The following is a 115,343-nucleotide window of genomic DNA, read 5'->3' as shown; positions in this document are numbered from 1 at the left end:
CGCATACGTGGCGATTCAAACGCATAAAGCATGATCACTTTTGGCTGCTTAATCGAAAACTCTTGGCTCATTATCGCTGCTACTTCAAGACCATCTATATCGGGCATATTCCAATCTAAAATAAGTACATCGTAGGGTAATGACGAGGCTAATGCAGCGCGCATCTTTATGATTGCATCTTTTCCACCAAAAGCGATATCAGCTTGAATATTGGCCATTGAAAGGGCTTCTGAAATTGCGTCTCGCGATGCCTCAATATCGTCTGCTATAAGCACTCTCAATGCAGAAAGCTGCTTAGATGGCGAAATAATTTGCTGAGAAGCGTCCTGCTGTACCTTTATAGTAAAGTGGAAAATAGAGCCTTTTCCTAACCGGCTATCTACCCAAATTTCGCCGCCCATTAAGGCTGTGAGCTGTTTGCAAATGGCTAGGCCTAAACCTGTACCACCGTAGCGTCTTGAGATTGATTCATCGCCTTGATTAAACGGTTGGAATAATTGGGCTTGATGGGCGCTGCTTAGGCCAACGCCAGAATCTTTCACTTCAAATTCAAGTTGAATATCGTCTTTGGCTTGCGTACACCTAACACTCACTGAAATAAGCCCATCTTCAGTGAATTTAAGTGCGTTACTTAATAGATTGTTGAGCACCTGTTGTATGCGCAACGGATCGCCAATTAAGTTTAGCGGCACGTCTCGTGAAATATGTTGTATAAGTTCTATATGCTTTTCTTGTGCGCGAGTTAAGTGCAGCCTAATAGTTTGATTAACGAGTGAATCTAAATTGAATTGCGTCGACTCGATATCTAGCTTGCCAGCTTCAATTTTAGAGAAATCGAGTATGTCATTAATGATACTCAGCAGCGTTTGCGATGCGCCCTCAATTTGAATTAAGTTTGTCTGCTGATCTTTATCTTCTGCGGCGCGTTGAGAAAGCTTGGTAAGACCAATGATTGCGTTTAGCGGCGTACGAATTTCATGGCTCATGCGGGCCAGAAAATCTGACTTAGCTTTGGTCGCTTTACGTAAGTCCTGCGTCAGAGTATTAAGGGCTTTTCGCTGTAAACGGGTTCTAAGCCATAGCCCGACTACTAAACCTAATGAAAGGATCACAAAGCCAATAAAATAAAGTTGCTGGGTGTTCTTTTTTTGTTGGATCAGGTTTCGCTGTTCTTTTAACTGATTGTCTTTTTCCAGAAGTTTTATTGTTTCTTCTTTTTCTGATACGGCTAATCGCACGCGGTGCAGCGCCATCAGCCTCGACTGCTGCTCATTAAAGCTTTTCTTAAATGCTTGTTTGTGTTGCTTTGAATAGTTAAGTGCGGCTTCTAGGTTTCCATTTTTCTCGTGAAGCGAGATAAGCTGGTTTAAAAGGTCGGTGATCAATACTTTGTCATTTTTTATGACGTCTTTTTCGAGCCCAGCTTCAAGTTCACTAATAGCAAGCTCAATTTCACCCTGCTGCTTATAGATGTCTACAAGATGAAGAAGGTGAGAGCCTTCGTTATAGCGAAACCCAACCTGACGGTCGGCTTCTGCTGCTTGATTCAGTTTTTTCAGTGCTTCGCTTAAATTCCCTTCTGCGATATGAAGCTCTACCATGGCGCTGTGTACAATGCCTATAAAAGGGTAGTTAGCTTCGCGAAGTAAGTTTTCAGCTAACAATAGGCTTACTTTCGCGCCTTGATATTCGCCCAGCGCACGCTGTGCATACCCTTGGAAAAAGTACGCGGTACCTTCTCCCTCTTTATTATTAAAACGTTGCGCGGCAGCCAAATACTGATGCGCAAATGTCTGCATCAGTTCATAATTTTTTAATGACATGTAAACGTTGCCCATTGCGCTGTACACCAATAGAACACGGTCACTTCCAGCTTCATTGAAGAAATCTAGCGCTTGGTGCATTGCTTCTAATGCGTTTGCGTGCTCGCCCGATAAGTCTAGAATTAGGCCCTCTAGGCGATACGACTCCGCGAGAGCCAGTAAATTGCTTCCTGAATTGGCGTAATTTCGAGCTTCAAGCAAAACCTCGTAAGCTCGTACATAGTCTTGTTTTAAAATATGAAAATAGGACTTAATGTTTAAAAAACGTGCATGCTCGTAATCATTAGGATGAGCAGCAAAGAACGTGTTTAATTCCGCAAACGTGTTTCGGACAGATGGATCATTTTCTTGGATACGCGTTTTAAGCTCGTCTAGTTGAGCAATGGGGGATGAAGTGCTGTCTTGTGGCGCAGCGAAAGCGCGAGCAGTCAGTGTCATTAAAGCAATGGCACTGAAAACACACAAGACAAAGCGCTTCATAACTCGCTAGGTATTAGTTAGTAGCTAATAACGCGAATGGTTTTACTGGTATCATCAAAGCGCTTAGACAGCTCGTCCCAGTTTTGATCTTCGACAATCTTTACTTCGTTATCAGATAAGCCATATTTCTTCGCCGTTGCAACAGGGGCGCTTTTGTAGGCTTCCATTAGCTTGCTGTTGGTGTCTAATTCAACCAAGAAATCTTGAATAGATTTTGCCATGTTTATTTTCCTTTTTAACTTACGGTTGGGTTTCTATAGTCAATGACTTGCTGTTCAGTCAGGCCTAACTTTGCGAGACGATCTTGTCGATAGGCAGGCATACCTATCGATGGGACGACGAGTGTCGACACTAATGTGGGTTTTGCGAATTCAAGTTCACAAAGCCTCACTTTTTCTATTTTTGGTTCGCAAAGAGGCAGTGTTGCGGCTTCATAAATAATGAGTTCATGATCAACGGGATAGTGCTCAGCCAATATGTCTGCCAGCATGGCCAGCCCTGTTTGACTATGATTGGCATCCAACACGCTTAGTGTGGCTTCCCCGGCTAGCCCAATTTGCCAGATAATTTGCGTCATGTGTGGGTCGATACGGTAATCGCGAAACAAAAATTGTGTCGCTTCGTATGATTGGCAACCATAGCGTGAAGGGTCTATGCCTAAATCAGCTATTAAACAGTCTTCTGCCGAAACGCCGGGCAGCATTTTTGCCTCTAAGTTCATCTGCTGTACCCGACGAACAGCTTCATGTGATGGGGTAACAAATACACCGGGATGGCCATAAAAAGCAACGCATACTTTATTGCCTTCTACCACTGATTGCACGATGCGATCTGTCATTTGAGAATAGGTAAGAGCGCGGGACTTGCCTTCTTCGTAAAGGTCATCTAGCGAAACGCTGTTGGGATTAAGTTTGGTTACCACATGTTCGCCAATTTTGTTCATGATGCCCATAAACACGATGTCGGCATTCTCGATGTGGCTGCGAGCTGCAAGTGTCATTTGCCCTGCGACGCTAATCCCTGTGCCGACAACGATAAGAGATCCCTTTTTGTTGGTGTCCATTCTTCCTATACCATTCACGACACTGTTATGCGTTTTACTATAAAGTAGAATTGAGGTTATTGCTATATTCACTGTTTAAGTCTCGAAGCATAAACTATATTAAATAATCCTTTAAACTGGTTTACGCTATTATTGAAACATATCGAGAAAAAATAATTCAAACAGGACAATAGCGTGTTTTCAATTCATGTAGAGCGAACGATAAACAAACCTATTGAACAGGTTTTTTCTATATTGAGTGATCATGCTAACTATGCCAAGTTTAACGCTATTGAGCAGTCGAATTTACTGATACAGGGCAAGTATGAAACGAATGGACTTGGAGCTGTACGTGAAATTATTTCAGGGGGCTCAAACCTTCATGAAGAGATCGTTACTTATGAACCGCCTTATAAACTGGGCTATAAAGTTATTAAGTCTAAACCATTGCCCTATGACCACCAGTTAGGTGAAATAACGCTCAAAGATGAAAATGGAAAAACACATGTTACATGGCGTTCTAAAGGTCACATTACCATTTTTCTTGCGGGAAGCCTTTACTTTGACAAGCAAATTCAAAACGTAGGAAGCCGCGCTTTTGGCAGTATTCTTAAGCAAATTGATAATATGGCGTGACCAAGCTTCAGCTCTGCAAAGCACCAAGCTAAAGGTGCGATGAACATCGGTTAAATAAGTACCAAATAGCTAGGGCCTGTTGACCTTTGTTGTACATTTTTGCAGCGGGTCTTTGTGCCATCTAGACTCAAAAGGCCCCAGGGACATGGGCCGTTATTCCAGTAAAAAGTACATTCCACTCATTCAAGATTGACTTTTCATTAGTTCGTCATCGGCATAAAACAGTATTCACTTCTTTTAGAATATCTGCATATCGACAGTGTTCAAAGCTACCAAACCCTTTCACTTGTCTTATTTTAAATCGGCTAAACAATGGCATGGTCATGCCAGTTAGAAAGCGGCAATATATAGAAGGGGTGATGAGGCCGTCAAATTTGCCGTTTAAATGAGTTTGAAGTGCATTCATGGCCTCACGAGTTTGCTCTGTATTTGGCCTTGGGATAGGTGATGAATAGCGAAGTTTAGCGATGTGCCCCTGACACACACTGCAATGCCCACATGCCCTTGGCGCTTCAGTATCGTCAAAATACGCTGACAAGTTATGGCTTAAGCAGGCATCAAGTTCGAAAAAGCTTACAAGTGCCGCAATCCGTTCTATTTCTTTTTGTTCATTTTCTGAAAAATAGTAAGCCAACTTGCTCACCAAATCGCTACCGTTTAATAAACCACTATTAACACGGTAGACATCGGTCATTAAGCGCGACACAAGTTCAATATGATTGTGTTCATGTAAATACTCTAGTGCTGCCACCACTCTTGCACGCTCTGCGCCGTAATGCTGATAAATACTGTCGAAATCCACAATACCCCACACCTTTTTCATGTTTGAGTGAGTGAATACGGCGTCTAGAAAGCGAGCCCGTTCTTCTGAGAAAAGGCCGAGTATAGTGGCTTTCTCCGAAATAAAGCGAAATTTATATTCAGCAAAATAGGCATACAAAGGGCGAATAACGTCGGCGAGTTCAAGCTGCACCAGAAGGGTTTTAAGCGGAAGCTGTCGTATGTTGCTAGCGCTCGATAAACTATTTATTTGGGTTTCCCACTGGTAAAAATTGTTTTCTCCGTTAGTGGGTGAATCACTTTGCGCCGCTGAATTTATCTGAGCAGGGGCCTGTGCGTTGATATCATCAATTACGCGTTGAATGGCGCTTTTATCTGGTGTGTCGCCGTAAACGAAGTTCTCTATGGTGACCAATCCATCTAGGTTCGCGAGGACCGTGCAATTTGCTAGTTTACCGTCTCGCCCACCTCTACCAATCTCTTGGCTGTAGTTTTCAATAGATTTCGGCAAATCGTAATGGATAACAAAGCGAATATCCGACTTATCAATACCCATCCCAAAGGCGATGGTAGCCACGACAACTTGAAGCTTATTATGCATAAAATCTTGCTGAATACCTTGCCTTACATCACTGTCGAGACCAGCGTGATAAGCTTTTGCAGCAAACCCCTGTTGCTGTAAGAACCGGGCTACTTCTTCTGCGCTATTTTGAAGCGTGACATAAACGATACCTGCACCTTGCTGTTTTTGAATTTCTTCAAGTAAGGCTTGGTTTTTATTGGGTTCAAGAACAGGGCGAACCTCTAGATTAAGGTTTGGACGATAAAATCCCGTTTGGATAATGTTGGCTGGAGAAATATCAAAACGTGCTGCCATATCCATTTTTACTTTTTTAGTAGCGGTAGCGGTGAGTAATAATACTAGAGGAATATTGAGTTCTTTCTGATAAGCAGGAAGCTTCAGGTAATCAGGCCGAAAATTATGACCCCACTCCGAGATACAATGGGCCTCATCGATAACCAGCATACTCACCCTAACAGACTCAATGAACTTTCTAAAACGTTCGTTCTTAAAACGCTCCACAGACACCATCAAAACTTTGCATTGACCAGAGCGTACGTCGTTCATAACTTGCTTGTTTTGCTCGGGCGTTAAAGTGGAGTCGATACTCGCTGCCGCAATGCCTTTGCTATGAAGAAACTCCAGCTGATCTTTCATCAGCGCTAGTAGTGGCGACACGACCAAGGTCACATATGGCAATTGCGTAGCAACGAACTGATAGCACAGTGATTTACCCGAGCCAGTGGGAAAAATCGCTAACGTTGAATGTCCACCAAGCAGTGATTCCACAGCCTCTTTCTGTCCCGCGCGAAACGCCGAAAAACCAAACAGCTGCTGCAAAATATTGGGGTCAGAGTACATTAATAAGCTTCCAAATCGCGATATAAAAAATGGGGTCAGAGTACATTAACTTATTTCCGAGCAATCAGTGGTTAGCTGTTGACTGGTTTGCGGTGGCCTACCCAACGCTTCGAGCTTTAAACGGTGTCCAGTTAGGCTTTCAATTTGCTGTTTAAATGTATCGCTTCCCAGCACTAGTCCTCTTCGAGTGCCGCTTTGAATTTTATCAATGACAGTTTGAGGCATTTCATCATCGAATAATGCGCGATAAGCCGCAAGACGTTGATTTTCTGAAGCTCCTAAATTTAGGTACACAGGATGAGGGCTTTGCAGTGACGAAGGTATGCCTAACGCATTCATTCTGTAGCTTGACCATTTATATTCAACCGGCTTTTCGACCATGTTTGCTCTTACAGGGTTCAGCTCGATATATCTGTAAACCGTGAGAAGATATTCGTCATTAGAGACCAGGCTGGAATGAAACCTACCTTCCCACAATGTCCCAGAGCGTTCATATTTGTGGTTAAAGTACCTCACATACATGCGACCAAGCGCTTGCATCATCTTGCTTACGCCAAGGTTATCAAGCTTAGGTGTGCAAAGTAAATGAACATGATTGGTCATCAATACCCATGCATGTATGCCTACATCGAATTTTACAGAGAACTTTTTAAGCCAGCTAATATAAGCGATGTAGTCGTTTTCACACTTAAAGCATATTGAGCGATTGTTACCTCTTTGGATGACGTGTTGAGGATAGCCTGCGGGAGCCAAACGAGGTTTCCTTGCCATATTTTCACCAAATCCTTTTCGAAATTCTTTCTACTAAAATGAGTGAATTGAGTAAAGGCTACAACCCTGTACTTACCAAAACTGGTCTAACGGGCAAGCTGAAAGGATGAAATAAATGGCTTAGCTGGCTGTCTTAAATTAGAAAATGTACTCTGACCCCATTCTTCACATTATTCATATCCCCATGGGGCGCTTGGCGTTGCTATAGGGTTTTCGATATCAAAATCTACCTGTATTTCGCGCGCAGGGCGAACTAAGCGATAGCTAAAACGACTTGGGTAGATCATCATTTGCCAGACGTTGTCCGTTGATGCTGCAATTCCCGATTCTATAAATAACGCTTTTGAGTAGACATCTGCTGGAAATGACTGTACTTGGGCATATCCTTCATCGACAGTGTGGCCGCCATACATGGTTGAAGAATGAAAGCTGCCATCATCATTTCTATGATCGTGCTTCAGCATAAGACCTGCGCCGGTTTTCGTTAGAATCCAAGTGCGGGATGCATCGTCACCCACGTGAAAAGGAATTTGAATTTCCGAGTCTGTGCACTTTCTTACGTGCATAACGAGCTTCGCATCACCGAACGTATTACCCACATTGTCTTTGCTGACGTTGCCCTGAAATGCTTTACCGCAATGGGCTTTTATCGCGTTAAAAAATGCATCATGAGTAGGAATTGAGACCAAAGGCGCATCTTCACCAAGCGCCATGTTGCTTATTCCAATAAGTCCAAGAAAGAAGTATCTACAAAACTTTTTCATTTATTAATTCGTCACTGCAAGCTGATACGAGCTTAGCAGTGTAACCTATCTAGTTAATGGGGTCAGAGTACTTTATTGATGAACCTCATGTCGCACTGTGCGATGGAAAAGTGGCAGAATTACTTGATGCAGATGATGGCGCGATGCGCGGAGGCTCGCAAAAAGAAATGTACTCTGACCCCATTTTTTGAGGGAGTATAAATGGTCGAAACGCATATGTATTCGAAATATAAATATTACTGATAGTGGGGGCGTGGTAGCTTATTGGTACATTCAGCGTTTAATTCTCAGGGCGAAATAACACTATGGATAAATCAAAACAACTATTTACGCTAATCACCTCGGAAGGTGAGTTACAGGTATCGCTAAAAGAAGTGGATGTTCCAGAGCCTAAGTCACATGAAGTGATAGTTCAAATGGAAGCCTCTCCAATAAACCCATCAGATATGTGGCCCATGTTCGGCCCTGCAAGCCTTGATAAGGCAACGTTTGATACAGATAAAAAAGCACTAGTGGCACCAGTACACAAGCCGTTGCTAAGCCGCATCAAATCACGTCTGGATCAAACCTTGCCTATCGGTAACGAAGGCGCAGGTACGGTTGTTAAGGCGGGTGATAGTCCAGAAGCACAAGCACTAATTGGCAAAACCGTATCTATTCTTACTGGCGCAGCCTACACCGAGTATGCATGCGTGCCTATGCAGGCATGTTTGCCTCACATGGATAGCACAACGCCACAACAAGCAGCGTCATCATTCGTTAACCCACTGACCGCGCTAGGTATGGTTGAAACCATGCGTATGGAAGGCCACAAGGCGCTTGTACACACCGCAGCGGCTTCGAACCTAGGGCAAATGCTGAACAAGATTTGTTTAGAGCAGGGCGTAGAATTAGTAAATATTGTACGTAGCCAAGAGCAGGTTGATATTCTTAAAGGCATAGGCGCAAAAATTGTACTTGATTCAAGTAGCGAGAACTTCAAAGCCGAACTCTATCAAGCCATCGACAGCACGGGCGCAACGCTAGCCTTTGACGCCATTGGCGGCGGTGAGCTAGTGAGCGACATTCTTACTATGATGGAAGCATCGGGCAGTAAAGATGCAAAAGGGTTCAACACCTATGGTTCTGACAGCAACAAACAGGTGTATATCTACGGCGGCTTAGATTTCTCGCCAACTATTTTAAACCGCGCTTATGGCATGACGTGGAGCATTGGTGGTTGGTTGCTAATGCGTTTCTTAGGCAAGCTTGATAAGAAGCGTGTAGGCGAGCTTTACCAGAAAGTGGCTACGGAAATTAACACTACGTTTGCGTCGTCTTACAGCAAAGAGTTAAGTCTTGAGGAAGCGCTTCAGCCAGAGAATGTGGCTTTGTATAACGCGAAAAAGACCGGCACGAAATACCTTATTGTGCCGAGCAAGGGCTAATCTGCGGGACGTTTAACTACGGCAATTCTAGCTTAATTGTAATCAATAAAAGGGTCTGTTGATCTTTGATGTAGAAACTGCGGTTTAAAGTACATTGAAGGGCGACAGACCCTTTTTGTATTCATTATCATTCAGCTGACAGTAAGCTGGAAATACGCTCAAGAAGATGTGAAGTAAACAGTAACCCAGATAAAAGGTAGTTAAGATAGCATGCCTGAAGGCCCAGAGATTCGTCGCGCTGCAGATAAAGTCGAAGCGGTGATAAAAGATATCCCCCTAGAAAAAGTAGAGTTTGGCTTAGCTCAGCTAAAACCCTATGTTAAACAGCTAGAAGGCGAAAAAGTCTTGCGCATGGAAACCCGTGGCAAGGCGCTAATTACCCATTTTAGCAATGGGCTCTCTATGTATTCACACAATCAACTCTATGGCGTGTGGCATACCTGTAAACGCAACGAAATACCGGATACTACCCGTCAGCTAAGGGTAGGGCTTCATACCGAAACACAAAGTGCTATTTTATATAGTGCGTCTGACATTAGCATTTGGCCAACACAAACTATTCATGAGCACCCTTTTTTACAAAGAGTTGGACCCGATGTACTCAACAATTCGGTGACAGAAGAGTTGGTATTAGAACGACTACGTTCAAAAGCGTTTTATAACCGCGCACTAAGCGGTTTATATTTGGATCAGCGTTTTATAGCGGGGCTGGGCAACTACCTTCGCAGCGAAATATTGTTTGCAGCAGGTGTTCATCCTTCACTCAAACCGTCTCAGTTAGATGATGAGCAGCTACGCAGGTTGGCACATCACACCTTAGCAATATGCAAACGCAGCTATGAAACCGGTGGCTATACCGTGTACACAGAACTACGCGAAGTGCTTGAAGCAAAAGGCGTTAACTTTGAAGTTACGCGATTTATGGTGTTCGACAGGGAAGAGCAGCCTTGTAGAGTCTGCACCACTCCAATAAAACGCCAAACGTATAACGGGCGACGTCTTTATTGGTGTAGCCAGTGCCAGGCGAAGTGAACCACATCCCCGTTTTTTGATGATCAATAAATAATCTGTTTGACTTGTTTCCAATTACGATTAATTATATCTGTAACTGGTTACGGAGTTTTGTGAAGTGAAGTCATTTAATGAATTGGGGCATATTGCATTAGGTACTGCCTTACGTCAGTTAGCCGCGCAGGTGTCGAAGGATGCGGAAAATACTTATGCGAAATTTGGATTTGCGATAGAGCCAAAGTGGTTTCCAGTATTTTACATGCTCGCGTCAAAAGGTGCAGACTCCGTTGTGAATATCGCTAAAGAGATAAATCATTCTCATGTGTCGGTGAGTAAAATCGTAAAAGAAATGAAAGCAAAGGGCTTAATTGAAAGCTACAAATCGAGTGACGATTCACGGGTTACGATGGTGGCGCTAAACGACACAGCGAAAGCGATGGTGCCCCAAATGGAAAAGCAGTGCGACGCCATAGACTCTGCTATGCGTGAGCTAAAGGAAGAAACGGGTATCGATTTATGGGAAGCGGTCAGCGTAGTTGAAAGGCACCTTCGATATCGGCCTATTAGTGCAAGAGTGGACGGTGACTCGCCTGATATTAAGGTAGTCGATTATGCGCCAAAGTATCGCGAGGCATTTAAATCGCTCAATGTTGAATGGATAAGCAAATATTGGGAGTTAGAGGAACCCGACTTTAAAGCGCTCGACGATCCTGAAGGCTACATTTTGAATCAGTCGGGTGTGATATTAGTCGCGTTAGATAAGGGCGAACCCATAGGCTGCTGCGCACTTATAAAGCAAACCGCCGACACATTTGAGCTTGCCAAAATGGCGGTATCGCCCAGAGCACAAGGGAAAGGAGTAGGATTACTGTTAGGTAAAAGCATTGTAGAAAGAGCGAAACTGATGGGGTTAAAGCGGCTTTATTTAGAGAGCAATTCGGTACTTAAGCCCGCAATACGTTTGTACGAAAAGATAGGGTTTAAGCATATTAAGGGGGCGTCATCGCCTTACGCGAGATGTGATGTACAGATGGAGCTTTTATTCAAATAAATAATAGTTACCGTGAAGTGCAGCGATAAGTAAAGCCACGCAACACAGTGGTCACTGTTTTGGTTTAACTGAAGGTTCAATACCACCGTTGTCAAAACGGTTAACTCTCGGCTTTCATTATAAAATGATAAAAAGCTGAGACGTATTCAGTCCATTCTTGCCAAAAGACGAGTGTGCGCCTTGTTAACCGCACACTCACATTTTCACTTAAATATTCACTCAAAAACTCTAGGGCAGAAAGTATTATTACTTTCTTTGGGAGTAATAATGCTGCTCTCTGCCTTCGTTTACCATTTTCACATCGGCGCAATATTCAGAGACCGGCCTTATCAGTAACCTAGGAATGCCAATGGGTTCTCCGGTCTCCAAGCAGTATCCAAAAGACTTGTCTTTTATTCGTCGCAACGACTTATCGATTTTAGGAAGTAGCTTTCGCTCCCTGTCCAAAATTCGAAGAGAAAGCCTGGATTCTTCTTCATACTGCGCCCGATCAACCTCATCGTTTATCTCAGGTGGTTGGCTTAGCGATGCCTTCATCTCTTCAATATGGGTCATGGTTTGTTGTTTTAAATCGTTGAGCAATTCTTTAAAAAATTCAAGCTGCTCATCGTTCATGTAGTCGTCTTCACTGGCGGCAAGAAGCGCTTCTTTGGTCAACGTTTTACTCATTTCAGCTCCACTAAGGCTTGATGAAACCAGCCTAAAACCTGCTTATAATGTGCCTCGCCATACAAACGTTGGAATTGCTTTGTATGCTGATCCTTCATGTTCGAAAGCGCCGCTATCCGTGATTCTAAAAACGCTTTGTCTAACGCTATGCCACAATCGCGGACAATACAGTTTTGCCATTCAACGAAGTTAGACGGTATTACCGGTGAATTCATGAGGCCTCCTGTTAGTCGAGTTTGGTTTTAAGCCCTCTGCGAATAAGCAGAGCATCTGTTGTTGGCGCTTTTCCTCGGAATGCTTTATAAGACTCCATCGGGGGACGAGAATTACCGGTAGATAAGATTTCCTTTCTATATTTCATACCGTTTTCTAACTTTAATCCGCCGAGTTCTTGCATATAAGCAAAGGCATCAGCAGCTAAAATTTCACTCCACATATAGGCATAGTAGCCAGCGGAATAGCCACCACCCATTGAATGTGCAAAGAATGCTGACTTGTAACGAGGCGGTACATAAGACAAGCCAACATTATATTTATCAAGAGCTTGGGCTTCAAAGGCTTGGATATCTTCAGGCGCCTGCTCGGCAGAGATAGAATGCCACTCCATATCAAGCAGTGCTGCAGACATATATTCCAATGTGTCATAACCCATATTGAATGTACGTGAACGAATCACCTTTTCCAGCAGAGCCTCTGGAATAGGCTCGCCAGTTTCATAATGCTTGGCATAGTTTGCAATAACGTCAGGGTGGGCTGCCCAGTCTTCTTCGAAGGTAGAAGGGAACTCCACATAGTCTCGCGAGACAGATGTACCGGCCAACGTTGGGTAATTTACCTCTGATAGCATGCCGTGAAGTCCGTGGCCCATTTCATGGAACATGGTAGTCACATGATCGTAACTGACTAATGTAGGCTCGCCATCAGGCGCTTTGTTTATGTTCATTACATTAACCACGACAGGCTTTTGCGAGAGCAATTTCGACTGTCCTACGAACGAACTCATCCAAGCTCCACCGCGTTTACCTTTGCGAGAAAAGTAGTCGGCATAAAAAATCGCTAAACTGTCACCATTTACATCAAACAGCTCGTAAGCTGTTACATCAGGGTGGTAAACCGGCAAATCTGGACGGGGCTTGAAGTGCACTCCGTATAATTTATTCATAGTGAAAAATACGCCATCTTCAAGCACGCGATTAAACTCGAAGTATTGTTTCACCTCGCTTTCATCTAGCTCGTATTTAGCTTGTCTTACCTTTTCTGCGTAGAAAGCCCAATCCCAAGGTTTTAGTTCGAAGTTATTACCTTCCGCTTCAATCATTGCTTTAATGTCAGCTGCTTCTTTTTCAACGTTTTTAAGCACAGCGGGCACCATACTACCTAGCATGTCGTATACAGCGCTTGGCGAACCGGCCATTTGCTTGTCCAGGCTGTAGGCCGCCCAGCTTTCAAATCCAAGCAATGCTGCTTTTTGTGCGCGCAGTCCTGCTAATCGGCTAATAATTTTGGTGTTGTCGTATTCCCCAGACTGGTTTCGGTATGCTGACGCTTCCCACACTTGCTGGCGCAGTGCTCTATTTTCTAGTGAAGTAAAAACAGGTTGACGAGTAGTGTTCGTGATGCTTAGAAGATATTTGCCTTCTTTATCAGCAGCTTTAGCAGCATCTGATGCGGCCTTTATTTGGCGCTCTGACATCCCTGACAACTGCTCTACGTCATCTACTACCACCGCAATTTCAGATGACTCAGCCAGTAGGTTTTGAGAAAACTGCGTAGTTAAGGTTGAATGTTCTTCGTTTATTTCACGTATCTTCTGTTTATCTGATTCATTGAGTTTAGCGCCAGCGCGAACAAAATCAGAGTAATACTCTTCGAGTAGTCGGGTTGATTCAGTATCTAACTCCAACTCGTCGCGCTGGTTGTATAGCGTTTCAATACGCTTAAAAAGCGCACTATTTAAATTAATGGTATCGCTATGATCCGCCAGCTTTGGCGCTAAAATTTTTTGGATTTCTCTGCGTTCAGGCGAGCTATCTGTTCCTACTAAGTTGAAAAATACTCGGCTAGTTCTGGTGAGTAAACTTCCGCTTTTTTCAAGCGCTAGCAGCGTATTATCGAAGGTGGGGGCGTCAGGGTTAGACGCTATTTTTTCTACTTCTTGTAAGTGCTGTTCCATTCCTCTTTCAAATGCAGGAATGAAATGCTCGTCCTTTATCAAATCAAATTGCGGCGCGCCGTAAGTCAGTGAACTTGTCATAAATAAAGGGTTCGTCTGCTCTGCTTTTGCTGAGTCAGTCTGCGTTGTAGCAGTCTTATTCACTGTTGACGCCTGTTCGGTGCAGCCTGTTGCCAAAAGTATAGAAGATATCGTGGCTGAAATAAGGAGCTTTTTCATAGGGTTCCTAAATTTTTAGGGTAATTAACTGCCCTCGAGTGTGATGTTATATTGTAACAATTGTCAATTGTGAGAAAGCGCGAAGAAATTAAAGGGAACGATAGAAGTGTAGCTGGGGTACACGTTAACTAGCGGTCTGCTAGTCTTCTTTGAATAAAGCTTAGCGTGCTTCTCGTTTTACAAACATGAACATTAACATCAAGTTTAAGCCGAATATGGCAATGCACAGCGACCCAATAGTGGCATCTCTGAAGCTAGAGAATTGGGCCACGGTGCCTGCGCCAATGGTGCCTAGCATCATACCTACGCGGGTGGCGTTTGAATAAAAGGCTGAAGTGAACCCGGTTAAGTCGGGCGCTTGTTGTTGCAGTAACGTCAACCCAATGCCGGCATATAAGCCGTAGAAAAGGGCGTTCAGTATTTGAAGGGTAAGTAATTCCCAACTTGACTGAGAAAAGTACACGCCGACGTAGAAGCAACAGCCGAAAATAAATGCCACTGCCATAATACCCGCAGGAGGGAAGCGTCGGGCAAGTTTGGCTGCTAGCAGCATGATAGGTATTTCAAGTGCGGCCACAGCACCCATCATTAGCCCCGGCAAATTTTCCGGTAACCCTAGTTCGTTCATAACGTATAAGGGCATGGATGACAAATACATAACATTGCCAGCCATTCCGGCAAGTATGGCCAAACCAACTAGCCAAAAAGGCAGCGATAGCGAGCCTTTAAGCGTTGTATTGAGTGACTGTTGATTGGCTTTTTGAGGCGGCACAACGTTCACCACAAACAGCGTTGCAACAATCACGCACGCGATGGCCACCGAGAAGGACGCTGCGAAGCCAAAATTGGCAACCAGCGTAAATGCCAGCGGCGGACCTACTACCCAAGCGAGAGAAATGGCAGCGCGAACTTTTGAGTTAAATGCGGCTAAGTCGATGTCTTGGCTTTTTGCCCATAATCCCGAAACGGTCAACATTTGAGACACGGCTCCAGCGCCCACCGACATAAATAAGACGCCTGCAAGAAATACGTGCCAAAACTGTTTGCTAAAGATAAAGGTGATCATGGCAATGCCCACGCAAATCATGGTTATCCCGTAAAGACGATTTGCGTTAAAACCTTTGTCTGCCAAGTGCCCTAGGTACTGACTGATCACCAACCCTGATAGCGTAACGGAAACCATATAAATACTTATATAAATGGGCTCAACGTTGATCTCATCAATGAGGAAATAGCTCATCAGTGGCGTAACAAACGACGATGTTAGGCCAGTTAATAGACTTAACAGTAAAAAAGGAAGCTGTGGAGAAAATGCGTGACGCGATGACATGAGGATACGAGCTCCGAGGGACTGTTAAACGTGGTTGACCGAAATTCGTAAAGAAAAGGTCGCAGCCCTTAATAACGAGGGCGCATTATAAGTGCTGCATATCTCATGTCTATGACAAAAGGCTTATTAGCTATTCTACAAGATTATGCCGTTAAATACGTGGTTAACCTCATACGCTCAAGCCCAGCGCGCGTCTTAAATTTAAAGAAAGCTCGCAATTTCGCTAAGTGACTTTTTTTGCATGGCGTGTACAGGAATGGTGGCGTTATCTGCCGGATAGCCTGCAATAATAAGCATGTAAGCCCGCTCGTTATCAGGCCGCTGACAGACTTCTGTTAAAAAGTTCATTGGTTTTGGTGTGTGGGTCAAGGTTGCCAAACCTGCATTGTGAAGTGAGGTAATAAGCATACCCACCGCGATACCCACCGACTCATGAACATAATAGTTTTGGCTTTTTTCGCCCGTTTCTGTCTCTCCAAACTTTTGACTGAATACGGCAATAAGCCAAGGCGCGGTTTCCAGATATGGTTTACTTGCGTCAGTGCCTAACGGCTTTAAATCATCTAGCCACTGTTGCCCAGCACGCCCATTATAAAAACCGCGCTCATGCGCTTCAGCCTGTTCGCGTATTTGTTGTTTTACTTCGGGCGACTGAATGGCGGCGAAATGCCAAGGCTGATGATTCGCTCCACTAGGTGCAGTGCCAGCGGTCAAAATACAGTTTTCAATTACCGCTTTATCAACGCGTCTGTCGCTAAAGTGGCGAATACTGTGACGGCGCTGCATGGTTTTTAAAAAATCTTCGCTTCTAGAAAGCATTTGCTCTTCAGGGTACTCAATAAAATCACTGAGCGGAGAATGATCGTGAGGCTGCATTTATTATCTCTTTTTCTGCTTTTTTACTACTCTATCGTTAGTGATGGGTTATTAAAAATAAAAACGCGCTAACTAGGGCCTGTTATATACATCGAAAAAGAAAATGGCGTAAACAAGTATGCACAATAAAAAAGCGACTCACTCAGGCAAAAGTGAATCGCTTTGGTGCAATATGTTGGTAATAAGAAGAACTGTTAGTGGCGTTTAAACGGCGGGCGAGTGCCGCGTCTTTGCGTATCAGTTTGCTTTTCTAGCGTTTCAAGTTGGGCAACGTCATATACAGGCACCATTGTTGTCACTCTGCGATACGGTGGCTTACCGCGCATGATGACTTCTTTCACTTCTACGTATTCAATAGCTTCTTGCCCTAATGATTCCAATTGCGCTACATCGTTAACCGATAAGCTTACTGTCTTGCGTTTAAATGGTGGCTTTCCTGAATAATCAACAACTTGCACGTCAACTGTTTCATCAGTTGATGACGTCATAGCCTGCGCAGCGTTTGCAGAAAAGCCAAGCGAGACAGCCGTAATTAATGAACCCAATACATAGCGTAATTTCATGTTGTGTCCTCTCATTGAATTGCTACTTTAGTCTATTGTATGACCAAAAAAGTTCTAAACAATGGCGATTGGTGATAGGTGTTTTCTATCACTAATGTATGTATTGGGGCTTTAAACAATCAAGCCGAGGGCAGAAAGACTAAAATTAATCGGGGGGACTTACAAATCTCTGCGTTATGGTAGTGCGTGGCGCATGTATGTGTGCACTGAAATGGGGCTTTCTCGCGAAACCGTTTTGTGGAGCTCCAATAGAATCAATTGTTTACCCTTTGGTCTTTATCTTGCTGTCAACCAACACCTATGTGAAGCGTCGACAAAGGGTGTATGTGCGGTGAGTGTAAAATTTAAAATCCCCTTATTTGCTCTGCTAACTTTTTGGTTAGCGTGCACATCTGCCGTGTCAGCGATAGAGCAAAATATTCCTCTTTCACAAAGCAAAGGCGGAACACTGTATCTAGAAGCGACCCTGGAATCGAACATAAAGGCTTCGTTTCTATTAGATACGGGTTCAAGCTTGTTAACCCTTAACCAAGCTACATTCGACGCGCTAACAAGAAATCAAAAGCTCCTTGCCACCAGAACCTCTGCGGCCAGAATGGCAAACGGAAAGATCGTTAAAATATCTCAGTATCAGTTAAACTCGGTTCGTATAGGAAATACGTGCGAAGTGGGGCCAGTGGAAGTGGCCGTGCTCCCCAAAGGTAACAACATTTTAGGTATCAACACATTGTTGCGGGTCGCGCCTTTAACTATAACACCAGACGCTGTGATTTTGGCCGGGTGTAAGTAGCGTGAATGACTCACTTTTGTTTGATTAAATACCAATAAAAAAGCGAACCCGAAGGTTCGCTTTCAAATTTGCTTTTCGCTGGAAGATTAAATTAATCGTCGCACTCGCTAACGTCGCCGCCCATTTTCTCTTTCATTTTTACGCAAGCTTCATAAGCTTTCTTCGCTGCGGCGTCTTTAAATTCGCCCGCTTTTTCAGCCGTTGCGTCGTACGCGTCAGAGGCCATTTTCTTGCCATCATCATAAGCGTCTGAAGCCATCTCTTTGCCGTCATCAAAGGCATCAGAAGCCATTTCTTTACTGTCTTCATATGCTTCAGATGTCGCGTCTTTGGTTTCTTCCCAAGAGTCTGCTGCGCTTTCTTTCGCCTTTTCGTACGCCTCAGAAGTTGTCTCGCCCGCTTTTTCCATCTCTTTTTTTACTTCGTTTTTCGTCTCTTCGCTAGATTCAGTACAGCCCATTAACGACAGTAACAGTGCTAACGCCATTGCTTTAGTTTTCATTGTGAAGCTCCTTTTGCTGGGATAGTGGCTTGTTTCAAAGCCGGTCAACATGGTGTGTTCAAATATTCATTGTAAACGCTCATGATGCCCACCTTTTCATGGTCATATTCGGCAAGCTGCATATTCGACGAATCCAGTCTAGCCTACTTACCAGATAAAGTGTAAGTAGACTTTATACCGAAAAATGAAAGGATTATAACCAAACGCTTACCTGGCAAAACTGTATGCAGAATGCTGAGATATTGTACCGCGACGTTGAACTAGGCTACTCTTCTGGGCCTTGTGTGGTAAACACGAGGTGTCGGCGCATATCCTTCAACACGACGCCCTTTTTAAAAAGCACGGCGCTTAATTTCCGCTGCCACTTTTTTAATTCAGGCTCGGCGTTTAATCGCGCTTCCTCGCTTTCAAACTGAAAGCGTAACAATAAAGAGCCAGGAAATTGGTGATACTGAACGTCAAACCAACACTGTTGCATACCTTTTAACTCTTCAAGGGCTTGTGCCTCAAGGCTATCGGCTACACTAAAGACCAGTGCTTGCTGTTTGAGTTGAACGGCAGAAAGTTTTTTCATTACAACTGCTTCTCTATAGACACTTCTACGCTTTCGGTAATATCGGCACCTTCAATGGTCAACCACATTTGCCCGTCTTGAATAGTAACCTGGATTTGCATAGAGCGATGAACAGCATTGGCCAAAGTAGTGGCAAGCGACTCTGGGAGGGTAAAAACTGATAAGTTTTTTCTGGTTTGTAGCTTGTTATGTTCTTTCTTCCACCACGCGTCGAAGCTGTTGTCGGCGTAGGAATAAATCATCATTTGTTGGCTTTGATTGCAGCCCTTTTTGATGCGCTGTTCAGAGGGTTGGCCTAACTCAATCCACAGCTCTATTTCATCGCTAAAACTCTTTTGCCATAAATCTGGAACGTCGTCGTCAGACAGCCCTTTGGTAAACTGCAGGCGTTCATGAGCGTTAACAATAAACGCAACCACGCGCAGCATCATTCGCTCGTCATTTTCAGAAGGATGACGGGCAATAGTAAGATTGTGGTCGTTATAGTAATTGCGATCCATATCCGTTATGGATATGTCAGCTTTAAAAATGGTCGCTTTAAGAGCCATGGTGTTCCTGCTTTGTTCTTAGTGGGCTTGAAGTTAACCCCATGTGCTATGTAAAAAAGTGGCATAGCAAGTTTTGGCGCTATAGTAGCAGTAAAAAGCAAATTTCGCTGTAGGTGAGTAGCGTCCATTACAAGTGTTTGTCGGTTTATTTTCTGGAGCGCGAAATTTCTAGTGAAGCCTCTCGGTCATATTGGACATCGCGCAAAGCGCGGATAACCAAAAACTAAATAAAAAATGAAAACGGAGAGGATTAATGAAGAGACTAGTAGCTATGGCGATGTTAATGTTCGCCTGTATAGCAGGCGCATCAAATGCGTATGCTCTGGAGCGCGGCACTATTGCAGATGATGCAGATTCAGTAACGCCGTTGCTTAATGGTCAATTTGCGCCAAAAACAACACTTAAAATGGCAGATGGATCGCCGGTAAGCTTACAAGCGCTTACCATGCAAAAGCCCAGCATTGTACTTTTTTATCGCGGCGGGTGGTGCCCTTATTGTAATGAGCAGCTTGCCCAGCTTAAAGATATTGAAAAAGACTTGGTGGATTTGGGCTATCAGATATTGGCGATTTCACCTGAATCACCAGAGCGCTTGCAAGAGCAAAAGCTTGAAACAGAATTCTTGGTAACGCTTTTATCCGATGACAAACTAGATACTATTCGCGAGTTCGGCGTTGGTTTCTATCTAGATACTGTGACTGAGTTAAAGTACAAAACCTATGGCATTAACTTAACAAAGGATGAAAGCGGTAACAGCGTGTTACCCGCGCCCAGCATCTTCATGCTGAATAAAAAAGGGCAGGTTTTGTTTAGCTATGTTAACCCAGATTTCCAAGTTCGTCCGTCGGCGGAATTAGTGTTAGCGGTTGCAAAAAGCCTTAAAAAAGAATAGTGATTCGCCGTCGCAAAGTCTTATCAAGGTGTAGACTTTGATAAGACTGTTCTTGAGAAAAAGCGAGGCTTTGTAACGCTAAAAAAGTTATTTTCTGCAAGAAAGCGAGGTTTAATTCACTTAGTGTTATAGTGAGACAAGCGCTCAAAAAAATCGTATTTAAATGATAAAAAAAACACATCCGCTACTCGATTTACATCGCCATTTAGATGGCAATGTGCGACTTCAAACTATTCTTGAGCTTGGTCAGAAATTCAATATCTGTTTGCCTGATTATTCATTAGAAGGTTTGCGGCCGTATGTCCAAGTAATGGAAATTGCGCCTGATTTGGTGTCGTTTCTAAATAAGTTAACTTGGGGCGTAAAAGTGTTGGGCAATCTTGACGCCTGTAAACGGATTGCGATTGAGAATGTAGAAGACGCAGCCAAACAGGGTATTGATTATACCGAACTGCGTTTTAGTCCTCATTTTATGTCTGAAAGTCACGGGCTCCCCATACAAGGTGTGGTTGAGGCTGTAATTGACGGTGTAAAGAGCGCGACGAAAGCACTCGATGTTAAAGTTAATCTTATTGGCATTCTGTCGCGTACTTATGGCGCACAAGCCTGTCAGCGCGAATTAGATTCAATTTTGGCTTGTAAAGAGCACATCACTGCAATCGATTTAGCCGGCGATGAAAAAGGCTTTCCTGGCGACTTATTCATAGAGCATTTTAAGCAAGTGCGGCATGAAGGGCTTCCTATCACAATTCATGCGGGAGAGGCTCTTGGCCCTCAGAGTATTTGGCAAGCCATTAATGACTTAGGTGCTGTGCGGATAGGGCACGGCGTTAATGCTATTAATGATGCTAAGTTAATGGACTATTTACGCGACAATCGAATTGGTATTGAAAGCTGTTTAACCAGTAATGTATTGACGAATACCGTAACCACACTATCTGAACATCCGTTAAAAACTTTTCTGGAACACGGCATACTGGCCTGCCTAAACACAGATGATCCGGCTGTTCAGGGCATAGAGTTAGACCACGAGTTCTCCGTCGCGGCCAAGCAAGCAGGCTTAACTGCTTCTCATGTTAGTCAAGCGCAAGAAAACGCGTTAGCAATAGCTTTCTTGAGTGAAAGTGAAAAGGCCGCGCTTAAGCGAAAAGTAAAATAAACCGAAAGGAAAAAGTCGCCCGGTGGTTTAACGGGGAGTAACATTATTTCGAACAATAATGCTGCCGGTGGCATCTACCGACGATGACTGGAAAATTGCTGAACAGATTGTAAATCAGATCCAGCTACCTACTATTCCAAATGAAAAATTCGTAGTTGATGTCAGCAATACTTCACAAAGCGCAGCCCGAGCGCCAATTCAAAGCGTAATTAATAAGGCTTCGGCTAGCGGCGGCGGTACTGTTATCAAGTCTGGCAGAGACGCCGACGGTCGAATTAGAGGCATTAGAATGGCTTCGTTTAAGCACTTGTTCTGGTTCCAGCTGAACTATCCAAGTAATTTACATGGTAATTTTCCGGCTACCTATACCGACATTATTATTGAAAACTTAACGGTAGAAAATGTAGGAGCGGCACGTTTTCTGCGCAACACGTTGAATCTGTTGGCTCTCGCTAAAAGACAGGTTAAACACTCTTTGTGCGATCTGCCTTGTACGGCGCATTTTCGCCCAAACAAGCGGCTAATTAATTGTGGGCGAACCTATTTAGGTTCGCTGGCTTTCAGTTTCGACCAGCTCAACAACAAGGCGTAAATTACTTTGTGTTGATACCGCATTAAAGGGGTAGCAGGTAACCAAATAGAGCTGCTGCCCGTTTACATCTACTTTCATTGCGGAAGTCGCATCGACTATCGTCTTCGATACTACTCGGTAGGTTAACCACTGAGAATTTGGCAATTGTAATTGCATAGTATCTCTGGCTCTCACGTTTTTTAAGAAGGTGAAGTGGGTATCTCTATGCCCGCCAATCACACTACCACCCTGTCCGAGTGGGGGCGAGTCGGTGTGGTGTCCAGGGCCAAATGCAAGGGCGTTTCCCTGCGCGCCTTCTAGTACATACAGCTGCGTCTCGCTTTTTGCATGAACCAGCTTGCCCACTGGCCAAGTATCAGACCAACGCCAAGGCTTCTGGTTAGCGCCAGTGGCTAGCGTTTCTTCCCACGAAGATTGAATTAAATATTGCGCCAGTTCAGCTTTCAATAATATCCAGCCAGCTTTGCCAAAGCTGGCTGTGGCGATCAAGACTAAGATGATGGTAAAAGCGTATTTAATCATTGTTTGTCCAAGCCATATTCAGTCAAAAAATAAAGAAATCAGCCTAAGGTGCTAACCTCGTCCCCCCCTTGTTTCGCAAAAAGGCGATGCTGTGAAAAAGCGACAATAAAAGTATGGCAATCACGCCTAATACGACATGTTCAGAAACACCCGCTGCGGTTTTGGGGTAACTGATTTGTCTGAATTGCATTCCCTGTGGCATTAAGTTTCTTACGTTTTCGGTGGAAGACGGTATGCGCTGTGCATTTGCTATTTTTTCTTCAATAGCAACGAAGCTGGTGAACGCTGTTATAAGGTTATGGGGCAGGGCTACAGCAAGTATGTCCTGTCTTACATCATCTACATTTCGCCCTAATGCTTTTTCATCCATTAACGCCGCCACTTTCTTTCTTGCCCACGCAGTCGCTACGCCAAGGTGTTGAGTAGAGCCTGTCGACGTTGGCGATATTGCTACCGAACGGGTCCACTCGCGAGTGGTGCCCTGCTTGTCTACTAGTGTGCCTTGAAGGGTTATTTTTCCGCTTGTACCGGCGTGATGAGGCAGTTTCACATTCAAGAGCAAAGGAACACCTGCGTATAAATCAGGTATCTTAGAAGGGTAAATCTCTGCTGACTGTGCATAGCCAGCTGGTAGAGTGAGACTCAAATCACTTAATACAGGACTTTCTAACATATAAAGCAAGCTATCCATTTGCTGTTTAATATCTGCCGTATTGCTAACAAATATATAGCTTCCGCGACCAAACTGAGCGGCTCTGGTCATAAAATAGCTATTAGGCGCGCTGCCTATGCCTACGGTAAAAAGTCGCGCATCACCCAGTTCGTTTTTTATTTGCGAGAACAATGCAGCTTCATTGCCTACCGCACCATCGGTGATAAAGACAACTTGTTTTATAAAGTCTCTAGCTGTCGTGCGCTTAAGAGCAGCGTTAAGCGCTGGTGCCATTTCAGTGCCGCCCCCTGCTTTTAGCCGCTTTACAAAGTCCATTGCATATTGCTTGTTTCGTGTTGTTCCCTCTACCGAGGTTTCAAACAAACGCGTGGTGTCATTATTAAATGCAACAACATTAAATCGGTCTTTCTTACTTAAGCGGTCTATCGCTAATTGTAAACTCTCTTTTGCGTCGACAATTGGACGTCCTCCCATAGAGCCTGATATGTCGATAACAAAGGTGATATCGCGCTCAAAATCCTGTAAATCTTGGTTCTTTACTTGTGGCGGCATTAGCATAACAAGGGCATAGTCGTGCTGACCTTTCGACTCAGTGAAAATGGCTGCTTGTGGTGCACTAGAGGGCATAGGCTGCCACTCTAGCCAAATGTCTCGGTCCATTTTGATATTGCTTTGATTAAAAGCGACAAGGTAATTACCTGTGGATTCTGACCAATTCACACGGTGATTTCTGCTAGTGACGCTATTAAGTGTTAAACCGGTATTTAGTGTTGCGTTAAACGTAAGTCGCGGGCCTTCGTTGCCTTCTCTCATATAAGGCGTGATAGCTTTGGCATCGGGTACCTGAACTGTGGGTTCTCCCCAACCTGTACCTGATATTTCAGCCTCTATATTCTCGTTAAACTGATTTAGCGGAATGCCGGGCGAATAGCGAGGAGTGAGCGTAGTAGGCAAGTGAAAAGTAAATTTTCCATCGCGGTAGTCTACCTGTTGTACATACTGAAGTGTCACCGTTATTTCCTCACCCGGCGCTATATTCGCGACCTGCTGGGTGAATAAATTTGGGCGTTGTTGCTCTGTTAAACTGGCGGTCTTTCCTGCTTTTTTAGCCGCCTTAAATGCTTCTTTCGCTTCTGCCTTCGGCTTAATTAGCCCCCGGATTATTCTGTCTCCTATACGCATTTCCATACTGTTAATCGCCGCGTTTTCATTAAGCGGAAAGGTGTAAACGGCATGCTTCCATTCATTACTGGTGTTGGTGAACTTCTGAGAATAGGTGACATGCGCAATCATGCCATTTACCTGCAAATCCACGTCAGTTGAATGCAAAAGAGCAGGGGAAAACTCACCGTCCACGCTTTGCAGCATTAATTCGCCAGACTCAGCGCGACTTAGCGGGCTAACTACTACACCAAGCAAAAAGCATAGGAAGGAAGTAAGGATAAGCAACCTGTGATTACGCGGCTTGGCTGCATGTTGCCGTTCCCTAAACCAAGGTTTGTGAGTATTGGCAGGCGTTAAATAATCCCGTTTGGGTGTTTTGGAAAATAGCATCAGGTAAGCTCGCTTTAGTATCGATACTTACCATTAAACGCCCTGAATAGGGCGAATTGTGTACAGAGATTATGGCAAACTAATGGGCAATGGTGGCGAGTGTGTTACTCGCCTGCCATGGCGCGACCTTTCGTTTTAACACTGGCCATCAGCATATAAATACTGGTAGCAAGTAAGCACGCAAATAAGTAACCCATCAACCCTTGAGGGCCTACTAAAAAGTTATCGGCAATGAGTGGGCCTACTACTGAACCTACGCTGTAGCTGAAAAGCATGACCTGTGTGGCGCATACAATGAAGCTAGCATCGAGTTTGTCGCAGGCCAGATTTATTGCCACTGGGTATAGGGCAAATATTGCCATACCTAATAGAAACAGACCGGCTCCCAAAGCGTATATACCACTAACCGCTGCGGCTAATGTTGTTGCGGCGACACCCAGTAAACAAAATAGTGCCATGAGTAACGTGCAGCCTAAGTACTTGGATAGCGCAGGAATTAAAGGTTGAACTGCCATAGCGCCTAAGATAATTAAGGCCATTAAGCTACCCAAATCGTCATGAGCAATGCCGCGGTTTAATAGCTCAAGGGGCATTAAGCCGTAAATGGCACCTAAGGTTAAGCCTGACACAATACAACCAATAATTGCGGCATGATTTAGTTTCAATATTTGTTTTAGTGACAGTGGCGTACTGTGTGAAGCTTCAGGCTGTTCGCTCTTTGCGAACAAAAGTACGCCAATGGCTAAAATCAACACAGTGAAAATAGCAGCAAAAGGAAGCATGCCGCCTACGCCAATAGCGGCGATACCTAACTGACCTAAAGAGCTTCCCCCGTAAAGTGCGCCCATGTATAAGCCTAAACGTTTGGCTCTATTGGCTTCGTCTCCGTGTAAAAGCCACGACTCTACGATAACAAATACACCCGCTACAGCAACGCCAGCCACTAACCGAGCCGCAAGCCAAACTGCGGTTCGGGCAAACAAAGGCATTACTACGATAGTAAGTAATAGTACACCTAAACACAGCGCAAAACCGTGCTTGTACCCAACGCGGGTTACCAACGGTTCAATACTAAGAGCGCCCACTAGAAGTCCTGCGTAAAAGCCGCTAGCCAGCCAACTGGCGATAGCCGTGTCTAGGTTGTAATGGCTGAGCATTTGTGGGATCAGACTCATCAAATAGCCGGACGCAACTGCGTACAAGCCCAGCGCAATAACGGGAACAGAAACCCGCGCTCTGGCTTGCGGGATAAGGGTGTTGTCCAAAGTAATGCCTTACATCAAAGGAAAGAGAAGATAATTTCGCGGCGCGAATATGAGGCAAATTCTGATATAGGTAAAATGAAAAGAAATGCTCGTAAAGATGCTAAAAATTGATTGTGAGGTAGGCGCTGCTAGATAGTACATGCGCCTCATATAGTTTAAGCATTAGCGCCTTAAATCATCCGGTGTGTGATCTGCCACAAATGCGTTTCTTTCGCCCATAGGTTTATCTTCTCCTACCGTACTGTCTGCGGAAGTTTGTAGCTCTATCGACGAGTTCACTTCTGCACCAATTAGAATGATATACGCGGTTAAGTACAGCCACATAAGCAAAATAATAATGCCCCCAACGGATCCGTAGGTTTTGTTGTAGCTTCCAAATTCACTGAGGTATATCGAAAAGCCATACGAGGCTACCACCCACAATAAAGTGGCAAAAACTGACCCCGGCGTCACCCAGCGCCACTGGGCTTCTCTTCGGTGAGGGGCGTATCGATAGAGCGCTGACAATGCAATATTAAACAGCGCCAGCATAACGGGCCAAGTCACCCACATGGCTTGCTCGGTACTAAGGGCATTTGACGTCATCCAGTTTATTGCTTCGGGTAAAATGGTGATGCAGGCGAGGGACACAATTACGGTAAGGATCATAAATATGGTGCACGTAATGCGCGCTAGAATACCTTTGAAAAAGCCTCTTCCTTCCGCCTCGCTATAGGTAATGTTGCATGCCTTTATCAGAGCGTTAGCGCCTTTGCTGCTGCTCCACAGTGATAAGAGCAGAGTAAATAAAAAACTCCAGCCTAATGCAGTATTCGACTTCTCGGTTAAATTTTTAAGCTGTTCTTCAATGATGTAGCGACTGTCATTTGGCACCACGTTTACCAGCAAAGCCATATGGCTTTGTAGCTCGTCGGGAGACACAACGAGCCCATAAAGCGCAATAGTTGCCCCTAGCAAAGGGAAGATGGCCAACAAGCAGTAAAAGGCAACGCCGGCAGAGATAAGGGGAATGTTGTCTTTTTGCAGGCTAGTGAAAATACGCTTTGCTATACTCCACCAACTTTTCACAGAAAGCTCGAATGCAGATTTAGCGTGGTTGAAACGTTCCTTGCTCATGTGTCCTCATGCCTTGCCTAAACGATAAAACTCTTAAAGCTTGATACATGAAAACTTCGCAGTCGGCTTACATCAACTTAAAAAAGGAGCGAGAAAGACGTTCTGTAAATCGTTCACAGCATCTGAATATGTGTGTGACCATTTGCGTTGGTGAGATTTCTGTTTTTGAATTTATTCTCATAAAATCAATAGGTTGTTTTTTCTTTTTTGGGTGGTTTATAAATTGCACCTTCAAAAGCATCGTAGCTAGAAGCGAATTCATGCCGCTTACATACTAACGCATTCACCGAATGCAACTAGCTGGAGGTGGTATGCAGACCATTATTTTCTATCGTGGTGCATGTCGTTTTTTCTAGCTTTACATTTCGTCTTTCAAAAGGAGTGAACATTATGAGCAATACCCAAAACCTTAAGGGCAAAAAAATCGCTATGTTGGCAACCAATGGTTTTGAGCAAAGCGAGTTGATTCAACCAAGAGACATGTTTATTGAGCAAGGTGCTGACGTTGATGTGCTATCTATTGATGACCAGACGACAATTAAAGCGTGGGACGAAAACAATTGGGGGAAAGATGTCAATGTTGATAAACAAGTTACGTCTGTAAGCCCTGAAGATTACGATGCCCTTGTGCTACCTGGCGGTCAAATCAATCCTGATGTGCTGCGTACTAATGAAGATGCTGTTGCCTTCATCAAAAATGCAAACAGCGCGGCAAGTATCAAAGCAATAGGTGCTATTTGCCATGGCCCATGGTTGCTGGTGGAGTCAGGGTTAGCGAAAGGTGCAACACTCACTTCGTTTCCTAGTATTCAAACAGACTTGAAAAATGCTGGGGCAACCTGGGTTGATGAGGAAGTGGTGACCCATTCAAAACTGGTGACCAGTAGAAACCCAGATGATATTCCAGCTTTCGTAAACAAAATTAGTGAAATGGTTGCCCAGTAAAAAGGAGGAAGTGTATGTCCACCGCAGCTACAGATAAAAAGGTTATCGCGATAACGGGGGCTTCCAGCGGCATTGGCAAAGAAACGGCAAAGCAACTGGTAAATAATGGTTTTAACGTTGCCCTTTTAGCAAGAAGTGAGGACAAACTACGTGCCTTAGTCGAAGAGCTTGGCAATGATGTTGCGTTCGCTGTAAAAGCTGACGTTAGTGACTTTAAAGATGTCGATACGGCGTTTAAAAAGGTGAGCAAACATTTCGGTCGCATTGACGGCATTTTCGCCAATGCCGGGCGTGGCGCGAAAGCCGCCGGCATTGAAAAGGGGGACGTAGATGACTGGGATGGCATGCTGGGCGCAAACGTAAACGGACTGCTTTATACAGCCAAAGCGGGCTTACCCTACCTGCGCGACACGCAAGGCCACTTCATTATTACGTCTTCTGTCGCCGGTCGAATAGCCCTGAAAGGCTCTGTGTATGGGGCAAGTAAATGGTTTGCTTACGGTTTCGGTCAGAACCTTGCCGAAGAAATGCGTGAGTGGGGTGGCCGCTGCACAACTATCTGCCCTGGTATGGTGAATACGCCATTTTTCGATGAGCCTAAGGAAGATAAGCTTCAGCCAGAGGATATTGCAAAATCGGTATTGTTTGCCCTAAGCGCAGAAGAGTCAGCCTGCGTTCGCGAGGTTTATGTTATGCCGGCGAAGTAAACGAACTAAACACGGGCAAGAGATAGTCTATTCAAGTAAAGGGCAGGGTTAGTCACTGCCCTTTTTTGTTTGCCCCGCCCTTACTTTTAACCTGCCTTATTAATTTCATGAAGCTATCCAAATTAGCCAAATAAAGTATTTTCCCCATCCTGTTACCCCTAATCTAGGTGTGTAGATAAGCGCTAATTGAGTGAGATAGGCGATTTCTAATTCCTCATTGAAATGGCTTTTCCAAAGGGCCCGCTGCGCAATAACAATAACAGGAGAGTAAGATGTCTAACGAATTTACGGGTAAGACCGCTATTATTTCTGGCGCCGCTGGCGGCATAGGGTTAGCGCTGGCTGAGGCATTGGCAAGGCAGGGTATGAATATCGTCATGGGCGATATTGATAATGCTGCATTAGCTGAGTCGGGTAATGGCTTACGTGAAAAAGGTTTCGATGTACTGACCTGTGCCCTTGATGTTACGGATTACGCTCAGTGGGAAGATATTGTCGCTAACGCCAAAGAGAAGTTTGGCAAGGTACATATGGTTATCAATAATGCTGGTGTTGGCGGTACGCCAGGGAAAGTCGAAGATTCGGAGCCTGAGACCTGGCGTTGGGTTATGGATGTTAACGTTATGGGCGTACTTTATGGCGCGCAAGCTTGCGTACCAGCTATTAAAGAGCATGGCGAAGGTGGTTGGGTACTAAACGTGGCGTCGATGGCCGGAATGATGGGCATGCCGTATGCGGGAGCTTACTGTGCATCAAAAGCAGCGGTCGTTTCCATGACAGAAAGCTGGGTACCAGAACTGAAACCTTTTGGTATCCATACTTCGGTGTTGTGTCCAGCATTCGTGAAAACCCGCATTCACGAGTCGTATAGAAATAGGCAGCAAAAATACGCAGTAGCAGCTGAAAAACGCATTGATAAAGAAAAGCTTAAAGCCGGAGCTCAAGCAGCCACTAAAGCAGTAGAGTCGGGAATAGATGCCTCTGTGCTAGCTGAACGCGTGATAGAGGCGCTTCAGTCAGAGCAAACTTATATTTATACACACCCGAATTATCGAAAGGTTACTACGGCGCGCTTTAGCGCTATTGATAGCGCCTTTGTTGATGCTGAGCAGAGTCAGGCTGTTGGTTATCTTATTAATGATGACATCGTGACTTTTTAGTTCACTCGTGGCTACGGTTTTCGTATAAACACACGAAATTGCCCTGAATCTTGTCTTCCAAAGCCGTTATATAACGGCTTTGGATGTTGTGAGAGTCTGAAGGTCAATGACGCGGTCACAGACTTTTTCTAGCTGTGTTCTATCGTGGCTGATAAAGAGCACCGTGCAATTTTCTTCTCTGCATTGATCAACAAGTAAGTGAGTAATTGCCTTACTTGTAATGGGGTCAAGTCTAGATGTTGGCTCGTCAGCTATAAGTAGCTTGGGCTTTAGTAGCAGCGCGCGCAGCAATGCAATGCGTTGAAGCTCACCTCCACTTACTTCAGAGGCGCTGCGCTCAAACAATTGCTGGTTAAGGCCTAGTTGAGATGAAAGTAAATCGGCACGCTTTTTAGACACCTTGTGAAGCTTTATTACGTCATCAATCAATGATTTAAGCGTAGTGTGATCGGCAAATGAACTGGGGGGATCTTGATATAACTTTAGGGTTTGATAACGGTGTAAAAGCGTATGAAACGCAATATTACCTTGATAAGGTAGAAGCCCAAGTAGAGCATCACCTAGAGACGTTTTTCCGCTGCCGCTATCACCACAAAGCCCGACAATTTCGCCTTCCCCTAAGGAAAAACTAAGGCCAGTAAATAGTGTATGGTTACCTCTCAAAATTGTGAGGTCATTCACCGATAACAGCGGTGCAAACCTATGCGCTTTTTTTGTGGTAGCCGTCCAATGTTGCGGAGCCGACGCAATAAGGGCTTTGGTATAATTTGATGAAGGGGAGGACAGTATCTTGCGGGTATCACCTGTTTCAACCAGTTTCCCGTTTTTAAGCACCATACATTTACCACCCAGTGCCTCTGCCACTGAAACATCGTGCGTAATGGTAAGCAGCGTACCGTCGTTAGCTTTTTGCTTTAGTTGCTCAATAATATGATGTTTGCGTCCGGCATCTAGCCCTTTTGTGGGTTCGTCGGCGAGAAATAAAGGTGCATTAGTCGCCGATGCACAGGCAAAGGCAACCCGCTGTGCCATGCCACCAGAAAGTTGAGAAGGAACTTTATCAAAGTCGTTTTCAAGCGCAAGGCTGCTTAGCTGTTGATCTGCGCTCAAACGAGCAGCGCGCTTACTCTTACCCAGCGCAAACTGAAAGACTTCAGCGACTTGCTGGCGAATTTTCATCATTGGACTTAAAGCGTGCCACGGCTCTTGCGGCAGCATAACAATGTCCCGCCCCCAAAATTGCTCGTAGTCACGTCGCTTCGCACGTAGTATATCGATACCGTTTACCACTACTTTCCCCGTAGCTCTCAACGTCGGCGGTAAGTCGCCCATAATTGCTTGCGCTAGCAGACTTTTACCTGCTCCGGTTTCACCCAATATAGTAAGGGTTTCGCCTTGATCAAGGTTAAGGGATAGATCCTCTACAATAACGGTGTTTTGTGCGTAAATTGATAAGTGGTCGATAGCAATATATTGGCTCACAGTTTGCGCTCCATTACATTGCTCTTCGATAGTCTACTGCTGCTCTCAAAAATGAACTTATTTAAACGAGGTGTTTTGTCACTCTTCGCAGAGAGTAAGTGAAAGCCCAGCACGAGAACGAATAGGGCGAAAATAGGTTGTGCGAGCAGCCACGGTGCTTCGTGATAGTAAGGAAATAGTTCAACTATCATCAGTCCGAGTTCCGGGCTGGGTGGTTTTAAACCAACATAAACGAAGCCTACCGATGCCATGGCGATAATTGAGGATGAGGCACCAAAAGCAGCAAGTGATAACACGTCTTGTCGAATGGGGGGCCATATATGCATGATAAATAGATAGCGTTTTGGAAAACCCATTAGCGCAGAGTTTTCTAGTGCAGGGCCTGTCACCACTGGTAGCGTGATTGCGCGCACCAGCCTGAAGTATTCAACGGACAGCACTAAGGAAATGGCTAAATACAGCATAATGAAAGAGCCTGGTACTAGCGCCGCGAAAAGAAGAATAAGTACCAGTCCGGGTAGCGCCAATATTGTATTGGCAATAAAATTCAACGTTGTATCTACCCAACCTCTACACCATGCTGCAATTACGCCCGTTAGCATGCCAATGATTGATGAACTTAGTACACTCAGTGCAGCGAGAGAAAGTGATATGCGTAGACCCTCTGAGATTCTGGCCAACATGTCGCGTCCGAATTGATCTGTACCTAACCAATGTTGCGCGCTTGGGGCTTCGAGCACTTGTTTTAAGTTTTGTTGGTTACCGTTTGTTCCCAATAGAACAGGCTCGCCCAACGCAAGTAATAAGAGCAGCGTCAAAAGTGAAATGCCAATCACTTTCTCAACAGATATGGCGAATGTATTCATTGGCTATACCCTCGATTTTCCCTCACCCTTGGGTCGAGCGCATACTGACTTAAATCGACTAGTGTGTTGACCAATACGAATAAAATGCCCATCAACAATGCTGTGCCTTGTAACATAGTGATGTCGCGGGCAAAGACAGCATGGGAAAGTCCGTGCCCTATGCCAGGCCAAGCAAAAAGACTTTCAATCATAATAACGCCTTCGATCAATCCAATAAGCTGAATGCCCATAAAAGCCAGCGCAGGTGTAACTATGTTGGGGAATGCGTGACACTTAAACGCTTCAAACGCGCTTAACCCTTTTATCTTGGCGAAATGGAAATAACCCGATTGAACCGCACTAACTGTACTATTGCGAATTACGCGGTTTGATATAGCCGCCAAGCTTAATCCTAAAGTCATTACAGGCAATATGGTATAGACAAAGCCTGAAGAGCCCGCAACCGGAAGCCAGTTGAGCTCTAGAGCAAAAATAAAGATGAGAATTAGCCCTAAGCAAAAGACCGGTTGAGAGCGCACGAACGTGGAAAACGCTAATGCTGTCTTATCAAAAAGAGAGGCACGGCTTTTAGGTGAATTTTCACTTTTTCGAGCGCTTCTAATGCCACTATAAATGCCCAAAGGAAATGCAATTAACGCGGATACCAGAATAGCGAGCCCAGCGAGAACAAGAGTGTAAGAAAGCTGATTTTGTAGCTCAACAACAATTGGGGCTCCCGTGACCAAGCTTGTGCCTAAATCTAGAGAGGCTAAATCAGTCATCCAGCTTACGTAGTGTTCGAAAGCGCTTCTGTGCAGACCAAGTTCTTCTGCTACGGCGTTAGCGGCACTTGTACTTACCGCGTCGTCACCGTAGCGGCCAGCCGCTATCTTGTAAGCCATATCTCCAGGTAGTGAGCGGGTTATAACAAATGTGAGTGTGCCTACACTCCACGCCATCAGTACTGCTTGAAGCAGCCGTTGAAGTAGGATTTTTCTCATTATTATGGGGCTATTCTCATTTGAGATACGCGAAAAGAACGCTCGTAAGGGTCGAAACTGAAGTTTCTAAGTCGACTAGATGTAGCCGTTTGCTGCACATAGTACATAACGGGGATGAGAGGGACGTCTTGCTGAACTTCTTGCATAATTGATGATATCAACGATTTGTAAGCGTGTTCATCTGTGGTGTGACTCAAGGTTTTTAAATCGCTAAACACTTTTTCATTTTGCCAATTCATTGGCCCCCAATCGCCGCCTTCTTTTGAAGAAAAGTCAGCCAGCATTATACCGAGAGGGTCAGGGATATTAGCAAAGTTACGCGCCATAAGTGCTGTTTGTAGCGTGCCATCAGCATGACCTGAAGGAATGGCACTTACATTTTCTATATGAACAGAAAGCGTCACGCCAATGCTAGCCCACTGATCTTGAATTGCCGTGGCAATGGTAATGAGTTCTGGGCGATTGGCATAGGTAATCATATCAAGCGTTAAAGGTGAACCATCTTTGTAGCGCACTCCATCCTCACCTACTAACCATCCCGCGTCGGTTAGCAGCTGTGCCGCTTTTTTCCTGTTTAATAATAAGTCGCCATTTTCAACGTTATTATTAATTGTTGGGTTATTGTCAGCGTCAGTCATTGAAATAGTATCGGTAGCATTATCTGTGGCAGTAGAACGAATATGCCAGTCTCGAATATTTGGGCCAAATAGCTGATCAGCAGAGATATTCGATATACGCATTACGCCAGACGCAATGCCTTTCCTGTCAATCGCTAAACTTAGTGCTTGCCTTACTTTTACATCTGAGAGGATAGGATGGCCACTATTTAACTTAATTAAAGTGGTGCGAGGGATCCTGTCGCTAAACACGTTTACATTAGCGTCAGTGCGCAACATGCTAACCGCGGCAGGGTCGAGGTTGTACACAATGTCTGCTTGCCCTGTTCGTACCATAAGCGCCCGCGTTTCAGAGCGGTGACCCGTTACGTACTCAACATTTTCAATAACAGCGGGCTCGCCCCAATAATCGTCGAAGCGCGTGGTTTTAAGATTGTGGGGTGGTTCAAAGTCAGTAATTTTATAAGGACCCGTTCCGATTAAGGTTTTTATTCGATTGAATTTGCCGAAAGTAGCAGGTGCTACAATTGCGGTTGTGTAATTACTTAAAAGAGAAGGGAAAGGACGGTAACTTTGGTTCAAGGTGAACTTGATAGAATATTCTGATACCACCTCCATGTTGGCGATCATATCTTTAGAAAATGGAGTCGGTTTTCCAAACGCGACCGAAAGGCTTTTGTAAACGGTGTCGGCGTTCATTAATGTGCCGTCATGGAAATACACTCCAGAACGTAAATTAAATGTCCAAACAGTAAAGTCTTCATTATTTGACCATGAAGTAGCGAGCCCGGGAATAAGTTGACCCTGGTTGTCTACGTCTACGAGTGTCTCCAGAACCTGCATTCTCGTAAACATGTAGCCGGTGCTCGCAGGGTCGTTATTGACGGGTTCAAAAGGACCGCTAATCAAAATTCGATTTGTAGGTTGTGAAGGCGTGCAGGCACCAAGCAGAATGCTGGCTACAACGAGTAAAATTGACAGGTATTTAATTCGCATATTATTTTTAATACATTCCCAGCGAGACCTTTTAACTTTTTCGCGCCTATTTGGACTCTGTAAATCAACCTCGGTATTGAATGATATGAGTTCAAGCATTATCAACATTAAATCAAATATTCGGTTTAAATAATATACATTTTGTTGAATAAATGAACAGATTTGGTTGCTGAAGCAAGACTAAAATTCAAAAAAAGTGTATCAGTCTGCAACTACCAGATATTAAGCAATGTAAAGTTGGTGCACAATGTATTTAACTTTTGTAATGAGCAGTTGGTCGTACGTTACATTGTAACTGTAAGCATTTATTAGTAATGCTATAGGGGTTTAGCACTACAAATCAAAAGGGTTTTTAGCCCCATTCAACACACTGGATAACAATAATGAAAAAGCTTTTAAAAGCGGCAGTTGCTGTATCAGTTGCACTTGCGTGCACTTCGGCTTTTGCAGATAAAAACGACACAAATGAAGTCTTCAGCAGTTCAACATTCAAAGCCATGGAGCTAAGGAGCATTGGGCCTGCATATATGTCTGGGCGTATTGCTGATATTGCAATCGATCAGAATAATCCGTCAACCTGGTACACCGCAGTTGGCTCAGGTGGCGTGTGGAAAACGACCAACGCGGGCACGACTTGGACGCCAATCTTCGACGACCAGCCAGTTTACTCCATTGGTGATGTAACGATTGCGCCAAGTAACTCAAACATCATTTGGGTGGGAACGGGCGAAAACAATGGTGGCCGTCACATTAGTTTTGGAGACGGTGTATATAAATCGCTGGATGGCGGCCAAACGTGGAAGAATATGGGGCTGTCGAAGTCCGAACACGTTTCGGACATTATTATTCATCCTACTAACCCCGATATTGTATGGGTGTCAGCTCAAGGTCCACTTTGGAATGGTGGAGGCGAGCGCGGTCTATTCAAAACCACGGACGGGGGAGAAACATGGAAGCAAGTGCTTAAGCCTGCTGACAAGTGGACTGGGGTGACGTCGCTACTTATTGACCCGCGCAACCCAGATAAACTTTACGCGGCAACGTGGGCACGCCAGCGTTCGATTGGCGCTTATGTGGGGACCAACGAAGGCGCTGGTATTCATACCTCGAACGATGGCGGCGAAACTTGGACCGAGCTTAAAACTGGCTTGCCACAAGGAAACATGGGGAAAATTGGTATGGCCATATCACCCATGAACCCGGATGTGATTTACGCCACCATTGAAACTGATAATCGCGGTGGCGGTTTCTATCGTTCCGCCGACCAGGGCGCCAGTTGGACGAAAATGTCAGATGAAGTAGGCGGTGGAACAGGCCCTCATTATTATCAGGAAATTTTCGCTGATCAGCATCAATTTGATCGTGTTTATATTGCGAGTAACTACAGCAAAGTGTCGGATGACGGCGGCAAAACGTGGACACCCATCAATACTGAGCGCAAGCACGTAGACGACCACGCCATGGCGTTTCATCCTACTGACCCAGATTTTGTATTGATGGGGTCTGACGGTGGTATCTATATGTCTCACGACAGAATGGCGAACTGGCGCTTTATGGCGAACTTACCACTAACGCAGTTTTATAAAGTAGCCCCAGATGATGCTAAACCATTTTATAACATCTACGCTGGCGCACAGGATAATTCTACTCAAGGTGGGCCTTCGCGCACTATGCGCGAAGAAGGGATAAAGAACAAAGATTGGTTTTTGACTTTAGGCGGTGACGGACATGGCCCTGCAACAGAGCCCGGCAACCCGGATATTATGTATTCGCAATGGCAGCAGGGTAACTTGACACGTGTGGATATGAAAACGCGTGAAGGGGTATATATTAAGCCTCAACCACTGCCAGGCGACCCAGCGGAGCGATACAATTGGGACGCACCGATTAATGTGTCGGCGCATGACCCGGCACGTATTTACTTCGCCTCACAACGCGTGTGGCGAAGTGATGATCGCGGTGATAGCTGGACGGCTGTGTCGGGCGACCTCACTAAAAACGGCAATCGCATGCATTCGCCACTGATGGGGCGCACGTGGTCGGTAGAAGCAGGCTGGGATCTGTACGCCATGACCGAATTTCACACGATTGCTAACTTTGCTGAAAGTCCGGTAGATGAAAATATCCTGTGGGCAGGTACAGACGACGGTATTATTCAAGTGACCACTAATGGTGGTAAATCTTGGAAAAAGATAGAGCTAGATGACATTAAGGGCATTCCGGCTAATTCTTACGTGAATGATATTCGCGCAGATTTATTCGACCCCAATACGGTATACGTTGCACTTGATAACCACAAATATGGTGATTACAAACCTTATTTAATCAAGTCGACTAACTTAGGGAAAAGCTGGACTTCATTAGCCGATGATTTACCTGAAAAACACTTAGTGTGGCGTATTGTACAAGACCACGTAAATAAAGATCTTTTGTTTATCGGTACTGAGTTCGGTGTGTTTTTCTCGGTAGATGGCGGTAAAGACTGGGTTGAGTTAGACGGTGGTATGCCGACCATCTCAACCCGCGACGTGAAAATTCAACGTCGTGAGAATGACTTAGTCGCAGGTACGTTTGGTCGCGGTATTTACATACTTGATGATTATGCGCCGCTGCGTTCGTTAACTGAGAAGTCGATGCAAAAAGACGCTATTTTGTTTGCGCCAAGTCGACCGGTTAAGTGGTTCCAGTTAGATGATAATCACACTGACTCTGATGGTGACGATCGTTTTGTTGCTAAGAATCCCGAGCACGGCGCAACCTTCACCTACTATTTGAAAGACAGCTTGCTAACGGCAAAAGAAAAGCGCCAAGAAGCAGAGAAAAAACTTATAGAAGACAAGAAGTACCCTAAATACCCAAGTTGGGAAGCGATTGAAGCGGAAAACCAAGAAGCTGCCCCCGCAGTGTACGTTGAAGTGCGCGACAGTGATGGTGATTTGGTTAAGCGTGTAGAAGGTAATACCAAGAAAGGCTTACACCGTATTACGTGGGATATGAAATATTCACTCACTATTCCACTTACTGATAAAGACAGCAAAAACAATGGACTCATGGCGCTACCAGGCAGCTATACCGCGACGTTATTTAAGCGAGAAGGAGCCACGGTAACAGCGCTTTCAGAGCCAACGTCATTTGTATTGGAGCCTATCTATAACGGCGCGCTGAAAGGTGCTACGCATGCTGAAATTGAATCATATGGTAATGCGGTGAACGATGCGCAAAAACGCGCATTATCGTCGACGACTGTACTGAAGCAATTAAAAGAAACCATGGACCTTTTGCGTACCGCGATTGATCGCACGCCAAGTGATGTAAAAAATCTTGAAGCGCAATACGCTGCTATTCAAGATGAAATTAACGGGGTAAACAAAGTTCTATTTGGTCTTTCATCTCGCGATAAGATGGGTATTAAGCCGGCAAATGTATTGAGCCGATTGGGCTATGCCCGTTCTGCTTTAGGGTCTTCTTACGGACCAACGCAGCAGCATAAAGACCAGCTTGGTTACGCCAACGATGGTCTAGATGATGTAGTGAAACGAATCGGTACATTGCAGCAACGTGCTGTACCATCACTGCAACAAGCAGTAGTTGACGCTGGTGGACCGTGGACCACGGGTCTTCCTGTAATCGCTAAATAGCGGTCGTTAAGCATCATCTTGCTAAAGTACGCGGCAGTAGTTTTACTGCCGCGTTTTTCATTTTTTTACCAACTTTTTCGGTGCACACTTATTTTCTCAAGTAGGTATCGCGTAGTGAGATCATCATTGTTTTCTTTTTTGCTAGGTTCAAGTTTTTCAGGTTATTTTAAACCCTCGTCTGGTTTATCGGTATCTATTGCTGCACTCCCATTATTGCTTATGCCATCTTTTAGCGGTGCCCAAGGTGCGCAGCTCAACGAGGTAGAGCGTTACACGGTAACGGCTGCACGACCCTATTACGACGAGACGCTTTCGCGCATTTTTCCGCAATATGAGTTTGATAAAAGTGGCCTAGTAGCGTCGTTACATACCAATGATGTCTTACTTCAATCTCCTTCTGTGTCGTTAAATGGACAGGGCGGGCAAATACAAAGCATCAGTATCCGAGGGTATTCCCGGTGGCGAATTCAAACCTTGCTAGACGGCGTACCGATTGTGAGCGACAGGCGTGCAGGGTCTAGCATAGGCTTTATTCCACCTGACTTTATTTCAACAGTATCTGTATTCCTGGGCGCCGCTTCCACTTACCTAGGCTCGGGAGCGATAGGTGGCGCGGTGAACTTGCATTTTTGGGAAATTCAAAAGCCTCACCTACGCGTTGGCTACAGCAGCAATCAACAAATGAAGGCGCTGAGCTATACTGGCAGCACACGCCGTGCAGACAAAAGCAACAGCCTAACTGAAGAGAGCGAGACAGACTGGAACATTTCATACAGAAGCGCCGACAATGGAGAAGATGCAAACGGAGGAGCGCTGTTTGACCAATTCGAACAATCAGGGCTATTTGTTAGACACAGGCCGGTAGATAGCGTCATAAAAGAGGCGTGGACGCTTTATTCTGATAATAACGACATTGGTAAGTCGAGCAGTGACTTCCCAGAAAGTAGAATAACCACCTACCCAGACAACACGCACTGGCTTGGCAAAATAGCGTTTGAAAGTCATCTATTTACTGGAAATGTCTGGTGGCATAAATCTAGCCTAGACACCTCGGTGTTGCGACCAGAAAGCCGTATCAACGACAGTGAAAACAAGGCGTTTGACTATGGGTTTAATATAAACACAGATACGCAGTTAAAAAGCTGGGATCTGAATTGGCAGCTGCAAGTTACCGGCCGGGACGGCGTAGTGGCAGATGAGAGAGAATTCACATTAACCCCAGCGGAAAGCGCGTCACCTAACGCCACATCGCCGAGTTTAATAACTAACGCATTCGAACCAGAGCTTGCCTTTGAAGTGCGTACTCTCGATGCAAGCGAGATTACTACCGCAGCGGTTGTTGATGCCTCACGTCAGTGGCAAAACTTGTCGCTTGCCCTTGGCGGCCGCGTTGACTGGCAGCGCCAGTCTGATGATTCAGATGCCAATACATTCCAATCTAGCACTGCTCAGTCTAACACCAATTTAAGCGGGTATTTAGGCGCAAATTATCAGCTATCTCGTCACTGGGCGGTCGGCGTGTATGTGTCTAGCGCGTTTCGAAATCCGTCGGTAACTGAACGTTTCTTCGCTGGCGAAACGCCTCGCGGTACTGTGTTGGGTAGTGTAAAGCTTGAAACAGAGCAAGCGTTAAATATGCAAGCCAGTGTTGCTTACAGCAGTGAGCAGCTGCAAGGCTCGATAGAGGTGTTTAATCAAAAGATAGATAATTACATTGAACGCATTATGGTTGCTGAAGATGTGCTTCAATATTCTAATTTAGACAGTGCAACCATAGAAGGGATGAGCTATCAACTTAGTTGGCAATCGCACAATGACGCATTAGACGCTCGACTTAGCGGAATGTGGATTAGCGGTGAAGACGGTTTGGGTAATAGCATCGCAGATATACCTGCAAACAGTCAGAGGCTTGATTTAGGCGTTCAATGGCAAGCTGTGCGGTTTTTTACGGTATTTGCCTATCGTGCAAGTAAGACGGATATTGCTGACACAGAGCGAGCACTTGATGAGGTAGTTACGCTGGACATGGGCGCTAATTGGCAGTTAAACGAGCGGGTTCAAATTCAAGCGAGCTGGCGCAACTTAACCAATCAACAGTATTACACCAGTGCTGATGACAAAGCGGCATTTGCGCAGGGCGAAAGTGTTCAAGTGGCGATAACTTATCTGTTATGAGTTGTTTAAGGGCTGACGAAATTTGTTCTTTCGATACTTACTTTTCATGGTGGTGTACAGCATGACAATACCCGTTACCCACAGCACAAAAAGTAACAGGGCTGCGGGTAAAAATAGCCAAAGTTTGGCCCCCTCAAAGAACCAGCTACCGTCATGAATAGCTTCAATGGTGTCTGTGCGTCGGTAGGCAACCTGAAGTACGTCGCCATTTTTTGCGTTTAGCTGAACCTCCCAATGGTTCTTTCCACGCACTTTAATGATGCCTTTTCCGGGGCGCACGTCTAAACGGTCTATATCGTCCCAGCTGTTTAAACTAACCTCAGACACCTGTTTTACAGCGTGTAGCACTTTGTCGAAGGAAATCGTAGGCCCGTTGGTTTGGGTATTTTGCACGTTTTGTGTGGGAGGCTGGATCCAGTCGAATTCTTTTTTAACCTGCAATAATAAACCGCTTGCGATAACAATGAGCACAGGAATAAAAATAACCAGTGACAGCCACAAGTGAATGCTGCGACTGTATTTGCGAATGTTCTTGTGAAAGGAACCGGACATGATAAATCACTAATGACAAAACAATGAGTACATTGCCCACTATACGATAATCTCGACAGGCAGTAAAAACACGCTAACGTGAAGTTTACCCGTTTAAACGGAAATGCCTGGTGCCATTCAATTGCAGGGTGATTAAAAAGAAGCGGCCGCGTTAGGCCGCTTCTTTCGTTTAGTTTTTACCGGCGATGATTTTATCCATGGTAATGGGAAAGTCTCGCACACGCACTTTGCATGCGTCAAAAATTGCGTTAGCGATGGCGGCGCCCGCGCCGGTAATGCCCAGCTCACCAATACCTTTTGCGCCTACGGGGGATGCGGCATAATCGGGTTCTTGTAGTAAATCTACGCTTACTTCAGCAATATCTCTATTGACGGCAACGTGATATTCACCGAAGTCTGGGTTTACGAAGCTTGCCGTGTCGGTATGGTGATGGATCCCTTCCGTAAGCGCATAGCCCGCCCCCCAAACCATTCCTCCTTTTATCTGAGACGTTGCCGTTTTCATATTTAAAATTTGACCCGCGCTAAACATACCGTACTGACGAACTAACCTAACTTCACCTGTGTACTCATCTACTTCAACTTCTGCAAAATGAGCGCCACATGAATACTGCTCATCATCGCTGGTGTCATCGTCAGATACTTTACCGGTTGCTGATATTGGAAAGTCGCGCTCAGACATAAAGTTGGCAAGCAATATTGGACTACTTGCTTCTTCGTTATCACTTTGTGCAGTCGGCACTAACGTGATTTGTCCATTTGAAATTTGAACTTCAGCGTGGCTAAAAGCAGGTGGCAGCGAACCTTTGATACTTTTGATAAGGGCTTCACAGGCTTTTTTTACCGCCGAGCCAGAGCTCGCTGCGCCAAATGAGCCGCCCGAACCACATGAAGCAGGGTAGCGACTATCGCCGAGTTTTACTGTGACATTGTCCACCGACGTATTTAACGTATCGGCGGCAATTTGGGTAAGAATGGTGTAAGTCCCCGTACCAATATCTGTCATATCGGTACGCACGGTAACTTCACCGTTTGCACTTAATTCCACTTCAGCTGAACTTTCTACCAGCACATTCATACGCATGGCACTCGCTACGCCATGACCGATTTTTTTCCCCGGAGTAGGCTGTGCTTTATGCTGCCACTTGAAATTTTGAGCCCCTTGGCGAAGGCATTCACCTAAGTGGTGTGTGGTAAACGGCGTACCTTTCATAGGATGCACGACAGGCAGGTTTTTTAAACGAAACGTAAGCGGGTCAACGCCCGCTTTGTGAGCAAGCTCATCTATAGCCGATTCGAATGCCAAAGAGCCAATGGCGTCACCCGGGGAGCGAGTAGAGTCGATAAGCGGCAGGTCTACGTCTTTGACCCTATGCGAACTCTCTATAAACTGCGATTTATAGGTAACTCGTGCACCAGCGCCTGTTGCTTCTGCAAATTCATAGCCCTTGGCTTTTGGCATAGCGCTTTTGTGTTGCACGCTTAACAACGTATGATCATTTGCCGAGGCAAGGCTTATCTGCTGTGTACTGTGACCCCGGTGAGGGGTGTTATAAAAAACTTGGCGTCGGCTCAACACTACTTTTACCGCCCGTTCTAGGTACCTAGCCCCTATACAAGCAAGCGTTGCATCGTAGTGAAGACCTAGCTTAGAGCCAAACCCACCCCCAACAAATGGGCTTCGCACTACAATGTCTTCTGCATCCATTTCAAGGGTAATGGCAAGGGCTTCTACTGCGGACGCTATAATTTGAACACTACAATAAACGTCAAGCTTTCCATCTTTAAATTCCGCAACTGTGGCATGAGGCTCCATAGCGGCAGAGATCTGACTTGGCGTGGTATAGGTAGCTTCAATACTTGCGTGAATATCACTTTGCGACGGTTTACTACCGCTAGTTGCATCTGCTTCAAAGCCACCATCTAATGACGCTGGCTTTTGTGTTGCATCATCAAACTCTGTTAACAAATCTGGCGTTTTGCCCTCTATAGTATAGCTAACCAGGTTTGCAGCATAGCGCGCTTGCTCTAACGTGTTAGCTATAACTAAGGCAACCGGTGCACCGAAATGACGGATGTAAGGTTCGTTAAGTACCGCACGACTTTGAGTGAATCGGCTTTCATCCGCAGGTTTGCTAAATGGCTTGAGAGCACCTGCATTTTTATAGGTAATAACGGCATGTACGCCATCGGCCTGTTCGGCTTGCTTTGTATCAAGGGATGTCATTTCACCTACGGCGGTATCGCTCGAAACAACCCATCCAACTAAAGGAATGCGATCGCTCATGTGCTCGGCTGCGTACCGTGCTTGTCCGGTAACTTTAGCTACGCCATCAACGCGGCTAACTGGCGTTCCTATCGTTTTGGCGCTATGCGTTGTCATATAAAGCTCCTTCATGGCCTGGGTACTTAACCTGATGCTCTGCTATCTCTAAAAGCACTTTTGTTAATGTTCGGCGTAATAGTTCTGGTTTGAAATCGTTACTGCCGTATGTTTTTGCACTGGATAATTCAGCTTCCGCGGCTTGCGATATGACGTCAGGCGTTGGCTCAGCGCCTTCAAGTACACCGATTGCTTTATGCGGGTGCCAAGGCTTGGTGCCTACACCACCAAAAGCGAGCGTAAGGTCTTTAACTCGTCCGTCATCAATTTTGAAACCAGCGGCAAGGGAAACAAGGGCAAACGCATAGGAAGAACGGTCGCGTACTTTATGATAGTACTGAGTACCGTTTGGTTTTTTCTTTATGCTGACGTGGGTTATAAGTTCATCCTCATCTAATTGGGTTTCTATATGAGGCGTGTCGCCGGGCTCATGGTACAAATCTCGCAGCGCAATTTGACGAGTGTTGCCATTTGCTCGTTGAGTATTTACTTGTGCATCAAGGGCTATCATGGCCACGGCCATGTCGGAAGGGTGGGTGGCAATGCAATGTTCGCTGGTGCCAAAAATGGCATGAATTCTATTCATACTCCCAAACGCGCTGCAGCCTGTGCCTGGCTCTCTCTTATTACAGGCTTTTGTCGTGTCGTAAAAATAATAACAGCGGGTGCGCTGTAGTAAATTGCCGGCTGTAGTCGCTCTGTTTCTAAGTTGAACTGTTGCACCGCTTAATAAAGCTTGTGCAAGTATAGATAAGCGAGGCTGTGAGTGAGCAAACTTAGCTAAGTCGGAGTTACTCACCATTGCGCCAATATGATAGTAGTTGTCGTCTTCGATAATGCTGTTGGCTTTTTCCCACTTCGCTAGACTCACCAGTGTCTGAGGTGTTTCTACCTGCAATTTCATTAAGTCAATTAGGTTCGTACCGCCGGCCAAAAATCGCGATGTTTTGTTAAGGGGGAGGCTACTTAACGGCTTTTCACCGTTAAAATGATGAAGAGTGAATGGCTGCATTACTGTCTCTCCAAAGCAATGACATCAGTGATTGCATCGACAATATTAGGGTAGGCACCGCAGCGGCAAAGGTTGCCGCTCATGCGTTCGCTGATATCTTCTTTCATTGCAGCTTCACCGTCACGAGATTGGCTATAAGTAACGGCGCTGGGATCTTCATTATTTATTTCCCGAAGTAAGGATACGGCTGAACATATTTGACCTGATGTGCAGTAGCCACATTGAAACGCGTCACGCTCAATAAAAGCGTGTTGCAACGGGTGAAGATTTCCGCCCTCACTTATGCCTTCAATCGTTGTGACTTCAGCGCCTTCTAGCTGGAATGCAAACACTAAGCACGCATTTATGCGCTTGCCATCAGCGATAACGGTACAAGCGCCGCATTGGCCGTGGTCGCAGCCTTTCTTGGTACCAAAAAGTGATAAATGCTGATGAAGAAAATCTAATAAAGTAGTGCGTGGGTCATCGGGAAGACTGACGTCTTTCCCGTTAAGATTTAATGTTGCCATGGAAGTATCCTTCTACCAATGAGCTCAATTTCGGCACTCCAATGAAATGAGCGTAACCAGATGTATGATGTCGTTACGCTAGGTACTTTAATTTGGTTTTACAACGTGTTGGTAAAAGTCGCATGCTTCACAGCCTGCGATAGATGCGAATGGCCAAGTAGTGTAAAATATACGGAAGCGCGTTTTGCGCTACACTTTAATCCATACCAATTATTTGCTACTCCACTTTTCAGGCCCATTTTCATGATCCACAACGATGTTCTACGTCGCCTTCGTTACGCATTAGCGATAAACGACACCGCCGCCATTAGTATTTTTAAATTAGTTAACTACGACATGGACGTTGATTATTTACATGCTGTGATGAAGCGGGAGGGCGAAGAGGGCTACCTGCCTTGTCGCGATAAGATTATTGCGCTTTTTCTTGATGGATTGATTATAAAGAATCGGGGGCGACAAGAAGGACAAATTCCTCAAGAGCTGGGGCCAAAAGAGCGGCTAAGCAATAACGAAGTGCTGCGCAAAATCCGTATTGCAATGAGTTATAAAGATGACGACATGATTGCGGTGCTTAAATTAGCAGACTTTAGAATAAGTAAAGGTGAGCTCTCTGCGTTCTTTAGAAAGCCAGACCACCGCAATTACAAACCCGCTGGTGATCAAGTGGTTCGTAACGTGTTACAAGGCATGGTGAAAAAGTATCGACCTGATTCATCAGGAATCGGCCGAAGTGCACAAACTGATATTAAAAGACCAACCAAGAATATGTCAGACGAAAATCGGCCAAACGATAGCAAACTTAACAAAGGTAAACCGAACGGGAATAATTCTCATACTAATAAATCAAGAGTTTCGTCATCGATGACTAGCAAAGTTGAGCGCGCAGCCAGCCAGAGTGCTAACAATGAAGCGCAAATAGGTAAGAAGCAAACTAATACATCTGTGTGGGGCGAGCTACCTGCTAAAAAGCGGTGAATAAAGTTTACCGCTAGACGATTTCCATTTGCCAGTGTGTGAGAGCTTGTTAGGCTTACTAACTTAAATTAACAAAGGATGGAGCCTTCATTTATGCGGTTTACTTTTGGGCTTGCTACGCTTCTTGGTATAGCAATAATGCTAGTAGGGTGTGATACGACGAAAAGCGATAAGAGCGAAACAAAGAGTAACAAGGCCGAAACGCCATATCTTAATGTGAACGATATTACACCCCAGTCTATGATTTATAAAACCGTAAACGGTAAAGATTTAGCATTAGATTTATACATGCCAGCTTTTTCTGATTCAGTTCCTACGCTTGCTGTTTGGATTCATGGCGGCGCCTGGATGAGAGGGAACAAAGACGAGACCCTGTCCAAAAATGGTAATTTAGTCGCTTCTTTGCTCAATGAAGGTGTGGCGGTTGCGGCAGTAAATTATCGACTTAGCGGTGAGGCTATTTATCCTGCTGCACTCAACGACATAAACGATGCGGTTAACTTTTTAGTAGAAAATAAAGGTGAGCTTAAGCAAAGTGCCGATCGCGTGATAATGATGGGGCGCTCAGCAGGAGGTCATCTTGCCGCGCTTTTAACCACATCAAATAACGATAATGTTCCATTTCTTGATGCTAAGCCACGCTACCGCGTTATTGGTATGGTCGACTTTTTTGGACCTTCTGATCTTGTGGCATTGCGAGGTAACAGCGGGAAAGTGGATCACGACGCGCCTGATGCCGCAGAAGCTCAATTTTTGGGGGAATCTCCACTGACTAACGAAGCCCTAGCACAAGAAGCCTCGCCAACCACTTATATAGATGACGAAACGCCGCCGTTTATAATTTTTCACGGGCTTGATGATGGGGTAGTACCCGCTTCGCAAAGCGAATTGTTAAGTCGCAGCCTTGACCAATTTGGCGTGCCAAACGAGTTATTCCTTGTCAAAGGTAAGCGCCATGGCGACCCGGTATTTGATACCGACGAATTTGTCTCGAAAGTAGTTAATTTTGTAAAGCGAGTTAACAAGAAAAATAACTAATTTCATTTTAATAGGGTAAAAGGAAAAATTTATGAGCCGACATTTCGATAAAGCCGATGGCCTGTATGAAGAGAAAGATGCCGCCACACAAGGTTTTGTGTTCAATCAAACTATGCTGCGCATTGCCGACCCCAAGCGTTCGCTAGATTTCTATACGCGAGTCATGGGAATGACGCTAATCAAGCGACTAGATTTCCAAGAAATGAAATTCAGTCTTTATTTTTTGGCAGCAGGTGATGATTTCTCTGATATTTCTGACGATATAGATGAACGTACTCAGCAAACTTTTGGTCGCCCCGCTATGTTAGAGTTAACCCACAATTGGGGCGATACACCAGAAACGGTTAACTATCACAACGGAAATACAGAGCCCAAAGGTTTCGGACACATTGGTTTTCACGTGCCTGATGCTGAAGCCGCATGTGCACGATTTGCATCACTAGACGTCCCTTTTCAGAAAGGGCTTAACGACGGTTCAATGAAGGGTATCGCATTTATCAAAGACCCTGACGGCTACTGGGTTGAAATATTCAGCGCGTCCGATGTTTCAGCAACCTGCGCGCCGCATTTGAAGAAGTAGTCTAACCTTTAAAACTGTCATTAATTTTTACAAATATTATGCATCAAAATTCTTTGATTAAAAAATAGACATAAAAACATAGGTTTATATTTATGTAAATTTAGGTTCAAAAAATGCTTACTAGAGACAGCTCAACATGGTGTTGAGCTAATTTTTAGAGGGATTTTTGATGACTGTAAAAGCTAACACGATAAGTTCTAACCTCCGCAGTAAAACTCTTTTAACCCTTCTATTTCTCTTTTCTGTCAGTTTTAATGCCAGTGCATCTATCATTTATGAATTGAGTACTGACAATATTACTAATTGGGAAGGAGAGTATACGTACTACGACTTGTCTGAAGATGATAATGTAGATGTTTTCGGCGTCGTGGGCAGCTCAATGCCGTCAGAGCTGATAAGTTCTAGCACGAGTAGCTTTACACTAACGACTAACTACTTTCCTGACTTAGATGATGAAGCATGGTACGTCGGTTTGTTTCGGATGCTAGGCTTAATGTCTGTAAGCGGAACAGAAAAGCTATTTTTGACAGTTGAATTCGATACGGATCTTACAGGTAATGATTCACTGGCTTCTGCATATTTTGAAACAGACGATGGCGTCTCTTATTGGGATTTAGTGTCAGGCGCGACAGTTAATATTACTGAGGCTGCTGGGAAAAACGTTCTATTTGGCTTCCAGATTGAATCCGTTGATCTAGACCTGTTAGATACACTAAATGTAACACAAATAAAAATAGAAAAAATAGCTCAAGAAGTAAGTGCGCCCCCGACGCTATCATTCTTGCTTCTTATATCATTACTAGGCATTCGCCGACTTAACAAATAATTTAATCAATCATTCTTACCTGGCATTGAACAACAGGAAGTGTCGTTTGGCTCGATGTCCAATTAATTGGAGATAGGACATGGTAAGGTTTAATTGCAATTACAAAGGAAGTAAGCCGTTCACTTCTGAACAATTCAAATATTTATTTTTTATATTAATTCTGCTCTTAGTGCAAAATGTATCGCCAGTGAAGGCTCAAGATGTGACAGGAGCTTGGGAAGTTGTAGCCGATTCACAAATCGAACAGGGTGAAAGACGTTACGATCGTTCTAATCGAATTTACTACACAGAAAATAACATTACATTACCCGCAAGCATTGATGAATACGTCGACATACGACTGGTGGTCACCTCATCTTCTTATCCAGTGACTAATGCGACAGGATTAACGTCCGATAATTTGCCCTATTTTACACTCACTGATTCCTCACAAGATGTGCGTATTGAGTTTCCTCGAACACGGGCACAATTCGCTGTTAGTTTAAGTGTGATGCAGTTTATCGAATCACAACCCCAGGATAGCGACGGAGATGGTATTTTTGATACAGACGATATATGTCCGCTTGATCCCAATAATGATATAGATAACGACGGAATTTGTGGCGATGTGGACATATGCCCGTTAGATGTTGATAACGACGTAGACAACGATGGCATTTGCGGTGATGTTGATGTTTGTCCACTTGATCCCCTAAATGACAGTGATGGTGATGGAATTTGTGATGGTGAAGATATTTGCCCTGTAGACGCAAACAATGACTGCATTTTTATAGAGGGCATTGTTAATGGTGGGGGCTCTGCGATTGCAAATGCGCAAGTTGAATTAGGTAATGGTGGGAGTACTGTTTTCACTTCACTAAGCGGTGATTTCTCTGGAAATATTCAGGCCAGTACGTTGTCTTCAGATGGTTCTCGTCAGTTCTTCCCAATCAATGTAACAGCACAAGGGTTTGCAACGGGTAACGCCAAAGTGGCTTTTGTTCCCGGTCAACTGAACTACAGTGTTGTAGTGAGTTTACAGCAAGTTTCTGACACCATCGAAGAAAGTGAAGATGTGACGCAAAGTGGTGGTGTTGAAATTGTCAAAAACGGGAATCCTGTTGGCTCGTTAGAAATTCCTCTCGCATCTCTTCCAACTGGCGTAACACAAGTCACAGGAACGGTAACTTATCTAGATCCAGAAACCGAGGACTTATTGTCCATGCCTGGCGGCGATTTGTTGGCACTTCCAGAAGGTGCAGATCCTAATACAGACGACCCAGTTATCCTTGAGTCATTTGGCATGATGGAATTCAATTTGTTTGACCAAGAAGGCAACGAAATTACAACGCTTTCAGATGATGCAGAAGTTTGTATGAAAGCCACATCTTCTCTCTTAGAAGGTGACGTTGTTCCATTGTGGTACTACGATGAAGACTTGGGCGTTTGGCGAGAAGAAGGACAAGGAACGGTTGAAGAAAGAAATGGTATGCTTCAAATCTGCGGTGAGGTCAACCACTTCAGCTGGTGGAACTATGACAGACCTATAGAAACACACGCTTGTATGCGTTTTGAAATGCGAGATGAGTTAACCAATTCACCGATTGATGCTATAGATTGGGATGCAGAAGGTGCCACTTATAGCGGTACTTCACCAACTCGTTCATGCAGTGATGGCGTTGGTTCTTTCAGCTCGTTTACTGTGAAAATGTCTACAGTTACCTCTCCGGAATCTATTAAAGTTTATGGTTATATCGGCGGTAGCAAATTCTATTTACGCAGCGATAATGACGGTACTTACTCTTTAGTTACAGATAGCAGTTTAGCAACGAGTTTTAATACGCCAGATGAAAACGGAAGCTGTTTGTTTGGAAGCTTGACCGGTACCTGCTGGCCTCTTGACTTCGAAGAAGATGGCGATGGTATATTACTCATTGACTTAAACAATATTGACCTTCCTCCAGCAATCACGGAGTTTGAAATAACCGATAATCTGATTCAAATGGGCTCAAGTGTACCGTTGTCTGTGACAGTCACTGACCCTGAGGGAGAAGATGTTAACCTTGTGTGGAGTACATACTGTGGCTATTACGGCAATACATCGGGAGGCGCTTTAAGCGTAAATCCACAATCTGGTACTTCAGGTACAAACTTTCAAAATGAATTTAATGCGCCGGATACGCTTTCTTATCCTGCTGAGTACTGTGAAATTCGTTTAGAAGCTTCGGATCCTCTGGGCAATACCAGTGTAGCAACTCGTTGGTTGACGGTTACATCGTCGCTCAGCTATGACCTATCTGGTGTTGTCTTCGGAGTTGATGGTTTACCTGCGCAAGGTCTCATGGTTTGGTATTACAACTGGGATTGTGGTCTGCAATTATCCACTGTGACGGATCAAGACGGCCAATACAGCATGGCCTTTGACTTGTCTCAATGCGCCACCAATAACGAATATTACTCCATAGGTGAATTGGTAGTAAGCTTCGAAGTAGATGGCTTAATGTGGGCATATGAAAACTACCTAGATAGCTATTATGGGGAGTTTGGTACATTTGCCGCTAATGATATTGGTAACGATAGGGGGTGCACGCTGGACTCGGATTCAGAGTTAACACTATGTACTTTTGATATCAGGCTGCCAACTATTTGGTCTTCAATAGAAGGGGATGTATATTCCTTGCCGACAGGCGTTAATTATGCCCTTAATTATTATGCTTATTCTATAAGTGAAAATGGTGGGGTTTATTTGGATGAACTAGTTGAAGTTTTAGACGGGGAAGACAGCTATGGCCCAATCAGTGTTCCTATTGGCGAAGGAAGTTTGATAGTTCAGAGCCAAGACTTCAGTACTTTTACTCAGTATGTATATACCAATATCATTAACCAATCACCGCACATTTACGATATAGGAGAGACACAAGGCACTGTCGAAGTTTACGTCTATGACGGAGGCAATTCACCGATAGCGAATGAACTCGTTACTCTCACAAGTTACTCCAGCTCAGACGTGACGTTTTCTGATACTACTGATAGCAGCGGTTCAGTTTCGTTCAGTGCGCCATTAAGTGAAATCAACGTATCTACATCCAGTGGAAACTATTGGGGAACGTTGAATCAGGCAGATGTGCCAAAGGTTATTGAGTTTAACTCCTCAAATATGTGCGTAATAAACCTCACTGCTTATGACCCTGTAGGGCAGCTATCTACTAATACGGAATATTATATTGGTCAGACTGGGGAAAAAGTGATCACTGATGAATTCGGTAGAGCCTCATTCAATGTTCGATCTGGGAACTTATACCTATACTCGTTCCAGTCTTATTACACTGATTTCTGGTATGAAATTGACAACTGTAAAATGGTTGACGGGCTGCAAAGAGAAATCGATATTGTTGCAACGAGTTATTTTTATCAAGATTTTCAACCATCAATCGGTCAATAAGGAATTGAATATGAAAACATTAACCCGTTCAATGATTGGCTTATCAATTCTTATTTGTACGTCAACTTTTGTATTTGCCAATGATAAAAGTGCTGATAATGTTTATGAGAAGCGGGAGGTGCAGCATAAAGCCCTCAAAGAAGCCAAAGCGAGGCTTATCGCTATTAAGCAAGAGCAAGAAGAGCAAAGAAGAAAAGAAGCCAAGAAAGCGATTGAAGCGAGAGTAAAAAAATAGCGTAAATGACAACCCCTATTCTGCGAGTTAATGAATAGGTTACCCAAGTAAGAAGCCTCTCTAATTAGAGGCTTTTTTTATTCGTTCTAGAAGCGTTTTGTAATTAGTATATCCCTGAAGCATGGCGCCAGAGGTCTTATTCGAGGGTTGTATAAGTAAACCAGGTGTTCCTTTCAACTCGAATGTTTCAACTAAATGCTGCGCGCGTTTGAAATATTTTTCTGCATGCTTATTTGATAGACATGCTTCAACTTCTAATTGATCTATTTGCGGTGAAGAGTACAAGAGAGCATGTGTATAGTTCGAATTTTCAAGTAATTGATTTGGTGTTGAGAGCAGTTTTTCACTCAGTGTGAAATAGTGTTCCGTACCATAAAGCTCACCAATACAGTAAAGGTTAGCCATCAATTTATGTGTATTCTCTTCTTTATCTGACTCGGGAATGAACCACAGCACCCAATTAACCTCTTTATTAGCGGCTAATTTATTCAACACTATTCTTTGTTTCGAACAATAGGGACAGTTTACATCCATCAGCGCATGGACAGTAACGCTAGCTCCTGTTTCTCGTTTTTGCCAGCTCGTATATTCAATATCAAAGTTTGAAGAAACCACTAAAAAAAAGAAAAGTAGTGCACTATTCATTAATTCGCCTCTAACGTTAACTCCACACCGCTAAACTCCGTATGTAAGTCGTGCTGAGTATTTAGCAGGAAGAAGCGATTCACTTCAACTTCGTTAGCTAAATAACCTTTCACCGCTTTTTGGGGCTGTAGAAAAGAATTAATACGCTTTTAAACGGTTACAATGCGGTTAACAAATTATTTAGGCCAGATTTAAACAACGCCTGTGTCTCTTCATCTGCATTTACATTTAAATACGAGCTGATTTGAGTGACAAAGCCAGCAATCATATCGGGTGATAGACCTAGCGCTTCAAATTGTTGCTTTAAGTCGTTTACCGATTTAAGTGTAGAGCTGTACTCAGAGGCCTTGTCGAGTAAGCCCGATAGTGAAGAACTTGAGCTTGCTGCTGAATTGTCACTTAGAGAGGGAACATCTTCAAGCAGGCTATCAATACCTGGAATGCTGCTTGCCAACTGGGCGTAATCAGCGCTTGAAAGGTTGCCTTGCACATAGTTCATAATTGACGCTATGCCACCTTCTGATTGGGTTTCAGACACGTTAAGGTTAGCTGCAACTGAACTCACTAAGCTAGCCAAGTCGATATTAGATGCTGCGCTTGCTGCCATTTCAGTTAGGCTACTGGAAGTTACTGTCGATTCCACTTTCTTACCGCCTAACAGACCTTTAAGCTGATCAATATTGGCATTAGCACAAGTAGTAAAAAAAGTAAGGGCAAGCACTACAGGTGCTAAAACGATACGATTCATCATAGATTTCCTTTTTGTACACCAGCAGCGAACGTCCGTCTGGTGCAACATAATTGAAAATAACCGTAGCAATGACGCTACCGACTATTTGACCTTCCATAAACTAGAAGTTTTCAGGTGTGTGAATGCTCACACTCTAACGTAGTGAGGTCGCAAATTCTCTATAGAAAATATAAAGGCACTTACGTTTCCTTTAAAATGCCAGTTATTAAAGCACTAGTGTGCAGCAGAGACGAATTATGTCAATTAGACAAAACACTAAAAGGAGCGACACGCTCCTTTTAGTATTCTGATGGTTTTGAGGCTCACTTACCCTGGTTAGGCGGAATAATTATGCGTTCTACTTCAGGGGAAGCGTTCTTTTCAACACTCGCTGTATCGAGCGAAGCGCCAAGTTGATAGTCTAATTGCACAAGAAGGCCAGTTTGTCTCATGCGTTGGCCACCTTGAATACGAGGTTTGTATTCCCATTGTTTCAGTGCAACTTTTGCACTTTTATCAAACACACCTGCAGGTACCGAATTTACTACTTTTACATTATCTGTAGCGCCCGTTTCAGTAATATCGAAAGACAGCACAACGAAGCCCTCTATATTTTGTTCAGCAGCTTTTTCTGGGTAGATTGGTGGAACGCGTTTAACCGGCGACGCTTGGTTAATCTTTGCTTCAGGTTTTGTCACTGCAACAGGTGCATTGGCCAAAGCGGTGTTTATAGTGAGCATGGCAGCAATTGAAAGTACGCCCGCAGCCAGTACTTTATTGTTGCGCATTGGTTGCTTTATTGCGTTTAATCGTTTGATCATAGTCCTTTTTTCTCCAAAGGTTGGGTAAAGCCCTCGTGTAGCGTACAGGGCGTTTGAACAATGCTCAGCACATTGAACAAGTGCTTTTGCATAGGTAAGTTTTTCGTTATCTGTCTTGCCTTTCATTACAGTGTGATCACAGGCTATTTCCTGATTAATTCTGAAGGATTTTAGCGCTAGCCAAACCAGTGGGTTGAACCAAAATAGCGTAACAGTAGCGAGCGCTAAGGTGTTCCAAAGGTGGTCATAATGTTTGCGATGAACATTCTCGTGTTCTAATACCAGTGCTTGTTGCTGAATCGAAAACGTACTTTTAAACGAGAAGGGAATAAGCACCTTCGGCGAGACAAAACCAAATAGCATAGGTGTGTCAGCTTTGGTGGAATAGTAAGCATTGGTGTTAATTGCGCGACGCTTGCTGATTGATGCCCAGATTACCATGTGATGCACTAAAACATAGGCTGTAATTACGCTTACACCGGTTGCCCAAACGGTAAACCACGTTTCGAACGTGATGGTGTTTAGGGGGGGCTTAACACCAACCACGTAGCGAGCAAAGCTATTCGCCGGCATGCTAATCAATGACATCGGGAGGTTATTGACTATCAGGCAGCCGGGTATCAGCGCCCATAGCTTATAAGTAAGCGAAGCCCCAATTTTAAGAGTGAAAAAGTGTTCGCACACCATAAGTAAAACAAGCGCTAGCGACACAATTCCTTGCTGAGCGATAATCCAATCAATCATTGTTTTCTTCCCATTCCTTGATAAGGGCCTTAAGCTCGTTTATGTCTTGTTTGGACAGCGCATTCTGATTAGCAAAACCGGCGACCATGGGAGCGATCTTGCCTTTAAATAGTCGACTAACAAAACTCGTGGTTTCTTTTTTTGTATAGTCTTCTCTGGCAATCAGCGGATAATAAAGGTACTGGCGTTGCTGCTTTTCAAACCCTAACACCCCTTTTTTTACTAAGCGACCTAACAAGGTTTTGACGGTTTTTTCGTGCCAGTCCTTTTTGTCATTAAGTCGCGCAATAACCTCGTTTGATGTGGCAGGATGGTCGTCCCACAGCACGTCCAGCACTTCAAATTCAGCGTTTGAAATTTCGGGTTTGTCTGACATTTTACTCATAATTACAACGTCTTTTTTTTGATTACATGTGTAGTCTATGGCTTTAGATTACACTTGTAATTCTAAAGAGCAAGCTTTTTTTGCGTGTTTTTTGAACGGGACGTGGTGTGAGGTAAAGTGCTTTGTTTGGTGCTCTTGTAGAAACGTTAAGTTGGGCGTATCAATACAAAACGGTGAAATTGAGCTCGTTAGCCTCTAAGAACTCGCCGAGTATCCGTGCTTGTTGATTTCCTCGTGGCACCATTACATAGCAAGGTGGCTCTGGGGATACTTCCTGTAGGTCGTACCACAGGGTATCTAGCACTTCATTACCGTGCTTCAAAAAGGTCTCACCCCACGAGGTTGTGTAAATAATCGATACATGCTCTACCGTTGCTTTTTGACGCAGAGTGGGGAAATTCACAATCGCAAAGCAGGCTGTTATGCGTTCGGGGGCCAGCAAGTCGTTACGAGGTAGCGACGACACTTTGACTGGGGGGAAGTATTTACATAAATGCTTGAGCAAATCGTTTAAGTCTAGTTCGCTCACTTCACCATAATTGTAATCGAGATAAATCTTACTATTAGTGTCTATGATTTTACTCGACACTAGCCATACCATCAGCGCTGTGGCACTAGCGGTTTGGGTAATTTTTTGCGAATCGTCAATAATGCCAGATTTACTCAGTAAATCACCAGCATACGCCGACCATACCTCATCACCGTTTTTAAGTTGGCGCATGGCAATGGTGATTTGCTCACAGTAAAGGCTTTCATCGAAAGCACGTCGCAAAAACTCAATTTTATCCGCCTTTTTAGCGTAATAAGTACTTAAGCGTCGACCTAGAACGGTCATATCTTTCTGATCCATCACCTGTTGATGATGGCTGATCTCTTTAGAAATGCGGCGATAACACTTTAATAAAAAACGGTGGATTCGGCGGCTCAGCTGCACGCGTTCGTTAAATGTCCAATCTTGTTGGTTATCCAAGTGTATGAGTTGTTTGCGGCTCCATCCCCACTGTTTGGCATACGAGGCCATAATTTTGCGTTTGAAACTTGCTTGTTCACCTTCTACAAGCGGGTGGCTCAATGTACATCCACATTTTAAATACAAACAGTGCTGCAATATCGCAATATCTTCTGCTTGACCATTGGCTTTGTAGTGGGCAATGAGTTCGTCGAACATAAGTGCGTAGGGGTCGATATCTGAAACATGACCAGGAGCTTCAGCGCCGCGGTGTACATGCTTTTTCAGAAGATTACACAGGGGTTGTCCGTGATAAATATTGGCAAGGTAAACTTCAAGCTTTGCCATTTTTAATACGGATTTGAATGGAGAGTCCATGGCCTTGCCTAACTGCCAGATGGCGGCGCCAAAAAGTTCGCTGGCGTCTAGTTTCTCCAAGTGACCTAAGTCCATGAACCAGTCTATATCTGGTGAGCCGCCTTTTTCCAAACTATTGTAAATAGCCTGATATTGTTTCTCAGTTGTTTTCTCTGGGGTGAGCCACCAAAATGGCGCTTTACCAGCTACTACAATGTTGGTGTGATAAAACTCAGCTTTTAGAAACAAGGCTTGTGCCGAGCCTGCGCTTTCACCTTCAGCTACGCCAAAATCGTTTTGCTTAACTTTATCTATATCAGATAAAAAGAAATGCACTTCAATACCAAAGGCATCGTCTGCCCACTTTTCTATGGCTGTAAGCTTTTGTTGAAGCAAAGTAAGCGCAGCGGTTGAAAAACGTTTACCATCAATGCATACCCAAAAATCAAAGTCGGACTCGTCAGTTTGAGCAATCGTCCCCACACTGCCCATTAACACCAGTGCATCAACGGCTCGATTCCTTGGCCAAATTTGCTTAATGTCTGAAAATAAGTGGCGTTGTGCAGGGAAACAGCGCTGCAAAGCCTTTTCTACATCAGGCCTAAACGAGTAATTGTTAATACCAAATGGAACAGTTTCACCTGATGCGAGCGGCGCCACAAAGCCTGGCAGTGCTTCGTGATTCACGTGTACAAGAAAGGGGAGCACATGAAAAAGCGGCCTGTGATTTTCGGGCATGAGCGTAAGCGCACGTTCAATACGTGTTTTGTTGTATCTTAATACGCGTAACAACCTAATGGTTAGGTTTTGCTGAACGGAAAGCGGCTGTTGCGTTGCCATTATGTGAATCTGGACTTCTTCATGCTGCCAAGCATAGCGTTATTTCGCGTCGACTTCCTCTAATTTTATACAGAAAAAGTGATTCTTAATCGAGTTGTTCTCTGTGTGTTGGTGCCCACTTATGAAAGCAGGGGGAAAGAATCGAGACTTTTTTACTTTTTAGGGCTGGTTGTATTGTTTTTTAAACGCTTCAACTAGCGCACTAGTTTTACCATCAGAAGAAAAAATAACCTCATTTTGATTAAATAAGAGCGTATTGTCTGACGTCACTGGGGGGCGTGCGTTTTTTAAGAATGACTGAATTGTTGCCTCTTCAACGCCTTCACCCTTGAGTGTAGTCGCAAATGAAGTGGCCTCACTCCATTCGTTAAACTGAGACAGACGAGATGTTTGTTTAATCAGCGACGACAGTTTGGTGTCTTTTTCCAAGTACTGTTGAAGGCGCGATGCGGTTTTATCAAGCGCAGGCTCTCCGTCGCTACTATCAACCGACAACTTACCTTGACTCAGCGTTAGCTTCGTATCATCTGAAATACCAAGTTTTGCCGCTAAGTCACTTAATGCCGAGGCAAGTTTTTGCCGATTAAAGTCGAGATAGTTTGCAATGGTATTGCCTTTGAGAGACGTTTCACCGCGTTCTATTTTTTCAAGGTATGCGTCAATTTGATCTCCTTTTAGTTCACTGTTAAAGGAACTGAACGCGTCACCAAGGGCGTTGGCCTGCCTTGATTTTTCTACTACCTCCTGAAGTGCGCTTTGGGCATTCGCTGTGTCATCTAAGTAATTGAACAGTGTAGGTGAAGAAGATAGGTGACGGTATGTGGTATCCATATCTGACTCTGCTTAGCTCACTCCATGTCGTTGGAGCATGAAAGTGGGTGACTTAATATAGGCATTCATGGGCAAAATCAGTGCCACGTTTGTTCATCATACTGCTGTGCATAATTTTTAGTAAAGTTTGTTAGCTCTTAACTTAAACGAGAGCATAGCATGTTTGGGATCTTATAAGCGGTAAAGCTAGTCTCACCGCCTGATTTTCGTCAGCCTGCATGAATAAGCCGCTAAATTGTGTTCCACATTCACAATAAGACCGTATGCTTTATTCCATTAAGTCTTGTTAATGCGCAGCGCTTTCTGATGTGCGCTGACAAGCGAAGCCACTAGTTAAAGGTTAAAAGGACATGAATATAAAGCGTATAAAACAAGGGATACTTGCCACGAGTGTCACTGCACTTTTTTCTGTTAATGCAATCGCGCAATCTTCATTAGACGCGAATGTTGAATTAGTGGGCGACATAAAAGGTACACAAATTACTGGTGTTACGGTAAGTAATGATGGGCGTGTATTTGTGAATGCGCCCAACTGGCGTGATGGCGTTCGCTTTTCTGTAGCTCAGGTTACCGATACCGGTGATTTTGTCGCTTACCCTAATAGCCAAACAAATGAATGTGTGGCGCAAAGTGAAGTAAGAAAAGACTGCTTTTTAGCGGTGCAGTCAGTGGTGGCGCACAAAGATAAGCTGTATGTGTTGGACACCCGCAACCCTAAGTTTAAAGGCGTGGTCGATGCCCCCCGCTTGTTTGTTGTTGATTTGGCCTCAAACGAAATAGAAGGGACCTTGATACTTAGCGAAGACGCTTACCATCCTGATTCGTACATTAATGACTTGCGAGTAGACGAAAAAACGAATCGGATATATATGACCGACTCTGCTCACGCGGGTTTAGTGGTATATAACCTTAGTGACAATACCAGCTATCGAATTTTAGATAACCATAAAACCACAAAAGCTGAAGTCGATGCGTTAAGTATACAGGGTAAACCCTTTACTATGCCTGTTCAGTCTGACGGAATTGCGCTAGATACGTTAAACGACACACTATATTTTCACGCATTGTCTGGTTATTCGCTGTATGCCATCAACACCTCAGACATCGAGAAATCGTCAAACGACGTGTTGGCAGAAAAAGTGCGAAAAGTAGCGACGACAGGCGCACCAGATGGCATGATTTTTCATCAAGGTAATGTTTATTTAGCTGACCTGGAAAAGCAAGAAGTACAGTACCTTACGCCAAGTCTAGACCTTCGCACGCTAGTGAAAGGAGATGTGGTGAGTTGGGCTGATACTTTCAGTATTTATAATGGTGCACTTTATTACACGAATAGCAAAATACAAGATGCGGGCAGTGATGTAAGCGACATGACGTTTGAAGTTTATAAAACAGCGCTGCCAACTCTATAAAGCAATAGAAACGAACGACGGGATTCACCCATGGAGCTGGTGGCGTTATATATAGCTTGGCAGTAGTGTCCTGTATTTCAAAGCAAGCTATAGATAAATCAATTTATGAAAATGAGCCCTGTGTTTAGCACTTTCGGCAAGCATGCTCATGCACAGGGCTAGAATTAACGCAATACAGCATTTACGACTTGATCGCTAAGGACCAGAAAAAACCAAGAACCCGGCTCAAATTGATCAAGCGCCCTTGCTTGTAAAATTTGAGCCGGGGTATCTTATTTCATATTCATGATTTCATCGTAATCGAGTTAAAGTGAACACACTGTGTTGAACAAGTAAGTTTTGCAATCTTGCCGTCAAGCACCAAATTCGCGCCTGCCAGAATGTCTAGGTCTAATGACAAATGCCTAACATAATAAATGCTTCGTTTTTCACCGATGTCCAGTAGCAAAAAGTGAATACCACCTTTTGCCAGCCTATTTCTAGATACCCCGTCTTGTATAGAGGCATTGAATGGTCCAAGTGATCCGTCTAGCTTCAACCTCAAGCTTCCATTAAGCACTTCTAACGACAAAGGGATTGGCTTCAATTGAAGGCTCAAAACACGGGTTCTATTGAAGCTTTTGTTGTATTTACTCTTCGAGATTACTTTATCGACTTGAGAATTCAACGCTTTCAACGCCAGTGATATCTGAACAAAGCTAGCGAGTTCGGCTCTTGAAAACTTGTTACAGCTGAGTTGCTGAGGATAGTTGCGGGAAAACCTTATACCCTCAATATACTTAGCATGCACAGGTCTGATTCGTTCTGGTATATACACAGTCAAGGCTGACTTTCTTGGCTTGTTCTTAATAAAAATCCAGCGATTTGCGAGCCTGCAAGCGCGTTGCCTGATGGTCTTGCTATTGTCAAAGTCACTATTGAAAATTCTGAAAAATTTTTGCCCAGAGACGGAAAGATTAAACAAACGAAGGTCTGAAAGTATAGGTGAAATAGCGACACTCAGGGCCTCATGTGTTCCTTTTTCATGGGCGTAAGTAAGTGCATCTGCATGGCTTTTAATTGGCACTAGCGTCAATGCTAGCAGCGGAATTACTCTGACAATGTTCTGTAACAACTTCTGTGAATTCAACATGGCATCTACTCCACTTAGGTTGATAGTCTGTATACGTCGTTGACGTAAAATTTGTGATTTCGCTAACTGCCTCCGGCCTTGTTTGTCGATAATTTAAGCTAGCTCATTTTTTAATCAAAAAGCAATGACTTTTTCCATTATCCTCGTAAGCGCATGTTTTATCTTTTAATTTAATTGACCGAACGGTCTGATATCTCGTTGTAGAACGGCTGATCACAAAAATCGTTAGAATTTTAGTCAAAGGCTTGGAAAGCATAGTCAGTTCCGAACTTATTCAATTATACGCGCTAACGAACAAGCACTTTCATGATGAGCGCACAAAATCAATGATTAATAAGGCTATGAGTGCTTGATACAGACTTCTCAGTTTCGTCAGATTGGGTTTGGCATTCGAGATGCACACTCGAGATGCAATAGATACGTTGTAATTTTACGAGCTAATTGTTTTTTCTCTATCTTGCCATAGAACCTCAGTACTAAAAATGTGCAAAAAAGGGGTGGCAGTTTTCAATGTAATCGATTACATTTAAACGTTCGTCCACGTAGAATAATATAAAAAAGGATAAACAAGTGTCTCAAGAAAGACCGATAAGGGTAAGATCCATCGATGGGCTGCGCGCTATAACCATGTTGTTGATGATTTGGGTCAACGACTTCTCAACACTCACTGGCGTTAGCAAATGGTTAAAACATGCGCCCTCGGGAGCTAATTTTATCGGCTTCTCAGACCTTATTTTCCCCGTTTTCTTATTCGTGGTCGGGTTGAGTATTCCCTTTTCTATTATGGCGCGAGATAACGCCAACTACTCACGATCTAGTACGTATTTTCATATCGCCATGCGCACCTGCTGGTTACTTGTTATAGGTGTGTTTATTGTTAATTACGAAAATGCTAGCAACGACATGCCTGTGTTTAATCAAGCTTGGTGGAGTATCTTTATGACACTAGGCGTTTTTATGATCTGGATGGACTGGCAAGCCAGCCCTGTGCCGGAAAAATGGCATAAACCCATTCAAGTTATTGGGGTTGTATTACTTATTTTTCTGGCAGTAGCGTACCGGGGAGGGGAAGATGCAACGGTGCGTTTTAGTACCTTATGGTGGGGCATCCTTGGCTTAATAGGTTGGGCTTATCTCGCTAATGCGATGGTTGCCATGATTTTTGGAACCAAATTGTTGTCTCACGGTTTAGCCTTTGTTGTTTTTTACGTGCTAACCATTCTTAACTTCGCCGGTCCACTGAGTACTATTCCTTTTCCATTTACTTTCGCTGGCACCATTATTCAAGGGTACATTCCAGCGTTTACGTCAGCTGGCTTAGTCACCGCCGTGTTAGTGATTAATCTAAAAACACGGCCACTGTATCTACTCAGTGCCATAGTGGCATTTGCGCTAATCAATATAGTATTTGGATTAGCAATCAAGCCTTATTATTGGATGGTCTACAAGCTCGCCGTGTCAAATGCGTTCTCCATTCTTGCATTTGCCATTATGTATTTCTTAGTAGAGGTACGCAAATATACAAATTGGTACAAAGCTATTGGTGCAGCAGGCAGTGCAACGCTAACGTGTTATATGTTGCCCTATATATTTTATCCTCTGCGCACTATTACCGGATGGCGCTTGCCTGATGTATTAAACACCGGCCTGTTGGGGCTGATTGGTTCATTATGCTTCGCTTTTATCATTGTATTTATTACCCATATAGCCAAAAAACGTGGATTTAAACTGAAGCTGTAGTTTCCGGCATTGGTTGAACGTCTCGTGATCACAGTGTCATGTTTTAGGGGAGTAACAGTGTTCCTCCCGTTATTCATCAATGCTTATTAAAGGTGTGTTGTGTGTAGATTTTTTATTATTTCATGTTTGTTCGTCTTTTGTTTACAAAGTAAAGCTAGCCCCCTCAGTATCCAGTCTCCTGACAAAAGTCTCAGTCTTTTCGTAAAGGTCGACTCTCAGGGGCGCCCCTCGTATTGGCTAAATTCTGAAGACACTCCCCTCATATTACCCTCAACGCTAGGGATCAGTGTTAAAGGCGAGATAGATTTTAATCGTGACTTTGTCATTAATGACTACCGTATCGATACGATAAACCAACCATGGGAACGTTTATGGGGTGAGGGTAAGCAAGTGGAAAACCACTACACATCGCTGTCTATCAACCTTGAAAAAACGACAACGCCTGTTCGTAAAATAAATATTGAATTTCGTTTATTTAACGATGGTCTCGGATTTCGCTACATATTGCCTAAACAGCCAGAGTTGAGTGAAATTTTGATAATGTCCGAAAATAGTGAGTTTACTTTATCGGGCGAAGAAATCGCTTGGTGGACGCCACAGGACTTTGACAGTTACGAGCACATTCATCGACAAACAAAGTTTAGCGACGTAGAGGCAGTTAACACACCTATTACACTCAAACTACCTTCTGGTCATTACGTGAGTATTCACGAAGCAGCACTTACAGACTACGCTGGAATGACATTGGTAAAAAAAGGTGATGCGACGCTAGTTAGTGAATTGGTGCCATGGCCAGATGGTATAAAAGTAAAAGGCAGCGCGCCACTTACTACTCCGTGGCGAACGATTCAGTTCGCTGAAAATGCAGCAGGCTTAATTAATTCTCCGCTGTTGGAAAACTTAAATTTGCCCAATAGAATTTCCGACACCAGCTGGATAAAACCCATGAAGTACGTCGGTATATGGTGGGGCATGCATATGCGCAAGTACACGTGGGAAGCAGGGCCTAAACATGGAGCAACGACCGAGAATACGAAAGCTTACATTGATTTTGCAGCTCGCCACGGCATAGGTGGTGTATTGGTGGAAGGATGGAACAAAGGCTGGGAAACCTGGCATACGCCACTTAACCAGCAAGACTTTACCCAGGCTTACGACGATTTCGACTTGCTTGAACTGGCCCAATATGCGAAGCATAACGGAGTAACGCTGATTGGTCACCACGAAACCGGCGGCAATATTCCAGAATACGAACGTCAGCTAGAAGACGCCTTCGCGCTTTATCGTAAGGCAGGTGTACACGCACTAAAAACTGGCTATGCAGGCGCAATGCGGCCAACAGGTACGTATCACCATAGCCAACCTATGGTAAACCATTATCGCCACGTTTTAACACTGGCCGCTGACAACCAAATTATGCTAAACGCACACGAGCCAATTAAACCGACAGGTCTTCGTCGGACGTTCCCCAATATGATGACACGTGAGGGAGGACGCGGTATGGAATGGAACGGCTGGAGTAAAGGAAACCCGCCGGAGCACACAGTATCCTTACCTTTTACTCGCTTGTTGGCTGGCCCCATGGATTACACACCCGGTATATTTGACATTCGGTTTGATAGACAAGGACAATATCGTATTCACACCACGCTGGCTCGCCAGTTGGCCCACTATGTGACCTTATATAGCCCCATGCAAATGGCTGCAGATATGGTTGAAAATTATATCGATCATGCTGCATTTACGTTTATCGAGAATGTACCTACCAGTTGGGACGAAACTCAGGTGCAGCACGCGGAAATTGGCGATTACTATGTGGTCGCCCGTCGCGATGGACAAAAGTGGTTTGTAGGCGCAACCACCGACGAACACCCTAGACAACTTCCCTTGAACTTCAGTTTTTTACTTGAAGATAAGCAATACGTTGCCAGAATATATTCGGACGGCGATGACACAGACTACACCAGCAACCCAGAAGCTTTTGAGTACGTTAATGTTGTGGTTAATAAACACAGTGAAATCCCTTTAGTAATGGCAAGTGGCGGTGGCGTAGCCATTGAAATCGACCCCTTACTGGATAAACACGAGGGTACACTTAATGCCCAGCAGTACACGCAGAAAGTTGCACATAGGCTTGCCAGCTTCGAAAAAGGTGGTCATTTTGGCGAGGTAATAAAAGTACATCATTTAGCCGAAAACAAGAGCGTCACACTGAAGCCAACACCACATCGCAACTATAGCGACGACGGTGCAATAACCTTGATAGACGGCGAGCGCGGCAGTGCTGATTACACCAGCCAATGGTTGGGTTTCCGCAATATTGACTTCACCGCCACCATCGATCTTGGTGAACGTCAAAAAGTGAAACAAATATCGGCGGGCTTTATGCAGAGTATTTTGCATTCCATAATGTTCCCCACTGCAGTAACCTTTGACGTATCAAGTGATAATGAACGCTTTACCACAGTTGGAATGGAAACATACGAAACCACGGCTGATGTACCTGATTTTCAGCGCAAAGACTTTACTGCTGAATTTTCAGAGCAAGACGTGCGCTACATAAGGGTTACTGCAACAAGTCTGGGTGTATTGCCTGATTGGCATATTCGCCCTGGCCAGGAAGTGTTTATTTTTGCCGACGAAATCATTGTGAATTAATTAGCTTGCAGCCCAATTGCGTTCGAGCATGATTGCAATTGGGTACACACTTAGTCATAAACTTGCTGAATTTTCCCTATCAGGCTAACGTTGATTGATAGGCCATTCTTACTTGGCTAGTTGACCGTAAAATGGTTTAACTAGATGAAACCCGACCCAGTGCAATAATTTTTTCAAACTGTACGGTGTCGGGCAATGTCCCTAAAGCTAGGCCACATGCATTGCTAAGCCTCGATTCACAGAACGTGTGGGCAATGTCGACAAGAGCATTGTTGTTAGCAAGTAACGAGCAGGCCTGGAGCGCTAGCGCCATTTGTTCTGTTAAATAACGACTGCGCGTTTCTAAATTATGCGTATTCGCTAATGCGTCGAATAGCTTACTAAGATGAATATCGTAGTGCTTATTTTTTCCTGCTTGCGTTTTAAGTTCGTTAGTTAAGGCCTCTTTCACATAAGGCTCTTTGGCTAGTGCGCGCAGTACATCTAAGCATTGAACGTTTCCACTGCCTTCCCAAATAGAGTTCAGCGGGGCTTGGCGGTAGTAACGGGGCATAGGGTTTTCTTCAACGTAACCAATACCGCCTAAACATTCTTGTGCTTCGTTAACAAACATGGGCGTGCGTTTACAGACCCAGTATTTTCCTATTGCCGTGGCCAGCCTTGCTAATGCCGCTTCAGAGCTATTTCGCGACGCGTTGTCGACTGCTTTGGCAACGCGCATAGTAAGCGCGGTTGCGGCTGCGCACTCAATGGTAAGGTCTGCCAGAACGTTTTGCATTAAAGGCTGGTTAACTAAGGTTCTACCGAATGCGTCGCGATGACTTACGTGATGCAATGCGTGTACTAATGACTGACGCATAAGTGCCGATGAGCCAATCATGCAGTCTAACCGGGTAAGCGATACCATATCGATGATCACTGGCACCCCACGGCCCTCTTCGCCAATCAAGTATGCCGTGGCTTCCTGGAATTCAACTTCAGACGATGCATTGCTCCAGTCGCCTAGCTTGTCTTTTAAGCGCTGAATTCGCACGTTATTACGTTCACCATTTTCCAGTATCCTTGGCAGCAAGAAGCAGCTTAAGCCGCCTTCGGCTTGCGCAAGGATCAGATGAGCGTCGCACATGGGAGCTGAGAAAAAGAATTTATGCCCTACAATTGTGTAACTACCATCAGCCTGTTTTACTGCTCTAGTAGTGTTGCGCCTAACATCCGACCCACCTTGCTTTTCTGTCATACCCATTCCTATGGTTAGCCCGCGTTTCTTGCGGGCTGGCAAGGAGCGAGAGTCGTAAACACCATTTATAGTTTTATCTAGGTAGTCGGATGGCAACTGATTTCCATACCGCATGGCCGGGATGGCGGCATGTGTCATGGTGAGCGGACAGGATGTGCCAGACTCAGCTTGATAATGCATATACATCAGCGCAGCTCGGATGGTGTGCGCGCCATCAATGCCCTCATGTTTCCAGGAATAGTTATGTACATTGTGCTGCATCGCACTGTCCATGAGTGCGTGGTAACTGGGATGAAATTCAACATCGTCTATGCGGCGACCATAGCGATCGAAGGTATGAAGAATGGGCTTATTCTTGTTAGCAAGCTCGCCGTGATCCATAAGTGCATCACCCGTAAGTTGCCCATACTGGCTTAATAACCCTTCGTCATGTTGGTGTGTTAACGGTAAGTGTTGGTCGACTAACTCGCGCAGTAACGAATCATCTCGCCACAAATTGTAGGGTGCGGGAATAGTGGGTTGGTTCTCAACAACGTGCGTAACAAAACGATTTGATGAAGTCATGGCATTTCCACTTAATGAATAAATAAGGCATGTCTTTGTATTAGGTATCCACCTTAAAATATTACAATGGCGGTTGCAAATTGATATTCTATGTAATGTTTGTGCTAGGCGCGTGTTTATATGATGATGAACAGACACACGTTTGGCATTAAGTCACCTTAGATTTTGATTCAAAAACTACGTTCTACCTGTGACAAAGAAGTAAATAGAGTTTGGAATTAGAAAAAGAGAAAAAGCCTGTAGCAAGAAAACTACTGCTAAAGCTGTTGGGCTCCCGAGACAATATTCAAATGAATGCCAGTGCAGCTGTTCGCGTGGGGGCACTGTTTGGTATTTCTGAAAACAACATTCGAGTAACGCTAACCCGATTGCAGTCTGCGCAGCTTATCACCCTGGTTGAACGCGGCTATTACGAACTGAGTGATAAGGGCATCCGTTTTGCCAAAGAAATACATCAGTGGCGAGAAGATGAAGTTGGGCTAGAACCCTGGCAAAACGATTGGATAATCGTTCAAACCAGCACGCTTCCTAAAAGTGATAAAAAGCAGCTCAGAAATAATGAACGAGCGCTGAAGCTTGTGGGGATGAGAAAGCTAACAAACGACGTTTACCTTAGACCGAACAATTTTTCAGGCGGTGTGGATGGAGTGAGAGACAAACTCTACGCACTTGGTCTGTCGAGGAAGGCGCTCGTGTTTAGCGCCAGTGACTTTGACAGTAAAGTACAAAGCAAGGCGATGGGGTTATGGCGCCACCTAAATCTAGAAGCGCTTTATAAAAACGGATGCAGTGAAATAGAGGAATCTCTTGTTCGCTTACCGTCTTTACCCCTTGAAGAAGCAACAAAAGAATCCTATGTGATAGGAGACAGGGCGTTATACCATCTGGTATTTGACCCTTTACTGCCTTCGCCACTGGCAGATGTTGCAATGCGCGAGCGCTATCGCCATCTAGTTAAGCGGTACGATGATGTTGGCGCACAAATATGGCACCGCTTTTTAAATCAATACTAAGGTAAACAGCTCAAAAAAAGGGTTAAAGATACGCTACACACAGTTGAGCGTAAATCTCACATATAGATGTATTGTGTGAGAACAGTCAGAAAGATGAGGCGGTAAGTAATTATTTGGCCGCATAGAACGCTAAATGTAATTAGCTCCAATGGAAGCAGCGTAAATGGAGAAAAAATGACCGCAACAAGACCGTTATTTAAGCATATTCGCAATCACACGGCGCTTTTCAATGAGCTTTCTCAATATCGCAATGCCGCGGTGGATGCCTTAGGGCTTACGGGTTATGAATTTCATAAAACGCCAAAGTTCGTCACCGAAGATGGAAGCAGGCTTACCATCGAGCCAGAGAGAAGCATTGTACTGCCCAAAGTCAATACATTGTCAGGATTGAAGAATAAGCTGACACAGGCGATTCCCACCTTACACATGGTTGAGCATAGTGAAATAGGCTATCGCTATCCAACGGCCGCGTTAGCAGGGCTAGACGCGCCATTCATTAAACGCATGCGTTCTGAGTATTTTCACAAGGTGGATGAAGATAGAAGTATTTGTCGTCCAGTGAACTTGTCGTACGGAATTAAGAGTCGCGGAAAAGCAGATAACCGACAAGAGTACGAAGTGTGGATGCCAGATGAAGCGCCAGATCAAAACCCGCTTCCTCTGCTTATCAATGCCTATGGTGAAGACTTACCCGATGACGTAAGACACTTTGTTGAACAACCCTCAAGAGTTCACGGTTGGATGGGGGTAAAGCGGGCGGCTTTTGAAGCGCTTTACACAAATAAACAACACTGTAGTGATTTGATCATTTGCGTTGCGATGAGTGTAGACGCTTACAATATTGGCGCTAAACCTGATTTAGCCTATTCCCCCGAGGCGGAAAGCTCCATCGCAGTGAGTAACGCTGAATTTGAATGGGAAGTAGAAGGGTACTACGCGCCGCGAGGCTGGGCGTTTGATCACGATGAGGTATGGGCAGCAATAAATCACACATTAGAAGCCATCAATGCGCCGCTCGACAATTTATACGGCAACGAAATTATTCCTATTGCCGAAAGCAAGACGGAGCGAATTTTGACAACGTTAAAGGCACTGGGTGTTAGGCAAGAAGAAGTAGACGATCTCAATCTTCAGCCATGGGAATTCATGCTTACCGAAAGTGAGCATAGGGTTAAAGCGCACGATCCCAGTCGTTCCGTTAATTTATTGGGCAGGCTGAATCGACTCTTTTACCAACCAGAACAGCATTTACCTTCACTTAATTGGATGCACGATCTCATTTTGTAGCGTTGAACGTTTTAGGGTATTCAAGCAATCGCTTTTACACCTTCTCATTAACTAAGCTAAGCTAAGCGCGCTGAAAGTGATTTCATGCGCGCTTTTTTTATCCCTTCTTCTTACAGCCTGTAACTAAAAAGACTTATATGTAAAATTTTATATTAAATTTGTTGAATCTTGTAAATAACTTTCATTATTGTCGTGATCTGACTGTTTATTTTGCTATTTATGTAATTAAATTACGAAAAAAGCTTTATTTTCTGAAAGTATTGTTCATAATGTGCACATCACTTAGGTGATATCTAATTTAGTTACAAAATAGGAATTCAAAAATGAAACTGTCTACTTTCGCTATTGCTCTAACATTATCTGTTGCTGCCGCTCAAACTTTCGCAAAAGATATCGTATTAAAGCCAATGAACGACAACATCGAAACACAAGCGTGTTTAACTGCCGCTAAAGATGGCTTTGGCCCTGCGTTGCGTCTTATCCGCGCAAATGGTTTTAATGCCGAAGAGTTTAGTGCTTCTGTACGTTGTAACGGTGAATCGCTTCGCACGTTTGCTTACATGTACAAAAACAATAAGGCGACTGAAAACGCAAAAACTGTAGCGCTTGTTGCTAAGAACCAAGATGTTGCGTCACAGGCTTGTCTAGAAGCGCTTTCTGTAGGTAAAGAAGCTGCACTAGCGAAGTTTGGTTTGGAAGGTGAGAATATTATCTGTAACCACAAAGCAATGTCTGATTTTGTTCGTGAATACAGTGCAGAAAACGTAGTTGTTCGCACAGCTGCTGAGTAAGACTTTATTTTAGGATAGCAACCTACTGCTAATATTTTGTACAGTTTCATGGCCTTTCGTTTGAAAGGGCGAAAGGCCTGACACTTTACGACCGCATCACTTTAAATCTACATGAGTCCCCTCATATCCGCTTAAATGCCTGTCACAGAGGTCATTGCCTTACATTATGAATTTGCCTGAAAAAAGGCATAACGCGCTAACTATAGTTATTAATTTTCATCAGAGTAAATCAAATGAAACGTAGTTTGTCTGCCATCTAAATACGTTACTTTCTCGCCGTCAAAAAACGCATCTTCTTCCAGCATAATTCGTATCTCTTTTTTCCATTCATTAATAAAGCATGCCGCGTTAAGCTCTATTGAATAGGCCGTTTGTGCAAACATTGGGTAATCACCTTTTATTGGTACGCCTTCTTGTGCGTCCCACATTCCTATGGTTGGGCCAGCCGCATGTCCATGAAAACCAAGCGGGTGGGTATAAATAGCGGGCGTAATGCCTTGTTTAATAGCCTGCTGTCGCGACATACTCAAAATAGTGTTACCTGTCCTGCCTACTTTAAAATTACCGGTCAGTATGTCCTGCAAGCGGTTTCCAGATTCGAGTGCTTTTTTAAGGGATGCAGGCGCATCTTTTTCCCCGGGCTTTAATATGTAAGCGTGCTGCTGTTGATCAGTGTTTAGTCGAAGGTAAGTAATACCAAAATCAACATGAATAAGATCGCCCGGCCGAATGATACTCTCGCCAGGACGTTTGCTAAACGCGGTTACTTGATCGAAGACTTCACTGTCTTTACGCTGAATTGAGACAGTAGGGTGAAACCAGTTGGTCAGTCCTAAAGCGCGTGTTTGATCACGCAGCCACCACACTACATCGTCTGTTGTCGTCACATTAGGGGTAATGACTTCATTTGAAAATGCCGTGGCTATCAGCGAATGACCAATTTGAGTAAGTACCGGATAATACTGCATTTCTAGGTTACTGCGCGTTTCCAGCCAACCGATTGAGAGTCTTTCGCCACTTACGACGCGGCTTTTCAGCGCTTCAGGAAGTACCGTCATAAATTTTTCGTGTTCGGTAGAGGTCATGCCATCAGCGAGTGCAAATGCATCAGACACATTAATGGCTATTTTAACGGGATTTCGGGCTTCGATAACGTGTTTCAATGCTTTCCATTGGTCGGGTTGCGCTTCCTTATCCCAGGCCTTTTTAAATAGTGAACCTACTGCGTATCTTGCTACCGCCAAACGTTCTAGCGGTTGGCCGTCGCCAGGATTATAGATGACCAACATGGTATGGCGTCTTGCAGACATCCACGTAGAAGGCAGCATGGTTTTTAAGACAGGATCTTCATTGTATTCTCGAGACATTAACACCCACATGTCGATGCCCTCACGCTCCATAATTTGGGGCAGGACCGAATTGAAGCGTTCAACGGTGATTTTATCAATCAGCTCGCTGCGCTCTTTCATACTCAATATGTTATTCGCCCATGCGTTTGCCGATAGGGATAGCATTACTAAACCTAAACTTATCGTTAGTACCTTTCTCATCCATGTTTCCTGTCTATTGTTAAAATGATCACAGTGCGCGTTTATCTATATCAAATACAAATTGAAGCGCGCACGGGTAAATCTAATCTAACACTATTAGTGAAGGCTCAGCTAGATGAAACACTTCTGAGCACTATGCATATGAAACGACTTCAATCTCTATATTTTGCTGAGCCATGAAATAAAAGCGTCTACCTGGTTCATAATCGCCATGGCTAAAAGTATTGAAATTTAGCGCCAGAACCCGCTGCTCTGTTTCGTCTAAATTGGGCACCACAATGCCTATGTGATTAACATTGGCCAAAGTTTGATAGTCGCTTTCTATATCATTGATAGTTTTAGGCCTGTAAAGGGCAAGGTAGTCTTTATCGTTTCCTACGTGCACCGTGTAGCCGTCATTTTTGGCGCCGCCGCTCCACCGTACTTTCCAACCAAATAGTGTACAAAGTAAGCTGGCTAGCTCATCTGGGTTTTCAACGGTGATATTTGCGTGCTCTAAGTATGAAGTCGTCATGTATTTTTCCTTGTGTAGATAATCAACGAAAAACAGCTTAATATCTAAAGCTAACTTTAGATCAAGCGTTTTTATGTGCTATTTAAAAATTAGGAAAAAGGAGCGTTATGGCACCAGAACCTATGGTAAGCATTGGCTTTATTGCCAAACGCACTGGCAATGCTGTTTCATTAATTCGCTATTATGCCAACGAAGGGCTTATTCCTTCTGTGCGCACCAATGGTGGGAATAGAGCATTCCCTCGCTCTGTTATTCGCAGGGTTTCTTTTATTTTAATCGCGCAAAACATGGGTTATTCCCTTGCTGAGATAAAGAATCTGTTGTCTACACTGCCTGACAACAGAACACCGACCCAAGCCGATTGGGCGAAACTAAGCACAGTATTTAATGAGCATATTGAAGCAAAAATTGCGGCACTGACCAGTTTGAAAACGTCGCTAGAAGGCTGTATTGGCTGTGGGTGTTTGTCATTAGAGCGCTGTAGGCTTTACAATACCGACGATAAAGTGGCAGCCCAAGGTAGCGGTGCCCAATTGCTCGACGAAAACGTGCAATCCCAGTTTTTAGTTTCACACAAAAAGTAGCGCTTCATGCACCCAAAAAATCTCCACAAGAACGGCTATCCCATGGATGCGCTGTGCCAGACATACCCAGCGCTTAAGCCGTTTCTCGTGCGTGCTAAAAGCGGTAATACCAGTATAGATTTCACTAACCCACAAGCGGTGAAGGTGCTTAATGCGGCCTTACTTCATCACTACTACCGCCTTGAATACTGGGATATTCCTGATGGCTATCTATGCCCCCCTGTACCTGGCAGGGCCGATTATATTCACGGCATTGCCGACCTAATAAAAGCAACAGCCTCTAAGAGGGAAAACATTCGTGGACTTGATATTGGCGTGGGCGCAAATGCTATCTATCCTATTATCGGCGTTACATCTTATAACTGGTCGTTTGTAGGCAGCGATGTTGACCATGGCGCAGTAAAAAGTGCTAACACCATTGCCAGCAAAAATAGTGTGTTAGTCAACAAATTCCAAGTTCGCAAACAAGCAAATAATGCACATATTTTTAACGGCGTAATCAAAGACAATGAACGGTTTACGTTTACTATGTGTAATCCTCCATTTCATAAGTCTGCACAAGATGCACTTTCAGGCACGCGAAGGAAGACATCTAATTTAACCCGTAATAAACAGAAACGAAGTGGTGCAAAGTTCACCGATAATCGTGAGCAAGGTTTTGGGCATTGTACATCTAAGCTACAAGGTAAAAATGCCGCTTACCAAGGTAAGGACGCAAACTTGAATTTTGCGGGCCAAGCGAATGAACTGTGGTGCGAAGGCGGTGAACTTGCCTTCATTCAGCGCATGGTTCAAGAGAGTGTCTCTGTAAAAGACAACGTAGAATGGTTCACCTGCTTGGTGTCGAAGAGTGCCCATTTGAAACCCATTAAAACCAGTATTGATTATTATGGTGCTGCGCAGTGTAAAGTGATTGATATGGGGCAGGGCAGCAAGCTAAGTCGCTTTATAGCGTGGACTTTTTAACCGGAGTATAGCAAAGCTAAATTAATAGAGTAGTGTTGAATTAGCGTGCACGGCGTAATCCGAGCACGCGTAACTATTGTGAAGCAAAGCGGTTAAAAAACACGCTCCAATTCAACCTTTAGAAGCTAAAGGTTTTCGATACGCCAAATACAATGCGTTCATCGGCAGTATCAAAATCGAGATTGGTGTTTTCCGCAGCAATTTCGAAATCAAAGCCTTCATAGCTCGTCTGATAAGCCAAACGGTAGTGGTAGAAAGAGGTGTCATCACCATTCCACAGCCACTTGTCACTGTCTAAGGAGTTAGATACGTCAAAGCTTGCACGTAAATTGTGGTTGGGTGCGAGTTCAAAGGTATGAGCAACCATCGCGATGGCGTGTTTTGCGCCTGTTCCAAAGTAATCCCACGTGTACCAGAAGTTTAGTTCTGAGCTACCGTAGTCACTGGCATAACCGAATTTGGTGTACAGTTCAGGGTAGTTCCCGTCACTGGAATCGTCACCGCCGTGATAAGAGTAATAGGCGATACCGTAGTCGATACTTACCGCATTGGTTAGCATTTGATAACGACCTACGTAGAAATCCCATTCAAGGTTAGTATCGCCGCCGAAATCTACGTTAGATGCCCACGTGCCTGCGTAAGTGCCGTTATCAAATGCTTTGTCAACACCGCCTTGTAGTGCAGGGTCGTTTTGCGTTTGGCTAACGCCGTTGAAGGTATAGTCTGAAACCGCAGAGATATTGGCGCTCCAATCAGCGAATGATGCTGAGGAATATAACGCTGCGACAATAGCCACTGTGAAAATAGGCGTGGATGTAAAAAAAGTATTCAATTTTTTCATTGTTAAACACCAGTTTTTATCGTTGTTTTAATTGGCCCGCTTTTTAGTTAATGCACTTTTACACTGTTTTCGGGCAATACTTACCCCCATTGGCTCACAGTGAGCCAATGTTAATGGGGTAGAAAGTCATTGATTTAATTAGTTAAGATTTTCTATCTTGGTAAAGTCGATTTTGTTTTCTTTCGGCGATGTTTTGATAGCCGTCACCGATTTAAACTTCTGACTCAAAATAAACGCAAAGCAGCTGAAGAAGATAGCGATAACTAGCGCACCTACCCACTGAATTTGCAAGAAGTCTAGTTTGAATAACAGCGTAAGCAGCGATAGTGCCACGATGTTAAGGGCAATATAATTACCTTTTCCAATGCGCTCCACGGTCATATTAAGGTTGTCGGTATAAAGCCTGATTAGTGAATCAAGTGAGTTGATTACAAAAACGATACCTACAAATACCATCGCCATATTGGTTATTCCTTCTGTAGGAATACCGGCGCTATGATAGTGGTACAACACTGAAAACCATGCAGCGATAGGAATAGATGGGATAACCATCATAGCCAGCATAACTTGATAAGTTTTAAGACCACCCACGAAACGAGACGTAAACTGACCTATCATGATACTCCAGCTGAACCACCAGAATAGATAGAACTCGTGATACTCATTAATGGGTAGTACGAAGTTATCGATGTTCGCAAAATACCCGCCAATAAGACCTAGGTTGGTAAAATAAGCCGTTATCTCACTTTCGCCAAACACAAATGCTGCGGCCCACATGCCAACAATTAGGGCAATAAATACCCACGTAGTAGTTAGGCTTAAAATGCGTACGTACTTAATACTAGTACTTGAATACACCGCAAAAGCAATAGCTGCGAACACAATAAGATAGAACGCAGGCACTACGGATTCACCGTCACCGACTGACGGCAGGTACCATGGAAGGTTAGACAGCAGTAAGAAAGCTGTGAATGCACAGGTTCCGATGATCACAACGTTGTTGACGAACTTAACAATAGGAAGTTCGAAAAACTTTACCTTCGGCTCAATTACGCAGAAATAAAAACAAGTAAGAAAATAGAATCCCCAAATTAAGAATCCCCAAAATCCAAACTCAATGGCGAGCGGATTGGTGAATGCATATTCAGGACTTGCGCTTATGTCAGCATAACCAGCAAATTCAGTGAGTGGGAACATAATAAGACCCACATCTAAACCTGAGGTAAAAAGAATAGCAATAAAGGTGAAGGTTCTAACTGGCGTTACGCCGACCACTTTCATGTTGCCCCATTTAAACAAAATATAGGCTACAGAAAGTAAGGTGAAAATAATGCCTGCACTAAGCCATACTGTCATTATCACCCTCCCAATATTGATAAAAATAAAGCATGTTTTTTCCTTTTTTTCGTTATTAAACAGCCCACCCAGCTACACGCATAGTCACCTTGAACGGCGGCATATAGGCACTGTGGAAGGTGCGCCTGCTGTAGAACAAACGCACTGGTGCTAGAAAGTTTTAACGTTTACCGTTGCTCGGTTTGCCACTTAGGGTGAATATCCACAGGCACATTTTGTGGTGGCAAAGCGGGTTTACCTAAAATCATATCCGCGGCCTTTTCCGCTACCATAATGGTTGGCGCATTTAGGTTTCCGTTTGGAATCGTGGGGAAGATAGACGAATCCACCACGCGCAACCCTTCAATGCCATGCACATTGGTTTGAGAATCCACTACCGCCATCTCATCTTCGCCCATTTTGCATGAACACGACGGGTGGTAAGCGCTCTCAACGGCTTCGCGTACAAACGCGTCTATTTCTTCATCCGTCTGAATGTGCTCGCCAGGCTGAATTTCGCCGTCTCTGAAGTCATTGAATGCTGGCTGTGCGATGATTTCCCTTGTAAGTCTTACGCAAGCTCGAAACCCTTCAATATCATCTTGGTGTTGCAAGTAGTTGAACAAGATTTTAGGCGGAACCGTCGGGTCGGCCGACTGAAGGGTTACGCTACCTCTACTTTTAGGTTTGTTATGGCCGACGTGCACTTGAAAACCGTCGCCATCGAATGCTGATTTACCGTCATAACGGATAGCGGCTGGCAAGAAGTGGTATTGAATATCAGGCCACTCTACATCGGCTTTCGAACGAATAAACGCGCAAGACTCGAAGTGATTCGTTGCACCTAACCCAGAACGATTTAGTAACCAGCGAGCGCCAATCAAGCCTTTTGAAATTACGCCTAGTTTGCGATTTAACGTAATGGGCTGTTTGCACTTGTACTGGAAATAAAATTCCAAATGATCTTGCAGGTTTTGACCCACACCCGGCAGGTGGTGTTTAACATCGACACCTGCTTTTTCAAGAATATCTTTGTCGCCAATTCCAGAAAGTTGCAGAATATGTGGCGAGCCAATAGAGCCGGCACTTAAAATAACTTCGTTAGATGTAGTTGCAGTTTCGGTTTTACCGTTGACCACATACTCAACGCCTTTCGCGACTTTATTAGCCAGCACAACTTTAGTCACCAGCGCGCCCGTCACTATGGTTAAATTCTTGCGCGATTTAACCGGGTCAAGATATTCACGGCTTGCCGAACTACGCACACCATCCTTCACGGTCATATGCATAGGCCCAAAGCCTTCCTGCTGCTTGCCGTTATAATCGTTAGTGATGTCGTAGCCCGCCTGTTTACCGGCTTTAATGAAGGCCGTGTAAAGGGGGTTCTTCATCTCGTTACCGTTATTGACGCCAAGTTCGCCATTACCACCGCGGTAAGCATCGTTACCCTTGTACCAGGTTTCTGCCTTTTGAAAATACGGTAGGCAGGCTTGGTAATTCCAGCCTTCTGCGCCGTGAGCTTCCCATTCATCAAAGTCTTCAGCGTGGCCGCGTACGTATACCATTCCGTTAATAGACGACGAGCCGCCCAGTACTTTACCGCGTGGGCAGTGCATTTCACGGTTGTTTAAATACGGCTCTTTTTCAGTGTTAAATTGCCACGCATACTTGTCGGTATTCATAGGAATAGACAGCGCCGTTGGCATTTTGATGAAAATGCTCTTGTCTGAGCCACCGGTTTCAAGCAGCAATACTTTGTGCTTTGGGTTTTCTGATAAGCGGTTCGCTAGCACACAGCCGGCTGAACCCGCTCCAACGATAATGTAGTCAAATGTCTGCATATGTACTCCTACTGCTGCTTAAAACGGGCTCTCAATTTGGCTCATACCTACATAAACCGATTTGGTTTGGGTGTAGCAATTAAGCGTTTCAACGCCGTTTTCACGTCCGATCCCAGACTGTTTGTAGCCGCCTACAGGCATTTCAGCAGGAGAGTTACCATAGGCATTTATCCAGCAAATACCGGCTTGTAGTTGGTGGATAACGCGGTGAGCACGTTGGATATCCTTACTAAATACACCGGCTGCCAGACCTAGCTCGGTGTCATTTGCGCGTGCGATCACTTCGTCTTCATCATCGAACACCAACACGCTCATTACTGGGCCGAAGATCTCTTCTTTTACGATGGTCATATCGTCGGTGCAGTCTGTGAAAATGGTGGGCTCGACAAAATAGCCATTTGGTGCAGATGCCGGAGAGGCTGCATTACCACCAGTTAACAGCGTTGCGCCTTCTTCTTTTCCTTTAGCAATGTAGCTAAGTACCAGCTCTTGGTGCTTTTTAGAGATAAGTGCGCCTAGGTTTACGGTAGGATCAAGCGGGTCGCCCATAACAATGTTGTTTTCGGTACGGGTTTTAAGCTCATCAATAAAGGCTTGATACACAGAACGTTGAACGTAAACACGGGTGCAGTTGGTGCAAATTTCGCCTTGGGTATAGAAATTGCCCAGCATAGCGGCGCTGATAGCCTGGCTAATATCGGCATCGTCGAATACTACAAGCGGTGACTTCCCGCCAAGCTCCATCGTTACATCTTTTAAGTTCGACACCGCGGCGCTTTGCATTACTTTTTTACCCGTGCCCACTTCACCAGTAAACGAGACTTTCTCAATGTCAGTGCTGTTAGTAAGCCATTGACCAACTTCAGCAGCGCCCTGAACCACATTGAATACGCCAGCAGGTACGCCTGCATCAATAAAGATTTCCGCCAATTTAAGCGCACCCATTGGGGTTTCTTCAGACGGTTTAAAAATAAAGGCATTACCTGCGGCAAGTGCTGGACCTGACTTCCAACAGGCGATTTGAATAGGGTAGTTCCATGCGCCAATACCGGCACAGATACCTAACGCTTCTTTACGCGTGTAAAAGAAGTCGCCGCCCACAGGTTGTTGGGTACCCAGTTGAGTGGGAGCAAGACCGGCATAGTACTCAATAACATCAGCACCCGTTTCAATGTCTACACAGTCGGCCTCTTGAATAGGCTTACCGGTATCAAGTACTTCTAACTTTGCGAGTTCGTCATTACGATCGCGAAGTAGCGCAACCGCTTTATTAAGAATGCGGGTTCTTTCAATCGGCATCATTGCCGACCACACCGCAAAACCTTCTTTAGCGCTTTTGATTGCTTCTTGTTGAATAAACTCATCAGCCACTTCTACGTGGTAAATTACCTCACCGGTTGCAGGGTTGGTTACTGCAAAGGTTTCTTTGCTTTTGTTTGCCATCGGCTTGCCGTGAATGAAATTCTGATAAGTCGGTAATGACATGCATAAACTCCTACTTTTAAAAGGACTAAAACTTTCGCCAATTCGCGGGTACGGCGCGTTAACTTCTATTGCGTATACCTAATACGTAGAAATAGTTTCAAACGATGAATAGTGTTGAAACTATTTTCTCTGTTAAAGTGCTAACGCGTTTGGATAAAACACGTCACGCCCTGTAAAAAAACATCATTACCTACTGCACTAATGACGCATGTTTGAAGGTGTTTAAACGTAACGCTACACACCTTTTTACTGATGTTTTTATTTTGATTGGTCGTTCAATAAAAATAAATTGTATAGTGTTCTAATTATTGTTTCAACTTTTGAGCGTTGCTGCAGAAGCGAGATTACAAGGGCTTGCCTGTTAAAAATGTTGTTAAGCTTATGATTTAAAATAGTAAAAGTGTAAAGATTAAATATATAGAGAATCGGCTATCCCTTTGCTTAATTCAGCTTAGATTGACCAATTAAAGGTGTGAAAATGTTTAACTGAAACTAATTGAGTTGGAAGTAAGGATTAATCTCGCGAGGCCAAAAGCAATTGCTCTACGCAATTTGCTGGGGCTGAAAACAGAAGCTAAAAGGGCAGCTGAGGCCCTTTCATCATGTGTGGTAAAGATTAAAGTAGAGGCCAAGGTGAAAACAGACAAGTAAGCGTCGATTTCGCTTTAGGTGCTTAAACTGCAATGGTAATAACCTGAGTTAATAGAAAGGGTGGCAATATCGCCTTTATTCCAAAACACCACATTCTTGTTGTTTGTGTATTTGGCCCCCGATGCTGAACGTGATAACTGTACAATGTGATGGGTATTGTTTAATGATAAAGCCAATGTGTTAGGCCCCAGCGTATTTACACGTAACGTAGCGAGATTGGCATTAGGCGTTTCACATTGGTACGTTGTGGTCGACTCTTGTTCATTTGAGCTTACAACATCTTGTTTTTGCGATGAAGCCGGTTCAGGCAATCTCGTATCTACATTACTTTTTGTTGCACTTGCCGTTTTACTGGTCGTCGATTGAGAAATCTGTGCAACAATTGCTTTAATTGTTTCATTCCCATTTCTGTCGTAAAGCACCAACCAGGTATTTTTCACTATCGAATAACTTTTCGATGCGGTTAGCATATCGATGAAGCGTTGTTCTTGATTCATCAGCGCGGGCGCACACGCTTTTTTGGTTAAGATGAGTTTATCAGTGGAAAAGGGTTCAGTTGAGCTTTTATCACTAAATACTGTATCGGCTTCATCAACATCTAGCGCTCCAGTAAACTGATTACAACCCGTACTGCCGCTTACTCTGCTAGTGTCTCCGTTTGAATTCACGTTAAGCGTAACATGGCTAAAATCAATAATTCCTGCCCGACCTACACTTTCAACCTGCCAATGACTAGCAGCTAGCGTAAGTTCTTTGCCTTCGGTATGCTTTTCACTGCCTTCACTTTCATGTGAATAGAGAGAGGAGACCGAGCTGCACGCTGTTAGAGAGAAAAGCGCAGAACCTGTCAAAGCCCAAAGGGACTTCCTGTAAGTCATGAAAACTCCAATTGTTTTTAATCAATTTCACTATGATTCGCGATTGCCTGCGAAGTTCATCCTAACTTTCTCATCTTAAATGGCTGAATGGATGTTGGTTTGCTTTGTCGTCAAGACGACAGTTTGTGTGGGCAGTAGCAGAGTAAACTGAAATCTCAATTTAATTTGTGGTTGATGCAGTATGAAAAATTTAGAACAGCACTTAAGTGAGTACGCCAAGTACCACAGAGACCAAAGAAACATATACACCCATTACGTCGGTATTCCGTTAATTGTTTTCTCGGTACTCTGTCTACTAAGTAAGCCTGCGTTTTTAGTTAACGCGCCAATTTTTGGGGATATGATTATAAGTCCAGCGCTGTTTGTGTGGGCGATTGGTAATGCGTTCTACATTAAGTTAGATATAAAACTTGGTGTAGTGATGACGTTTATCACGGGGGCCATGGTCTATTTCGCTCAGCCCATCGCACAGAATGATATGGAAACATGGCTTGCTATTTCACTTGGTATTTTTATCGGTGGTTGGGTGCTTCAGTTTATTGGTCATCACTATGAGGGTAAAAAGCCTGCGTTTGTCGATGACATTATGGGGTTGGCGATAGGGCCGATATTTGTGCTTGCGGAATTAAGCTTTGAGCTGGGCCTAAGAGGTGCCCTTAAAGAAGAAATAGAACGCCGTTCTGGCCCTGTAAAGTAACTACTTCTAAACAACGCGTTGAAATATCAAGCCTCAACGCGTTGTTACAAACTAGGACCTAGGCTTGCATCTTGGCTATCGTCTCTTTACGCAACTGAAGTTTAGACTCAGCAAAAGACTGTCTAGGCAACATCTTCAATTTTTCTGCATAACCCATAGCGGTGGCTAGTACCTGCTCTTGAGGTACCGCAGCATCCAAAAAGCCAGCTTTTACCGCCTCACTGCCTTGGTAAATACGTGAGAAAAGTAAGGCTTCGGTTTGAGACGTATTAGCTAATCTAGCTTTGGCTAGTTCCATGCCGAAAGGCGGTAGTACCATGCCAATGGCGGTTTCATTAAGGCCATACTTAGTATCTGCGTCTTTACCAATACGCAAGTCGGCAGCCATAAGCATAATTGCGCCCATCGCTATACTGTGGCCTTCTGCAGCAACGACAACAGGGAGTGGAAAGCTATAAAGACGCACAATTAAATCAGCGCCTTTTGACACCAACTCATGTTGTTTCGCTTTGTCGTCTGCTTTCATTACCGATAAATCAAACCCTCCGCAGAACTTGCCTTCACCTCCATGTAATACAACCGCTTTCGCGTTTTGCTCGGCTTCGTCTAAGGCATCGTTAAACTGCTGAATAAGCGCAAAGCCTACGGCGTTAACTTTTCCGTCGTCAAAGGTGATTACTGCAATATCGTCATTAATAGCTAAATTAAACGCCATGGTATGTCCTGTCACTTTCTGGGTAAGAATTAATGTACGCCACATTCTGTTAAGCGCAACTTTCTAGCCGTGATTGTAGGTAATTGATATCGTTTATGAAAGTGCTTTACGCATCATCTTCGCGTTATTAGCCCTCCAATGCGCTCGTTTATCTTTCACTATTCGCTCTAGGTCATGGCCGTCCTGAATTAAAATTGCGTCGTTAATGGTTGTTCGTTTTGTCATGCTAAAACTCCAACTTTAGCTGCTTATCGCGCCATTGTTTCGAGCGTTGGTTGAGTGCGTGAAGCGAGACACGTTCAGTGGCTATCTGTCTTGCAAGGTTTAATGCAGCGCTGGCTTGCTTGTCGGTCAAGTTTTTATAGGCCGGTGACGGAATGACCTCATACCACGCGCAACCGACAATATTGTCTAAAATCACCCGCATAAAACAATGATCATGATGTATTGGCCAGATGTTTTTCTTCGTTGAAGCAATAGAAGGAAGCACGTTTTTCGCGTAGTGTAAGAATTCTCGTAGGTTCTTTTTGTGCTCTGTTGAGTTTGAAAGGTGGGCATGTGGGGATTGAGCCAGAAAGGCAGATGTATGCATATATGATTTTGCCCCTGTTCAACTTAAATAAAAACTATTACTACAGCAGAGCAAGAGTTTACACGACAGCGTTGAAATTCAGAGTTACACTAGTTTTAGTTTTTTGATTCTTAGCTTTATGAGTTTTGGCCTAGCGCCAAATACTCATTATTAATTACATGGTTGGTTAATGCGCCCTCACTTAAAAATTCTTGTTATAGAAGATGCTGTTGATCTGTTGGAACAAATTACGTCTAGTATAGGCAATACCATTGCTTACTTCGACCGAAGTGACGTTGAAATAAGCCTGCTTGAAGCGAACTCCGTTGCAAAGGCATTGCAATTTGTTCGTGAAGACGGTGACATTCAAGCTGTAGTTTTTAGCTGGGATGTGGTGGCGAAGGTTAAAGAGCTGACAGACGTGGTACCGTCACATGGCGCAACGAATGAAAATACGCACTCTGCTGCCGACAGTGTCAGTTCACCAAGCGCGAACGAGAAAACCACAAGCGAAAAGTCGTCTGCACGCAACGCTGTCATAGATAATAACGCCAGAGTTATCGACGCCATTAAACGCATTCGCCCTGAACTTCCCGTGTATGTCTTAGGTGATGCAGTAAAAGGGTTGGATATTGTAAACCAGGCCAACGGCATCGAATCTTTCTTCTATCGCAACGACATCATTTCAGACCCAGAATCCATTTTGGGTTATATCATCAATGACTTTGATGATAGAAACGAAACGCCGTTTTGGACTGAATACAAAGACTATGTAGTAGAGTCTAATGACTCGTGGCATACGCCAGGTCACAGCGGCGGCGCAAGCTTTAGAAATTCACCCTATATCAGTGACTTTTATCGTTTCTTTGGTCGAAACGTGTTCGTTAGTGATTTGTCTGTAAGTGTCGACTCTTTAGGATCGTTATCAGATGGCACCCATGCTATTGGTAAAGCGCAAGCTGCTGTTGCGAATACATTTGAAGTTCGTCACTCCTATTTCGTTACAAACGGTTCTTCTACATCAAACAAAATCATTTTGCAGACGCTGTTGCGTGAGGGCGATAAAGTAATTGCCGACAGAAACTGCCACAAGTCAGTGCACTACGGTATTATTCAGGCGCGCGCCATGCCAGTGTATTTAGACAGTGTATTTAACCCTGAATACGGTATATTTTCACCGCCTAGAATGGCGCAAATTAAGCAGCTCATTGAAGAGAATACTGACGCTAAACTTATCGTACTGACGGGTTGCACTTATGATGGGTTACTTACCGACCTTAAGCAGGTGGTGAATTTAGCCCATGAGCATGGCATTAAAGTGTTCATTGACGAAGCATGGTTTGCGTATTCCTTGTTCCATCCTGCATTGCGCGACTACTCCGCTATCGCCGCTGGGGCAGACTATATTACTCACTCTGCGCACAAAGTGGTGTCAGCGTTCTCGCAAGCATCCTTTATTCATGTGAATGACCCTGACTTTGATAAAGACTTCTTTAAAGAAGTTTTCGCGATTCACACCAGTACCTCGCCTAAGTATCAGCTCATTGCCTCGCTTGATGTATGTCGTCAGCAGCTGGAAATGGAAGGCTACAAAATTCTTAATGAGCTGCTAAGCAATGTTGCCGAACTCAAATCGCAAATGGCCAAGTTCAAGCGACTTAAAATTCTCTCGCCCAGTGACTTTGCGAATATGTTTTCTCACTTTGAAAGTGACAACATTGGGCACGATCCGCTTAAAATCTTAATTGACGTATCGGCGCTTGATTATTCAAATCAAGAAATTCATCGTTTCTTAATGGACGAAGTCGGTTTAGAAATAGAGAAGTTTACTCATAGCACTATTTTAGTATTGCTCACGCTAGGCGGAATGCGCTCTAAAATTGTAAGGTTGTACAACGCATTGAAACGTCTTGATGACGGCGCCGTTAACCTGAGCAAGCGCAAAAGCAAGAGTCCGTTGCCGGCAGACATCCCGCCAATTCATTTAGACGACCTTCCGTCAAAAGCGTTTTTCAGCCCTAGAGAAGCGATTGCATGGCAAAGCAGTGTTGGACGTACCGCAGCAGGGTTAATTACACCGTACCCTCCAGGTATTCCGCTTATTGTTCCGGGACAAAAAGTGGAGCAAGCGCATATTGATTACCTTCAGGCACTGGCAAGTCAGAAGCTTACCGTGCAAGGTATCTACGACGGTGACATCTATGTTGTTGCTGAAGAATAAGTAAACCATGTTACAGGCAAGGTACATTGTCACCTTGCCTTTTCCTGAGCTTACCTTACACTTGCGCCGAAAGTTATAATAAGGGCAGTGCAAATGAAATTAAGTGACGTAAAAAAGCTTCATCAAAAGAAATTTAGAACGCAGTTCGGATTCTATTTGGTGGAAGGGGAGCACTTAGTTTTAGAGTTAATTAATGTTGCTCAGCATAGCAGCAGTACTTTAGGTGATATCACCCTTTATGTAACGGCTGAGTATGAGGCGTGGGTAAAAGAAAGACTTCCCACCTCTAACGCTGCTATGAAGGTTGAAGGTGTGAGGGTGGAAAAGGTATCGTCGCAACAAATGCAGCAACTCAGCGATACAAAATCACCTCAAGGTATTATTGCTCGCGTCCCACTTCCTAACCCTTCGTTAAGTTCCCAGCGGTCACAAACTAATATTTCTGAAAACAAATCCAGTACCGAAAAGTACATTTATTTGTATGAAGTTCAAGACCCCGGCAATTTAGGCACCATACTAAGAACGCTAGCGTGGTTTGGTGATTTTACGCTATTACTAAGCCCGAACAGTGTAGATCCATACAACTCGAAAGTTGTGCGCTCAAGTATGGGGGCTATTTTCCATGTGAACATGGAATTAAATGTAGCGCTCGAAAGCTTAAGCGAGCGGTTCGAACGTTTCGCCTTCTTGGATATGAATGGTAACAATATCGCCTCTAACACCTTTGGTGATTACCAGTGTTATTTGTTTGGAAACGAAGCCCGTGGCGTGCCTGTTGACGCACTATCAAAGCTTAACGCAACGGCTTATACCATTGCGGGAAGCGGTAAAATAGATTCGTTAAACTTAGCCAGCGCTGTGAATATCTGCGCTTATGAATTAACCCGTTAAGCACACTTCCCTCAACAAGATTACGATAGGAAACAACCATGGCATTACAATGGTTCCCTGGGCACATGCACAAAGCCCTGAAAGAAATTAAAGAGTCGCTTAATCAAGTAGACATTCTTATTGAGGTGCTTGACGCACGTATTCCGTATTCCAGTGAAAACCCTGAAATTGCAAAAATACGCGGCGATAAGCCCTGTATTAAAATTCTTAATAAATACGACTTGGCTGACCCAGAAATCACAGCTCGCTGGCAGGAGAGCTTAGAGAAAGAGCGTGGCGTAAAGACGATTACGACCTCTAGCGACAATCCGGGCAACAGCAAGCAAATTATGCAGCTGGTGAAAAGCATTTGTTCGTATAAAGAAGGTCAGCCTAAAGCAATTAAAGCCATGATTACGGGGATACCTAACGTTGGCAAATCGACGCTAATCAATATTTTGGCTGACCGCATTATTGCTAAAACAGGCAACGAGCCAGCAGTAACGAAAAGCCAGCAACGCATCAACTTAGGCAGCGGTATTATCTTGTTTGATACGCCTGGCGTACTATGGCCTAAACTTGAAAACCCACATTCAATCTATCGTTTGGCTTCATCAGGTGCTGTTAAAAATACCGCCATGGAATATGACGATGTCGGCTTTTTTGCGGCAGATTACCTTATTCAAGCGTATCCAGAGGTAATGAAAGAGCGCTATAAACTGGACGAGTTGCCAGATACTGAAATTGAATTTTTAGAAGCCGCCGCCAAAAACCGTGGAGCAATTCAAGCGGGAGGGCGAGTAAATCTTCACAAAATATGTGAAATTCTGCTTAAGGAACTGCAGTCGGGCAAGTTAGGGCGCATTACGTTAGAGACGCCCGAAATGCTAAAAGTCGAAAAGGAAGAAATGGCGTTAGCTGCCGCTAAGAAAGCTGAAGCAAAAGCTAAGCGTAAAGAAAAGTTCAAAACGGGTTCACTAACGCCAGATAAAAAAGACAGAAAAGAAAAGAGAGAAGAAAAGCGTCAAGAACAAAGCCGTAGAATGAAGAAGAACAAATAACTGCCCTACAAGTTAGCATCATTTGTTGGAGCAGGGGGGAGGCTTTAACTCACCACCGTATTAATGCCTAACTCCTCGCTGCGGGCTCACCGGCATGTGCTACTCTGGGTACTTTCCTTTTTGGAAAGTTATTGCTATTGCTTATCTTCATGGTATGGTTAAGGATAAGTGACAGGGGCAATTCAGTATTTTACGAATTGACTGAAGCCTTAATATTTCGCTTAGTCGCGGCAAAGGGTCGTTTGTACAAGCACATTGTGAAAAGAGAATTATCATGCAAAACGTTTCAACTGGTTATTTTTATAATTTTAATTATTGATTGCACCTGACCATCGGTGTTCAGGGGCAAGTATTGGCTTCTGGGCACTGCAGGTAGAACGTTTTGCAAAAGCCCAGAAGGTATCACCATCTGGGCTTTTTTATGCCCGAAATTCTCGGTAAAAGACAATGAAAGAAATCACACTAGGCGACATCAGAAAGCAGCACAGAGTTAAGCAGGAAGTAGTAGCAATGGCGTTATCAGTCACGGCTTCTGGCGTAAGTAAGTTGGAATCGAAACGTATTCAGGACGTTTCACTTCAACGTGCAGCAGCATATTTAGCTGCGGTTGGTGGGAACATGAAAATTGAAGTGACGATGCCCGATGGTGCAACCTTACAAGTAGGTTAGCCTAAAAAGATGGCTAACCCAACCGCTGTCAGGTTGGACTCGCCATGGTATAAGTTACCCTCTAATAAAAGTGTGTACTGGGTATGCTATTGATAATATGCCGCACTATTTTCTCTAAAGCGGCGAGACGTAGCGAATGTGTGTAGCCATTTGTTAAAGGATATTCCCCGCGCACTTTGCTCGTTATAGAACGGGCTGGGTGACGATACAGGGAAGGCATGATCTTCACAAAAATCGTTTAGCACCATGTGACATGTGCCTTCACCAAGGTAAAATTGATAGTTCCATGTAAATGCTGATAGTGCATGTACTGACGCTATAGCTTGAAGCTGCCAGCCGAGTATGTAGCTCAAATCAGATTCTGTTACTCCCCATGTTGTCGGGTTTAGATTACCTTTAAAGACTTGATCAGAGATTTTGGAAAACTGAATTTGAACAATGTCGGTGCCTGTCGAATATTGTGCAAAACGGTTCCAAGGGTACTGGTAAGCCAATCGCAGCATTACCTGCTTATTAAGCGAGTGATGATTAAAATTGCCAATGAGTGATTGGAGATTGCGTGGTAGTGTATGTTCTATACCCCAAGGTCCTTGGTAGTTTAGTACCGTTTGCGCAAAGCCGCGAGATATAACGCCAAGCGACGCATCAGTAAAGAGCGCAACTTTTGTGCGACCAAACAGCAACTGAAAGTAAGGGAAGTTGAACGTCGCACCGTAGCCACCCGCACTGCTTCCGCTGAGTAACACTTTATTTGGTGACAAATCATCGTTCTTCAGTTTTTCTTTTATCCATTGCATAACCACTAGCGCGTTATCGTGACCGCGATGTTTTAAAGTAATTTCGGCACCAGGTAGGCCTGTAACCAAACCAAGCTCGTCAACATACTGTGTGTCTTTTGAACCTAAGTGTAAGTCGCCAGTACAGTAAGGAATAAAGACTTTTGACCAAGTCTTAAAAGGGTTTTCTTCGAGATCTTCTACTATTCCACCTGCAATAACTGGCGTATTTTCGACTACGGCTGATGGGTTGTATGCCGCACGAGTCATAGGGTTGTCGTCGAACTCAAGCTGCATTGACGCCAGGCAAGTGGCACTATCCCAGCAGGCACCTCCACCATTAAAGTATATAAGAAGGTTGTCACTTTCTCCTTGTTCGAAATAAAAAGAGAATGGATTGGGTGTTAATCCCTCTGGTCCCGGCAGAGCGGGGAGAGAGCATGATGGGTAAACAACTTTTTCACCGCCGCCGGGTACTGATACCACTACTTCGCTCTGTGGCGTGATCTGCTCCCATTGAGCGAAGGTGTTGTTGGCACAGAAACTTAGTGCGATTACAGCACAATAACAAAGACGTTTGACATAAGCGTACATAAACAATTCCTTTTGACTTAAATTAACGAGATTCGGATAGTAAGTTTGATTAGGCTGCTATGAGAAAATTAAACTTCCTGAAACTTTCTCTATCGATCTTACTAGCAAGCGCTACACAGGCGTGATCGTGACCTGCACAAAACAGTCGATTATTTGACCTGTGCACTAGGTTATAACATTTAGCGACACTGTCTAGCTTTGTTATGGTGTTTTAAAGCATTGGATAAACATATTTTTACGACTAATCGCTTTAACTAAAATACTTCTGGGGTAAAATATAGATAAATCGATTGCAAGGAGTCTTACATGGCCGTTCACGAAATTACTCATCCGCTTATTGCGCACAAATTAGGGCTTATGCGATACGCTAAAATTAGCAGCAAAGATTTTCGCGAGCTTGCTTCTGAAGTGGGAAACCTTCTGACTTATGAAGCAACGCGAACACTCCCTACCGAACGCGCTATGATAAAAAGCTGGTCGGGCGACGAAGTAGAAGTAAGACAGATCAAAGGTAAGAAAATCACTGTTGTTCCAATTCTGCGTGCTGGTTTAGGCATGCTTGAAGGCGTGCTTGAGCTTATCCCAAATGCAAAGATTAGCGTAGTGGGACTATACCGTGACGAAGATACGCTCCAGCCGGTTGCCTATTTTGATAAGGTGGTAAAAAATATTGATGAACGTACCGCGCTGATTGTTGACCCAATGTTGGCGACCGGCGGTACATTAATCGCGACGATCGATCTTTTAAAAAAGAAAGGGTGTCGAAGAATAATGGGGTTATTCCTCGTTGCGGCGCCAGAAGGCATTAAAGCCGTTGTTGAGGCTCACCCAGATGTTGATATTTTTACCGCGGCTATCGATGATAGGCTGAACGAGAAAGGTTACATACTACCAGGCTTGGGTGATGCCGGGGATAAAATTTTTGGAACGCGATAGAGACGAAAATCTCTAAAAAATTAAGCTATTGAATCATTGGTTACACAACTCATCAAAATTGCAACAAATTTTATGCGTTAAACGTTTAAGTTAATGATATAGTCAAAGGGTAGACAAAGCGTACGCTTGCTACCCTTTTTTGTTTGTGAATGTGGGTAGTTAGTTTCGTGAAAAGAGCTAAAAGTAATGAAAAAAACAAAACTTACCCTAAAGGACGTTGCTGAACAGTTGGGCGTTTCGACGGCGACCATTTCAAATGCATTCAACCGCCCAGACCAATTGTCAAAAGCAAAACGCGAAGAGATTTTAGCGCAGTGCAAGAAAATTGGTTACAGTGGTCCCAATAAAGCAGCACAAATTCTTAGAAAGGGCACATCAAATATCGTGGCTTTGGTGCTAGCTGACAGTATTTCATATATGGTGAGTGATCCTGTTGCCAGTACCTTTATCAAAGGTGTTTCTTCAGCGCTGCAAGAAAATGGCAAACATCTGTTACTGTACGCTGGTGACTCTGACAGCATTCTTGATGTTGTAGACTTTGTCGATGGTTTCATTTGCTACGGGCAACCCCGCAATACTAACTTGGTAGCAGAGTTGGCAGTATCGCCCAAACCCGTGGTTACTGTTGACTTTGATATTGAAGATAAGCCGTCGATAAATATTGATAACGAAGAGGCTGCGTATCGCGTTGCTAGTCATGCACTGACTACGGGGGATTCTGTTGCGATTTTAGGGTTGCGTCTAATCGACTCACCGGCAACATGTCGCATCTATGATAGCCCGCTTATTGATGTTGAAACCTCTATTGCCCACCGTCGCTTAGATGGCTACATGAGAGCAGCTGAAGATAAAGGCATTGCAGTGAGTAATGACGCTATTTGGCATCTTCCTGAAAGTGATAGACACTTCGCCCGCCAAGCTGCGAAAGAAGTACTTACTATCTCCCCAAGGCCCAATGTTGTGCTGTGTATGAGCGACATTATCGCGCTAGAGCTTTTGCATATGGCACTGGAAAAGGGCATTAAGGTTCCTAGCGAACTGAGGATTACTGGCTTTGACGGTATTGAGGAAGCTGAGCGTGCACGACCTCGCCTCACGACAGTATGCCAATCGAGCTCTCAAAAAGGCGTAGAAGCGGCAAGATCTCTTCTGGAGCAAGTTACTTCTAAAAGCACGTTGCCCTTCGAAGTGCGTTTAGGCGAAACCGTGTAAAACTCACATTCATGTGGCTAAGCCGTAGAATAGTATTCTACGTCTTTGATAGCCAAGGGTGAGTTCAAAATGTCCGTACTCGTTATTGTGTCACCTTGATGAATAACCACTATACTTGAGGTAACCCCCGCGATGTCGAACATTTTAAGTTTTGCTGAGAGGGTAATTATCTAGGGCTGGTATAATTTCTACTCGCCCTTTTCTCTGCTTACACGTGTGTTGTTCACATTAACGTTGCTCATCCCAAACGAGCGCTTTAAAGTGTTTTCGACACATGGACTCGTATCGGTCGTTTCCGCCAATTTGTACCTGGTCTCCGTTTTTAACAGCATTACCATTTTCATCCAGCCTAACGACAAAATTCGCTTTTCTGCCACAGTGACACACCGTTTTTAATTCGAAAAGTTTGTCTGCCCACGCTAACAAATAGTGGCTGCCTTCAAAAGTTTCGCCTAAAAAGTCAGTCCGTAGGCCATAAGCAAGTACTGGAACATCTAACTCATCAACCACTTCCACAAGCTGTCTAGCTTGTTTTTTCGTAAGAAATTGCGCCTCATCGATAAATACACAATCTGGCTTTCGCTCTTCACAGTCCTTGCGAATTGATAAAAATAAGTCGTCTTCTTTGTTGTAAAGTTTTGCGTCTGCCTGAAGGCCAATTCTAGAGGTGACTTTACCTACTCCATATCGGTCATCGAGTGCCGCTGTGTAAATGATAGAATGCATACCTCGCTCGCGATAGTTGTATGCTGACTGGAGAAGAGACGTCGATTTTCCTGCGTTCATCGCGGAATAGTAGAAATAAAGTTGAGCCATGGTTTTTAGTAATTTTCGTTGTACCAAGAAATAAAGTTATTAGCGTTCATAGGTTTTGCAAAATGAAAACCTTGCAGGTAATCGGCCCCAAGCATTGCTACGTGTGTTTCATGCTCAGCGGTTTCAATGCCTTCTGCAATGGTTTTACAGCCAAATTCTTTTGCCATTAAGATTGTCGCTCTTATTATGGTATCACTCTCTTCAGTCCTATTCTGTATAAAAGAACGGTCTATTTTGATAAAGTCGAAAGGCATTGATTGAAGCCTGCTCAGCGAAGAGTACCCAGTCCCGAAGTCATCTATCGATATTTTCACCTTTCGTTCAACCAGTTCGTTTACTCGCTTGCTTATCAGTTTTCTGTCTATCGTAAAGGCACTTTCAGTAATCTCCAGATGCAATTGCTCGGGGGCTACTTGCGTTGTTTTAAGCGCACGATCTAATACATTGGAGAAGTTGTCATCTGAAAGCTGCGTCACCGATACGTTCACGGACATTGATATTTCGTGATTAAATTGCCACTGAGAGAGGTCAATAAGTGCTCTATTTAATACCCACTCACCAATTTCTGGCATTAGTCCGCTTCTTTCTGCAAGGGGAATAAAAACAGTAGGGGAGACATATTCATCGTCGCATTTCCACCTTAACAGCGCTTCAACACCAGACAAAGACTGATTACTCGCATTGATAATCGGTTGATAGAAAACAGTAAATTCGCCGTTTACTATCGCTGTGCGAAGCCGTTCGCAGAGTTTTTGCTCTTGCCTGATTTCAGACAGTAAAGCTTCATTAAACACGCTCACCGAACCACGCTGTTTGCGCTTTTGGTCATACATAGTTAAGTCAGCGTGCTGAATTAAGTCATGCGCGGTTTCGCCATGAGAAGGATACATTGCAATACCAATAGTGGCATCAAGTGTAACCTGGTTGTCATCGGCAATGATTGGAATGGTGACACCACTTCGCATCGCAAGCGCTACGGCTTTGGCGGCATCAATATTCGCATAGGGAACAACAGCAACAAACTCGTCACCTCCCCATCGTCCTAAATGGTTATCTCCTGTGTAATTACGAAGTCTTTTAGCGATTTCAACGAGTACGATATCACCTATTTTGTGGCCTAAGCTGTCGTTAACCTGTTTAAAACCATCTAAATCGATAAAGAGCACCGCAAGGGAGTTTTCATGCACCCGCGATGTGTCTAAGAGGTCGTTTAGATATTTCAAGAACCCATTCCTGTTGGGTAAGTCTGTGAGCGGATCTCTATTTGAAAGCCGGTATAATTCTGCCGTCCTTCGCTCAACTTTCGCTTCCAAATTTAAGTTAGATTCATCGAGCTTTTGGTTTGAGACGGTAAGCAACTTGTTCACTTTTTCCGTTTCATTTCGCTCAATTTTCATTTGTTCAATTAGCTTATTATTCTTTGCTTTTAGATGTACGGTGCTGATAAAAAATCTATGGTAGCGAAATGCACTAGTGAAAATACCAAACCAAAATATCAGACCAAGTATGCCCAGCACAAAAAACTCGCCGTTTTCATCAAATATAGCGCACAAAGACATGGGAATAAGAAGCGCGGACGAGTAAAAACCAACAAGGTTTTTGCTTGGCGCTAGAACCGTTCCAGCTCCTCCTGACATGGCAGAGAGCACTACCATAGTGGCTGCAAGCTCAATCGTTGTCATGGTTGAATAAAAAAGGATAGAGTAAGCACCCCAAATAATTGCTGTGATATATAGCCCAATTGAAAACCTTATTAATGCAGGCCGTGGATAATATGCCGTTCCTGAAAGATTAATACGCCAGTATATTGCATCAATAAGGCGTACAATTGACACGCTCATCATTAATATCCAAATCTGAAATTTCTGTGCGAATACTAAAGGATCGCTTTCGAAAAAAAACAATAAGCCTGAGAAGGCAAACATTGTCATGAGAAACCCGATAAAACTGTTGCCAATGAGCATATCGGTAGTATCTCGCTCAACCTCTAATTGCGGCTTTAACTCTTGATCTGCTTTCAACAAAAACACCTTTTTTATAACTGGATGGGTGCTTAGCACGCTTGGCAAAACTTATACTTTCATGTTGCTTTGGGCACTTTCAACTATTTGCGCTATATATTAGGTTAGCACAGAGTAAATAACATACTATCGGTATGCTTATTTTGAAAAATAATAACGCCAATTTGATATTTTTTGCAGCTCAAATTCTGGGTTTCTTCTTAATCGATATTTGGCGTTTTAAAGTTTGTCACTTCTTTGTGTTTGTATATGTAACAGCCGATTTGTGCAAATATTAAAGCGATTTTGTAATACTTTCGAGTTAAATTTCTTCACAGGTTGTTTACAATGTTGATTTTTTGTTATAGATTCTTAATCGATTAAGTTTGGTTGTGCTGCCCCAGCCCTAGTAGTTAGGGTGTCGGCTACTTAGGATTTAACAACTCCAACACATTGCCGGAGAAAACATGAAAAAACATCACACACTCAACACACTGACACTCGCCGTTTGTACTGCACTTTCTGGCGCGGTTATCGCACAAGAAAGTGCCAGCCCAGAAGCTGAAGCGAAAACTAAAGAAAAATATGAACAGATAGTGGTAACCGCTGCACCAGGTGGCGCAACGATGCAAGAAGCGAGTGTTTCTGTAAGTGCATTTGACGAGGAAGATATCCTCAAGCTCGCACCACGCTCTACTGCTGAAGTGTTTCGCGCTTTACCAGGTATTCGTGCTGAATCTTCGGGCGGTGGTGGTAACGCTAATATCACTATTCGAGGTATCCCATTAGCGACAGGTGGTTCTAAATTCTTACAAATCCATGAAGATGGTTTGCCTGTTTTAGAATATGGTGATATCAACTTCGGTAACGCCGATAACTTTTTACGTTACGATTGGTCTGTTGCCAATGTGGAAGCAGTACGCGGTGGTTCAGCATCAACGTTTGCAAGTAATTCGCCGGGTGGTGTAATCAACATGATTAGCAACACAGGTGAAGTCGGTGGCGGTGCCATTGGCACTTCATTTGGTGTAGACTATGAAGAGTTTCGTTTAGATTTTCGCTACGGCGGCGAAATCACAGATGACCTTTACTACCATATCGCAGGCTTCGCGCGAGGCGGAGAAGGTCCTCGTGAAACAGGCTATAACGGAGACCAAGGCGGTCAAGTTAAGTTTAACATTACCAAAATGCTAGATAACGGCCACATTCGTTTCTACTACAAAAATCTAGACGATAAAGTCTCAACCTATCTTCCTTCGCCTGTACTGGTAAAAGGCGATGGCGAGTACGGTCCAGTGCCAGGCTATGACGCCAGCTCTCAAGCGTTAAACTCGGCGTACAACACAAATATTTCTACTTTTGATAGCTATGGTAACCCTGAGAATAGAGACGTTCGCGATGGCATCGAATCTAAAGTTAGCGCTTTTGGTGTAGAAGTTGACTTAGAAGTAGCCGAAAACCTGTTTTTACTTAACAAGTTCCGTATTTCTGATATTTCAGGTGGCTTTATCGCGCCATTTACCGATGGTTTCCCAGCGGGCCCAGGTGATGTTTCGAACTTTGCATCAGCACTTTGTGACGGCGCACTTGACGGCGATGGTAACCCTTTGAACTGCGACAGCACTACGGTGACTCTGGCGAACGGCCCAGGTGCAGGTGACGTTTACACCGGTCAAGCATTCACCAACCTACAGTTCGACACGCGTATCAACGATTTGGGTAACATGATCAATGATTTCAGCTTGCGTAAAGAGTTTGATAACGGTATCGATCTAACCGTGGGTTACTACTACTCAAACCAAGACATCGCGACAAGCTGGTCAAGCTGGCAGACCTTTATTCAAACCCTAGACGGTGACAATTCTCAGTTGCTTAATATTACCAATGGTGATGGCGTTGAACTCGTGTCTAACGGTTTATTATCTGCAAGCTTCCTTTCTTGGGAATGGGATCTGAACTACGTAACTAAAGCGCCATACATGAATATTGGCTTCGAACTGTCTGACAACATTCTTATCGATGCGTCGGTACGTCACGATACCACTGAGGCATCCGGTGAACTTATCAGCTCATGCTGTGGTGGTAACGCTGATTTTGACTTAAACGGTAATGGTGTAATAGAACAGATTGAAGATGCGTCTGCAACGAACAGCGGCTTTATCAGCGGTGGTGTCATTAACTTGAACCGAGCGGGTGCCGCTTCTCAAATTGTTGATTACAGCGCTAACAACACATCTTACTCTATCGGCGGTTCGTACTTACTAAGCGATAGTCAAACATTCTTTGCACGCTATTCGAAAGGTGGCCGCGCAATTGCAGACCGTCTACTTCAGATTGGCGGCACGTTAAACGCCGATGGCAGCTTAACCAGTACAACTTCGGGTTATGACACCACAAAGCAATTAGAGGTAGGTTACAAATACGGTACGAAAGACCTAATGGTTAACGCTACCCTGTTTGATACGGTTACTGAAGATACACAAGCAGAAGTAACTAGCGGCCTTACGTTTATGCGTGAATACGAAGCGACAGGTCTTGAGCTAGAAGGTCGCTGGAATGCAACGGATAATTTCGTCATGTCTGGTAACTTAACGTGGACAGACGCTGAAATAAGTAAAGACGTTAACAATCCAGCGCTTGAAGGTAATACTCCACGTCGCCAAGCAGATTGGATTTGGACTATCACCCCTGAATACGTTACTGACACATGGTCTGTTGGTGCATCACTGCAAGGCTCGACAGAGTACTATGTTCAGGACAATAATGATCTTAAACAAGAGGGCTATACCTTAGTAAACTTGTTTGCAACTTATTGGGTGAACGATCAATTTTCTGTATCGCTTAACGTGAATAACGCTACTGATGAATTTATCATCACAGAGTCAGAAGAAGGCACTGCGGACGTGGGTAGTTACGTAAGAGCACGTCCTCTAAACGGCCGTACCACGGTATTGTCGCTTAAGTACATGTTCGACTAACACGCATAAATACAGTGCGACTAAGTACTAGTTAAAACAGACTCAACGCCCGCATCTAATGCGGGCGTTTTTGTGTCTATTCATTTTCTATTTTATTGAGTAACTGAAGCTGTTTTCTAATGGCAGCAGATAGTTGCTCAATTAAATGGCTATGTTTCTTGTGTACCACGTGTACCAGCTCATGCTCTACCAGCGGAATGTACTTAATGCCCGCCTGCTCAAAAATAGCCCCTTCAGAATAATCGCTCGGTAAAATAGCGTAGTCAAATCGCCCGTTAAGTAATAAATTTATGACGTGGTGAAAGTCGTCAAATTCAAAAATGTTGGCATTTAACTCGTCAGGTTTAGCATGCATATTGAAGAAAAAGCGGGTAGTGACGGCTATTGCTTTATCCGGTTGTTGAATTATGCTTTTGTTGCACTTTGCTCCTCGTATACACAATAGAAATGATGCGCCACGAGAAAGGGCTGGGGGAACAATAACAATATTGTTGTCGGGCTGAGAGACTACGTCATAGCGAATAACGTCAGCGTCTGTCACCCCTTCATTCAAAAGCCGCAAACCTCTTTCACCGCCGACTTTTTCGAATGTGACCTTGATACCAATATCTTGATACGCTCGCGCAATAAGTGGTTTATAAAAGCTTTGTACGCGAGGATGAGTTAGCTCTCCAATAACAAAACTAGAATCATCATGCTGGGCTTTAACGTCCGAGTTGAGTAGTAGTGAAGACAAAAAGAGAACAAAATAGGTTGAAATAGTTTGAATGCTAATTAAGCGTTTTGTTTTCACTCTACAAGTCCTTGTTTAAGAAAACCATGGTTAGTTAAGAGTAGAGTAGGAATGTAACAATAGAAAGGCAGTTTACTAGCCAAATAAAAAGCCCTATCTCATGGATAGGGCTTTATTAAGAGTATATTAAGAATCGTACAGCAGTTACGACAGCTTATGCAGCGTTTTGGCCACCGTCGATTGCTTTAAGCGTCTGTGACGCCGGAACAAGTTCCATATCGAACGTGTATTCGTCTACACGAACTGCTAGCTTGCGCTTCTCGTTGTAGTCGTGAAGCTTGGCTGCTTCATCAGCCGTTACTACGCCTTTTTCTTGTAGCTTGTTTAGTGCGTGCTCAAAAGAGATGAACGGCACAACAGGCTCTTTGCGAAGTGCTTTTTGCACTTTACCAAGAAGGTGCGCTACTGCGTGCTTCGCTTTAAATGCTTGCTCGTTGATGTCGTTTCCGTCTCCTGGCGTAACGCGAACAAGGTGAGTAAGCTGCGCTTTCACGCTGTTATCTTGCATAGACGCAATAGAAAGCTCACGCACTAGGTCATCGCTGATACCTGCCACACTGTTTGTGTAGGTGTTGGTAAGAAGACGCATTAGACCACGTGTCGCCGTGTTCGGGAAATTGTTGATAAAGTTAACAATTGCCTGTTCAGCCTGTTGTAACGACCACTGCATTGCGTATTCAAAATACGGCAGCGCAAGTTTTCTGTCTTCAATGTGTTGCTCGTAGAAACGAATCGCTGCCATGGCACCGTACAGATAGCTCATTACGTCACCTAGACGTGCTGATAGAAGCTCAGCTTTCTTAAGGTCACCGCCTAGTACAGCTAGCGACAAATCAGCAAGTGGTGCTAGTTTTGCAGAGATGCTATTTACACGCTTCTCATACTTACGAACTTCCGGTAATGCAGACTCACTTTCACGTAGGAAAGGAAGGTAACCTTTACCTAAGCTGCGGAATGCATTTTTAACACTGAAGCCAACGGTCTTACGAAGTACCTTGTTGAACTCCGCATCCGCTGAACTTTCGTTGCTGTGAATGAGGTCAACCATATCTTTGAGGTAAGGGTGGCAACGCATTGCACCTTGCCCAAAGATCATAAGATTTCGAGTAAGGATGTTTGCGCCTTCAACTGTAATTGCAATTGGAAGTGCAGCATATCCACCTGCTAGCGTATTCTGAGGGCCGCGTTGAATCGCCTTACCCGCTTGAATATCCATTGCAGAGTTCATTACATCACGACCAAGCTCAGTCATGTGGTACTTGGCAATTGCCGTTACTACCGATGGCTTAACACCTAGTCCAAGGCCTTCAGTGGTTAAAACACGCATTGCTTCAAGTAAAAACGTCTTACCTGCGATGTCCGCCATTTTCTCTTGAATACCTTCGAAGCGGCCAATTGGAAGACCAAACTGCTCGCGTACGAATGAATATTCAACCGTGCCTTTGAATGCAGACTGTGCAGTAGCCACGCCCATTGCTGGAAGTGAAATACCACGACCTGCACCAAGACAGCTAACTAGCATCTGCCAGCCGCGTCCAATGTTCTTTTGACCACCAATGATGAAATCCATTGGAATGAACACGTCTTGACCACGAGTAGTACCGTTGTAGAAACGTACACCCATTGGATCGTGACGGTTACCTAGTTCTACACCCGGGTGAGACTTAGGAAGAAGAGCGCAAGTAATACCTAGCTCTAATTTGTCACCAAGAAGTTGATCTGGATCGAATACTTTAAATGCAAGACCTAGTACTGTCGCGATTGGTGCAAGTGTAATGTAGCGCTTGTCCCAGCTTACGCGTAGACCTAGTACCTCTTCACCATTGAATTCGCCTTTGGTTACGATAGCCGCGTCTGGAATAGCACCCGCGTCTGAACCTGCTTCTGGGCTGGTTAGCGCGAAGCACGGAATGTCGCGACCGTCTGCTAGACGAGGTAGCCAGTAGTCTTGCTGCTCGTTTGTACCATAGTGCATAAGAAGCTCGCCCGGACCTAACGAGTTAGGCACCATAACGGTTACTGCAATTGCACCGCTTTTCGCAGCAATTGTTGCAACAATGGTTGAGTTTGCATAAGGGCTGAACTCAAGACCGCCAAATTTCTTTGGAATGATCATAGAGAAGAAACGGTTCTTGCCAAGAAAGTCTAAAACTTCTTGAGGAATATGCTTACCGTTACCGAGCTCGAAATCATCGATCATGTTCAGTAATTCAGTTACCGGACCGTCCATGAATGCTTGTTCATCCGCGCTCAGTTTTGCCTGAGGGATATCACGTAGTGCCTGCATGTCAGGCTTACCCTGATAAATAGAAGATTCAATCCACACGTCACCCGCATCTAGGGCTTCTTGTTCTGTGACTGAAATTGGGGGTAATACTTTTTTTAAGCTAGTTCTGATACTCATAATAACTCATCCGCTCATCTGACCAGTTGTTTTAATTAATACTACACCTTATTTGGAAAAGATCAAATTTTGTAAAAAAAGTCTTACAATCAGGTGGTTAGTAAACAAAAAGTACGCTTTTTTATACAAAAGTGTGAGGTTTAAGATTAACATTGCTGATATTTAATGGTTAAAAAGTGCCCTTTGGATTCTTTTTGAGACACGTTAAATGAGCCGTGACGGATTAAATGCGTTCATCTAAACACGTTTTCGGAGTTTTAATTGTTAATATTGTCTTTTATAGTGAGCGCTCTTAAACAAGGAGATGTAATTTAAATGCGCAGTCTTTCACCATTTTTCACTAAGTTCATTGTTAGAAGTGCTGTAATAGTAGGCTTAGGTTTTTCTGGACTAGCATCAGCAGACGGATATGCCGTGGTAAATGTTGGTTCTGGCAATGTTGATACGGAAATAGATAGCGAGTCTGACTTTAGCTATTCGGCGGCTTTGGGCTACCAGTTTCACCGTCAGTGGTATGTAGAAGGGGGCTATATCTCTTTTATTGATACCGATAACAGCGAACAATCCATTTCATCTAAAGGCCCTTATTTAGCGCTTTTAGGTAAAGCGGGTAGCCAAAAAGGTGAGCTGTATTACAAGTTAGGTGTAGCAAGTGTTGATATTGAGCACGTTTCTACTGCGAGCGCTGCCTGCGGTTCAGACGCCACCGTATGTGGGCAAGATGAAACGGTTATCGCTGGGTTGGCCGGAATAGGTTTCGATTACTACTTGGGCTTACAGTCGATGGTACGCTTGGAATACACCTATTTCGGTGGCAAAGACGACTTTTCTGCCAACGTAATAAATTTAGGCTTTCGCTATAATTTTTAGACTGTGGCTGTTATCTCGCGTACCGCTTTTTACGTTTAATTTGTGACAGCGATACGTCGTAGATAAATCCAAAAATTGTTTGATTGTGTAAAAATAGATAAATTCTCAACGATGGATTTACAATGAAAAACGAATTAGACAGCAAGTTCTTACTTCAGGTTTTCGACAAGATTCGCCAGCATGGTGCGAAAGAAGATGAACAGTATAAGCTAAACGGAATTACAGCGTTTACAGACCATGATGGTTATACGCTCTATATTGAAGATGTTAACGTAAAGCTTCAGTTCGGTTTTCACAATCAATACCATTTTGATTATGACTCGAAAGACCAGTATGAGTCTTTCGAGAAAAAGTTGAAGCAAATCGACAAAGAATATTAGTCGTCTGACGGTAACGCTTCTATAAACAACCAATAAGTTGCGTAAGCAGAGAAAGCTCGGATGGGTTTTCTCAGCTAATACGACTCTATCTATCGCAAGCGCACGGTGTGCTGTCAGTCTCAATTAGCCCCGCAAAAAACCTTCTGCTACAATGCCGCCCACTTCGTTTCAAAGGATACAGACATTGGCGGCGGCAATTAAAGCTCCTAAATTTAAACTGGCATTTTTAGGCCCTAAGTTTTGGCCTGTATGGTTGGGTGTATTTATCCTTTATACCATGACTTGGTTGCCCTTACCTGTGATACGCGCTATTGGCGGCGGTACAGGAAAGCTCATCGCGTTAATTGTTCCTAAGCGAGCAAAAGTCGCAAAGCGTAATTTGGCACTTTGGAACCCCGCACTTTCTGGCAGTGAAGTAGAGGCACTGTATAAAGAGAACGTGAGGCGTACAGGAATGGCGCTATTTGAAACCGCAATGGGATGGTGGTGGCCTAGCTGGCGCGTAAAACGCGCCATTGAAATTGAAGGTACGGAACATGTTGAAGCGGCACTTGCAAATGGCAAAGGGATATTTGGTATGGCGCTTCACAATATGAATTTAGAATTTGCCTGCAGAGGTATCGGCTTCTATCGCCCAAGTATTGCGTTTTATCGTAAGCATAATAACCCTTTAGTTGACTACCTTCAGTATCACGGGCGAAACCGTTCTAATAAATACATGATTGATAAACGAAACGCTAAGGCGTTACTTGCTGCACTTGATGATAAAGAACTGTGTTTGTATTTGCCCGATCAAGATTACGGCCCTAAACAAAGTATCTTTGTGCCGTTTGGTGGGGTAAAAGATACAGCAACAACGACAGCAACGTTGATGTTTATAAGGCGAAGTCACTGTGAGCCGATGATTATAACGTCGCAGTACACCAAGCGTGGTTACAAAATAAAAATCTACCCACCGCTTTCCCAGCTAGGAAAGATGGAAGATGCTGAGGCACTAACCCTGCTAAACCAGCACGTAGACGCCGCTGTTAAAGAACAGCCGGAAAGCTACTTGTGGATGCACAAGCGATTTAAAACGAGACCTAAAAGCAATCCAGAATCGCTGTACAAATCGCTGTAGTTTGAAATTTAGATAAACAGAATAATAGGCTTTCTGCTCAAAGGTAGACTAAAATATAAGAATTGTGCTTAAGTTCATACACATAGCACAACTTGATAATTGATTAAAAGCGGCTAAACATCGGTAATGTATGGGACAGAAAACGCAATCAAATTCATCGTTTTGGGCTAAGCAAATCGGCATAGCTGTAGTGCTTTTGGTCATTGCAGGCGTACTTATCTACGTACTCCAAATGCAAGACCAAGAGCCCGTTCCACGGGGGCAGGTGGAAGATCAATCGATATCACGTGGTTTAAGTGAGTTCTATCGAGGCCTTCGTATGCAATCTACCGATCCGGTAGAAGACGAACAGGGAAACTTTGTACTGGATATTAAGGGCGTTGACCCTGATTTAGACAATAAGCTTGCACAAATGTCCAGTCAAACTCGTCCGGTGGAAAAGAACTGGACTGGCGAGCATAAAAAACGCACCTTTCAGGAAGGGAATACGCTGCGCGAAGCAATATCACAATACGCGCAAGCAGAAGGAATGCAAGTTATATGGAATTTAGAGCAAGACTTTGTTATTAAACACCATTTTCAAATGGTTAACACGGTAGCAGGTTCGTTAGCTAATATTGCCAGTGCCATAGATAGCAGCTTCGAAGGCAAGGTGAAAACGTACCTATGTGCAGAGCAACGATCGTTGGTAGTGACCGCCCAGGACACGGAGTTCCTCACTACCAACTGTCGTTTAATTAGAGGTTAAGACTCATCGCTTAGCCGTCACACCTGCCAAACAATGTATTCCAGTGAATGGTGACTTGTTCTCGTATGTTGTCTAATTCTTCACTCTGATCAGCGTATTTAGTATCCGCTAATGTTAAGTGATGATACTGCTCGCGCAGTTTTAAATACGCCTTTTGTAGTTTATGCGCAGTGGCTATCTCAACGATATTGCACTTAGCCGCCGCATCGAAAATTCGGAGATTGTCTGGGTATTGTGTCATAGCTGCCTGCGACTGTGCATAAGCGAGCACAAGAAACTGTGCCATGAACTCAATATCTGTAATACCTCCGGCACACTGCTTCAAATCAACTTTATCGTTGTTCTTTGAGAGCAAGTGCTCACGCATTTTTATACGCATTTTGCACACATCTTCGGCTAGTGTTTTAACGTTTCTAGGGCGACGCAATATAATATCTCTCACACGGGTAAAGTCAGTCAAGAGGAGCGGGTCGCCACAAATTGCTCTGGCACGCACCAGCGCTTGATGTTCCCACGTCCACGCTTCTTCCTTTTGGTATTTTTCAAAACCGTCAATATGGCAGCACAACAAGCCCGCATTGCCAGAAGGGCGCAGACGAAGATCCGTTTCATAGAGCTGACCAAACAAGGTTTTCGTGTTGAGAAGGTGCATAATGCGTTGTGCTAATTTAATATAAAATTGCTGCGCTTCAATAGACTTTTTACCATCTGTACTTATCCCGCGAGGGGCGTTGTGCAAAAACACCAAATCTAAGTCAGAGCCGTAGCCTAATTCATACCCCCCTAGTTTTCCATAGCCAATAACAGCAAACCCCTTATCGGTGCCTTCTAGGTGCGATGGAACGCCATAGCGCTGTTGTATTTGCATCCATGCGGCATCTACTACGTTCTCCAGTATCACTTCAGCTAGCACCGTAAGCTTATCGCTTACATTATTTATGGGGAGTGATTCACTGATGTCGCTGGCGGCTATACGAAGCTGCTGGCACAGCTTGAATTGTCTCCACCCATCCATAAGCATTTCAACATCGTCTTGTTCAATACGAAGCATGGTTTCACGCAGTTCCAGTTGATATTCTTGTTTGCTGGTATGAACATCGGTGTTTTGCTGACCAAGGTATAACGGTGTGAGTAATTCATCTAATAATAAGGGAAAGCGTTTTATTTCTTGAGCAATCCAATCACTTCGTTCACACAGCCTTACTAACTGTTTGAGCACGTCGGGATTTTCAAGTAGCAAATCAAGATAAGTCGTTCTACCTGTAATCGCTTCTATAACGCCAAGTAAACGCCCCAGTACCTGTGGCAGGTGGTTAGGGTGTTGGTTGATAAGCACGTACAATATTTCAGGAAGCAGTTTATTTAACGTGTCTTCACCTTTCTGGCCTATTCGATAATTACGCTGTTTATCTTTGAAGGCGACAAGAATAGAAAATATGCCTTTTATATCGCTAGAGGAAAGATGGTCACCGAATGTGTCAGTGAATTCATCTTCTTGCAGTGCCAAGCGCCATGCATCCTGGCAGGCAACGAAAAGCAGGTCTTCATCGGAGTGCGTATCATGAGATTCTTCTACTAACTCGTTGAAATGTGCGTGAATGCGCGCCATAACCGCATCTAATTGCTTTAGAAATTCGCTGTACGATTCATATCCCATGACATCAACAAGGGCTGCTTGTTGCCAAAGTGATTCAGGAAGCGTTTGGGTTTGGCGGTCTTGAGTTTGTTGAAGCGTGTGTTCTACTTTCCTAAGGAATAAGTAGTCTTTCTTTAGTTGATGGGTTACGTCGCATTCTACTATGTCGAGCTCAGTTAATGCGTCTAATGTTCGAAGTAGAGACTTACTTTGTAACGCAGGCTCTCGTCCTCCATGGATCAACTGAAAGCTCTGTGCGAAAAATTCTACTTCCCGAATGCCACCCGCACCGAGTTTGATATTATTGTTCAACTTACGTCTACGTATTTCTGTAGCGATCAGCTTTTTCATGTTGCGAAGGGCATCTAAAGTGGTGAAGTCTAAGTAACGACGAAAAGTAAACGGGTGCAAAATGTTGTTTAACCATTTCACATCTTGGGAGTTATCGTCGTTAATTATCCGCGCTTTTACCATAGCAAAGCGCTCCCAGTGCCGGCCTTGGTCTTGATAGTAATCTTCAAGTGCTGCGAAATGCATAACAAGGGGGCCAGAATCGCCGAAGGGCCGTAAACGCATGTCAACGCGATAAACTTGACCATCATTGGTCACTTTGTTCAACGCTTGAATTAGCTTCTGTGCTAGCTTAGTAAAAAACTGCTGATGCTCAACGCTTTTGCGACCTCCGTGGGTTTCTCCCTTTTCCGGGTAAGCAAAAATTAAATCGATGTCAGAAGAAAAGTTGAGTTCTTTTCCACCTAATTTCCCCATCCCGAGAATATACATGTGCATGTCTCGGCCTTGGCTTTGTGGTTTTCCGTAGCGCGCTGCCAAGTGCTGATAAAGCCAGTTGTATGCACCACTAATAAGCGTATCGGCTAATGTAGAGACATGAATAAGTGACGTGTCGATGGTTTGCTTATTCAGGACATCAAGGAATGTAATTCGCGCCATCTCTTTATTTCGGTATTCCCGCAGCACCTTCATTAATTCCTCTTCGCTATCAACACACTGCAATTTATCGTTAAGCGCTGTACGATAACTTGTCGTGATAGATGAAATAGTGTTGTTAATGGCGAGACCGACTTCACACTTTTCTGGTGATTGCTCATGCGCAACAACGCGAGAAACAAACGCAGGCTTCTGAATTAATGTCTCTGCCAAGAACGCGGAACGCGCAAACGAACGCTTTAGCGTTTCGCTATGAGCCTCAATCAGAGTTTTGTCAGTGTCGCTAATTGCTGGTGCGTTTACCAACCGTTGCCAAAACTTTTCGGCTAATTCTACGTTTGTCATGCTATTTTCGTTGTCTGTTGGCATAATGCTCGCATCTTATGAGATATCATTCGTGTTTAACGGTTGAATACTTAGAATTTTCATTGCAAGTACCCAACACTAGGTGTCGCAGCACATTAACATGCCGTGCGGTATTCACCATGGTCACGTGCCTGCTAAATCTGGGTGTAATGCACAGGTCATTAAGCCCTAACTAAAATAAATCTGAACAAGTTCGATGTCATCGTTGTACAAGTCTGTATTAGATGAAGGCTATTCATATAGCCGTTACTGATTTTAAAAAAACAATCAGAAGAACTTTGTGTGTTCAAGGAGCAAAGATAACGTGGAAGCCTTAGTAAAACTAGTACCTCTAACGCAAGAACTGATGATATACCTTGCTATGGATGTAGCGATTGCGTTAGTACTGCTAATGATTATGAAATGGCTGACAGGCGCATTTAGGAAATACTCGGTAACAGAAGAGCTCGGCGTAAAAGATAACTTCGCGTTCGGCATAAGCATAGCAGGAGGCATGCTGTCGTTGTGCATAGTATTAAGTTCGGTCGTAGGGCGACATATTGGTGTGGGATATAAAGAAGCGGCGATTGGAATGATCACCTTCGGCATTGTAGGCATTATATTGGTGAAGTTTGGGCGCTTCGCTCACGATAAACTTGTACTCAATAAAGTTGATACTCACGCGATGATTGCCGAACGGAGCGTTAGTGTTGCGCTGGTCGATGCAGCGAGCCTTGTGGCAAGCGCCATTGTTTTACGCAACATCATGATATGGGTAAATGGCAGCGACATGAATGCCATTATTGCCATTGTGACGGGGTTTACGGTCGTTCTAACGATGCTGCTTGTTATGACGCGAATTCTGGAGTTTAGATATGCCAGAGACAACCAAAACGACTCATTTCAAGGAGCGCTCGAAAAAGGGCAGTTAGCACTCGCTATCGAACATGCTGGCAATTTACTAGGTACTGCCATGATTGTATCGGCAGCAAAAAACCTACTCATTTACAATCCGTCAGGCTATGTGAGCAACGTCACAGGTTGGTTGATTGTAAGTGTTGGTTTGGCAATTGCACTTCATATTTTAGTTTTGGCGAGCAAGAAAATTATCTTGTTCGGCATGAACTTTCGTCAAGAGGTCGATCAGCAACATAACATTGGTGTTGCAGCACTTGGATTTACACTTAGCATTGGCAACGCCATGATCATTAATGGGGTCTTGGGCGGGTAGGGAACATTAATTTGTAAAGAATGAGCGTAAAGCTAACCAAGGTATCATTCTTCGAATTGGGTTCTAATACACGTTAAATCATTGAGTTGCCCTTTACAGATAATTTGGTTTTTCTGAGGGCGGCTCATTCTCTTTACCTCATATTCCAGCTTTGAAGCATGCGACTTATCCGTCACTTCAAATATGGCTTTGAAGGTCAGGGGAGCTTTGCCTTTCAAGGCCTTGGCGCCACCTTTTAACTCTCCTCGGTGCTGTGCTATGCGACGTTTGGGGTTCGTGGTAATGCCCGTGTAAATTTGTCCAAGCTTATTTTCTACCAGGTAAAGATACCAAGGTGGTGTCGATGCTCCTTGGTGGGTATTGTCTCCGTTGACTGATATACTTTGTGCCAATGTCATTCAATGTAAATATTTGCGCGTAGTCTAATGTTAGCAGAATTCACCTAAGGCTAGGGGTAAATAATAATACTTCGACAATGACGCGATGTTAGTTACCATACAAACGATAATCAGCGCACTTTTTCGATATTGGGTATCTACGCTTATATTTTCGAACGCACATTTTTAATGGAAAAACGGTAAATTGCATGTACGAAAGTTATTACGGACTTAACTCGAAACCGTTTCAGTTAACCCCAGACCCAGAATTTTTCTTCGCAAGTAAGTGGCACAAACGCGCCATGTCTTATCTACAGTACGGTCTTTCTCAAGCTGAAGGCTTCATCGTTATTACCGGTGGAATAGGTACTGGGAAAACCACCGTAGCAAACAGTCTGCTTGAAGAAATTGAAGACGACATTGCTGCTGCACAAATAGTAACGCCAAAGCTATCGCCAGATGAACTGGTGAAAATGGTTGCGTCTAAATTTGATATACCTACGGAAGGACGGTCAAAAGCCGATATTTTAAAAGCCCTTGAAATTTTCCTATACGATTTGAACAAAGCGGGACGGCGCGCCTTACTGCTTGTTGATGAAGCGCAAAACCTTCCACTAGAAACTATTGAAGAACTTAGGATGTTGAGCAACTTTCAGCTTAACGGTAAGCCGCTTATTCAAAGCTTTTTGTTAGGGCAAGAAGAGCTGCAACCTATTTTGCGAGCACCGAATATGGAGCAGTTCAGGCAACGTATTGTGGCGTCTTGTCACCTTGCTCCACTTTCTATAGAAGAGTGCAAAGAGTATATAGAGTACCGCTTGCACCACGCGGGCTGGAATGGTTCACAATTATTCAGTGAAGAAGCGTTTGAACGCATTCATATGTTCTCTCGAGGCATTCCTCGTAAAATTAATACCCTGATGGATAGGGTAATGCTTTATGGTTTCTTAGAAGAGCTAGAGAACTTCGATGCCGATGCGGTGAATGAGGTTATTGAAGAAGTGAAAGCAGAGATGTTCGAGCCAGACAAAACTGGCGCAGAAGTGACTGAACATATGGGATTTGCCGACCATCCTGAAAGCCAAACCATTATGACCCCTAAAGGTAACGTTATTCGCGACACCAGGTACTACTTGGATATGTTAGCTGAATTAGTGGATGCCTTAGATGACGCTATTTCACAGAAAGTCAAAATGACGCAATACGTGGACAAACTCATGAAGAAGAAATTTAAGACTTACGTACGGCTAAAGAGTGACGATAAAAAAGATACCAATTAACGGGCGGCATTTCGTAAATAGCGGTCATGCCTGTTATCGCTAGCCTAGCAACGCCAGCGCTATTAACTAGCGCATATCATGGCGTTGCTTAGTTGGATTAGTGTGATTACCAAGGGATTATGTCGCCACTTAACCTGACACTTTCACAGGTAGAGTTATATCAAATCAGACCGTCTCTTGTGTACGTAAAGCGGACATTTCATTTGCTAGTGATACACGGACACAGTACATAATCATAAACTGACTCATTGCTACCTTTAATCTCCGCGCCTCTCGATCTGCTAAGGCGCGTGCGTCAGCGCTCTATCTGTAGCAGATAGAGAGGTAATCAACCAGCAAAAAATTAACCGACTGTTGCTTGACTTTTATTACGGTGTTTATGTGTATTGCGTTGATTTGCGCGAAAAGTTTTTACTGATTTCTCAGCCCACTCAAATACGTGAACGATATCGTTTTTTAACGAACTTAAGGCTTGTGTTTGAGCTAAAGCTGCACGTATATTATTGGATATATTGCCATTCATTTGCGTTTCTGCAATGACGCCTAAGAGTGTCTCTCGTAAAGCTTGATTAGTCGCATCATCTAATTCTGAAACTAATCTGCTATTTACACGATGAAGTAGTTCATCACTCATAGAGGGGTTAACTTCTATAGCTCTCGCTAACGCTCCAAGCTCTTGTCTACCTCTTACTGATAACCGAGTTTGATCAGGTAGACTTGCCTTATATTGTGTTTGCATTGCGATGTATACCTTTTTCTATTAGTTATCTGATATTACGGCAAAATGTTCTTTATAGATTAAATTTACAGCAGAACAACCATCTGATCTACCGTCTAGCGTGAACTCTTCATTATACTTACATTCCACGCTCATGATAATACCTTTAGTATCGGCTGGTAGATCTATTTCGATATAGCCATTCTCACTATCTTTCCACAATGCAATGGTTCTACTTGTGTAACCACTTGTCTTATTGGAGCGTTCGATCATTCCCATTGCCGTTAACGAAAGGACGCTGCAACCTGGATCATCAGCGAGAATCGACGCGTATCTACTAGACCAACGAGATTGCAGTTGAGGGCCATCTAATAAAAGCGCAACAACCAGATTAGGGCCTAATGCTCTAAGTACTTCAGAAACTGGGTCTTGCCTCGCTAAGTCCTCACAAATTAGCGGAGTTATAGAAAACAGATTGTCTATATTTATGACTTTCAATTCTCTTTTACCTACTTTAATACCTTCCCACCACCTAAAATCAGAAGAAAGTGCAGCCTGGATTCCATAGGCTCTGACTTGTGAAGGGTCCAAACACCATCTGTGATGTTTACTTTGCCAAATATGCTCCCATTCCACCTGCCCGTCAATGAATGTTGATTTTGTGCTTAAACATACTTGGTTTTCAGCCCAATTATTGGGTTCGGATGAGTAGATACCGCATATTACAAAATTTGGAGTCGCAACTGTGCCTTGTTTTTCAGCTAAAATAAGCTCTTCTAGTAATCTTAAATACTCGTTTTTTTCTAGCGTTGCTTCAGGGAAAACAAGAATATCTATCTCACCTGCATCATTCAAAACTTTGATCAGTTCATGAATAGTGACCCCCAAGCGATTTTGATAATCAAAAAATGCGAAACCACCTACACACGATGAGCTTTTATTTTCCGAAAGTATAGATGGAGAAAAGTTAGACCTATCTATAGTTAGGGGCCAGGGCAAAAGCAACATTTTGATGTCACTGATATTCTGAATTTGCTTTTGGTTGTTATAGCTTTGATAGAGCCCAATATTTACTTCAGATTCGATAAATGCTAAATAGTGCGACAGAGAATTTAGCCCAATCCCAACTTGTGGAGTACGCTGCTTAGCAAGCACTACTGCCTTATGTCTCAGAATGTCTGAGTAAGAGAAATTTTTACTATCTTCTTGTAGATGCATGTAATTTACGGCAGCAAAAACACCATCATTATATGTTTCAATACCCATACAAGCGTAATCGCAGATAGCGAATAAAGTAAAAACTTCGGTCAAAAAATGCCAATTATTCTCGTCTTCTTTCTTTTGTACGTCAGTTAAACTACCAACTTGACTCTCTTCACAGTACCAATGCCGACCAATATCGGTTATTTCACGTTTTAAATTTTGTTTTGAAAAAACACTTCTTACTAACTTCTCGAGCACTTTTGGCGCAAATTGCCTGCGAGACCATGGCTTGCCTCGCTGCATGTAATCTAGCCATCGACTTCCTTCACTGAAAAAATTGAACCACACCTCTCCTAAATGTAGCGCATTTTCTTCGTGATCGTCGCGTAACGAAAAATTACCAGGCAAACATGCCACGTATGTGTAAGTCCCCGTATTTTTGAGCAATGCACCCAATAGAGCAAAGACGTTAGGGGGCCAAAAGCAAAACCGTCTAAACTCAGAATCATGGAAAGAGATTTTAGTGATTTTATTGTTCGTAAGGTTTTTACATAAATCTTCAAATGTCATTAAACGCCATCCCTGTAGTTTGATACTATTTCACAGTTGGACGTTCTTTACGTCAAGTAAAAGTTTAAAAATTGTACAAATTTGGCACTGAAACACATAAGCCTATGTTAATTCATTTCATTAGCCCATATGAAATAAGACTTGGATAAGGTTTGAAGCTAGACCAAATTTAGTCAACGTTTTTACAAACGTTATCAACAAGCTTCACGGAAAATATTCGTAGTCTGACTCAAATATTATTAATAGCCGGCACCGAATGTTTTAACTTATGAAAAATGCAACTGATTTTATGTACGACTCAGCATATTCGGCTATATGTATCCTATGGTTCGAAACCAGTTCTCGTACAACAAAAAAACTTTTGGTTGTAAATCGAAATACAAGGGGGCGGCTTTGTACGTAAAGCGGACCTTGGGGTAACAATAAATACGTCACCCCAGCACCACTTAATCCAGTGGGCTTCTCACTTCATGAGGCCCCTGTTTTACGACATGCGTGTATATCTGCGTTGTTTGTACAGATGTATGGCCCAGTAATTCCTGAATAGTTCGGATATCGTATCCAGCGCGTAAAAGCTCAGTTGCAAATGTATGACGAAATGTGTGGCAACCGCCGTGTTTGTGCACTCCGGCAATCTGAATCGCTCTCTTTACCGCTTTTTGTAACGTGCGGGTTGACGTATACCAACGACGCTTTACGTTAAAGGTTTTGTCCACTCTTGCTATGGCTGAAGGAAAGAGATATTGCCAGCCCAGCGCCCGTTCTGCGGCAGGGTATTTCTTTCTCAATGAATTAGGCAGCCCAACATACCCTTCGCCCAGACTTAAGTCATAGTCGTGCAAAGACTTCCTCCATTGTATTTGTTGAGACAATGGCCTGATAAGTTTCTCAGGGAATAGCGTGACACGGTCTTTCTTACCTTTGGCGCATTTAACATGGATAGTTCTCAGAGATAAATCCACATCTTTCACTCTCAGTTGAACACACTCACTTATCCGAAGGCCTGAGCCGTAGAGTATGGATGCCATAAGACGATGTGTACCGTGCATGGCACGGAGTATTTTCATTGCTTCTTGATGGGTGAACACAACAGGCAGATTTGTCGGTGATTTGGGGCGAAGGATCGGGTCAAGCTGGCGCATCTCCCGTTCCAAAACATGCTTAAGAAATTAATCGCATTAATGGCGGCATTTACAGTAGTGGCAGACTTGTTGCGGTTAGATATATGTTGGAGAAAGCGGTTGATATGCTCTGTACAAAGGCCTTGGGCTGGCGTGGTGCGTCTGTAGTTCAGGAAATGCTTTATCCAGTAGCTGTAGGTTTGTTCAGTCCTTTTGCTATATCCCAGCCTGTTAACGGCGAAGGGAATGCGGTTAATCAGGTTCTGCCCCGACTCAGCGATTCGTATTTTTTTGTGGTCCATGTTTTGCGAACTCCTAAGTGTATGACTTGGCAGCGTAAAGCTGTACTATGATGATAGTGATTCATTTATATGCGAACCGTGGTTCGCATATAAATAGGTTCGCAAAATATTAATAGCGATGCCAGCTCAGTCACAGCAAGGGATGGCGGCAGTTAGCCCAGTATGATAAAAATTAATATGCGGTTCTTAGGGTCCGCATCATTTAAATGTTATAATTTAGGGGTGATTTTAATGAAAAGGACGTTTCTTACAGTTATCTCGGTTAGCCTAATTTTATATAGCAGCTATACGATTGGGAAGACTCTCAAGAGTACAGAGTATGAATTTATTGGACACTGGATTTTCAGTAAGGCAGAAACAATTGAAAGCTTTGAAAATTCAGAAATGAGTGAAGAAGAAGTTCATAAATTCTCAAAGATATTAAAAAATCAGGAAATAGTAATATCTGACGGCCTATATTCTGTTTATCCAAGTAGAGGAAACCCCATAAGAACTCATTTCTCGCTAATAACTCCACCGGATGATGAAGGCTGCTTTGTCCTTCAATTTGAAGACACAAGAATACCTCTGGATATACAACAAAATACATTCTGTATCAGAGAGGGGAAACTTCTATTGCCCGCTCCAAAGGGCGCAGAGGAAGTCTATAATAGAAAATTATAACATACACATTAAGTCGCTTCGCTGGGACAGTAACACGTGGGCTCTGTCGCTTCGCTCGGATTTTAGCCCACGCGTTACTGCCCCTTATGTGGGTGTTATACGAATAAGTGAAAAACTAGAAAAACACTGGTAGTCTTAAAACTCTATTGAAATAAGGAAGTTCTATGAAAAGTCGTACAAAGATAGCTTTATCAACAATCGCTTTCACTGCTGTAATTAGCTTGCAGTCGTTTATCCTCTACCAACAAAATCAAGCCAATATTACTCTTCAGATCAAGGTAGATAAGCTTCAGAGCCAGATTGAGCAAACAAGTAAAGCTAAACAAGAGCTTCTTTCAAAAATAGAAAGGTTGGAAAGTAATTTAGAGCTTAAACCTCGCAGCCTTCTTTCTATGAATTAATTGGCTATTCGTATAACAACCCAATCAACTCACTCACTGCGTTCGCTGGGACGCATACACGCGGGGCGGCTGCGCCATTATGCCCCACGTGCCTGCGCCCGTTATTGGAAAGTTATACCCTCTGAAGGATCGATAGAATGAAAGGGATTAATATAAGTACAAACCACGATGACTTAGACATCGAATTAATCCACTCCTTTGTGGCGAACTCCTATTGGGCAAAAAACATCCCGCTTTCAACATTACAAAAATCTATAGACAATTCTCTTGTATTTGGAGCCTATGCAACCGGAGGAGACCAAGTCGGTTTCGCTAGAGTTATTACAGACAGAGCCACATTTGCATATCTAAGCGACGTTTTTGTAATAGAGAAGTATCGTGGTCAAGGGATAAGCAAGCAACTTATGGAAAACATATCATCCCATCCAGACCTGCAAGGTCTCCGTAGGTTTATGCTAGCAACTAGTGACGCACACGGATTGTATTCGCAGTTTGGTTTTACATCTGTTGAAAACCCTGAGAAGTTGATGCAAATTTTAACGCCTGGCATATATGATTAGGCACGGGTATAACAACCCAATCAACACACTCACTACGTTCGCTGGGACGCATACACGCGGGGCGGCTGCGCCATTATGCCCCACATGTCTGCGCCCGTTATTGGAAAGTTAGGTGCTTATGGGAAAACCTACCTATTTACTCACTAATAAACCAATTTTCATTTTAGGTATCCCGGCCCTAATACTTTTTCTTCTGGCTGTTCTATTTCAGTTTACAGTAGTGACAGGAATCGAAAATGGCACTCTAGAAGGCAAGGTTTACTCTATTTCTCAACGCCCACTTGGAGGTGGTAACAGAAGTGTTCGTAAGATAGACCTAGCTAAGGTGAAACTACAGGACGGAACATTCATTATGGTGAGGTGCGAAAGCTATTGTCAGTTGGACCAAGAAATAAAAATCACAGTTTACAAACCTTTATTTAGCAGCGAACTTAGGTATGTTTATGAACGCACC

102 protein-coding genes (1 of these 102 running past the window's edge) are annotated in these 115,343 nt (G+C 43.9%); 46 read left to right on the top strand and 56 right to left on the bottom strand.

Annotated features, from left to right (window positions below):
* The 3 genes in view from V7R42_RS19250 to V7R42_RS19240 are tightly spaced (at most 17 nt apart) and all read right to left on the bottom strand, a layout consistent with a single transcriptional unit that may run on beyond the window.
* On the bottom strand, window positions 1-2,303 hold the 5' portion of the coding sequence (locus tag V7R42_RS19250) for a tetratricopeptide repeat-containing hybrid sensor histidine kinase/response regulator (RefSeq protein ID WP_334022287.1). 907 nt of this gene lie to the left of the window's left edge; only the first 2,303 of its 3,210 coding nucleotides appear in the window; its start codon is at window positions 2,301-2,303; the stop codon falls past the left edge of the window.
* A gap of 17 nt (window positions 2,304-2,320) precedes the next feature.
* Window positions 2,321-2,524 (bottom strand): hypothetical protein, encoded by a 204-nt coding sequence (locus V7R42_RS19245; protein ID WP_334022286.1) that lies wholly within the window; start codon window positions 2,522-2,524, stop codon window positions 2,321-2,323.
* Between the two features lie 14 nt (window positions 2,525-2,538).
* Window positions 2,539-3,366 carry an SAM-dependent methyltransferase gene (locus tag V7R42_RS19240; RefSeq protein WP_334022285.1) on the bottom strand — a complete coding sequence of 276 codons (828 nt, stop codon included), beginning with the start codon at window positions 3,364-3,366 and terminating at the stop codon, window positions 2,539-2,541.
* A 174-nt stretch (window positions 3,367-3,540) separates the two neighbouring features.
* On the opposite strand from V7R42_RS19240, the gene V7R42_RS19235 reads away from it, so the two are divergent.
* The gene (locus tag V7R42_RS19235) at window positions 3,541-3,981 is read left to right on the top strand and encodes an SRPBCC family protein (RefSeq protein ID WP_334022284.1); all 441 of its coding nucleotides are present in this window, start codon (window positions 3,541-3,543) and stop codon (window positions 3,979-3,981) included.
* A 208-nt stretch (window positions 3,982-4,189) separates the two neighbouring features.
* Here the strand turns inward: V7R42_RS19235 and V7R42_RS19230 are convergent, their stop codons facing one another.
* The 3 genes from V7R42_RS19230 to V7R42_RS19220 all read right to left on the bottom strand — a co-directional run bounded on the left by V7R42_RS19230 (window position 4,190) and on the right by V7R42_RS19220 (window position 7,719).
* On the bottom strand, window positions 4,190-6,184 hold the full coding sequence (locus tag V7R42_RS19230; protein ID WP_334022283.1) for a RecQ family ATP-dependent DNA helicase: 1,995 nt from the start codon (window positions 6,182-6,184) through the stop codon (window positions 4,190-4,192).
* Between the two features lie 45 nt (window positions 6,185-6,229).
* Window positions 6,230-6,955 (bottom strand): transposase, encoded by a 726-nt coding sequence (locus tag V7R42_RS19225; RefSeq protein ID WP_334022282.1) that lies wholly within the window; start codon window positions 6,953-6,955, stop codon window positions 6,230-6,232.
* Between the two features lie 170 nt (window positions 6,956-7,125).
* Window positions 7,126-7,719 carry a hypothetical protein gene (locus tag V7R42_RS19220; protein ID WP_438823667.1) on the bottom strand — a complete coding sequence of 198 codons (594 nt, stop codon included), beginning with the start codon at window positions 7,717-7,719 and terminating at the stop codon, window positions 7,126-7,128.
* Window positions 7,720-7,775: 56 nt separating this feature from the next.
* Between V7R42_RS19220 and V7R42_RS19215 the strand changes: the two genes are divergently transcribed.
* The 4 genes from V7R42_RS19215 to V7R42_RS19200 all read left to right on the top strand — a co-directional run bounded on the left by V7R42_RS19215 (window position 7,776) and on the right by V7R42_RS19200 (window position 11,208).
* A complete protein-coding gene (locus tag V7R42_RS19215; protein ID WP_334022281.1) occupies window positions 7,776-7,910 on the top strand; it encodes a hypothetical protein in 135 nt (44 codons plus the stop codon).
* A gap of 114 nt (window positions 7,911-8,024) precedes the next feature.
* A complete protein-coding gene (locus V7R42_RS19210; RefSeq protein ID WP_334022280.1) occupies window positions 8,025-9,146 on the top strand; it encodes a zinc-binding dehydrogenase in 1,122 nt (373 codons plus the stop codon).
* Between the two features lie 210 nt (window positions 9,147-9,356).
* Window positions 9,357-10,178 carry an endonuclease VIII gene (gene nei, locus V7R42_RS19205; RefSeq protein WP_334022279.1) on the top strand — a complete coding sequence of 274 codons (822 nt, stop codon included), beginning with the start codon at window positions 9,357-9,359 and terminating at the stop codon, window positions 10,176-10,178.
* A gap of 97 nt (window positions 10,179-10,275) precedes the next feature.
* A complete protein-coding gene (locus V7R42_RS19200) occupies window positions 10,276-11,208 on the top strand; it encodes a bifunctional helix-turn-helix transcriptional regulator/GNAT family N-acetyltransferase (protein ID WP_334022278.1) in 933 nt (310 codons plus the stop codon).
* 246 nt (window positions 11,209-11,454) lie between these two features.
* Here the strand turns inward: V7R42_RS19200 and dksA are convergent, their stop codons facing one another.
* The 6 genes from dksA to V7R42_RS19170 form a co-directional block, all read right to left on the bottom strand.
* Entirely contained in the window at window positions 11,455-11,877 is a 423-nt protein-coding gene (gene dksA, locus V7R42_RS19195; RefSeq protein WP_334022277.1) for an RNA polymerase-binding protein DksA, read from the bottom strand.
* Window positions 11,874-12,092, bottom strand: a complete 219-nt coding sequence (locus V7R42_RS19190) for a hypothetical protein (protein ID WP_334022276.1) — start codon at window positions 12,090-12,092, stop codon at window positions 11,874-11,876. Before V7R42_RS19190 ends, dksA begins: the two co-directional genes overlap by 4 nt.
* A gap of 11 nt (window positions 12,093-12,103) precedes the next feature.
* Window positions 12,104-14,269, bottom strand: coding sequence for a M3 family metallopeptidase (locus V7R42_RS19185; protein ID WP_334022275.1), 2,166 nt, complete (start codon window positions 14,267-14,269; stop codon window positions 12,104-12,106).
* Window positions 14,270-14,429: 160 nt separating this feature from the next.
* A complete protein-coding gene (locus V7R42_RS19180; RefSeq protein ID WP_334022274.1) occupies window positions 14,430-15,599 on the bottom strand; it encodes a sugar efflux transporter in 1,170 nt (389 codons plus the stop codon).
* Window positions 15,600-15,800: 201 nt separating this feature from the next.
* The gene (locus tag V7R42_RS19175) at window positions 15,801-16,475 is read right to left on the bottom strand and encodes a nitroreductase family protein (RefSeq protein WP_334022272.1); all 675 of its coding nucleotides are present in this window, start codon (window positions 16,473-16,475) and stop codon (window positions 15,801-15,803) included.
* 194 nt (window positions 16,476-16,669) lie between these two features.
* Window positions 16,670-17,038: a hypothetical protein gene (locus V7R42_RS19170; protein WP_334022270.1), complete on the bottom strand. Its 369-nt coding sequence runs from the start codon at window positions 17,036-17,038 to the stop codon at window positions 16,670-16,672.
* A gap of 331 nt (window positions 17,039-17,369) precedes the next feature.
* Between V7R42_RS19170 and V7R42_RS19165 the strand changes: the two genes are divergently transcribed.
* Window positions 17,370-17,828: a retropepsin-like aspartic protease family protein gene (locus tag V7R42_RS19165; RefSeq protein ID WP_334022268.1), complete on the top strand. Its 459-nt coding sequence runs from the start codon at window positions 17,370-17,372 to the stop codon at window positions 17,826-17,828.
* Window positions 17,829-17,919: 91 nt separating this feature from the next.
* On the opposite strand, the gene V7R42_RS19160 is transcribed toward V7R42_RS19165, so the two are convergent.
* The 3 genes from V7R42_RS19160 to V7R42_RS19150 form a co-directional block, all read right to left on the bottom strand.
* The gene (locus tag V7R42_RS19160; RefSeq protein ID WP_334022266.1) at window positions 17,920-18,330 is read right to left on the bottom strand and encodes a hypothetical protein; all 411 of its coding nucleotides are present in this window, start codon (window positions 18,328-18,330) and stop codon (window positions 17,920-17,922) included.
* Window positions 18,331-18,595: 265 nt separating this feature from the next.
* On the bottom strand, window positions 18,596-18,904 hold the full coding sequence (locus tag V7R42_RS19155) for a hypothetical protein (protein ID WP_334022264.1): 309 nt from the start codon (window positions 18,902-18,904) through the stop codon (window positions 18,596-18,598).
* The gene (locus V7R42_RS19150) at window positions 18,904-19,452 is read right to left on the bottom strand and encodes a YaeQ family protein (protein ID WP_334022262.1); all 549 of its coding nucleotides are present in this window, start codon (window positions 19,450-19,452) and stop codon (window positions 18,904-18,906) included. Before V7R42_RS19150 ends, V7R42_RS19155 begins: the two co-directional genes overlap by 1 nt.
* Window positions 19,453-19,705: 253 nt before the next feature.
* On the opposite strand from V7R42_RS19150, the gene V7R42_RS19145 reads away from it, so the two are divergent.
* The 3 genes from V7R42_RS19145 to V7R42_RS19135 all read left to right on the top strand — a co-directional run bounded on the left by V7R42_RS19145 (window position 19,706) and on the right by V7R42_RS19135 (window position 22,095).
* Window positions 19,706-20,344 carry a peroxiredoxin-like family protein gene (locus V7R42_RS19145; protein WP_334022260.1) on the top strand — a complete coding sequence of 213 codons (639 nt, stop codon included), beginning with the start codon at window positions 19,706-19,708 and terminating at the stop codon, window positions 20,342-20,344.
* 163 nt (window positions 20,345-20,507) lie between these two features.
* Window positions 20,508-21,503 carry an adenosine deaminase gene (gene add, locus V7R42_RS19140; protein WP_334022258.1) on the top strand — a complete coding sequence of 332 codons (996 nt, stop codon included), beginning with the start codon at window positions 20,508-20,510 and terminating at the stop codon, window positions 21,501-21,503.
* Between the two features lie 58 nt (window positions 21,504-21,561).
* On the top strand, window positions 21,562-22,095 hold the full coding sequence (locus tag V7R42_RS19135) for a hypothetical protein (protein ID WP_334022256.1): 534 nt from the start codon (window positions 21,562-21,564) through the stop codon (window positions 22,093-22,095).
* On the opposite strand, the gene V7R42_RS19130 is transcribed toward V7R42_RS19135, so the two are convergent.
* From V7R42_RS19130 to V7R42_RS19115, 4 genes are all read right to left on the bottom strand, one after another.
* The gene (locus tag V7R42_RS19130) at window positions 22,048-22,617 is read right to left on the bottom strand and encodes a class GN sortase (protein WP_334022255.1); all 570 of its coding nucleotides are present in this window, start codon (window positions 22,615-22,617) and stop codon (window positions 22,048-22,050) included. The genes V7R42_RS19135 and V7R42_RS19130 overlap by 48 nt on opposite strands.
* Before the next feature lie 43 nt (window positions 22,618-22,660).
* A complete protein-coding gene (locus tag V7R42_RS19125; protein WP_334022253.1) occupies window positions 22,661-24,844 on the bottom strand; it encodes a marine proteobacterial sortase target protein in 2,184 nt (727 codons plus the stop codon).
* A gap of 104 nt (window positions 24,845-24,948) precedes the next feature.
* Window positions 24,949-26,109: an MFS transporter gene (locus tag V7R42_RS19120; protein WP_334022251.1), complete on the bottom strand. Its 1,161-nt coding sequence runs from the start codon at window positions 26,107-26,109 to the stop codon at window positions 24,949-24,951.
* A 162-nt stretch (window positions 26,110-26,271) separates the two neighbouring features.
* Complete coding sequence (locus tag V7R42_RS19115; RefSeq protein ID WP_334022250.1) at window positions 26,272-27,225, bottom strand: YihY/virulence factor BrkB family protein; 954 nt, start codon at window positions 27,223-27,225, stop codon at window positions 26,272-26,274.
* A 390-nt stretch (window positions 27,226-27,615) separates the two neighbouring features.
* On the opposite strand from V7R42_RS19115, the gene V7R42_RS19110 reads away from it, so the two are divergent.
* From V7R42_RS19110 to V7R42_RS19100, 3 genes are all read left to right on the top strand, one after another.
* Window positions 27,616-28,170, top strand: a complete 555-nt coding sequence (locus V7R42_RS19110) for a type 1 glutamine amidotransferase domain-containing protein (RefSeq protein ID WP_334022248.1) — start codon at window positions 27,616-27,618, stop codon at window positions 28,168-28,170.
* A 14-nt stretch (window positions 28,171-28,184) separates the two neighbouring features.
* Window positions 28,185-28,877 carry an SDR family oxidoreductase gene (locus V7R42_RS19105; RefSeq protein WP_334022246.1) on the top strand — a complete coding sequence of 231 codons (693 nt, stop codon included), beginning with the start codon at window positions 28,185-28,187 and terminating at the stop codon, window positions 28,875-28,877.
* 272 nt (window positions 28,878-29,149) lie between these two features.
* Window positions 29,150-30,037 (top strand): SDR family NAD(P)-dependent oxidoreductase, encoded by an 888-nt coding sequence (locus V7R42_RS19100; protein ID WP_334022245.1) that lies wholly within the window; start codon window positions 29,150-29,152, stop codon window positions 30,035-30,037.
* Window positions 30,038-30,103: 66 nt separating this feature from the next.
* On the opposite strand, the gene V7R42_RS19095 is transcribed toward V7R42_RS19100, so the two are convergent.
* The 4 genes from V7R42_RS19095 to V7R42_RS19080 are packed head-to-tail and all read right to left on the bottom strand — an operon-like array spanning window position 30,104 to window position 34,978.
* On the bottom strand, window positions 30,104-31,519 hold the full coding sequence (locus V7R42_RS19095; protein WP_334022243.1) for an ABC transporter ATP-binding protein: 1,416 nt from the start codon (window positions 31,517-31,519) through the stop codon (window positions 30,104-30,106).
* Entirely contained in the window at window positions 31,516-32,385 is an 870-nt protein-coding gene (locus V7R42_RS19090; protein ID WP_334022241.1) for an ABC transporter permease, read from the bottom strand. The genes V7R42_RS19095 and V7R42_RS19090 overlap by 4 nt, the downstream gene beginning before the upstream one ends.
* On the bottom strand, window positions 32,382-33,365 hold the full coding sequence (locus V7R42_RS19085) for an ABC transporter permease (protein WP_334022240.1): 984 nt from the start codon (window positions 33,363-33,365) through the stop codon (window positions 32,382-32,384). Before V7R42_RS19085 ends, V7R42_RS19090 begins: the two co-directional genes overlap by 4 nt.
* 2 nt (window positions 33,366-33,367) lie before the next feature.
* Window positions 33,368-34,978 (bottom strand): ABC transporter substrate-binding protein, encoded by a 1,611-nt coding sequence (locus tag V7R42_RS19080; protein WP_334022239.1) that lies wholly within the window; start codon window positions 34,976-34,978, stop codon window positions 33,368-33,370.
* 383 nt (window positions 34,979-35,361) lie between these two features.
* Here V7R42_RS19080 and V7R42_RS19075 point away from each other — a divergent pair, with 383 nt between their 5' ends.
* Together V7R42_RS19075 and V7R42_RS19070 are read left to right on the top strand one after the other, a co-directional pair.
* Complete coding sequence (locus V7R42_RS19075; protein WP_334022238.1) at window positions 35,362-38,616, top strand: VPS10 domain-containing protein; 3,255 nt, start codon at window positions 35,362-35,364, stop codon at window positions 38,614-38,616.
* A gap of 114 nt (window positions 38,617-38,730) precedes the next feature.
* Entirely contained in the window at window positions 38,731-40,791 is a 2,061-nt protein-coding gene (locus V7R42_RS19070) for a TonB-dependent receptor (RefSeq protein WP_334022236.1), read from the top strand.
* Here V7R42_RS19070 and V7R42_RS19065 read toward each other — a convergent pair.
* The 4 genes from V7R42_RS19065 to V7R42_RS19050 all read right to left on the bottom strand — a co-directional run bounded on the left by V7R42_RS19065 (window position 40,786) and on the right by V7R42_RS19050 (window position 45,247).
* On the bottom strand, window positions 40,786-41,343 hold the full coding sequence (locus V7R42_RS19065; protein ID WP_334022235.1) for a PepSY domain-containing protein: 558 nt from the start codon (window positions 41,341-41,343) through the stop codon (window positions 40,786-40,788). The genes V7R42_RS19070 and V7R42_RS19065 overlap by 6 nt on opposite strands.
* Before the next feature lie 169 nt (window positions 41,344-41,512).
* Window positions 41,513-43,726 carry a xanthine dehydrogenase family protein molybdopterin-binding subunit gene (locus V7R42_RS19060; RefSeq protein WP_334022233.1) on the bottom strand — a complete coding sequence of 738 codons (2,214 nt, stop codon included), beginning with the start codon at window positions 43,724-43,726 and terminating at the stop codon, window positions 41,513-41,515.
* On the bottom strand, window positions 43,713-44,738 hold the full coding sequence (locus V7R42_RS19055; protein ID WP_334022231.1) for an FAD binding domain-containing protein: 1,026 nt from the start codon (window positions 44,736-44,738) through the stop codon (window positions 43,713-43,715). The genes V7R42_RS19060 and V7R42_RS19055 overlap by 14 nt, the downstream gene beginning before the upstream one ends.
* A complete protein-coding gene (locus tag V7R42_RS19050) occupies window positions 44,738-45,247 on the bottom strand; it encodes a (2Fe-2S)-binding protein (RefSeq protein WP_334022230.1) in 510 nt (169 codons plus the stop codon). The genes V7R42_RS19055 and V7R42_RS19050 overlap by 1 nt, the downstream gene beginning before the upstream one ends.
* Window positions 45,248-45,490: 243 nt before the next feature.
* Between V7R42_RS19050 and V7R42_RS19045 the strand changes: the two genes are divergently transcribed.
* The 6 genes from V7R42_RS19045 (at window position 45,491) to V7R42_RS19020 (ending at window position 52,322) form a co-directional block, all read left to right on the top strand.
* A complete protein-coding gene (locus V7R42_RS19045; RefSeq protein WP_334022229.1) occupies window positions 45,491-46,222 on the top strand; it encodes a DUF1456 family protein in 732 nt (243 codons plus the stop codon).
* Window positions 46,223-46,315: 93 nt separating this feature from the next.
* Window positions 46,316-47,260, top strand: a complete 945-nt coding sequence (locus V7R42_RS19040; protein WP_334022228.1) for an alpha/beta hydrolase — start codon at window positions 46,316-46,318, stop codon at window positions 47,258-47,260.
* Between the two features lie 31 nt (window positions 47,261-47,291).
* The gene (gene gloA, locus V7R42_RS19035; RefSeq protein WP_334022227.1) at window positions 47,292-47,840 is read left to right on the top strand and encodes a lactoylglutathione lyase; all 549 of its coding nucleotides are present in this window, start codon (window positions 47,292-47,294) and stop codon (window positions 47,838-47,840) included.
* Window positions 47,841-48,009: 169 nt separating this feature from the next.
* On the top strand, window positions 48,010-48,666 hold the full coding sequence (locus V7R42_RS19030) for a hypothetical protein (RefSeq protein ID WP_334022226.1): 657 nt from the start codon (window positions 48,010-48,012) through the stop codon (window positions 48,664-48,666).
* Between the two features lie 79 nt (window positions 48,667-48,745).
* Window positions 48,746-52,087 (top strand): hypothetical protein, encoded by a 3,342-nt coding sequence (locus V7R42_RS19025; RefSeq protein ID WP_334022224.1) that lies wholly within the window; start codon window positions 48,746-48,748, stop codon window positions 52,085-52,087.
* A 10-nt stretch (window positions 52,088-52,097) separates the two neighbouring features.
* The gene (locus tag V7R42_RS19020; protein ID WP_334022222.1) at window positions 52,098-52,322 is read left to right on the top strand and encodes a hypothetical protein; all 225 of its coding nucleotides are present in this window, start codon (window positions 52,098-52,100) and stop codon (window positions 52,320-52,322) included.
* Between the two features lie 60 nt (window positions 52,323-52,382).
* On the opposite strand, the gene V7R42_RS19015 is transcribed toward V7R42_RS19020, so the two are convergent.
* The 6 genes from V7R42_RS19015 to V7R42_RS18990 all read right to left on the bottom strand — a co-directional run bounded on the left by V7R42_RS19015 (window position 52,383) and on the right by V7R42_RS18990 (window position 58,624).
* On the bottom strand, window positions 52,383-52,967 hold the full coding sequence (locus V7R42_RS19015; RefSeq protein ID WP_334022220.1) for a DsbA family protein: 585 nt from the start codon (window positions 52,965-52,967) through the stop codon (window positions 52,383-52,385).
* A gap of 157 nt (window positions 52,968-53,124) precedes the next feature.
* Entirely contained in the window at window positions 53,125-53,715 is a 591-nt protein-coding gene (locus V7R42_RS19010) for a DUF2780 domain-containing protein (protein ID WP_334022300.1), read from the bottom strand.
* Between the two features lie 305 nt (window positions 53,716-54,020).
* A complete protein-coding gene (locus V7R42_RS19005; RefSeq protein WP_334022217.1) occupies window positions 54,021-55,262 on the bottom strand; it encodes a M56 family metallopeptidase in 1,242 nt (413 codons plus the stop codon).
* Window positions 55,255-55,647, bottom strand: coding sequence for a BlaI/MecI/CopY family transcriptional regulator (locus V7R42_RS19000; protein ID WP_334022214.1), 393 nt, complete (start codon window positions 55,645-55,647; stop codon window positions 55,255-55,257). The genes V7R42_RS19005 and V7R42_RS19000 overlap by 8 nt, the downstream gene beginning before the upstream one ends.
* A 160-nt stretch (window positions 55,648-55,807) precedes the next feature.
* Window positions 55,808-57,793 (bottom strand): class I adenylate cyclase, encoded by a 1,986-nt coding sequence (locus V7R42_RS18995; RefSeq protein ID WP_334022211.1) that lies wholly within the window; start codon window positions 57,791-57,793, stop codon window positions 55,808-55,810.
* Window positions 57,794-57,952: 159 nt separating this feature from the next.
* On the bottom strand, window positions 57,953-58,624 hold the full coding sequence (locus V7R42_RS18990) for a hypothetical protein (RefSeq protein WP_334022208.1): 672 nt from the start codon (window positions 58,622-58,624) through the stop codon (window positions 57,953-57,955).
* A 350-nt stretch (window positions 58,625-58,974) separates the two neighbouring features.
* Here V7R42_RS18990 and V7R42_RS18985 point away from each other — a divergent pair, with 350 nt between their 5' ends.
* Complete coding sequence (locus V7R42_RS18985; RefSeq protein WP_334022206.1) at window positions 58,975-60,036, top strand: L-dopachrome tautomerase-related protein; 1,062 nt, start codon at window positions 58,975-58,977, stop codon at window positions 60,034-60,036.
* A 283-nt stretch (window positions 60,037-60,319) separates the two neighbouring features.
* Here the strand turns inward: V7R42_RS18985 and V7R42_RS18980 are convergent, their stop codons facing one another.
* Window positions 60,320-61,168, bottom strand: a complete 849-nt coding sequence (locus V7R42_RS18980) for a hypothetical protein (RefSeq protein WP_334022204.1) — start codon at window positions 61,166-61,168, stop codon at window positions 60,320-60,322.
* A gap of 570 nt (window positions 61,169-61,738) precedes the next feature.
* On the opposite strand from V7R42_RS18980, the gene V7R42_RS18975 reads away from it, so the two are divergent.
* Together V7R42_RS18975 and V7R42_RS18970 are read left to right on the top strand one after the other, a co-directional pair.
* Window positions 61,739-62,908: a DUF5009 domain-containing protein gene (locus V7R42_RS18975; RefSeq protein WP_334022201.1), complete on the top strand. Its 1,170-nt coding sequence runs from the start codon at window positions 61,739-61,741 to the stop codon at window positions 62,906-62,908.
* A gap of 99 nt (window positions 62,909-63,007) precedes the next feature.
* Window positions 63,008-65,566, top strand: a complete 2,559-nt coding sequence (locus V7R42_RS18970; protein ID WP_334022197.1) for a glycoside hydrolase family 97 catalytic domain-containing protein — start codon at window positions 63,008-63,010, stop codon at window positions 65,564-65,566.
* A 136-nt stretch (window positions 65,567-65,702) separates the two neighbouring features.
* On the opposite strand, the gene V7R42_RS18965 is transcribed toward V7R42_RS18970, so the two are convergent.
* A complete protein-coding gene (locus V7R42_RS18965) occupies window positions 65,703-67,367 on the bottom strand; it encodes an acyl-CoA dehydrogenase family protein (RefSeq protein WP_334022196.1) in 1,665 nt (554 codons plus the stop codon).
* Between the two features lie 212 nt (window positions 67,368-67,579).
* Between V7R42_RS18965 and V7R42_RS18960 the strand changes: the two genes are divergently transcribed.
* The 3 genes from V7R42_RS18960 (at window position 67,580) to V7R42_RS18950 (ending at window position 70,458) form a co-directional block, all read left to right on the top strand.
* Window positions 67,580-68,380, top strand: a complete 801-nt coding sequence (locus V7R42_RS18960) for a PaaX family transcriptional regulator (RefSeq protein WP_334022194.1) — start codon at window positions 67,580-67,582, stop codon at window positions 68,378-68,380.
* 174 nt (window positions 68,381-68,554) lie between these two features.
* The gene (locus V7R42_RS18955; RefSeq protein ID WP_334022192.1) at window positions 68,555-69,667 is read left to right on the top strand and encodes a hypothetical protein; all 1,113 of its coding nucleotides are present in this window, start codon (window positions 68,555-68,557) and stop codon (window positions 69,665-69,667) included.
* A gap of 323 nt (window positions 69,668-69,990) precedes the next feature.
* A complete protein-coding gene (locus V7R42_RS18950) occupies window positions 69,991-70,458 on the top strand; it encodes a DUF3718 domain-containing protein (protein ID WP_334022190.1) in 468 nt (155 codons plus the stop codon).
* Between the two features lie 209 nt (window positions 70,459-70,667).
* Here V7R42_RS18950 and V7R42_RS18945 read toward each other — a convergent pair whose 3' ends face one another.
* Together V7R42_RS18945 and V7R42_RS18940 are read right to left on the bottom strand one after the other, a co-directional pair.
* Window positions 70,668-72,008, bottom strand: a complete 1,341-nt coding sequence (locus V7R42_RS18945) for a M24 family metallopeptidase (RefSeq protein WP_334022188.1) — start codon at window positions 72,006-72,008, stop codon at window positions 70,668-70,670.
* A gap of 133 nt (window positions 72,009-72,141) precedes the next feature.
* On the bottom strand, window positions 72,142-72,522 hold the full coding sequence (locus V7R42_RS18940) for a VOC family protein (RefSeq protein WP_334022185.1): 381 nt from the start codon (window positions 72,520-72,522) through the stop codon (window positions 72,142-72,144).
* Window positions 72,523-72,629: 107 nt separating this feature from the next.
* Between V7R42_RS18940 and soxR the strand changes: the two genes are divergently transcribed.
* Window positions 72,630-73,106, top strand: coding sequence for a redox-sensitive transcriptional activator SoxR (gene soxR, locus V7R42_RS18935; protein WP_334022182.1), 477 nt, complete (start codon window positions 72,630-72,632; stop codon window positions 73,104-73,106).
* 6 nt (window positions 73,107-73,112) lie between these two features.
* Window positions 73,113-74,072, top strand: a complete 960-nt coding sequence (rlmF, locus tag V7R42_RS18930) for a 23S rRNA (adenine(1618)-N(6))-methyltransferase RlmF (protein WP_334022180.1) — start codon at window positions 73,113-73,115, stop codon at window positions 74,070-74,072.
* A 118-nt stretch (window positions 74,073-74,190) separates the two neighbouring features.
* Here rlmF and V7R42_RS18925 read toward each other — a convergent pair whose 3' ends face one another.
* The 5 genes from V7R42_RS18925 to V7R42_RS18905 all read right to left on the bottom strand — a co-directional run bounded on the left by V7R42_RS18925 (window position 74,191) and on the right by V7R42_RS18905 (window position 81,103).
* Window positions 74,191-74,913, bottom strand: coding sequence for a TorF family putative porin (locus V7R42_RS18925; RefSeq protein ID WP_334022177.1), 723 nt, complete (start codon window positions 74,911-74,913; stop codon window positions 74,191-74,193).
* Window positions 74,914-75,051: 138 nt separating this feature from the next.
* Window positions 75,052-76,269, bottom strand: coding sequence for a BCCT family transporter (locus tag V7R42_RS18920; RefSeq protein WP_334022174.1), 1,218 nt, complete (start codon window positions 76,267-76,269; stop codon window positions 75,052-75,054).
* A 167-nt stretch (window positions 76,270-76,436) separates the two neighbouring features.
* Window positions 76,437-78,089, bottom strand: a complete 1,653-nt coding sequence (gene betA / locus V7R42_RS18915; protein WP_334022172.1) for a choline dehydrogenase — start codon at window positions 78,087-78,089, stop codon at window positions 76,437-76,439.
* Window positions 78,090-78,107: 18 nt separating this feature from the next.
* Window positions 78,108-79,574, bottom strand: coding sequence for a betaine-aldehyde dehydrogenase (betB, locus tag V7R42_RS18910; RefSeq protein WP_334022170.1), 1,467 nt, complete (start codon window positions 79,572-79,574; stop codon window positions 78,108-78,110).
* Window positions 79,575-80,239: 665 nt separating this feature from the next.
* Window positions 80,240-81,103, bottom strand: coding sequence for an META domain-containing protein (locus V7R42_RS18905; RefSeq protein ID WP_334022166.1), 864 nt, complete (start codon window positions 81,101-81,103; stop codon window positions 80,240-80,242).
* A 181-nt stretch (window positions 81,104-81,284) separates the two neighbouring features.
* On the opposite strand from V7R42_RS18905, the gene V7R42_RS18900 reads away from it, so the two are divergent.
* Entirely contained in the window at window positions 81,285-81,800 is a 516-nt protein-coding gene (locus V7R42_RS18900; protein WP_334022164.1) for an Mpo1 family 2-hydroxy fatty acid dioxygenase, read from the top strand.
* Window positions 81,801-81,858: 58 nt separating this feature from the next.
* Here V7R42_RS18900 and V7R42_RS18895 read toward each other — a convergent pair whose 3' ends face one another.
* The 3 genes from V7R42_RS18895 to V7R42_RS18885 form a co-directional block, all read right to left on the bottom strand.
* On the bottom strand, window positions 81,859-82,515 hold the full coding sequence (locus tag V7R42_RS18895) for a crotonase/enoyl-CoA hydratase family protein (RefSeq protein WP_334022161.1): 657 nt from the start codon (window positions 82,513-82,515) through the stop codon (window positions 81,859-81,861).
* A 93-nt stretch (window positions 82,516-82,608) separates the two neighbouring features.
* Window positions 82,609-82,740, bottom strand: coding sequence for a hypothetical protein (locus V7R42_RS18890; RefSeq protein WP_334022159.1), 132 nt, complete (start codon window positions 82,738-82,740; stop codon window positions 82,609-82,611).
* 1 nt (window position 82,741) lies between these two features.
* Window positions 82,742-83,107, bottom strand: a complete 366-nt coding sequence (locus tag V7R42_RS18885) for a hypothetical protein (protein ID WP_334022157.1) — start codon at window positions 83,105-83,107, stop codon at window positions 82,742-82,744.
* A gap of 169 nt (window positions 83,108-83,276) precedes the next feature.
* On the opposite strand from V7R42_RS18885, the gene V7R42_RS18880 reads away from it, so the two are divergent.
* From V7R42_RS18880 to V7R42_RS18865, 4 genes are all read left to right on the top strand, one after another.
* A complete protein-coding gene (locus tag V7R42_RS18880; protein ID WP_334022154.1) occupies window positions 83,277-85,307 on the top strand; it encodes an aminotransferase class I/II-fold pyridoxal phosphate-dependent enzyme in 2,031 nt (676 codons plus the stop codon).
* Window positions 85,308-85,400: 93 nt separating this feature from the next.
* The gene (locus V7R42_RS18875) at window positions 85,401-86,198 is read left to right on the top strand and encodes a TrmH family RNA methyltransferase (protein WP_334022152.1); all 798 of its coding nucleotides are present in this window, start codon (window positions 85,401-85,403) and stop codon (window positions 86,196-86,198) included.
* Between the two features lie 38 nt (window positions 86,199-86,236).
* Window positions 86,237-87,238 carry a ribosome biogenesis GTPase YlqF gene (gene ylqF, locus V7R42_RS18870; protein ID WP_334022149.1) on the top strand — a complete coding sequence of 334 codons (1,002 nt, stop codon included), beginning with the start codon at window positions 86,237-86,239 and terminating at the stop codon, window positions 87,236-87,238.
* A gap of 447 nt (window positions 87,239-87,685) precedes the next feature.
* Complete coding sequence (locus V7R42_RS18865; protein WP_014950268.1) at window positions 87,686-87,907, top strand: XRE family transcriptional regulator; 222 nt, start codon at window positions 87,686-87,688, stop codon at window positions 87,905-87,907.
* An 86-nt stretch (window positions 87,908-87,993) separates the two neighbouring features.
* On the opposite strand, the gene V7R42_RS18860 is transcribed toward V7R42_RS18865, so the two are convergent.
* Window positions 87,994-89,277, bottom strand: coding sequence for a pectin acetylesterase-family hydrolase (locus V7R42_RS18860; protein WP_334022145.1), 1,284 nt, complete (start codon window positions 89,275-89,277; stop codon window positions 87,994-87,996).
* A 306-nt stretch (window positions 89,278-89,583) separates the two neighbouring features.
* Here V7R42_RS18860 and upp point away from each other — a divergent pair, with 306 nt between their 5' ends.
* Window positions 89,584-90,213, top strand: coding sequence for a uracil phosphoribosyltransferase (gene upp, locus V7R42_RS18855; RefSeq protein WP_334022143.1), 630 nt, complete (start codon window positions 89,584-89,586; stop codon window positions 90,211-90,213).
* A gap of 186 nt (window positions 90,214-90,399) precedes the next feature.
* Window positions 90,400-91,425, top strand: a complete 1,026-nt coding sequence (locus tag V7R42_RS18850) for a LacI family DNA-binding transcriptional regulator (protein WP_334022141.1) — start codon at window positions 90,400-90,402, stop codon at window positions 91,423-91,425.
* A gap of 228 nt (window positions 91,426-91,653) precedes the next feature.
* Here V7R42_RS18850 and V7R42_RS18845 read toward each other — a convergent pair whose 3' ends face one another.
* Complete coding sequence (locus V7R42_RS18845; RefSeq protein WP_334022138.1) at window positions 91,654-92,241, bottom strand: thymidine kinase; 588 nt, start codon at window positions 92,239-92,241, stop codon at window positions 91,654-91,656.
* 5 nt (window positions 92,242-92,246) lie between these two features.
* On the bottom strand, window positions 92,247-94,271 hold the full coding sequence (locus tag V7R42_RS18840) for a putative bifunctional diguanylate cyclase/phosphodiesterase (RefSeq protein WP_334022135.1): 2,025 nt from the start codon (window positions 94,269-94,271) through the stop codon (window positions 92,247-92,249).
* A gap of 437 nt (window positions 94,272-94,708) precedes the next feature.
* Here V7R42_RS18840 and V7R42_RS18835 point away from each other — a divergent pair, with 437 nt between their 5' ends.
* Window positions 94,709-97,219 carry a TonB-dependent receptor gene (locus V7R42_RS18835; RefSeq protein ID WP_334022133.1) on the top strand — a complete coding sequence of 837 codons (2,511 nt, stop codon included), beginning with the start codon at window positions 94,709-94,711 and terminating at the stop codon, window positions 97,217-97,219.
* A gap of 76 nt (window positions 97,220-97,295) precedes the next feature.
* On the opposite strand, the gene V7R42_RS18830 is transcribed toward V7R42_RS18835, so the two are convergent.
* Window positions 97,296-98,012 carry a hypothetical protein gene (locus tag V7R42_RS18830; protein ID WP_334022131.1) on the bottom strand — a complete coding sequence of 239 codons (717 nt, stop codon included), beginning with the start codon at window positions 98,010-98,012 and terminating at the stop codon, window positions 97,296-97,298.
* A 154-nt stretch (window positions 98,013-98,166) separates the two neighbouring features.
* Window positions 98,167-100,416: an acyl-CoA dehydrogenase gene (locus V7R42_RS18825; protein WP_334022128.1), complete on the bottom strand. Its 2,250-nt coding sequence runs from the start codon at window positions 100,414-100,416 to the stop codon at window positions 98,167-98,169.
* 315 nt (window positions 100,417-100,731) lie between these two features.
* Here V7R42_RS18825 and V7R42_RS18820 point away from each other — a divergent pair, with 315 nt between their 5' ends.
* The 4 genes from V7R42_RS18820 to V7R42_RS18805 all read left to right on the top strand — a co-directional run bounded on the left by V7R42_RS18820 (window position 100,732) and on the right by V7R42_RS18805 (window position 103,534).
* Window positions 100,732-101,286 carry an outer membrane protein gene (locus tag V7R42_RS18820; protein WP_334022126.1) on the top strand — a complete coding sequence of 185 codons (555 nt, stop codon included), beginning with the start codon at window positions 100,732-100,734 and terminating at the stop codon, window positions 101,284-101,286.
* Window positions 101,287-101,408: 122 nt separating this feature from the next.
* On the top strand, window positions 101,409-101,666 hold the full coding sequence (locus V7R42_RS18815; RefSeq protein WP_334022124.1) for a DUF3081 domain-containing protein: 258 nt from the start codon (window positions 101,409-101,411) through the stop codon (window positions 101,664-101,666).
* A gap of 184 nt (window positions 101,667-101,850) precedes the next feature.
* On the top strand, window positions 101,851-102,786 hold the full coding sequence (gene lpxL, locus V7R42_RS18810) for an LpxL/LpxP family Kdo(2)-lipid IV(A) lauroyl/palmitoleoyl acyltransferase (protein ID WP_334022121.1): 936 nt from the start codon (window positions 101,851-101,853) through the stop codon (window positions 102,784-102,786).
* Between the two features lie 130 nt (window positions 102,787-102,916).
* Window positions 102,917-103,534, top strand: a complete 618-nt coding sequence (locus V7R42_RS18805; RefSeq protein ID WP_334022119.1) for a TcpQ domain-containing protein — start codon at window positions 102,917-102,919, stop codon at window positions 103,532-103,534.
* A gap of 10 nt (window positions 103,535-103,544) precedes the next feature.
* Here V7R42_RS18805 and glnE read toward each other — a convergent pair whose 3' ends face one another.
* Window positions 103,545-106,487 carry a bifunctional [glutamate--ammonia ligase]-adenylyl-L-tyrosine phosphorylase/[glutamate--ammonia-ligase] adenylyltransferase gene (glnE, locus tag V7R42_RS18800; protein ID WP_334022117.1) on the bottom strand — a complete coding sequence of 981 codons (2,943 nt, stop codon included), beginning with the start codon at window positions 106,485-106,487 and terminating at the stop codon, window positions 103,545-103,547.
* Between the two features lie 301 nt (window positions 106,488-106,788).
* On the opposite strand from glnE, the gene V7R42_RS18795 reads away from it, so the two are divergent.
* Window positions 106,789-107,694: a DUF350 domain-containing protein gene (locus V7R42_RS18795; RefSeq protein WP_334022114.1), complete on the top strand. Its 906-nt coding sequence runs from the start codon at window positions 106,789-106,791 to the stop codon at window positions 107,692-107,694.
* Between the two features lie 44 nt (window positions 107,695-107,738).
* Here the strand turns inward: V7R42_RS18795 and V7R42_RS18790 are convergent, their stop codons facing one another.
* Entirely contained in the window at window positions 107,739-108,086 is a 348-nt protein-coding gene (locus V7R42_RS18790; RefSeq protein ID WP_334022112.1) for a GIY-YIG nuclease family protein, read from the bottom strand.
* A 194-nt stretch (window positions 108,087-108,280) separates the two neighbouring features.
* On the opposite strand from V7R42_RS18790, the gene V7R42_RS18785 reads away from it, so the two are divergent.
* The gene (locus V7R42_RS18785) at window positions 108,281-109,351 is read left to right on the top strand and encodes an XrtA/PEP-CTERM system-associated ATPase (protein ID WP_334022110.1); all 1,071 of its coding nucleotides are present in this window, start codon (window positions 108,281-108,283) and stop codon (window positions 109,349-109,351) included.
* A gap of 343 nt (window positions 109,352-109,694) precedes the next feature.
* Here V7R42_RS18785 and V7R42_RS18780 read toward each other — a convergent pair whose 3' ends face one another.
* The 4 genes from V7R42_RS18780 to V7R42_RS19970 all read right to left on the bottom strand — a co-directional run bounded on the left by V7R42_RS18780 (window position 109,695) and on the right by V7R42_RS19970 (window position 113,265).
* Window positions 109,695-110,090 carry a hypothetical protein gene (locus V7R42_RS18780; protein ID WP_334022108.1) on the bottom strand — a complete coding sequence of 132 codons (396 nt, stop codon included), beginning with the start codon at window positions 110,088-110,090 and terminating at the stop codon, window positions 109,695-109,697.
* A 21-nt stretch (window positions 110,091-110,111) separates the two neighbouring features.
* Window positions 110,112-111,842, bottom strand: a complete 1,731-nt coding sequence (locus tag V7R42_RS18775; protein WP_334022106.1) for a hypothetical protein — start codon at window positions 111,840-111,842, stop codon at window positions 110,112-110,114.
* Window positions 111,843-112,288: 446 nt separating this feature from the next.
* The gene (locus V7R42_RS18770; RefSeq protein WP_334022102.1) at window positions 112,289-112,996 is read right to left on the bottom strand and encodes an integron integrase; all 708 of its coding nucleotides are present in this window, start codon (window positions 112,994-112,996) and stop codon (window positions 112,289-112,291) included.
* The gene (locus V7R42_RS19970) at window positions 112,906-113,265 is read right to left on the bottom strand and encodes a phage integrase N-terminal SAM-like domain-containing protein (RefSeq protein WP_438823666.1); all 360 of its coding nucleotides are present in this window, start codon (window positions 113,263-113,265) and stop codon (window positions 112,906-112,908) included. The genes V7R42_RS18770 and V7R42_RS19970 overlap by 91 nt, the downstream gene beginning before the upstream one ends.
* Window positions 113,266-113,496: 231 nt before the next feature.
* On the opposite strand from V7R42_RS19970, the gene V7R42_RS18765 reads away from it, so the two are divergent.
* The 4 genes from V7R42_RS18765 to V7R42_RS18750 all read left to right on the top strand — a co-directional run.
* Window positions 113,497-113,928, top strand: coding sequence for a hypothetical protein (locus tag V7R42_RS18765; protein WP_334022100.1), 432 nt, complete (start codon window positions 113,497-113,499; stop codon window positions 113,926-113,928).
* Between the two features lie 164 nt (window positions 113,929-114,092).
* Entirely contained in the window at window positions 114,093-114,329 is a 237-nt protein-coding gene (locus tag V7R42_RS18760; RefSeq protein WP_334022098.1) for a hypothetical protein, read from the top strand.
* Between the two features lie 137 nt (window positions 114,330-114,466).
* On the top strand, window positions 114,467-114,889 hold the full coding sequence (locus V7R42_RS18755; protein ID WP_334022096.1) for a GNAT family N-acetyltransferase: 423 nt from the start codon (window positions 114,467-114,469) through the stop codon (window positions 114,887-114,889).
* A 118-nt stretch (window positions 114,890-115,007) separates the two neighbouring features.
* A partial coding sequence (locus V7R42_RS18750) for a hypothetical protein (RefSeq protein WP_334022093.1) occupies window positions 115,008-115,343 on the top strand: 336 nt, incomplete at its 3' end.

The organism is Alteromonas sp. S015 (assembly GCF_036864485.1).
Lineage (GTDB): Bacteria > Pseudomonadota > Gammaproteobacteria > Enterobacterales > Alteromonadaceae > Alteromonas.
Note: the sequence above shows the minus strand (reverse complement) of the source record. Positions and strands in the feature narration are given on the sequence as shown.

Coding starts and splice junctions, on each gene's coding strand:
- V7R42_RS19245 (WP_334022286.1), bottom strand. CDS start 2,524: ATGGCAAAATCTATTCAAGATTTCTTGGTTGAATTAGACACCAACAGC.
- V7R42_RS19240 (WP_334022285.1), bottom strand. CDS start 3,366: ATGGACACCAACAAAAAGGGATCTCTTATCGTTGTCGGCACAGGGATT.
- V7R42_RS19230 (WP_334022283.1), bottom strand. CDS start 6,184: ATGTACTCTGACCCCAATATTTTGCAGCAGCTGTTTGGTTTTTCGGCG.
- V7R42_RS19225 (WP_334022282.1), bottom strand. CDS start 6,955: ATGGCAAGGAAACCTCGTTTGGCTCCCGCAGGCTATCCTCAACACGTC.
- V7R42_RS19220 (WP_438823667.1), bottom strand. CDS start 7,719: ATGAAAAAGTTTTGTAGATACTTCTTTCTTGGACTTATTGGAATAAGC.
- V7R42_RS19215 (WP_334022281.1), top strand. CDS start 7,776: ATGGGGTCAGAGTACTTTATTGATGAACCTCATGTCGCACTGTGCGAT.
- V7R42_RS19210 (WP_334022280.1), top strand. CDS start 8,025: ATGGATAAATCAAAACAACTATTTACGCTAATCACCTCGGAAGGTGAG.
- nei (WP_334022279.1), top strand. CDS start 9,357: ATGCCTGAAGGCCCAGAGATTCGTCGCGCTGCAGATAAAGTCGAAGCG.
- dksA (WP_334022277.1), bottom strand. CDS start 11,877: ATGAGTAAAACGTTGACCAAAGAAGCGCTTCTTGCCGCCAGTGAAGAC.
- V7R42_RS19190 (WP_334022276.1), bottom strand. CDS start 12,092: ATGAATTCACCGGTAATACCGTCTAACTTCGTTGAATGGCAAAACTGT.
- V7R42_RS19185 (WP_334022275.1), bottom strand. CDS start 14,269: ATGAAAAAGCTCCTTATTTCAGCCACGATATCTTCTATACTTTTGGCA.
- V7R42_RS19180 (WP_334022274.1), bottom strand. CDS start 15,599: ATGTCATCGCGTCACGCATTTTCTCCACAGCTTCCTTTTTTACTGTTA.
- V7R42_RS19175 (WP_334022272.1), bottom strand. CDS start 16,475: ATGCAGCCTCACGATCATTCTCCGCTCAGTGATTTTATTGAGTACCCT.
- V7R42_RS19170 (WP_334022270.1), bottom strand. CDS start 17,038: ATGAAATTACGCTATGTATTGGGTTCATTAATTACGGCTGTCTCGCTT.
- V7R42_RS19160 (WP_334022266.1), bottom strand. CDS start 18,330: ATGAAAACTAAAGCAATGGCGTTAGCACTGTTACTGTCGTTAATGGGC.
- V7R42_RS19155 (WP_334022264.1), bottom strand. CDS start 18,904: ATGAAAAAACTTTCTGCCGTTCAACTCAAACAGCAAGCACTGGTCTTT.
- V7R42_RS19150 (WP_334022262.1), bottom strand. CDS start 19,452: ATGGCTCTTAAAGCGACCATTTTTAAAGCTGACATATCCATAACGGAT.
- V7R42_RS19145 (WP_334022260.1), top strand. CDS start 19,706: ATGAAGAGACTAGTAGCTATGGCGATGTTAATGTTCGCCTGTATAGCA.
- add (WP_334022258.1), top strand. CDS start 20,508: ATGATAAAAAAAACACATCCGCTACTCGATTTACATCGCCATTTAGAT.
- V7R42_RS19135 (WP_334022256.1), top strand. CDS start 21,562: ATGCTGCCGGTGGCATCTACCGACGATGACTGGAAAATTGCTGAACAG.
- V7R42_RS19130 (WP_334022255.1), bottom strand. CDS start 22,617: ATGATTAAATACGCTTTTACCATCATCTTAGTCTTGATCGCCACAGCC.
- V7R42_RS19125 (WP_334022253.1), bottom strand. CDS start 24,844: ATGCTATTTTCCAAAACACCCAAACGGGATTATTTAACGCCTGCCAAT.
- V7R42_RS19115 (WP_334022250.1), bottom strand. CDS start 27,225: ATGAGCAAGGAACGTTTCAACCACGCTAAATCTGCATTCGAGCTTTCT.
- V7R42_RS19110 (WP_334022248.1), top strand. CDS start 27,616: ATGAGCAATACCCAAAACCTTAAGGGCAAAAAAATCGCTATGTTGGCA.
- V7R42_RS19105 (WP_334022246.1), top strand. CDS start 28,185: ATGTCCACCGCAGCTACAGATAAAAAGGTTATCGCGATAACGGGGGCT.
- V7R42_RS19100 (WP_334022245.1), top strand. CDS start 29,150: ATGTCTAACGAATTTACGGGTAAGACCGCTATTATTTCTGGCGCCGCT.
- V7R42_RS19090 (WP_334022241.1), bottom strand. CDS start 32,385: ATGAATACATTCGCCATATCTGTTGAGAAAGTGATTGGCATTTCACTT.
- V7R42_RS19085 (WP_334022240.1), bottom strand. CDS start 33,365: ATGAGAAAAATCCTACTTCAACGGCTGCTTCAAGCAGTACTGATGGCG.
- V7R42_RS19080 (WP_334022239.1), bottom strand. CDS start 34,978: ATGCGAATTAAATACCTGTCAATTTTACTCGTTGTAGCCAGCATTCTG.
- V7R42_RS19075 (WP_334022238.1), top strand. CDS start 35,362: ATGAAAAAGCTTTTAAAAGCGGCAGTTGCTGTATCAGTTGCACTTGCG.
- V7R42_RS19065 (WP_334022235.1), bottom strand. CDS start 41,343: ATGTCCGGTTCCTTTCACAAGAACATTCGCAAATACAGTCGCAGCATT.
- V7R42_RS19060 (WP_334022233.1), bottom strand. CDS start 43,726: ATGACAACGCATAGCGCCAAAACGATAGGAACGCCAGTTAGCCGCGTT.
- V7R42_RS19055 (WP_334022231.1), bottom strand. CDS start 44,738: ATGCAGCCATTCACTCTTCATCATTTTAACGGTGAAAAGCCGTTAAGT.
- V7R42_RS19050 (WP_334022230.1), bottom strand. CDS start 45,247: ATGGCAACATTAAATCTTAACGGGAAAGACGTCAGTCTTCCCGATGAC.
- V7R42_RS19045 (WP_334022229.1), top strand. CDS start 45,491: ATGATCCACAACGATGTTCTACGTCGCCTTCGTTACGCATTAGCGATA.
- V7R42_RS19040 (WP_334022228.1), top strand. CDS start 46,316: ATGCGGTTTACTTTTGGGCTTGCTACGCTTCTTGGTATAGCAATAATG.
- gloA (WP_334022227.1), top strand. CDS start 47,292: ATGAGCCGACATTTCGATAAAGCCGATGGCCTGTATGAAGAGAAAGAT.
- V7R42_RS19030 (WP_334022226.1), top strand. CDS start 48,010: ATGACTGTAAAAGCTAACACGATAAGTTCTAACCTCCGCAGTAAAACT.
- V7R42_RS19025 (WP_334022224.1), top strand. CDS start 48,746: ATGGTAAGGTTTAATTGCAATTACAAAGGAAGTAAGCCGTTCACTTCT.
- V7R42_RS19020 (WP_334022222.1), top strand. CDS start 52,098: ATGAAAACATTAACCCGTTCAATGATTGGCTTATCAATTCTTATTTGT.
- V7R42_RS19015 (WP_334022220.1), bottom strand. CDS start 52,967: ATGAATAGTGCACTACTTTTCTTTTTTTTAGTGGTTTCTTCAAACTTT.
- V7R42_RS19010 (WP_334022300.1), bottom strand. CDS start 53,715: ATGAATCGTATCGTTTTAGCACCTGTAGTGCTTGCCCTTACTTTTTTT.
- V7R42_RS19005 (WP_334022217.1), bottom strand. CDS start 55,262: ATGATTGATTGGATTATCGCTCAGCAAGGAATTGTGTCGCTAGCGCTT.
- V7R42_RS19000 (WP_334022214.1), bottom strand. CDS start 55,647: ATGAGTAAAATGTCAGACAAACCCGAAATTTCAAACGCTGAATTTGAA.
- V7R42_RS18995 (WP_334022211.1), bottom strand. CDS start 57,793: ATGGCAACGCAACAGCCGCTTTCCGTTCAGCAAAACCTAACCATTAGG.
- V7R42_RS18990 (WP_334022208.1), bottom strand. CDS start 58,624: ATGGATACCACATACCGTCACCTATCTTCTTCACCTACACTGTTCAAT.
- V7R42_RS18985 (WP_334022206.1), top strand. CDS start 58,975: ATGAATATAAAGCGTATAAAACAAGGGATACTTGCCACGAGTGTCACT.
- V7R42_RS18980 (WP_334022204.1), bottom strand. CDS start 61,168: ATGTTGAATTCACAGAAGTTGTTACAGAACATTGTCAGAGTAATTCCG.
- V7R42_RS18965 (WP_334022196.1), bottom strand. CDS start 67,367: ATGACTTCATCAAATCGTTTTGTTACGCACGTTGTTGAGAACCAACCC.
- V7R42_RS18955 (WP_334022192.1), top strand. CDS start 68,555: ATGACCGCAACAAGACCGTTATTTAAGCATATTCGCAATCACACGGCG.
- V7R42_RS18950 (WP_334022190.1), top strand. CDS start 69,991: ATGAAACTGTCTACTTTCGCTATTGCTCTAACATTATCTGTTGCTGCC.
- V7R42_RS18945 (WP_334022188.1), bottom strand. CDS start 72,008: ATGAGAAAGGTACTAACGATAAGTTTAGGTTTAGTAATGCTATCCCTA.
- V7R42_RS18940 (WP_334022185.1), bottom strand. CDS start 72,522: ATGACGACTTCATACTTAGAGCACGCAAATATCACCGTTGAAAACCCA.
- soxR (WP_334022182.1), top strand. CDS start 72,630: ATGGCACCAGAACCTATGGTAAGCATTGGCTTTATTGCCAAACGCACT.
- rlmF (WP_334022180.1), top strand. CDS start 73,113: ATGCACCCAAAAAATCTCCACAAGAACGGCTATCCCATGGATGCGCTG.
- V7R42_RS18925 (WP_334022177.1), bottom strand. CDS start 74,913: ATGAAAAAATTGAATACTTTTTTTACATCCACGCCTATTTTCACAGTG.
- V7R42_RS18920 (WP_334022174.1), bottom strand. CDS start 76,269: ATGACAGTATGGCTTAGTGCAGGCATTATTTTCACCTTACTTTCTGTA.
- betA (WP_334022172.1), bottom strand. CDS start 78,089: ATGCAGACATTTGACTACATTATCGTTGGAGCGGGTTCAGCCGGCTGT.
- betB (WP_334022170.1), bottom strand. CDS start 79,574: ATGTCATTACCGACTTATCAGAATTTCATTCACGGCAAGCCGATGGCA.
- V7R42_RS18905 (WP_334022166.1), bottom strand. CDS start 81,103: ATGACTTACAGGAAGTCCCTTTGGGCTTTGACAGGTTCTGCGCTTTTC.
- V7R42_RS18900 (WP_334022164.1), top strand. CDS start 81,285: ATGAAAAATTTAGAACAGCACTTAAGTGAGTACGCCAAGTACCACAGA.
- V7R42_RS18895 (WP_334022161.1), bottom strand. CDS start 82,515: ATGGCGTTTAATTTAGCTATTAATGACGATATTGCAGTAATCACCTTT.
- V7R42_RS18890 (WP_334022159.1), bottom strand. CDS start 82,740: ATGACAAAACGAACAACCATTAACGACGCAATTTTAATTCAGGACGGC.
- V7R42_RS18885 (WP_334022157.1), bottom strand. CDS start 83,107: ATGCATACATCTGCCTTTCTGGCTCAATCCCCACATGCCCACCTTTCA.
- V7R42_RS18880 (WP_334022154.1), top strand. CDS start 83,277: ATGCGCCCTCACTTAAAAATTCTTGTTATAGAAGATGCTGTTGATCTG.
- V7R42_RS18875 (WP_334022152.1), top strand. CDS start 85,401: ATGAAATTAAGTGACGTAAAAAAGCTTCATCAAAAGAAATTTAGAACG.
- ylqF (WP_334022149.1), top strand. CDS start 86,237: ATGGCATTACAATGGTTCCCTGGGCACATGCACAAAGCCCTGAAAGAA.
- V7R42_RS18865 (WP_014950268.1), top strand. CDS start 87,686: ATGAAAGAAATCACACTAGGCGACATCAGAAAGCAGCACAGAGTTAAG.
- V7R42_RS18860 (WP_334022145.1), bottom strand. CDS start 89,277: ATGTACGCTTATGTCAAACGTCTTTGTTATTGTGCTGTAATCGCACTA.
- upp (WP_334022143.1), top strand. CDS start 89,584: ATGGCCGTTCACGAAATTACTCATCCGCTTATTGCGCACAAATTAGGG.
- V7R42_RS18850 (WP_334022141.1), top strand. CDS start 90,400: ATGAAAAAAACAAAACTTACCCTAAAGGACGTTGCTGAACAGTTGGGC.
- V7R42_RS18845 (WP_334022138.1), bottom strand. CDS start 92,241: ATGGCTCAACTTTATTTCTACTATTCCGCGATGAACGCAGGAAAATCG.
- V7R42_RS18835 (WP_334022133.1), top strand. CDS start 94,709: ATGAAAAAACATCACACACTCAACACACTGACACTCGCCGTTTGTACT.
- V7R42_RS18825 (WP_334022128.1), bottom strand. CDS start 100,416: ATGAGTATCAGAACTAGCTTAAAAAAAGTATTACCCCCAATTTCAGTC.
- V7R42_RS18820 (WP_334022126.1), top strand. CDS start 100,732: ATGCGCAGTCTTTCACCATTTTTCACTAAGTTCATTGTTAGAAGTGCT.
- V7R42_RS18815 (WP_334022124.1), top strand. CDS start 101,409: ATGAAAAACGAATTAGACAGCAAGTTCTTACTTCAGGTTTTCGACAAG.
- V7R42_RS18805 (WP_334022119.1), top strand. CDS start 102,917: ATGGGACAGAAAACGCAATCAAATTCATCGTTTTGGGCTAAGCAAATC.
- glnE (WP_334022117.1), bottom strand. CDS start 106,487: ATGCCAACAGACAACGAAAATAGCATGACAAACGTAGAATTAGCCGAA.
- V7R42_RS18785 (WP_334022110.1), top strand. CDS start 108,281: ATGTACGAAAGTTATTACGGACTTAACTCGAAACCGTTTCAGTTAACC.
- V7R42_RS18780 (WP_334022108.1), bottom strand. CDS start 110,090: ATGCAAACACAATATAAGGCAAGTCTACCTGATCAAACTCGGTTATCA.
- V7R42_RS18775 (WP_334022106.1), bottom strand. CDS start 111,842: ATGACATTTGAAGATTTATGTAAAAACCTTACGAACAATAAAATCACT.
- V7R42_RS19970 (WP_438823666.1), bottom strand. CDS start 113,265: ATGGACCACAAAAAAATACGAATCGCTGAGTCGGGGCAGAACCTGATT.
- V7R42_RS18765 (WP_334022100.1), top strand. CDS start 113,497: ATGAAAAGGACGTTTCTTACAGTTATCTCGGTTAGCCTAATTTTATAT.
- V7R42_RS18760 (WP_334022098.1), top strand. CDS start 114,093: ATGAAAAGTCGTACAAAGATAGCTTTATCAACAATCGCTTTCACTGCT.
- V7R42_RS18755 (WP_334022096.1), top strand. CDS start 114,467: ATGAAAGGGATTAATATAAGTACAAACCACGATGACTTAGACATCGAA.